The organism is Nocardia sp. NPDC003726, from assembly GCF_053586955.1.
This window is the reverse complement of sequence record NZ_JBSFNF010000009.1, coordinates 171,080-263,947: the sequence shown is the minus strand read 5'-3', so window position 1 is coordinate 263,947 and position 92,868 is coordinate 171,080. Positions and strand designations below refer to the sequence as shown.

Below are 92,868 nucleotides of genomic sequence, written 5' to 3'. Positions count from 1 at the left end.
CTCGCGTGTGCGCGACCGCCGCTTGCTCCTTCGTCGCGTACGCGGCGACCGCGCACACGCGAGCCGGGCCGCGAACGGAACAGGCTCGGTCTCGCTTCGCTCGAAAGGCGTAGTCGAGGTGCGTTGGGCACGCTGGAAGATGCATGTCCCGACTTCGGCGTTTGCCCCTCGGGCAATCGTTTCGGCTGGAATACGACTTCGCGGTGGCGGCCTTGGCCTTGGATTCGCGTCCGAGGAGCGGACCGGGCGCGGCAGCGACAAGGGTCGGTACCGCGCTGCGGAGGTGGACCATCGGCTCGGCTGGAACGCGCGGGTCCTCAGCCTTCGGCCAGGTAGCGCTCCACTTTCTCCACCTTGGCGGTCATCGCGTCCGTCACGCCGGGGCGGATGTCGGCCTTCAGCACCAGGCTGCAGCGCGGCGCGACGGCGAGGATGGCGTCGGTCGCCTGTTTCACCACGGCCATCACCTCGTCCCATTCGCCCTCGATGGTGGTGAACATGGCGTCGGTGCGATTGGGCAGTCCACTGGCACGCACCACGCGGACCGCCTCCGCGACGGCGCGCCCGACGTCGACGCCGGTCCCGAGCGGTGTGACGGAGAAGGCGATGATCATGTCTCGATCATGCACGCAGGCGCAACCTCAGGCACCGAAGCCCCAGCGCACCCCAACGACGACCTTCGAGCGAAGCGAGACCGAGCATCCGCCGTTCCCGGCCCGGCGCCGCGCACGCGAGCCACAAGAGGGCCGCGAACACCCAGCGCCGCAGGCGCTGGGGATTACATCGACGCGATCAGGCGATCGACGCGCTCGTCGACCGAGCGGAACGGATCCTTGCACAGCACGGTGCGCTGCGCCTGGTCGTTCAGCTTCAGGTGCACCCAGTCGACGGTGAAGTCGCGGCCGGCCTCCTGGGCGGCGGTGATGAAGTCACCGCGCAGCTTCGCCCTGGTGGTCTGCGGCGGGGTGTCGACGGCGGCGTCCACGGCCTCGTCCTCGGTGACGCGCTTGGCCAGGCCCTTGCGCTGCAGCAGGTCGAAGACGCCGCGTCCGCGCTTGATGTCGTGATAGGCCAGATCCAGCTGGGCGATCTTGGGATCGGACAGTTCCATGCCGTAGCGGTCCTGGTAGCGCTGGAACAGCTTGCGCTTGATCACCCAGTCGATCTCGGTGTCGACCTTCGCGAAGTCCTGCGCCTCGACCGCGTCCAAGGTGCGGCCCCACAGGTCCACCACCTGGTCGATCTGCGGATCGCGGTCCCGATTGCGCAGGTGCTCCACGGCGCGGGCGTAGTACTCGCGCTGGATGTCCAGGGCGCTGGCCTGCCGGCCGCCCGCCAGGCGCACCGGACGACGACCGGTCAGGTCGTGGCTGACCTCGCGGATCGCGCGGATCGGATTGTCCAGCGCGAAGTCGCGGAACGAGACGCCCGCCTCGATCATCTCCAGCACCAGGGCGGCCGTGCCGACCTTGAGCATGGTGGTGGTCTCGGACATGTTCGAGTCGCCGACGATCACGTGCAGGCGGCGGTACTTCTCCGCGTCGGCGTGTGGCTCGTCGCGGGTGTTGATGATCGGCCGCGAGCGCGTGGTCGCCGAGGAGACGCCCTCCCAGATGTGCTCGGCACGCTGCGACAGGCAGAAGGTGGCGGCCTTCGGGGTCTGCAGCACCTTGCCCGCGCCGCAGATCAGCTGGCGGGTGACCAGGAACGGCAGCAGCACGTCGGAGATCCGGGAGAACTCCCCCGCCCGCACCACCAGGAAGTTCTCGTGGCAGCCGTAGGAGTTGCCCGCGGAGTCGGTGTTGTTCTTGAACAGGTAGATGTCGCCGCCGATGCCTTCTTCGGCCAGACGCTGCTCGGCGTCGATCAGCAACTCTTCGAGGACCCGCTCGCCCGCACGGTCGTGGGTCACCAATTGCGCCAGGTTGTCGCATTCCGCGGTCGCGTACTCCGGATGCGACCCGACGTCGAGGTAGAGCCGGGCACCGTTGCGGAGGAACACGTTCGAGCTACGGCCCCAGGACACCACCCGGCGGAACAGATACCGGGCCACCTCGTCGGGGGACAGTCGACGGTGACCGTGGAAGGTGCATGTCACACCGAACTCGGTCTCGATCCCCATAATTCGTCGCTGCACACTATCGACATTACAGCCATGTCGGCGTGTTGCGTGGGGCACCGAACAACCCGGATGCATACGTCTTCACAACGATTTGGCCCGCTTTGTCGGAATTCGGCCGGGTGGAACGCCGGTTTCACCGGAGGATGCACGGTTCGGTCCGGCACCGGACATGTCGATACGGCCCGCGAACCTGCCGTGGTTCGCGGGCCGTCGAACTCGTCGCCGCTGGGATCACTCCCGCCGGATCACTCCGCTGACGGAGTCTCCTTCGCCGACGGCTTGTCCTGCTCCGACTCGGAGCCGGACTGGTCCGCAGCGGCCTGCTCGGCGGCTTCCGCCGGGTTCAGCAAACGCTCCAGCGCCGCGTTGGGCACCCGCCGGAACGCCCGGCGTGGACGCGCCTGCTCCAAGGTCGCGACCTCGAGCGAGCTCACACCCAGCACCCGCTTCTCCTTCTCCGCGCCTTCCGGGACGCCCGCTTGCAGCGCGCGCACCGCGACGCCGACCGCCGACGCCAGGTCGAGGCCCGGTTGGTAGGACGACTTCAACGCGGTGACGATCGGCTCGGTCGTGCCGCCCATCACCACGAACTCCCGCTCGTCCACGATCGACCCGTCGAAGGTGATCCGGTATAGCACCGATTGCGCGGCCTGTTCCGGATAACCGACCTCCGCCACACAGATCTCCACCTCGTAGGGCTTGAGCTGATCGGTGAAGATCGTGCCGAGAGTCTGCGCGTAGGCGTTGGCCAATGCGCGGCCGGTGACATCGCGGCGGTCGTACTGATACCCCCGGATGTCGGCCTGCAGGATGCCGCCCCTGCGCAGATTCTCGAACTCGTTGTACTTCCCGACCGCGGCGAACCCGATGCGGTCGTAGAGTTCACTCACCTTGTGCAGCGTCGCGGAGGGGTTCTCGGCGACGAACAGCACACCCTTGTCATACGTCAAGACCACGACGCTGCGCCCCCGAGCGATGCCCTTGCGCGCGAGCTCGGTCTTGTCGCGCATGATCTGCTCGGCCGACGCGTAGTACGGCAACGTCATGATCAGGCGCTCCCTTCCTCGGCGGCCTCGCGGTCGGCGACGATGCCGCGGGTGATCTCCGCCAGCCGCGACTCGGCCACCTCGACCGCACCCTCCTCGTCGATCACGATCGCCGTCGGGAAGATGCCGCGCACCAGATCCGGGCCACCCGTCGCGGTGTCGTCGTCGGCCGCGTCGAACAGCGACTCGACGGCGATGCGCAACGCGCGGTCCTGATCGAGTCCCTTGGCGTACAGCTTCTTCAGCGAAGACTTCGCGAACATCGAGCCGGAACCGACCGCGGCGTACCCGAAACGCTCCTCGCTGCGTCCACCCACCACATCGAACGAAACGATGCGGCCCGCCTTGTCCGGATCGGTGGCGTCCAGGTCGTAGCCGACCAGCATCGGCACCACCGCCAGACCCTGCAGGGCCGCGGGCAGATTCTCGCGCACCATCTTCGACAGCTTGTTGGCCTTGCCGTCGAAGGTCAGCGGCACGCCCTCCAACTTCTCGTAGTGCTCCAGCTCCACCGCGAAGATCCGCACCATCTCCACCGCCATACCCGCGGTGCCTGCGATGCCTGCCGCGGAATAGCTGTCGGTGATGTACACCTTCTCGATATCCCGGCTGGCCAGCAGGTTCCCCTGCGTGGCGCGCCGGTCGCCGGCGATCAGCACACCGCCGCGATAACTCACCGCGACGATGGTGGTGCCGTGCGGAGCGATCTCCTTCGCGGAAGTGCCGCCGGGGATTCCGGCGGCACCCTGGGCGAACCTGTTGCCTGGCAACAGATCCGGTGCATGCATACGGAGATAGTCGGAGAAGGAAGAAAGGGCGTACCCCAGGTGGAGACGCGAGGGGTCACCGACTGTCACTGGCCACCTTTCTGCACGTACGCGCGGACGAAGTCCTCGGCGTTCTCCTCGAGCACGTCATCGATCTCGTCGAGCAGGTCGTCGGTTTCCTCCGCCAGCTTCTCGCGGCGCTCCTGACCGGCGGCGTCTACACCGTCGGGGCCCTCGTCCTCGTCGCCACCCCCGGCGCGCTTGGTCTGCTCTTGTGCCATGGCAGCCGACCTCCTCTGTCCTCATCATGACCGGAACACATGGTGAGCACGATCCCGATCATGAGCATTGTCCGTGCTCGTCCCTCAACACTACCTACCAGCACCGACAGCGTGCCTATTTTGTGTGCGGTGTTGGTTCGGCAGCGCCTTCGGCGCTGTGTCGATTTTGCAGCGACTGCGGCGCCGAGTGTTCGCGGCCCCCTTGTGGCTCGAGCCGCGAACGGACAATGCCCGATCTCGCTTCGCTCGAAACCCGCGGTGGCGCCCGTGTGGTTTACGTCGTCAGCTGCTCCACCAAGTCGGCGGCGGTGGTCACCCCGTCGAGGAGTTTGCCGACGTGGGCCTTGGTGCCGCGGCGCGGTTCCAGGGTGGGGATGCGGACCAGGGAGTCGCCGCCCAGGTCGAAGATCACCGAGTCCCAGCTGGCCGCCGCGATGTCGGCGCCGAAGCGGCGCAGGCACTCGCCGCGGAAGTAGGCGCGGGTGTCGGTGGGCGGATTGGTCATGGCGTCGAGGACCTGCTGCTCGGTGATCAGCCGCTTCATCGAGCCGCGCGCGACCAGGCGGTTGTAGAGACCCTTGTCCAAGCGCACGTCGGAGTACTGCAGGTCCATCAGGTGCAGCTTGGGGGCCGCCCAGCCGAGGCCCTCGCGGCTGCGCATGCCCTCGAGCAGGCGCAGCTTGGCGGGCCAGTCGAGCAGGTTCGCGCACTCCATCGGGTCGCGTTCGAGCAGGTCGAGCACCATGGCCCAGTTCTCGATGATGTCCTGCACGCGCTTGTCGTCGTTGCCGGTGCGGTCGACGAACTTGATCACCCGGTCCAGGTACACACGCTGCAACGCGAGGCCGGTGAGTTCGCGGCCGTCGGCGAGCGCGACGGTCGCCCGCAGCGTGGGGTCGTGGCTGATCGTGTGCACCGCGGTGACCGGGCGCGCCAGCTGCAGATCCGACAGGTCCTCGCCCGCTTCGATCAGGTCGAGGACCAGGGCGGTGGTGCCGACCTTCAGGTAGGTCGACATCTCGGCCAGGTTGGCGTCGCCGATGATGACGTGCAGCCTGCGGTACTTGTCGGCGTCGGCGTGCGGCTCGTCGCGGGTGTTGATGATGCCCCGCTTGAGCGTGGTCTCCAGGCCGACCTCGACCTCGATGTAGTCCGAGCGCTGGGACAGCTGGAAGCCGGCGTGGTCGCCGGACTGGCCGATGCCGACCCGGCCGGACCCGCACACCACCTGGCGGGACACGAAGAACGGCGTGAGCCCGACGATGATCTGGTTGAACGGGGTGTCCCGGCTCATCAGATAGTTCTCGTGGGTGCCGTAGGAGGCGCCCTTGCCGTCCACGTTGTTCTTGTACAGCTGCAGCCGCGGGGCCCCCGGCACGCTGGAGGCGTGCCGCGCGGCGGCCTCCATCACCCGCTCGCCCGCCTTGTCCCAGATCACCGCGTCCAGCGGGTCGGTGACCTCGGGCGCGGAGTACTCCGGGTGGGCGTGGTCGACGTAGAGCCGGGCGCCGTTGGTGAGGATCATGTTCGCCGCGCCCACCTCGTCGGCGTCGATCACCGGCGCGGGCCCGTTCATCCGGCTCAGGTCGAATCCGCGCGCGTCGCGCAGCGGCGACTCCACCTCGTAGTCCCATCGGGTGCGCTTGGCGCGCGGCACGCCCTCGGCCGCGGCGTAGGCCAGGACCGCCTGGGTCGAGGTGAGGATCGGGTTGGCCGACGGCTCGGTCGGGGTCGAGATGCCGTATTCGACCTCTATTCCGATGATGCGCTGCATGGCATCGAGCCTAGGTCACGCACCCGGCCGGACCCGCCGCGACCGGCGGAGTCCAATGTCATACCGCAGGTGGTACTTCCGGAGGACTCGTCGCGGCGCAGGTCGGCGCGATAGTCGGGACATGTCCGAGTCGACCGCAGCCCGCCCCGTCGAGACCACCGAGCAGCGCCGTCCGGCGCTCGAGCCGCCGCAGGAACCCGCCCGGCTCGTCGCGTTGGACGTGCTGCGCGGGATCGCGATCCTCGGCACGCTCGCCACCAACATCTGGATCGTCACCAACCCGGAGGGGCTGATCGGCTATCTGCACGATCTGGGTGCGCCGGCCGGTGGATGGACCTGGACCGAGCGCGTGCTCCAGCAGGTGGCGCAGGGCAAGTTCCTCGGGCTGCTCACCATCATGTTCGGCATCGGCCTCGCCATCCAGCAACGCTCGGCCGGCAAGGCAGGGCGCCGCTGGCCGGGGAAGTATCCCTGGCGCGCGGGACTGCTGTTTCTGGACGGTCTGGTCAATTTCGTCTTCGTCGCCGAGTTCGACGTCCTGATGGGTTACGCGGTGACCGGGCTCGTGGTCGCGTTCGTGCTCGCCACCGGTGAGCGGGCGCGGCGGCGCTGGCTGGTCGGCGCGGCGGCCGTGCACGTGGCGCTGCTGACGCTGATCGCGCTCGCTCTGGCGTTCGCGCCGCGACAGGGTGCTGCGGCGCGTCGTGCGCTGGACCCGAATCCCTATGCCGACGGCTCGTTCTGGGAGCTGGCGCTGTTCCGCCTCGGCAACGCCGGGCTGTTCCGGGCGGAGACGATCTTCGTCTTCGCGATGTCGGTCGCGCTGTTCCTGACCGGCGCGCGGCTGTTCCGGGCGGGTGTGTTCGCCCCGGATGGCGCGCGGCTGCGCAAGCGGCTGATGGTCCTCGGCTTCGGGATAGCCGCGCCGATCGACCTCGGCGTCGGGATCCTGGGCGGTGGCGACCTCATCCTGTTCACCCGGTACGGCAGCGCCCCGTTCGTCGCGCTCGGCATTCTGGCCGCGGTCGCCGAGTGGTACCTGCGACGCCCCCGCCCCGGTTTCGCCGGGCGGCGTTTCGCCGAGATCGGCCGCACCGCGCTCAGCTGCTACATCCTGCAGAACCTGGTGGCATCGATGCTCTGCTACGGCTGGGGTTTCGGACTCGCCGCGCGCGTCTCGGCCGACGACCGCGTCCCGTTCACCATCGGTGTCTACGTGCTGGTGGCGCTGATCATCGCGTCCGGAGCGCACCTGTGGCTGCGACGCTTCGAGCGGGGACCGGTGGAGTGGTTCTGGAACGTGAGTTACCGGGCGCTGGCCAGGGAACGCTGAACACCGGGATGCGGACAGGCCGATTCCATTGCGGCCCTGCACTAGTCGCAGCCGCGGCGATCCGGCGGACACGTCGCTCGGCGACCGCTACCGTCGTGCTGTGACGCTCGCCGATCGCTACCCCTTGCTGCACACACCGGCCCACTGGGCGTGGGGCGACCTGGATGTGCGGTTCTCCACCACGCTCCCGTCCGACGGACTGGTCACCAATATCCACGTCGTCTGTTTCGTCGGCGACGAGATCGTGCTGTGCCGTGACGACCGCGATGTCTGGCTGATCCCTGGCGGCACCAGGGAACGCGGCGAGTCGATCGACGCGTGCGTGCGCCGCGAACTGCGGGAGGAGGCGGGAGCACGCCCGGTGGGGCCGATCCGATGGATCGGCGCGCATCACGCGACGAGCAACGGGTGCGCACCGCATCGCGAGTGGCAGCCGCATCCGCACAAGGCGTGGCTGTGGTGCACCGCGGATGTGGTGCTCGACTCCGACCCGACCAATCCGGACGACGCCGAGCAGATCCTCGAGGTGCGTACCTTCCCCTTGGCCGAAGCGACGCGGCGGGCCGGATCGGACGGCGCGTACCTGAGCGAACTCGTGGCATTGGCCGTCGAACTCCACCGGCCCGGCCATCGCGAATGATCTCGGCCTCCGGCCGCACCTGCTCGGCCACCGCCCACCGGTAGGACCGGGGCAGAATCGAAGTATGGCAACGGCAACTTGGCACGGCCGCGTCCTCGCGACCAGCAATGACACCATCATCGTCGAGGGCAATCACTACTTCCCGCCGGACTCGATCCGGCCCGAGTTCTTCCAGCCCTCCGACACGCACAGCTACTGCCCGTGGAAGGGCACCGCCAGCTACTACACCGTGGTGGTCGACGGAGACAGCAACCCCGACGCCGCCTGGTACTACCCGGAGCCGAAGACCAAGGCGGCACAGATCAAGGATTACGTCGCGTTCTGGCGCGGCGTCGAGGTCACCGAGAGCTGACCGGCGGTAATCGGAGGAATCGGGAATACCACCCGGCTGAAACCGATACGCTCATCCCAGGATTCAGCGCGAGTGTCTCAGCCGGGAGCATCCCATGATGAAGGCTCTGGTCACCAACGGCTTCTCGACGGCGCCGGGGAGCGCGGCGGACGAACCGGCGCGGGCGGGTCTCGCGCTGCTGCGGCCGGGGGTGCTGGCCTTCGCCGGATCGATCGGTCCCACGGAGTTGCACGCGCATCACGCGGTGCAGATCGTCGCCGCGAGCACGCCGATCGTGGTGGTGGACGGTAGCGGTGTCCGCAGGCAGGGCACCCACGTCATCGTGCCGACCGACGCGCCGCACCGGATCGACGTGGGCGCCGCGCACGGCACGGCCGTCTACCTCGACCCCGAGACGGCCGCGGGCGCGGCGGCCGATCGCAGGGCCCACCTCAACGGCTGGGTCGACGACGCCGACAACCTGGGCATCACCGCCGGTGGCGGGGATCTGACCGCGCAGGTCACCGCGGTCGTCGACGATCTGCTGCCCCAGGACGGCGCCGCGGGCCCGGGCGAGCGGCACGCGGTGATCACGGCGGCCCTGCAACTGCTGCCCGCTCTGGTGCGCACGGGGTCGGTGCGCGGCGCGGATGTCGCACGGCAGTTGGGCATTCCCGCGCCCCGGCTGTCCCACCTGTTCACCGAGCAGATGGGAATTCCGTTGCGTCGCTACATCCTGTGGCTGCGGCTGCACATCGCGCGCACCCGCGCGCTGGCCGGAGACGATCTCACGACGGCCGCGCACGCGGCGGGCTTCTCCGACGGCGCTGACCTCACCCGCACCTGCCGCCGGACGTTCGGGTTGTCTCCCGCGGCGCTGAGCCACACCGGCGAATAGACGCACCCGCGCGATGGGAGCGCGGTGCGGCGATGACGCTGTTGCCGGTGCACGGCGGACAAGCGGGGACGGGATCAGTCCGCCGGACGGGCCTCGACGTAGTAGTCCGCCGAGATCGTCTTCAGCACCTGGCGCACACCGAGCGGCGCCCACGCGGCGGACGGGTCATGCCGCACGACCGGGTCGGTCAGCTCGACGACATGGCCGCGGGTTTCCAGGGCGAAACCGCCCGCGGCGCGGATGTTCTTGACCCAGTCGACATCCCGGCCGTAGGTCAGCGCGATCCGGTAGGCGCCGTCCTGCTCGAAGACCATGACCGGGGTGCGGTAGGCCCGTCCCGACTTCCTGCCCTTGTGCAGCACGATGCCGAAGCCGGGCGCGCGTCCCGCGACCAGGCCCGCGGTGGGGTTGGTGACATGCCGGTTGAAATTCGCCAGTGCGTGCGGAAGCACCATGGGCGGCGATCCTCTCTCCCTGTGGCGTGCGGTGTTCACGTTACTCTCGACCCATGTCCGCTCCGCCGTGTCATCGCGAGCCGCCCCACGCCGGAGATCCGGGCGGCGAAACGATCGCGGTCTACGATGCGGCGGGCAACCCGGTGGGCGCCGCCGAGCGGTCAACGGTCTACCGCGACGGATTGTGGCACGCCAGCGCGGGCGTGCTCCTGCGGTCCGGTGACGGCGAGCGCGTCTACGTGCACCGCCGCACCGAGTCCAAGCTCGTTTTCGCGGGCATGCACGACTGCCTCGCCGGTGGTGTGGTCGCGCCGGGCGAAGCGCCACGCGGGACGGCCGTGCGCGAACTGGCCGAGGAACTGGGCGTCACGCCCGACCTCGCCGCCGTCTCCCCCCAACCGCTGGCGACGGTCTCCTGGGACGGTGAGTGGGCCGGGCGGCCGATGCGCTGTCACCTGTTCGCGTACGAGGCGCGCTACGACGGGCCGATCCGCCACCAACCCGACGAAATCGCCGCGGGATGGTGGTGGACCGACGCCGAGCTGCTGGCGCGTCTGGCCGATCCGGACTGGCCGTTCGTCCCGGACACTCGCCTGCTCATCACCGACCTGCTGAGCTGCGCCCGGCCACCGGAGGACGCCGGGACGCGACCCTGATCAGCTGGACGACGCGACGGACGCCGCCCAGGCGGCGAACGCACCGGGGTTGCGCGTCTGCAACAGCACCCGGCCGGGACCGGTGAAATCGAAGACGAAGCCCTCGCCGGATTTCAACGATTGGATCGATCGACCCGACACCGCTCGCCGGATGCTGAAATTCATCGCCAGGTCGTAGGCGACCACGTGCCCGGTGTCGATCGTGATCGGCTCGCCCGGTTGCAGATCGATCACGTCGATCGCGCCGAACACGCCGACCACGATCTCGCCCTCGCCGTGCGCGCGCAGACCGAACCCGCCCTCGCCGCCGAACAGATTGGCGAAACCGCCCCACTTGCTCTCCACCTGCACGCCGTGCGAGTTGGCGATCCAGCCCCCTCGGCTGATGAAGAACGGCCGGTCCGGCGTGATCTGCAAATTGAGCATGTCGCCGGGAAGCGCGGGCGCCACGTCGACCCATCCGCCCTGCGGCGGCGCGGTGAACGTCGAGACGAAGAACGATTCCCCCGCCAGCACCGACCGCTTGAGTCCGGCCAGGATGCCGCCCTCGGCCTTGGCCTGCAACGTGACTCCCGCCGAGTGCGCCACCATGGCGCCGCTCTCGACCCGCATCGGCTCGCCCCCGGCGAGGAAGCACCGCGCGACGGCGGCGGCGGGACTGTGGCGCAGTTGTACCTTCATGTCCGCCGACCCTACCGCCGGGTTCCGTACGGCGGGAACGCGACTCAGAGCAGATCGCGCAGTGCGGCGTCGTCGCGGGCCAGCACCGCGCCGCCGTCGGCGGTGAGCACGATCGGCCGTTGGATCAGCGCTGGATGTTCGACCAGCGCGTCGATCCAGCGGTCCCGGTCCGCGGCGGTCCGCGGCCAGCTCGCCATGCCGAGATCCTTGGCGACCTGCTCGCCGGTGCGGGTGATCTCCCACGGTTCGGCGTCCAGCCGGCGCAACACCTCACGCAGTTCGGCGGCCGTCGGCGGCTGGTCCAGATACTTGCGCACGGTGTAGTCGACACCGGCCTCGTTCAGGAACGCGGTGGCGTTGCGGCTCTTGCTGCACCGCGGGTTGTGCCAGATTTCGGTCTGCCCGGAAGTCATGCACGCAGGGTACCGAGGGCGCGCGTCCTCGTCCGCCGCGCGTCCACTGGCGGATCTCGGACTTCGTAGCGCCGAGCGCGGCGCGTGCTCCGATACTGGAAGCCATGACTGAGCACGCGTCGCCCGAAAACCCTTACGGCACACCGACCACCTCCGGTCCCGAACGCATTCCCGCCTATCAGGGCGTGATGAATCGGGTCGTGCGCACGCTGCTGCGCGTGCCCGGCCTGTCGGGCATCGTCGGCAAGCGGCTGATGATCCTGCACGTCGTCGGGCGCAAGTCGGGGAAGGTCTACGACGTGCCGGTGGCCTACACCCGGCACGGTGACAGTCTGCTGATCGGCACCGCCCTGCGTCCGTGGGTCAAGAACCTGAAGGCGGGCGATCCGGTGCGGGCCTCCTTCGGCGGCGAGCCGCGCACCTTCGACCCGGTGGTGCACACAGGCGAGGCAGAGGTGCTGCGGCTCTACGAGATCGTCGCGCGGGACAACAAGCAGAACGCCAAGTACAACGGCATCGGCTTCACCGCCGACGGTTCGCCCTCCAAGGCCGATATCTACCAGACCTGGCAGCAGGGCGGCGTGGTGGTGGAACTGACGCCGCACCGAGCGGCTCAGCTGCCGAGGTAGCCGTCGGCGACGTCGAGCACTTCGTCGACGATCTCCAGGCCGGTGCGCAGTTCGTCGGCCGTCGTGGTCAGCGGCGGCGCGATCTGGAAGCGGTTGCCCGCGTTGAACGGCCACAGCCCGCGCGCCTTCGCCGCCGCGGTGACCGCGGTCATCGGTTCGGCGTCCGCGCCCGTCGCCGCGTATGGGATCAGCGGCTGCCTGTCGCGCTGGTCCCGGACCAGTTCCAGCGCCCAGAAGAAGCCCAGCCCGCGCACCTCGCCGACGCTCGGATGACGACCGGCCAGTTCGCGCAGGCCTTTGCCGAGCACATCGGCGCCCACCGCCCGCACGTGATCGAGGATGCCCTCCCGCTCGAACACCGCGATCGAGGCGACGCCCGCCGCGCAGGCCAGCGGGTGACCCGCGTAGGTGAGTCCGCCCGGATACGCCACATGGTCGTAGCGCTGCGCGATCCGCTCGGCCATGAGCACGCCGCCGAGCGGGACGTAGCCGGAGTTCACCCCCTTGGCGAAGGTGATGATGTCCGGCTCGACGCCGAACGCCTGCACCGCGAACCATTCGCCGACCCGGCCGAACCCGACCATCACCTCGTCGGCGATGTAGACGATGCCGAACTCGTCGCACAGCGCCCGCACGCCGGCGAGGTAACCGGGCGGCGGGACGAGCACACCGTTGGTGCCGACCACCGTCTCCAGGATCAGTCCCGCGATGTGCTGCGGCCCCTCCAGTTCGATGACCTGCCGCAGGTGCCGCAGCGCGGCGGCCGTCTCCTCCTCGGGAGTCGCCGTGCCCCACGGTGACCGGTACGGGTAGGGCCCGAAGAACCGCACCACGTCGACATTGGTCGGTTCCGCGCCCCAGCGGCGCGGTTCCCCGGTCAGGCCGATCGCGACGCCCGTACCGCCGTGGTAGGAGCGGTAGGCGGCGAGCATCTTCGTTCGGCCGGTGTAGCTGCGCGCCAGACGCACCGCGTGCTCGACGGCCTCGGCGCCGCCGGTGGTGAACAAGATCCGGTTCAGGTCGCCGGGAGCCCGCTCGACGATCAGCCGGGCCAGTTCGCTGCGCACGTCGTTGCCGACCGTCGGCGAGATCGTCGCCAACCGCTGCGCCTGCGCGACGATCGCCGCGACGATGTCCGGATGCTGGTGGCCGATGTTCACATTGACCAGCTGGGAGGAGAAATCCAGGTAGCGCTTGCCGGTGTCGTCCCAGAAGTAGGAACCGAACGCCCCGGTGATCGGAGCCGGGTCCAACTCGGCCTGCGCGCTCCAGGGATAGAAGACGTGATCGGCCACGGCTAGTCGCTCCCTTCGTTCGATCGGGTCGCGGTGACAAGGGAGGCGAGACTTGGCAGCACCGATTCACCGTACGCCGCCAACGTCGCGTTCTTCGCGTCGTGCTGGAGATACACGGCGAATTGGTGCACGCCGAGCCCCTCCAGCTCGCGCAGCCGGGACAGGTGCTCGTCGGGTGTGCCCAGCAGGCAGAAGCGGTCCACGATGGCGTCGGGCACGAATTCGGCGTGCACATTGTCCGCGCGTCCGTGCAGGTTGTAGTCGTAGCCGCGCCTGCCTTCGACGTAGTCGGTGAGGGCGGCCGGGATCTCGCCAGCGGTACCGTATCTCGCCACCATCTCCGCCACGTGGTTGCCGACCATCCCGCCGAACCACCGGCATTGTTGCCGCGCGTGCGCCAGCGCCGCGTCCGTGCCGTCGGTGACGTACGCGGGTGCGGCGACGCAGATCCGGACCGTCGCCGGGTCCCGGCCCGCGCGCTCGGCCGCGGCGCGCACCCTGGCGATGGTCCATGCCGCGATGTCCGGGTCGGCCAGTTGCAGGATGAATCCGTCGGCGACGGCGCCGGTCAGCTCGAGCGCGCGCGGCCCGTAGCCCGCCGCCCACACCTCCAGCCGGGAGCCGGACGCCCACGGCAACCGCACGACGGTGTCGTCCACCCGCGCGCTGCGACCGTTGCCCAGCTCGCGGATCACCTCGATCGCTTGCCGCAGCGTCGCCAGCGTGGCGGGCTTGCCGCCCAGCGTGCGCACGGCCGAGTCGCCGCGGCCGATCCCGCAGACGGTGCGGTTGCCGAACATCTCGTTGAGCGTGGCGAAGGTCGACGCGGTCACCGTCCAATCCCTGGTGGCCGGGTTGGTCACCATCGGACCGACGACGACCTTGCGGGTGGCGGCCAAAATCTGGCTGTAGATGACGTAGGGCTCCTGCCAGAGCAGATGCGAGTCGAAGGTCCAGACGTGGGAGAACCCGTAGGTCTCCGCGAGCCTGGCCAGTTCGATCACGCGCGAGGCGGGGGGCGTGCATTGCAGCACCACACCGATGTCCATGCGGGCACTTCTCCGTTTCGAGGATCGAAGGTCAGATCAGGTTCTGCGCGAGTCCACGCGTGACGAAACGACCGTGCCCGGCGCGTCCGAGGTAGACGCCGTCGTCCACGATCACCCGGCCCCGCGACAGCACCGTGTCGACATGACCCTCGATCTCGAATCCCTCATAGGCCGAGTAGTCCATGTTCATGTGATGGGTCTTGCCGAGACCGATGCTGGTGTGGCCGTCCGGGTCGTAGATGACGATGTCGGCGTCCGCACCCGGGCTGATCACCCCTTTGCGCGGGTACATGCCGAACATCCGGGCCGGTGTGGTGCAGCAGACGTCGATCCAGCGTTCCAGCGGGATCCGGCCGGACCGGACGCCCTGGAACATCAGGTCCATCCGATGTTCGACGCCCCCGATGCCGTTGGGGATCTTGCTGAAGTCGCCGAGCCCCATCTCCTTCTGGTCCTTCAGGCAGAACGGGCAGTGATCGGTGCCCACCGCCGTGACGTCGCCGGTGCGCAGGTAGCGCCACAACTCGTCCTGATGCCCTTCGGCCTTCGACCGCAGCGGCGTGGAGCACACCCATTTGGCGCCTTCGAATCCCGGTGCGCCGAGTTGGTCTTCGAGCGACAGATACAAGTACTGGGGGCAGGTCTCGCCGAAGACGTTGCGCCCGGCGTCGCGGGCGGCGGCGATCCGGGCCAGCGCCTGCTTGGCCGACACGTGCACGACGTAGAGCGGCACGCCGGTCAGCTCCGCCAGCATGATCGCGCGGTGGGTGGCTTCCTCCTCGAGCTGCCACGGTCTGGTCGTGCCGTGGAAGTACGGCGCGGTGTCGCCTCGCGCGAGCGCCTGCTCGACCAGCACGTCGATGGCGATCCCGTTCTCCGCGTGCATCATCACCAGCGCGCCCAGCTCCGCCGCGGTCTGCATGGCGCGCAGGATCTGGCCGTCGGTGGAGTAGAAGACACCCGGGTAGGCCATGAAGAGTTTGAAGCTGGTGACGCCTTCGGCCATCAGTTCGCTCATGGCCTTCAGGGACTCGTCGTCGACGTCGCCGATGATCTGATGGAAGCCGTAGTCGATGGCGCACTGCCCGGCCGCCTTCTCGTGCCAGGCGGCAAGGGTGTCCTGGACCCGTTCGCCGTGCCGCTGGACGACGAAGTCGATGATGGTGGTGGTGCCGCCCCAGGCGGCCGCGCGGGTGCCGGTCTCGAAGGTGTCGGAGGCTTCCGTCCCGCCGAAGGGCATCTGCATGTGAGTGTGGCCGTCCACGCCGCCCGGGAGGACGTATCTGCCGGTCGCGTCGAGCACGTGATCGGCGGACGCGGCGAGGTCCGCGCCCAGCCCGACGGATCCCGGCCGCAGGACGGCGGCGATGGTCTCGCCGTCGACGAGCACGTCGAGCGGCTGCGCTCCGGTGGCGGAGACCACCGTGCCGCCGTGGATGAAAGTGCGCGCCATGTCGATCTTCCCGGTCTCAGGGGGCCACCAGCGGCCCGTAGGCGTCGGGGCGGCGGTCGCGGTAGAAGGCCCAGCGGTCGCGCACCACCTTGATCAGATCCATGTCCAGATCGCGGACGACCAGCTCCGGGTCGCTGTCGGAGGCGACATCGCCGACGAACTTGCCCTCTGGATCGACGAAATAGCTGGTGCCGTAGAAATCGTCGTCGCCGTACTCCTCGGCGCCCACCCGGTTGATGGCGCCGATGTAGTACTCGTTGGCCACCGCGGCCGCCGGTTGTTCCAGTCGCCAGAGGTAGCCGGACAGGCCCCGCGACGTGGCCGACGGATTGAACACGAGTTCCGCGCCGGCGAGGGCCAGCGCGCGCCACCCCTCCGGGAAGTGCCGGTCGTAGCAGATGTACACGCCGAGCTTGCCCACCGCGGTGTCGAACACCGGCCAGCCGAGATTGCCCGGCCGGAAATAGAACTTCTCCCAGAATCCGCGCACGTGCGGCAGGTGGTGTTTGCGGTACTTGCCGAGATAGCTGCCGTCGGCGTCGATCACCGCCGCGGTGTTGTACAGCAGACCCGGCTGTTCCTGCTCGTACACCGGCAGGATCATGACCAGGCCCAGTTCCCTCGCGAGTGCGGCGAACCGCTCGGTCGTGGGCCCCGGGACGGATTCGGCGTAGTCGTAGAACCGCGCGTCCTGGCGCTGGCAGAAATACGGCGCGTAGAACAGCTCTTGGAAGCAGATCACCGCGGCCCCGTGCGCGGCGGCGCGGCGCGCGTAGTCCTCGTGCGCCGCGAGCATCGACTCCTTGTCGCCGGTCCAGTTCGTCTGGACCAGCGCTGCTCGAACGATTCCCATGCCCCGTTATACGTCAACGGCAACCGGCTACGTGGCTCGAAAAGTGCCGATAAGTGTTTTGTAGCCAATCCGTGGCAACCGATACACCGACGTCCCAGGGGCCGTGCGCGCCCTGCCAATCGAGCGGTACTCCCCTGCGGAGCCGGGCGAGGTGGAATGATTCGCGCTGCATCGTCCGGTGCGCAACCCCGAGTGAAGGAGATTTCCAGCGGTGAGCAGCGAAGTGCAAGCGCGAGAACTCGTCGACGGCCGGCGGGCGGGGCGCCGGAGCCTACCGTGGCGATCGCTGCGGCTGCTCGGGGTCCTCGCCGTCAGCGTGGCGCTGGTGGCGTCCGCGACGGGTGTCGTCTCGGCGACTCCGTCACCGGCTCGGGAGCAGGGCCCGGCGGGCTGTGGCGTGCCTGCGGCGGGGCAGCCGAACGGCAAGCAGTGGCCCGCCGAACCGGGCATGACCATCGATCCCACCGCGCACTACACCGCGACGCTGATCACCACTTGCGGCACCGTGACCGTCGCCCTGGACGCCGCCCGCGCGCCGCGCACGGTCAACTCCTTCGCTTTCCTGGCCGGGGAACGGTATTTCGACCACACGAGGTGCCATCGGATCACCACCGACGGCATCTACGTCCTGCAATGCGGCGACCCCACCGCGACCGGCATGGGCGGGCCCGGCTACCAATTCCCGGACGAGAACCTGGCGGGCGCGACCTACCCGGCGGGCACGATCGCGATGGCCAACGCGGGCCCCGGCACCAACGGCAGCCAGTTCTTCCTGGTCTACCGGGACGCGCCGCTGCCGCCGAGCTACACCCCGTTCGGCCGGGTTACCGCGGGCATGGACGTGCTCGACGCCATCGCCGCCGCCGGGGTGAAGGACGGCTCGTCCGACGGCGAGCCGGCCGTCGACGTGGTGCTCGATTCCGTCGCCGTGCGCAACTGAATTCCGGGCGGCCCACGGTGGCGGCGACGATCGCGTGCCGCCACCGTGAGCGTCAGGACACCGCGGCGCGCCGCCGCAGCAGCAGCGCCATCGCCGGTTCGACGAACCGGCTCACGACCGGTCCGAGAACCGCCATCAGCAGCACGTACGTGGTCGCCAGCGCGGCGAATTCGGCGGGGACCGCGCCCGCGGCCACCGCGAGCCCCGCGATGACGATCGAGAACTCGCCGTGGGCGACCAAGGCGGTGCCCGCGCGCGCCCGGCCCAAGCGGCCGGCACCGGCCCGCTTGGCCGCCCACCATCCGGTGGCGATCTTGCTGGCCGTGGTGACCAGCGCCAGCAGGCACGCCCAGCCCAGCACCGGTGGGATGCTCGCCGGGTCGGTGCTCAGGCCGAACAGGACGAAGAACAGCGCGGCGAACAGATCGCGCAGCGGTTCCAGCAGCTTGGTCGCGTTGTGCGCGGTCGAGTCCGAGATCGCGATGCCGAGCAGGAACGCGCCGACCGCAGCGGACACCTGCACCGCCGAGGCCGCGCCCGCAACCAGCAACGCGGAGCCGAGCAGCTTCAACAGGAAGATCTCGCGGTCGGCGCTGTCGACGATCGCGGAGACGTAGCGGCCGTACCGCAGCGCGACGATCAGCACCACGGTGACCGCCGCCAAGGCGATGCCGAGCGTCTTCAGTCCGGCCAGGAAGCCCACGCCGGCCAGCACCGCGGTCAGCACCGGCAGGTATCCGGCCATCACCAGGTCTTCGAACACCAGGATGGACAGGATCACCGGCGTCTCCCGGTTACCCAGCCTGCCCAGATCGTTGAGCACCTTCGCGACGATGCCCGAGGACGAGATGTAGGTGACCCCGGCCATCGCGATGGCGCCGGTGAACCCCCAGCCGAGGACGAGCGCAACGAGGACACCCGGCGTCGCGTTGAGCACGATGTCCACCACGCCGGCGGCCCATGATCGGCGCATGCCGGTGACCAGCTCCGGCGCGCTGTATTCCAGGCCGAGCAGCAGCAACAGCAGGACGACGCCGATTTCGCTGGCGAGATGGATGAAATCGTCGACCTGCCGCAGCTCGACCAAGCCGCCGGTGCCGAACACCAGCCCGCCGATCAGATACAGCGGAATGGGCGACATGCCGATGCGCGCGGCGATCCGGCCGAGCAGGCCCAGGCCGAAGAACACCGCGCCCAGCTGGATCAGCGCGAGCGCGGTCTCGTGTGCCACCATGCGCTCAGCCGTCTAACAGGATCTTGGCGGCGGCCTCGAGGCCATCGACCGTGCCGACGACGACGAGCACGTCCCCGGCGGTGAAGGTGAAGTCCGGCCCCGGCGACGGGATCGGCTGCCCGCTGCGGACCACAGCGACGATGGACGCTTTCGTCCTGGTGCGCATCTGGGTCTCCCCCAGCCTGCGGCCGTCGAAACGGGAGCGGTCCGGGATGGACAGCTGCCGGGTGGTCAATCCGGTGAACGCGCGGTGCTCTTCGCGCAGTTGCTCGACCAGTTGCGGCGCGCCGAGCAGGCTGGCCAGCACGGCCGCCTCCTTGCCCGACAGCGGTACCTGTTCGGTCTCGTCGGGGTTGTCCGGCTTGCTCACGATGAGATCCATCGTGCCGTCGCGATGGTCGATCACCCCTATCCGGCGTCGTGTATTGGTCAGCGGGAAATCCTTGCGTACACCGATACCCGGCAGGGGTGTCACCTCGACATTCACGATCCCACCCTATCGACCGGCCCGCCGCGCATGACGGACAGGTGCCCGAATTGTCCGTATTATCCGCCGTTTCCGCACGCCACTCCGGCCCGGCGAGTTGGACCGCGGTTCACCGCCCGTGGTAAGAGAAATGACGTGTCCCGTACCCGCCTCCGTCGCCGAGCCGTCGCGTTCCGTCGCCGCGACGAACGCGCCGTGCGAGTCCGGTGACCGTCTCGCGAGCGGTGAACCGGTTGCTCCGGCCGGGCGCGGTCGCCACCGCGGCGGCGCCGCGGGCGGGGGCCGCCGAGTACCGGCACGATCTGGACGGGCTGCGCGGCGTGGCGATAGCGCTGGTCGTCGCGTTCCACATCTGGTTCGGCCGGGTGTCGGGCGGGGTGGACGTATTCCTGGTGCTGTCGGGGTACTTCTTCACGGGCTCGCTGCTGCGCGGCGTGGCGGCCACCGGCACGGTCCGCGTCGTGCGCACGGCGCGCAGGCTGGCACGAAGGTTGCTGCCCGCCCTGGTGACGCTGTTGGCGGCCGTGATCGTGGCGACCGTGCTGCTGCGCCCGTTCACCCAGTGGGGCGAGATGGCGGCGCAGACGCTGGCGTCGCTGCTGTACTACCAGAACTGGTATCTGGCGTTGTCCTGGTCGGACTACCTCGCCGCCGATCCGTCGGTGAGCCCGTTGCAGCACTTGTGGTCGATGGCGGTGCAGACGCAGTTCTACCTGCTCGCGCTCGTCGCCGTGGCGGCGGTCGCACGCCTGTGCCTGCGTTTCGCCCGTCCCGGCGCGGTGCCCCCGGTCCTGGCGATCCTGCTCGGCATCGGCGCGGTGGCCTCGTTCCTCTACGCCGCGCACGGCGCCGCGGCCCATCAGGGCTGGAACTACTACGACAGCTTCGCCCGCGCCTGGGAACTCTTCGCCGGGGCACTGCTGGCCATCGTCGCCCCCTTGCTGTCGCCGCCACGCTCGGCGCGGGTCGCGGCGGCGGTCCTCGGCGCGGTCGCGGTGCTCACCTGCGGTTGGCTGATCGACGGCGCCGATCGGTTCCCCGGTCCGGCCGCGCTGGTACCCGTCGGCGCCACGGTTGCGCTCATCGTCGCGGGCGGCGATCTCGCCGCCGCCCAGCAGCCGCTGCCCAACCGGCTGCTCGGCGCGCCCGCCATGGTGCGTCTCGGCGAGCTGTCCTACGCGCTGTATCTGTGGCATTGGCCGATCCTGATCTTCGTGCTGGCGCGCACCGGAGCCGCGACCGCGGGGCTGGGCGTCGGCCTGGGTGTCATCGGGGCGTCGCTGGTGCTCGCCTATCTGACGAACCGGTTCGTCGAGGAGCCGCTGCGGATGCGGTCGGGCCGTCCGGTCGCGCAGCCGCCCGCCCGCGCCGTCCGCACCGGCCGGTTGGTCGCGGCGCTCGGTGTCGCGGTGCTGGCGGTGGCGGTCGGCGAGCAGGTCGCGACAAGGGCGAATCCGCCGCGGGCGGTGGCCGTGCTCGATCCAGGGCACTATCCCGGCGCGGAAGCGCTGGTCAACGGCGCGAGTACGCCCGAGGCACCGATGCGGCCGAGCGTGTACGAAGCGCCCGCCGACGCCGCCTACCCCTCGCGCGACGGCTGCATCGCGGACTGGGACACCCGCGACGTCGTCACCTGCACCTATGGTGACGCGGACGCGCAGCGCACCATCGCGGTGGTGGGCAGCTCGCACGCCGAGCACTGGGTGCCCGCGCTCGATCTGCTCGCCCGTGAGCACGCCTTCCGGGTCGAGGTGTACCTGAAGATGGGCTGCCCGCTGACGGTGGCGGCGGAACCGATGTACAAGGGTGAGGCGAATCCGGACTGCCGCGACTGGTCCGTGGAGGTGATCGACCGCCTCGGCCTCCAACGCCCGGAGTGGGTCTTCACGACGGCGACCCGGCCTCGCGACGGCGCGGGCGACGAGACCCCGCCCGACTATCCAGAAGTCTGGACCCGGCTGGCCGATCGTGGACTCAATGTGCTCGCCATCCGCGATACGCCGTGGCTGCGCCGCGACGGCGTGCGGTATCGGGCCATCGATTGCCTGGCCCAGCACGGCGACCGGATCAGTTGCGGGATGCCACGCGCCGCCGCGCTGGACGAGGTGAACCCGGCGCTGGAGTTCGCCGCCTCGTTCCCCAACGTTTTTCCGCTGGATCTGTCCGACGCGCTGTGTGAACGCGACGTCTGCGCGGTCAGCGAGGGCAACGTCCTCATCTATCACGACGAGCACCACCTCACGGCCAGCTATTCGCGGTCGCTGGCGCCGGAACTGGGCAGGCACTTGTCGCCGATCCTCGGCTGGTGGTGAGAGCGCGAACGGATCAGTTCAGCCGCAACATGTCCGGCCAGGCGCGCGACCACGGCACGAGCGGTTGCGCGCAGCGCCAGACGGTGACGCCCCGGGTGACTCCCGGATATCCGAGCCGGGCGTCGACCTGCCCGGCCGCGCTCACCTGGGCGCAGTGCGCGCGCACGTCGGTCTCGGCGCCGCCTACCCACAGCACCGTCGTCGCCGTGTCCGGCGGGGTGCCGAAGTAGCCGAAACCGCGATTGGGGCTATAGCTGGCGGGCAGACCATAGGACGCGCGGGCGAGGTCCAAAGCGCTTGCCTGCCAATAGGAATCGGCGATCACCACGGCCGAGGCCCGCTCGTGCTCCGGCAGCGCCGCGTAGGCCGCCGCCGTCCCGGCCGCGAGTTCCGACCAGCCGAACCGCCCGTAGATCGCGATCTCGAATCCCGCCTGAGCCTGGGTGTCGACCGGCTCGATGTCGGACTCCGGACGCAAGGGCAGCGAGAAGACAACCGCGGCAACGGACAACGCGGCCACCGCAGCGGTGAGCAGCAGGCGCGAGCGCCGCCGGTTCTCCATCCACCGCACCGCACCGACCGCGATCAGCGCTCCGTAGCAGCCCGCCGCGTAATACGGCCGTCCGCCGGTCACGATGAAGATCACGGCCAGGACCACCGGCATCAGCCCGAGAAACCGGTAAGGCCGCAGACTTTCGGCGCGCAGCAGCGCCCACACTCCATACACCAGCAGCAGTCCGCCGATCACACCGGCGGAGGCGAGGGCCAGCGGCAGCCAGCTGTAGCGCCCGCCGATCGTGGCTTGTTCCGCGGCGACCACCCCACCCAGACGCAGCTGCGGCCAGTCACGTTCCGCCTGCCACACGAGGCTGGGCGCCGACGTGACGACGACGATCGCGCCGCCCCACCACAGGGCGGGGCGGCGCAGCAGCTCGCGGGGTCCGTAGATCGCCACCCCGATCGCGAGCGCGATCCAGAAGAATGGGATCAGCCACTTCACCTGCATGTCCACGGCGGTGACCAGCGCAGCGGCCAGCAGCAAGCCGTCGCGGCGGGTGCGCACCCAGCGAATCACCAGCCAGCTCACCACCACCCACAACGCCGTGTCGATCGTGTTCGTGGCCAGCAAAGTACCCTGCACCAGCAGGAACGGTGAGGTGGCGTAGGCTGCGGCGGCCAGCACCTGCGCCGGCCGGTCGCCCCCGAACTCCCTGGCGATCTGGGCGGTCAGCACCACCGCGGCCACCGTGACGAGCACGGCCGGAAGACGCAGCGCCACCAGCGAATCCGGGGCGAGCAGATCCATCGCCCGCGCGATCGCGGGCAGCAACGGTCCCTGATCGGCGTAACCGACCGTGAGCCTGCGGCCCGCCGCGACGAAATACAGTTCGTCGCCGAAGAATCCGTACCGCCCGATCGAGGCCAGCAGCGCCACGGCGGCCGATGCCGCCACCGCCGCGACCCCGCCGAAGGCGAACGGGGGCAACGGTTCGGCGTGATCATCCGGGCGCCGCCGGCCGCCCAGTACTTCAGTCATCCTTATCCCTTCCGGGTGGCCGCGTCGAACAGCCTGCACAGGTGCGACGCATACGCGTCCATCGCGAAATCCGGTTCCCGTACCGCCCGCCCGGCCGCGCCGTCGATGGCGTCACGAATGGACTTGGCCATCAACAGCGGGTCGAACTCGCCGAACTCGCCGCCGCGCTGCCCTTCGGCGAGGATGTCGGCCAGGGGCGCGATGATGTCGCGCTCGCCGTCGGCGGAGCTGAACTTGGGGTTGCCGTCCGCGTCCCGCAGATTGGTCACCACCTCGACCAGAGCCGCCACGTACGTGGTGTTGGCGTCGATGAAGCCGAGATTCGATTCGAGATAGGCCAGCAGGCCTGCGCGCGGTCCGGCCGCCGCGGCGACCCGCGGCGCGATGTACTCCGCGGCCGAGACGTACAGCTGCACCACCAACTGCGTCATCAGATCGTCTTTGCCCTCGAAGTGGTAGGAGATGACGCCTTTGGAGATGCCCGCGCGCTCGGCGATCCGCGCCAGTGAAGCATTCGCGTACCCGCCCTCGGAGATCACCTCGACGGCGGCGGCGATGATCTGCCGCCGCCGCGCCTCCTCGATGAACGACCTCCGCTGGCCGCCCGTGCTACTTTCTGGCCGCATGGTCAAAATTTAGCACGGACGGCCAGGCGCGGTACGTCAGCTGGCCGCGGCCCTGGCGGCGTCGAACGGCGCGCGGTCGCAGACGATCCGGATATAGGTGATGCGACCGTCGACCACCGTGTGCCACTCCGCACCCGGCGCGTGTGCGACCGGAACCGTCGTGGTGTCGTACATCAGCAGCGCGGTGCGGTCGTCACCGAACGACGCGAGCAACGTCGCGCCGGTCAGGATCCGGCTGAACGGTTCGAGGAATTCGCGGAAGGCCGCGGCTCCGACGATCCGCCCGGCGGGCGCGTCGCAGACGATCTCCTCGGCGACATAGGTCATCGCCGCGGCGAAGTCGTGCCCGGTCCAGGCGTGGTAGAACGCCAGCGAGGTCCCGAGGGCGGTTCGGTCCGACATGATGTCTCCTTCCAGTAGGCATCGGCGCGTCGCCGTGCTGTAGGTAGTGACACCGCGAACGGCCGCGAGGGAACGCGCCGTGTGGAAGAGCCCGCGAACTGGCAACATCGGCGGCGTGCGGCAGAGCATCCTGGAACGGGCGCGGGCGGGCGACGAGACGGCGTTTCGCGCCCTCACCGACCCGTACCGGCGCGAACTGGAGCTGCATTGCTACCGGCTGCTCGGCTCGCTGACCGACGCGGAGGACATGCTCCAGGAGACCTTGCTGGCGGCCTGGCGCGGCTTGCCCGGGTTCCAGCAGCGGTCCTCGCTACGCTCCTGGCTCTACCGCATCGCCACCAATCGCTGCCTCAACGCGTTGCGCGACGCCCGTCGCCGCCTCCCACCGGAGCCGGTGCCGCCGTTCGCGCCGCCCGAACCCACCCGCAGGGACGGAATCCGCTGGTTGCAGCCGTACCCGCTCGGCGAAGCCGAGCTCGCCGATACCGCGCCCGGCCCGGAAGCCCGCTACGCGGCCGCCGAAGCCGTCGAACTCGCCTTCGTCATGGGGTTGCAGCGGCTGCCGCCCCGGCAAGCCGCGTGCCTCGTGCTGCGCGACGTGCTCGGCTTCCCGGTCGCCGAAGTGGCCGAACTGCTCGGCGTCACGCCCGTCGCGGTCAAGGGGAACCTGCAACGCGCACGAGCATCGCTGGACCGCCATCGCGGGCACCGCGTCCCGCGGCAGGCCACACCCGACGAGCACGACCTCGCCCGCCGCTTCGCCGTGGCCTACCTCGCGGGCGACATCGACGGTGTCGTCGCACTGCTCACCGATGACGCCTGGCTGTCGATGCCCCCAGCGCCGCACGAGTACCAGGGCCGCGCCGCGATCGCGGCGTTCCTGTCGGCCTCCTTCGCCTACCGCGGCGCACGCCGCGCCCACCTGCTGCCGACGCACGCCAACGGGCTGCCCGCGTTCGGCACCTATCTCGACGACTCGTTCCGGCCGGTCGCCACCCCGGCCGGCCTGCTCGTGCTCGCCTCCGCCGGCGACCGCATCAGCGCAATCACCCGCTTCCATCTCGACGCCCTCTATCCCCGGTTCGGGCTTCCCCCGCAGCTGGCGACCGGCCCGTCACCGGCATGACCCGCACCCGGGCAGCGAAAGGGCCGCGCCTCCGGAGAGACGCGGCCCTTCGTGGCCGGCGCGACCTTACAGGTACTGGCCGGTGTTCGACTCGGTGTCGATGGCGCGGCTGGCGCTGGCGTTCTTGCCGGTGACCAGCGTGCGGATGTAGACGATCCGCTCGCCCTTCTTGCCGGAGATGCGTGCCCAGTCGTCCGGATTCGTCGTGTTGGGCAGATCCTCGTTCTCGGAGAACTCGTCCACGATCGAATCGTAGAGATGCTGGATGCGCAGACCGGGGCTGCCCGTGTCGAGCACCGACTTGATCGCGTACTTCTTGGAGCGGTCCACGATGTTCTGGATCATGGCGCCGGAGTTGAAGTCCTTGAAGTACAGGACCTCCTTGTCACCGTTGGCGTAGGTGACCTCCAGGAAGCGGTTGTCCTCGCTCTCGGCGTACATCCGGTCGACGACGCGTTCGATCATGGCGTTGATGCACAAGACCTTGTCGCCGCCGAACTCGGCCAGATCGTCGTCGTGCAGCGGCAGGTCCTCGGTGAGGTACTTCGAGAAGATGTCCTGCGCCGACTCCGCGTCCGGACGCTCGATCTTGATCTTCACATCCAGGCGGCCCGGCCGCAGGATCGCCGGATCGATCATGTCCTCACGGTTGGAGGCGCCGATCACGATGACGTTCTCCAAGCCCTCGACACCGTCGATCTCCGACAGCAGCTGCGGCACCACCGTGGTCTCGACGTCCGAGGAGACGCCGGAGCCGCGGGTGCGGAAGATCGAGTCCATCTCGTCGAAGAACACGATCACCGGCGTGCCCTCGGAGGCCTTCTCCCTGGCCCGCTGGAAGATGATCCTGATGTGGCGCTCGGTCTCGCCCACGAACTTGTTGAGCAGCTCGGGGCCCTTGATGTTCAGGAAGTACGACTTGGCTTCCTTGGCATCCTCACCGCGCGCCTCGGCGATCTTCTTGGCCAGCGAGTTGGCCACCGCCTTGGCGATGAGCGTCTTACCGCAGCCGGGCGGACCGTAGAGCAGCACGCCCTTCGGCGGACGCAGCGCGTACTCGCGGAACAGGTCCTTGTGCAGGAACGGCAGCTCCACCGCGTCGCGGATCTGCTCGATCTGCCTGCCGAGACCGCCGATGTCGCTGTAGTCGACGTCGGGCACCTCTTCCAGCACGAGATCCTCGACCTCGGCCTTGGGGATGCGCTCGAAGGCGAATCCGGCCTTCGTGTCCACCAGCAGCGAGTCGCCCGGCCGCAGCTTGCGGATGGGGGAATCGGGATCGTCCAGATCGTCCATCTCGGCGACCTTCGCCAGCGGGCCCGCCAGCCACACCACGCGCTCCTCGTCGGCATGGCCGACGACCAGGGCGCGACGCCCGTCGTCGAGGATCTCCCGGAGGGTGCCGATCTCGCCGACCGCGTCGTAGTGCCCGGCCTCGACGACCGTGAGCGCCTCGTTGAGGCGGACGGTCTGACCGTATTCGAGCGTCGAGGTCTCGATGTTCGGTGAACACGTCAACCGCATCTTGCGACCCGAAGTGAACACGTCGACCGTCTGATCGTCGTACACACCGATCAGAATGCCGTATCCGCTCGGCGGCTGACCCAGCCGATCGACCTCCTCGCGGAGCGCGACCAGTTGCTGGCGCGCTTCCTTGAGTGTGTCCATCAGCTTCGTGTTGCGAATGGTCAGCGAATCGATGCGGGCTTCCAATTCCCGTGTGCGATCCGGCGAGTCGGCGAGTTGCCTTCGGAGTGCAGCCGCCTCGGCGCGTACCGCCTCGAGCTCTCTCCAGGCCGCCGAATCCGAATTCTCGATGGGGCTCATGTGCTGCTCCTCCCAGTCCCGGTCTATCAACGCTACCGGGCGCGACCCGTTCTCGCTTTCCGACATGGTTTCGTGGTGATCACATCTGGGCCGCGATCGGCGGCCGGACCACCATGTTAGCCTGCCCTAACCCGACCATGGCGAGCGTGCTCGCCGCCGAGCCGAAAGGTTGCCGACCATGCTCCTTCCCGCGAGAACCTTGCGTCTTTCCCTTGTCACCGCCGCGGCGGCGGTGGCCATTTCCGGCGCGGTGGCGGCGTGCGGCTCCGACGACGACTCCACCGGCGCGGCGAGCTCGGCCACCACCAGCGCCGCCGCGTCGGGTACCCACGATCACTCCGCCCATGCGACCGGTGCGCCGACCGCCGAGACCCTGCAGGCCGTGCTGGTGAAGCTCGCCGATCCGACTGTACCCACCGCGGAGAAGACCGAGCTGATCGTCGACGGTGAGAAGCGCACGGCGAACATCGACCAGATGAACAAGGGCCTGCAGGGTTACGCGCTCACCTTCGCCGTCGCCGACATCACCACCCAGGGCAACACCGCGAACGCCCAGGTGACCATCACCTCCCCGCACGGCTCCGCGCCAGCCGTGCCGCTGAGCTGGGAGAACGTCGACGGCACCTGGAAGCTGTCGGACGCAAGCGGCTGTCTGCTGCTCGGCTTCGCGCAGGCGCCCTGCGTCCCGGCCTGAGTCGCGCCGAGCGGCCACGCCCTTTCGCCCGCCCGGCCGCGCTCAGCCCTTCGACGGCCTGCGCTGCGGCTTGGGCGTGACGGTGCCCTCGGCCAGCCTGCGGGCGCTGACCAGGAAGGCGGTGTGGCCCTGCATGCGATGTTCGGGCCGCACCGCGAGGCCGACCACGTGCCACGGCCGCACCAGCGACTCCCAGGAGCGCGGCTCGGTCCAGCACTCCTGCTCGCGCAGCGCTTCGACCACCTTCGACAGCTGGGTGACGGTGGCGACATAGACGATCAGCACGCCGCCCGGCACCAGCGCCTTGGACACCGCCGGTAGCGCGTCCCACGGCGCGAGCATGTCCAGCACGGCGCGATCGACCGGCTCCCCGGTGTAGCCGGCCACGTCGCCCACGGTCAGCGACCAGTTCGCCGGCCGCTCGCCGAAGAACGTCTCGACGTTGCGGATCGCGTGCTCGGCGTGATCGTCGCGGATCTCGTAGGACACCACCTGCCCCTGCGGACCCACTGCCCGCAGCAGCGAGCAGGTCAGCGCACCGGATCCGGCGCCGGCTTCCAGCACGCGCGCGCCGGGGAACATGTCGCCCTCGTGCACGATCTGCGCGGCGTCCTTCGGATAGATGACCGCGGCGCCGCGCGGCATGGACAGCACGTAGTCGATCAGCAGCGGACGCAGCGCGAGGTAGGGCGTGCCGTTGGTGGAATGCACCACGCTGCCCTCGTCGGCGCCGATCAGGCTGTCGTGCTTGATTCCGCCGCGATGGGTGTGGAATTCCTTGCCCGGCTCCAAGACCACCGTGTACAGGCGCCCTTTGGCATCGGTCAGCTGCACCCGGTCACCGATGGTGAATGGCCCGGTCCGTCTGGCCGTCATGAATCTCCGTCCCGCTCGTTGGGTTCCGTGCTGTCCGGCACCGGAGTGTCGGTGCCGCCGGATAGCCTGCCAGGTATGTGCTCGCCCGTGTCCACGCCCCCTGCCGACGACGCGCGGACCTCCCAGCCCGATGCGACGGCCCGCCGCGCCAGGCCCGCGCTGTCGCCCTCCCGGGCAATGGATTTCAAGCAGTGTCCGCTGAAATACCGGTTCCGCGCGATCGATCGGATACCGGAGCGGCCGTCGGTGCACGCGGTGCGCGGCACGGTGGTGCACGCGGTGCTGGAGGATCTCTACGGGCTGCCCGCCGCCGAGCGGGTGCCCGAGCGCGCCGAGGCCCTGGTGCCGTCGTCCTGGGCGCGGGTGCACGCGCAACAGCCGGAGGTGGCGGAACTGATCGCAGCCGGGCAACTCGAGGCGTTCCTCGACGAGGTGCGCGCACTGGTGCGGCGGTACTACCGGCTGGAGGATCCGACCCGGTTCGATCCGGAATCGCGGGAAGCGCGGGTCGAGGTGGAACTGGCCGACGGCGCGCCGCTGCGCGGATTCGTCGACCGGATCGACATCGCGCCGAACGGTGCCCTGCGCGTCGTGGACTACAAGACCGGCCGAGTACCCGGACCGACGCAAGAGACCAAGGCGCTGTTCCAGCTGAAGTTCTACGCGCTGGTGGTGCTGCGCACCCGCGGCCTCGTGCCCGCCCAGCTACGGCTGATCTACCTGGCCGACGAGCAGATCCTCACCTACGCCCCCGATGAGCAGGAGTTGCTGCGCTTCGAACGCACGCTTTCGGCGCTGTGGGCGGCCATCCTCGAGGCGGGGCGCACCGGGGACTTCCAGCCGAACACCGGCTGGTTGTGCTCCTACTGCGACTACAAGCCACTGTGCCCGGCGTTCGGCGGCACGCCACCGCCCTATCCCGGCTGGCCGCGCGAGGGCGTCACCGAATCCCCGGACGAGACCCTCGCCGAAGCCGTCTCGGACTGACGTTCTAGTGGCCCAGAGCGGTCACAGGAAGTCCGATGAGGTCCCGCGCTCGCCGAGCAGGAGAACCGCCACGATCAGGACCGCGACCAGAACCGCGTCACCCGCGACGATCAACAGATCGCGAATGCGCGTCTACGCCGCGCCGTTCCCGGAGGCACCGTCGTCCGCCGGGGCGCTCGCTCGCAGACCCGGCTCCGCCGCGGCCTTCTGGTCGTCGATCCTGTCCGGCACGACCGACAGCCTTCCCGGTGAGCCCGGTGGTTTCGAACCGACCCGCGAAACCGGCCGGTGAACGTTTCTCCAACGGCGGGCCGCCCGCTACCGGAGTCCAGGAGCGAGCGACACCGCGTGCCCAGGTTTCGGTTGCGTATCCACCGCAGCCGGCTTCAGGCGGTGAAATCGCGGAACAGCAGCACCGAGAGCCCGAGCCCCACCGCGAGATTCACGACCGCGGCCGATCCGAACACCACGACCGGCCGCCAGCCCGCTTCCCGCAGCCCGCGCAGCGAGAACTCCAGGCCGATGGAGACGAACGCGAAGATCAGGAACCAGGTGCGCAGATCGTTGACGATCGCGATGTGCGCCGCGCCGGACTTCTTGTCCACCGCCTGCAGGTACAGCGTGCCGATGATCGATGCGGCGACGAAGCCGAGCACGAACTTCGGGAACCGCTCCCAGAACTGGCGCGGCGACGGCCGCACCGCACCGGGCGTGCGCTCGACACGCAACGTGAAGTACGCGGTCAGCGCGATGGCGACCACGCCGATCAGCGCGTTCTGCGTGGTCTTGACGATCGTGGCGATCTGCAGCGCCTTCTCCCCCGCGATCGCGCCCGAGGCCGCGACCGCCGCCGTGGTGTCTATATTGCCGCCGATCCAGGCGCCCGCGACCTCGTCCGAGAGCCCGAGCACCTCCGCCAGCCAGGGCAGCAGGAAGATCGACGGCAGCGCGAAGACGATCACCAGCGAGGCCGCGTAGGCGATCTGCTCGCGCCGCGCCTGCACCGCGCCCGCCGCGGCGATGGCCGCGCTGACACCGCAGATCGACACCGCCGAGGACAGCAGCGCGCGCAGCTTGTCGTCCAGCCCGAGACGTCCGCCCAGCCACCAGGTGAAACCGAACACGGTGGTGATCAGCAGCAGCGCTTGCAGGATCGACGGGCCCGCCGCGGTGACCAGCACCTTCAGGTTGATCGATGCGCCGAGCAGCACCACGCCGGTCTTGATGAAGAACTCGGTGCGGAAGCCCGCCGAAAGCCGGTCCCGCAGTCCGAGTTTGCTCAGTACGAGATTGCCGAGCAGGCCGAGGGCGATGGCGTACACCGGGAATTCGATCGACTTGGCGACCCGCTGGAACGGGGTGTCCACCGACCACCGCGGGACGTGTGTCTCGAAGTAGCGGGTGAGAGCGCCCAGTACCAGCACGACCGCGACACCGGCGACGATGGCCGCGATGGTCGGCCGGGACGTCGCCTGCACCGCCTCGGTCTCCGACGAGGGCAGCCCGGACGGCGCGTCGGCCGCAGATCGGTTGTCGGCCAGCGTCTCCGGTTCCTTCGCCGCTCCGGCTCCGGTCTCGGCCATCACGGCACCAGCCAATCCGGAATCGCGCCGAGCAGGACCAGCGCGATCAAGACCAGCCCGGCGATCGCCGCCAGCCAGTCCTCGTTCCAGGTGAATGTGCTGCCCGACTGCTCCTCGGGTGGTGACTGTGACACGGGGGCTCCTTGCGTTTCCTCATCGAGAGGCCGCACGGTAGCAACCCCCGGTCACAGCGCACACCGATTGCGCTCAGCCTGAACGGATCAGGCGGATCGGGCGAATCCGGCGTTCAGAATGCCCGGCAGGAGCGGATGTCCGTGGCCAGGATGGCTTTCGCGCCCAGATCTGCCAGCTTGTCCATCAGCTCGTTGCTCTGCTTGCGCGGAACCATCGCGCGCACCGCCACCCATCCGGTGTCGGCCAGCGGCGCCACGGTCGGCGACTCCAGCCCGGGGGTGATCACGACCGCCTCGTCGAGCAGGTTCTTCGGGCAGTCGTAGTCGAGCATGACGTACTGCTGGGCGAACACCACGCCCTGGATCCTGGCGACGAGCTGATTGCGCGCCCGGTCGCCGCGATCGGCGTCCTCGCGCTCGACCAGCACGCCCTCGGAGTCGCACAGCGATTCACCGAACGCGACCAGGTTGTGCTGGCGCAGCGTGCGCCCCGAGCCGACCACGTCGGCGATGGCGTCGGCGACGCCGAGCTGGATGGAGATCTCCACCGCGCCGTCGAGGCGGATCACCTCGGCCTCGATGCCGCGGCGGCGCAGATCAGCGAGCACCAGGTTCGGGTAGGACGTCGCGATGCGCTTGTCACGCAGGTCGTCGACCTTCCATTCGCGTCCGGCCGGGGCCGCGTAGCGGAAGGTGGAGCGGCCGAAGCCGAGCGCGAGCCGTTCCTGCACCGGCGCGCCGGAGTCGAGGGCCAGATCACGTCCGGTGATGCCGAGATCCAGTTCGCCGGAACCGACGTAGATCGCGATGTCCTTGGGCCGCAGGAAGAAGAACTCGACCTGATTGGCCGGGTCCAGCACGGTGAGGTCGCGCGAATCGGTGCGCTTGCGGTATCCCGCCTCCGCGAGGATCGAGACGGCGGATTCGGAGAGGGCGCCTTTGTTGGGGACTGCGACGCGCAGCATGGAGGGAGTCCTTTCGGGAGGTGTAACGGGTGTCGGACGTGCCGTCACAGATGTCGGTACACGTCCTCGAGCTTCAGCCCGCGACCCACCATCAGCACCTGCACCCAATACAGCAGCTGGGAGATCTCCTCGGCGAGCGACTCGTCGCTCTCGTGTTCGGCGGCCAGCCACACCTCGCCGGCCTCTTCGAGCACCTTCTTACCCTGGGTATGCACGCCTGCGTCCAGCGCGGCAACGGTTCCGGACCCCTCGGGGCGGTTGACCGCACGATCCTGCAGCTCGGCGAACAGGGATTCGAAGTTCTTCACGATGAGCCATTGTTTCAGACCCGGATGCGGGCCTGTTGCTCCGGCCCACGAAGGCCGGTGAAGGCAACCGCCCGGTGCGCCCGCCCCTTGCCGTGGCGGGCGCACCGGGCGGAGAACGCTAGTTTCCGGCGAGCAGCGCCTGCAGATCGGCGACGGCCGTGCGGAGGTGGTCGGCGAAGGCGTACATCTGGTCGGCGACCGGTTTCGGGGTGGCGAGGTAGAGATTCCAGCGGTCCGGCAGCAGGACGTAGGCGATGCCGATGCAGCGGGAGCTGGTGGAGCCGAAGCCGAAGTAACGGATGTTGACCGACGGCGCCGAGCTGGTGCTCAGGTAGTCGTCCCGCATGATCGTCCAGCCGGGGCTGTCGTAGAGCGGGATCGGGTCGGTGACGCCCAGTTCCGCGCCGCGGCGCCGCTGGATCCACTGCAACTCCCACAGGTGCTGCTCGGGCGCGTCCCCGGCCTGGCACTGCTTGGCCCGCTCCACGTGCGCGGCCGCGGCGGTGCGCGCCGCGGCGAGCTTCGCCTCGGCGCTCGCGTCCTGGTCCTGCATCGCGTCCACGAAGGCGATCATCTCCGGGGTGATCACCCGCATGGCCTCGGTGCGGCCGTTGCGGTACTGCCTGGTGGCGATGGACTCGTAGGTCGCGCCGGTGAGCCCCTTGCTGCGCCGGTGGGCCAACTGGTAGCTCAGCTGCGCGAACGCGTCCGGCGAGATGCCCAGCTGCTTGGCCTTGGCGGTGCCGAAATCCGGGAACGACACCGTCTGGGTGGCGTTCGCCGCCGCGTACTGGGCGAAGGCCGCGCCCGCCGCGGCGATATCGCTGCGCTGTGCCTCGTCCAGCACGAACTCGACCGCCTCCACCGCGGGCAGCCCCTGCGCCTGCGCGCCGGAGTGGGCGGCGTGCTCCTGCACCGTGGTCTCCAGCAGGGTGTCCACGAACGACAGGATGGTGGTGCCGTCCAGCCCGCAGTGCTCGACGTTGATGCCGGCCTGTCCGTCGGCGAAGACGATGAAGGACACCGACTTGTCGAACCACCGGTTCGCGCTGTCGCCGTGCAGCAGCTCGTCGCAGGCGTGCAGCTCGTCGCGCGGAGCGAAGTCCTCCAGGCAGACGGCGAACAGTGCGGTCTCAATGGTGTCCAGCGCCGCCGCGTTCGCCGGCTCGGCCAGCAGCCGCTGCCTGCTCTGCGCCCATTCCGCGCGAGCCTTGGTGGTGAGGTGCCCCACGGCGGTGTCGGTGCGTGCCGGGCGCGCGCCCGCCTTCAGCACCGCGCGCAGCCCGTCGGCGAGATCCTCCGGCGAGTACGGCGCTCCGTCCGGACCGATCACGTCCATCCGGAACGTGCTGCCGTGGAAGAACACCACGATGTGCCGGGCCTGCGACGGGCCCGGCCATTCCGCGCTGTAGGGCACGCGCACCGTGTCCTGCTCCACGCCGGGGATCCTGGTCTCGGAGAACAGGTACTTGTTCTGCCACATGGACAGTTGCTGCCCGCGCTGGGTCACCGGCGGGATGGCCTCCCGGTCGAGCGCCAGCTTGTAGTCGACGGCGGCGGAGATGATGCCCGCCGCACGGTCCACCTGGGTCGCGGCGGTGGACGCGGCCAGTGGGGTGTCGTCCTGGAACAGGAAGAAGAAGTTCGCGTTCAGGGCGATCCGGTCGCGCCTGCCCAGATACCGCGACGGCCAGAACAGGTCGAGCCAGCTGCCGACGCCGGGCGTCGCGTCGTACTCCGCGAGCGCCGCGTGCAGCGTGCGCCCCGGCCCGTCGGGCCGCAGCAGGTCGTCGACCGCGGCCCGGGTGGCCGCGATCTCGTCGGCGGTCAGCAGCGGCTCGCACCACTGCAGGAACCGGCTACAGCTGTCCTCCAGCGTCGGCAGGGGCACCCGGGGTAGGTGGTCGTCGGCGGCGAAGGTGCGTTCGGTCAATGCGAGTCCTCGGTGTCGGCGTGATGTTTCGGCAGCGGCCTGGAGACATACAGGTTGGCATACAGCCAGCCCTGATCTTCCCGGCCGGTCGTGTCGATCCCGTTGGCGGACAGGGTGTTCAGCACCTGCGCCTGTTCGGCCGCGGAGGCGAACCGGCGTTGCTGGTACAACCCCGGCGCCTGCTCGGTCCGGTAGCCGAGCGCGGCGAGTTCCGCCTCGATCGGTGCGAAGTCGAACATGCGCAGTACGAAGTGTGCCATCCACGGCCGCCTGCGCGGGTGCGCGGTGGCCACTCGGGTCAAAGTCTTCTCGGTGATGTAGCCGACGCAGCCGGTGGAGACGACCACATCGGCGGTCGCCAGCAGGGCGCGCTGCTCGTCGGTCGGTTCGCCGGACTCCAGGTCGGCGTGTACCGCCTCGTGCAGGAGCCCGGCCTCGCGCGCGTACTCGAGGGCCGGGCGCGCGGCGTCCATCCCGATGAAGCGGACGTCCTCGGCCTCGGCCCGCGCCGCGACGCGGGCTCGATCGCGCCGGATCAGATCGGCGCGGTCGGCGTCCGCGGCGGCGTAGTGCTCGGCCAGCTCGCCGATGGTGGTGTCCAGACGCAGCAGCGCGGCGTTGACGCCGTAGGAGCACCCGAGATCGAGCACGGTCGGCACGCCGACCCGGGCGGAGGCGCGGAACTCCCGGATCTGCTGCTGGAAGAGCGGTTTCGCCAGTTCCGGAATGCGGTAGTCCAGTTCGGACATGCGCGCGTAGTAAGCGCGTGGATCCGGGCGGACGTAGATATCGTCGAAAGACGCTTTCCCGGTGGTGTCTAACGGCACTGGCACTGTCGGTCCTCTCGGGTCGAGCTCGGTCAGTCGAGCCGTTCGGCTCAGTCGAGCAGTCGATCGCCCCGGACGGCGTCGGCCGCGGCGGCTAGGTGGTCGGGTAGCACGCGGCCGAACAACTGCCGGGTGCGTTCCACCGTGCCGACCATCCCGGGACGATCGGTGTAGGCGAAAATGGCCGAATGGCGCTGGCGCGCACCGCCGACGGGTGAGACGCGGTGCAACGAGAAGCGACCCTGGAACAGCTGCAGGTCGCCCGGACGCAGTTCGAGCCGCTGGACGAATCGTTCGCCGGTGCCGGTGAGCACGGCGCGGACGTCGTCGAGATGTTCCGCCTCGGGTGTGCGGATATTGGGGCAGTACTCGAAGACGCCACCGTCCTCGGCGGGCTGGGTGAGCATCGAGACGGTGAATTCGTTGGTGTCGAAATGCCAGGGATGCGACATTCCCGGCGCGACGACGTTGAGGCACAGTCCCGCCAGGGGATCGGCGAACTCGTGCAGTTCGGACAGGCCGAAGCAGTCGGCGACGAAGCGCTGGAACAGTTCGTCGGTGTAGAGCCGGTGGATCAGCGCGTCGGCGGGAATGCGGTCACGGGGGACGAAGGCGTTGCCCCGTTCCAGCACGATCCGGCCGGGGTGGTCCTGCGGCAGGTCGGCGTCCAGGGGAATGTTGTAGGCGTTGACCCGCTCGACCTCGTAGTGCGCGTGCGGGGCCATCAGCTCGCCCTGCGCCCGCAGGGTTTCGGTCAGTTCGGGACGGATGAATCCACGTAGCACCGTGCAACCGGTCTCGGCCAGCTCGGCACGGGCGCGCCGGATCGCTTCCCGCAGCGCGGGTCCTTCCGGGTCCGCCAGGGGATATTGTGCGGTATCAACGATCTCGTCGAGGACGCCCAACGCTGCCATGGCGTCATTTTGGTGGAGCGCTCGCCGACACGCCCGGGATTCGGCGAGATTGCCGGTGATCACGGTCACACCTATCATCTGCGCGCACACCCGTTGCGGCACAGTAACTCTCGACGAACTCAGGGGGCGGCGCGATCACCCTGTCGACTCAACCCCGCACGCGCAGAGCGTGTTCGAGATCCGCGACGGTCAGTCCGATCAGCGAATCCCGGAACACCCGCCGCGGCGCGTCCGGCACGGGGATCTCGCACGGGACGACCAGCACGGCGCAACCCGCCGCCTGCGCCGCACGCGCACCGGTCGGCGAATCCTCCACTGCCACACACTGCCTCGGATCGAGCCCGAGCAGCCCGGCGGCGCGCAGGTAGACGTCCGGCTCCGGCTTGCCGTGCGCCACCTCGTCGCCGCAGACCGAGACGTCGAAGAAGTCACGCCCCAGCGTGTCCAGACCGAACTCCGTGAGCGACCGCTTGGTATTGGTGACGAGCGCGCTGGACAACCCCGCGGCACGCACCATGGCGAGCGCGTCTTTCGCACCCGGCCGCCACGGGATGGGGCCGGTCATCAATTCGGTCACCCGCCGCTCCAGGAACTTCCCCGCCGCACGCAGCGAATCGGGGGTCGGCTCGATGCCGAGACCGGTGAACATGATCCGCAGCGCGTTCGGGCCGGACGCCCCGATCAGCGCGTGCCGGATCGCGTCGGTCATCTCGTGGCCGTGCTCGCGCGCCAGCTCCCGCACCGCGACGTCCCAGAGCTTCTCCGAGTCGAGCAGCGTGCCGTCCATGTCCCAGAGCACTCCAGCCAGTCGCGCTGTCACGTTTCGGTCCTTCTCCTAGATCATGTCCACGGTTACGGGCACGGCTCGGCCCCGGCCGCCGAAGCGGCGGACGAACGTACCGAACCCGTGCCATCGAAGGTCTGCCACCGGGCACCCGGCCGACCTCTGGACTTCACCCCTAGGTGCCCGATGCGGCGATCTGCAGTTTGGCACTGTCGCCGACGACCTCGATCCAGCGGTTCTCGGAGGTCGTCGTGCCGTTCTTCAGGGTATAGGTCAGCGCGACCACCGCCCGGTTCGCACCGTTCTGCGTGACCGAGCCCACGCGCACCGACCGAATCGTGCCCCAGAAGTTCACGTAGGAGTCGTAACCGGTCTGCGCCTGGTATCCGGGTGCGAGCTGGGTCCACGCGCCGGACACGTTGGCGGGCAGCATGCCGTAGTAGCCCTGGATGAACGAGGCGATCCGGTCGGATGTCGGCGCGGACGGGGTGGTCGTCGCGGTGGCGGTCGGGCCGGTCGTGGTCGGGGCCGGGCTGGAGGTGGTGGGCTGCGGCGTGCTGCTGGGCGGCGGAGTGGTGGTGTTCGGGACAGGGTTCGTCGTCGGCGCCGGCGCGGTGGCTCCCGGGGCCGGCGGAGGCGGTGGGACGCCCACGGACGTGGCCGCGGGCCCCGGCACGGCCCCGGAGGTGGGCGCTGGGGAAGCCGAAGCCTGCGGCGGGGTTTGGGCGGGAGCTTGTGCCGGGGCCTGTCGTGGCTCCGGGCCGGCCGCGCCGGACGGTGCCACCGTGTTCTCGGGCGCCACGGCAGCCGGAGGCGCCACCGAGGACGTCGGCGCGGCGTCACCCTCGCCGTCCGCTCTGGTCAGCGTCGCGATGACGGCGACCAGGATCAGCACCGCGACCACCGCGGCGGCTTCCACGGCGATCAGCCGGCCGCGCTGCCGGACGCGCAGAACGCCCGGCAACGTCGCCACCAGCCCGGCCGCTCGCTTAGGCGCCGGCGGTGGCGTAACGGGTTGCGGCGCGGACCTACCCGGCACGATCGCGGTGACTCCGGTCTCGTCCTGCCGCTCCGGCGAAACCGTGGCGGCTCGGTTCGGCAGGACGGTCGTCGCGGCGGCAGCCGTTCCCGGCGCGGGGATCACCTTCGTCACCGGCGCGGGCACCTGGGGATCCCGTCCCGCCGCAACGGCTTCCAGGGCCTCTTTCGCCTCGCGCATGGTCGGACGGTCGGCGACGGACGGGGCGAGCAGGTACATCAGCACCGGCCCCAGCGCGCCCGCGCCCTCCGGCGCCGGGATCTCGGCCTGCGCGACCGCGTGCAGCAGGGCGAGCGGGTTGTCCCCCTCGCCGAAGGGCGGGGTGCCCTGCACCGCCGCGTACAGCGTGGAACCGAGCGCGAAGACGTCCGACGCCGGTTCCGGGTCCTCGCCGCGGGCGACCTCGGGTGAGAGATAGGCCGGTGTCCCGGCGAGGAAGCCGGTGGCCGTGACCGTCACGTCGCCGACCGCCCTGGAGATGCCGAAATCGGTGATCTTGACCGTGCCGTCGTCGGCGACCAGCAGGTTCGCCGGCTTCACGTCCCGGTGCATGATCCCCGCGTCGTGCGCGGCGGCCAAGGCGCTCGCCGCCTGCGCGCCGATCCGCGCGACCTCGAGCGGCGGCAGCGTGCGATCGCCCGACAGTTTGGTCGCCAGGCTCGGCGCGTCCATGTACTCCATGACCAGCCAGGGCTGGCCGTCGTCCTCGGCCACGTCGAACACGGTGATGGCGTTCGGGTGGTGCAGCCGCGCGGCGATCCGCCCTTCCCGCATCGCACGCCGTTTCGCCTCCAGCGCAGCCGATCCGGTGAGTCCTGGACCGAGCAGCACCTGTTTGACCGCGACGGTGCGCTGCAGCCGGACGTCGGTGGCCCGCCAGACCACACCCATGGCGCCGGTGCCGATCGGATCCGTGAGCCGATACCGTCCCGCGATCAGTCGATCCGCCGTCATGGTGGTGTGCCTCTCCTACTTGCGCGCCTAGCCGTTCCGCACTCCACGCGCAAGCCGGGAGGGACTCCGAAAGCGTACGCGCCGAGGTGCTTTGCACCACTGAGCAGTGACGCGAACGCATCCGCCGACTGCCCCGGATGCAGTTACAACGCCTTCGACAATGGCACATCCACCCGACAGACATCCACCTCCCCACGCCGGCACCGGTGATCTCGCAGGTCAGCAGCGCGCGCCCACCCACGATGACGCGCCGACGAGCGCGCCGGGCGGTGCGTGACGCAGCATCCGGCCAGGTAGCGAAGGCCCTTGACCCGAGAGCATTTCGCTATGACCGGCAGGCCAAGGCTTACGCGTTGAAGTACTTCGCCTCCGGATGCAGCAGGACGAAGGCGTCCGTGGACTGCTCCGGATGCAGCTGCAGCTCCTCGGAGAGTTCGACGCCGATGCGACCGGCCTCGAGCAGGTCGACCAGTTTGGCGCGGTCCTCCAACTCCGGGCAGGCGCCGTAGCCGAAGGAGTACCGCGCGCCGCGATAGCCGAGCTTGAAGTACTCCTGCACGTCCGCCGGGTCGGAGTCGGCGACCGCGTGGCCGTCGAGGACGAGTTCCTCACGGATGCGGCGGTGCCAGTACTCGGCGAGCGCCTCGGTGAGCTGGACGCCGATGCCGTGCACCTCGAGGTAGTCGCGGTAGCTGTCGCCCGCGAACAGCTCGTTGGCGAAGTCGGCGATCGGCTGACCCATCGTGACCAGCTGGAACGGCAGCACATCCACCTGGCCGGTCGTTCGGGCGTAGTCCCGCGAACGGATGAAGTCGGCGATGCACAGGAACCGGTCGCGCTGCTGACGCGGGAAGGTGAACCGGTGCCGTTCCGGCGCGTCGGGGTCCGGTTCGGTGAGCACGATGACGTCATCGCCTTCGGACACCGCGGGGAAGTAGCCGTACACCACCGCGGCATGCTGCAACACGCCCTCGGTGCTCAACCGGTCCAGCCAGGCGCGCAGCCGCGGCCTGCCCTCGGTCTCCACCAATTCCTCGTAGCCGGGTCCGTCGCCGCCGCGCTGCCCACGCAGGCCCCACTGCCCCAGGAACAGCGCCCGCTCGTCCAGCAGGCCCGAATACTCGTGCACCGCGAGGCCTTTCACCACGCGGGTGCCCCAGAACGGCGGTACCGGCACGGGCAGGTCGGCCGCGACGTCGGAGCGCTCCGGCACCACGACGGGCACCTCGGCCGCCCGGCGTTCCGCGGCGATCCGCTTGGAGCGCTCGTGGCGCGCTTTGCGCTCGGCCGCCTTCTCCCGCTCGGCGATGGCCTCGGGGCTGTCCGGGTCGAGGTCGCCGCCGCGCTTACGGGTCATGATGTCGTCCATCAGCCGCAGTCCCTCGAACGCGTCGCGCGCGTAGTGCACGTCGCCCTCGTAGACGTCGGCCAGGTCGTTCTCCACGTAGGAGCGGGTGAGCGCCGCACCGCCGAGCAGCACCGGGAACTGATCGGCCACGCCTTTGGCGTTGAGCTCCTCGAGGTTCTCCTTCATCACCACGGTCGACTTGACCAGCAGCCCGGACATGCCGATGACGTCGGCCTTCTTGTCCACCGCGGCGTCCAGGATGGTGCCGATCGGCTGTTTGATGCCGAGGTTGACCACTTCGTAGCCGTTGTTCGACAGGATGATGTCGACCAGGTTCTTGCCGATGTCGTGCACGTCGCCCTTCACCGTGGCCAGCACGATGCGGCCCTTGCCGCTGTCGTCGGTGGCCTCCATGTGCGGCTCGAGGTAGGCGACGGCGGCCTTCATCACCTCGGCGGACTGCAACACGAACGGCAGCTGCATCTGTCCTGACCCGAACAGCTCGCCGACCGTCTTCATCCCGGCGAGCAGGGTCTCGTTGATGATCTGCAGCGGCGGCACCTCGGTCATCGCCGCGTCCAGGTCGGCTTCCATCCCGGCGCGTTCACCGTCGACGATGCGCCGCTCCAGCCGCTCGAACAGCGGAAGCGCGGCCAGTTCCTCCGCACGCGAGGCCTTCGACGAGGAGGTGGACACGCCTTCGAACAGGGCCATCAGTTTCTGCAGCGGGTCGTAACCCTCCGCGCGGCGGTCGTACACCAGATCCAGCGCGACCTCCCGCTGTTCCTCCGGAATGCGGCTGATCGGCAGGATCTTGGAGGCGTGCACGATCGCGGAATCCAGACCGGCCTGGACGCATTCGTGCATGAAGACCGAATTGAGCACCTGCCGGGCGGCCGGATTGAGGCCGAAGGAGATATTGGACAGGCCCAAAGTGGTCTGCACCCGAGGATGGCGGCGCTTGAGCTCGCGGATGGCCTCGATGGTCTCCAGCCCGTCGCGGCGCGACTCCTCCTGGCCGGTGCCGAGGGTGAAGGTGAGCGTGTCGATGATGATGTCGCTCTCCGCCAGCCCCCAGTTGCCGGTGATGTCGGCGATCAGCCGTTCGGCGATCTCCACCTTCTTCGCCGCGGTGCGGGCCTGGCCCTCCTCATCGATGGTCAGCGCGACCACCGCCGCGCCGTGCTCGGCCACCAGGCGCATGGTCTGCTGGAAACGCGAATCGGGACCGGCGCCGTCCTCGTAGTTCACCGAGTTGACCGCGCACCGCCCGCCGAGGTGTTCCAGCCCGGCCCGCAGCACCGGGGTCTCGGTGGAGTCGAGCATGATCGGCAACGTCGAGGCGGTGGCCAGCCTGCTCGCCAGCTCCGCCATGTCGCGGGTGCCGTCGCGGCCGACGTAGTCGACGCACAGGTCGAGCATGTGCGCGCCGTCGCGGGTCTGGTCCTTGGCGATGTCCAGGCACTTCTGCCAGTCCCCGGCGAGCATGGCCTCGCGGAACGCTTTGGAACCGTTCGCGTTCGTCCGCTCGCCGATCATCAGCACCGAGGCGTCCTGCTCGAACGGCACCGCGGTGTACATGCTGGACACGCTCGGCTCGTGCACCGGCGCGCGCCGCTCGGCGATCGGCGGCAGGGTCGGCTCCACCTCGCGCACCGCGGCGGTGACCTGGCGGATGTGCTCGGGCGTGGTCCCGCAGCAGCCGCCGACCAGGGCGAGGCCGAACTCGGTGACGAACCCGCGCAGCGCCACGGCCAGTTCCTCGGGGGTGAGCGGGTAGACCGCCCCGTCGGCGCCGAGCACGGGCAGGCCGGCGTTCGGCATCACCGAGACCGGCACCTGCGCGTGCCGCGACAGGTGGCGCAGGTGCTCGCTCATCTCGTCCGGGCCGGTCGCGCAGTTCAGGCCGATCATGTCGATGCCGAGCGGTTCCAGCGCGGTCAGCGCCGCGCCGATCTCGCTGCCGACCAGCATGGTGCCGGTGGTCTCCACCGTGACGTGCGTGATGATCGGGATCCGGCGGCCCAGCTTCGCCATCGCGCGCTTGCTGCCGGTCACCGCCGCCTTGACCTGCAGCAGGTCCTGGCAGGTCTCGATGAGGATGGCGTCGGCGCCGCCGTCCAGCATGCCGAGGGCGGCCTCGGTGTAGGCGTCGCGCAGCGCGGCAAACGGGGCGTGACCGAGCGTGGGCAGCTTGGTGCCCGGCCCCATCGAGCCGAGCACATAGCGTGGCGTACCGTCGGAGGACGGCCCCATCTCGTCGGCGACCTCGCGGGCCAGCCTGGTGCCACGCTCGGAGAGGTCGCGGATCCGGTCGGCGATGTCGTAGTCGGCGAGGTTGGGCAGGTTGCAGCCGAAGGTGTTGGTCTCGACCGCGTCGGCGCCCGCTTCGAAGTAGGCGCGGTGGATACCGCGCAGCACGTCGGGGCGGGTGTCGTTGAGGATCTCGTTACAGCCCTCCAACCCGCGGAAATCGTCCAGGGTCAGATCGGCCGCTTGCAGCATGGTGCCCATCGCACCGTCGCCGATGACGACACGGCGGCGCAGCGTGTCGAGTAGCGTGGTGTCGAACTCGGCGGGGATGGACGCAGACATGCGCTCCAGCGTAGTGGGCGGGGCCGACGATCCAGGCCACGGCGTCGCGCCTCGGTGTCCTGGACCACACGCGCCGTGCGGCGCCGCCCTGTCCGCGCGCGGAAACACGCCACCCGGTCCGGCCGTCATACGACACGCCATTTCGCCGCACGCCGTAGGCTGACCGAGTGAACGCCAGTGAAACTCCCGATCCGGAACTGCCGACGTTGCGGGATCCGGTACTGGTCGCCGCCTTCGAGGGGTGGAACGACGCCGGTGACGCGGCCAGCGGCGCCGTCGAGCATCTGGAACTGATCTGGGACGCCGAGCCGTTGGCCGAGCTCGACTCCGAGGACTACTACGACTATCAGGTCAACCGGCCGACGGTGCGTCAGGTGGACGGTGTGACCAGGGAAATCCAGTGGCCGTCGACAATGCTGTCGGTCTGCTCGCCGCCCGGCAGCGACCGCGACGTGGTCCTGCTGCGCGGCATCGAACCGAATATGCGCTGGCGCAGCTTCTGCGGCGACCTGCTGGAGTTCATCGAACAGCTCGGGGTGCAGACCGTGGTCATTCTCGGCGCGCTGCTGGCGGACACTCCGCACACCCGCCCGGTGCCGGTGACGGGCTCGGCCTACAGCAAGGAGGCGGCCGAGCGGTTCAACCTGGAACAGACCAGGTACGAGGGTCCGACCGGGATCACCGGCGTGCTGCAGGACCAGTGCGTGAAGGCGGGGGTCCCCGCGGTGTCGTTCTGGGCCGCCGTCCCGCACTATGTCTCCCAGCCGCCCAATCCGAAGGCGACCATCGCGCTGCTGCACCGGGTGGAGGACGTGCTCGACATCGAGGTGCCGCTGGGTGAGCTGCCCAAGCAGGCCGAGGACTGGGAGACCGCGGTGAACGAGATGACCGTGGGCGACGAGGAGATCAGCGAGTACGTGCGCTCGCTGGAGGAGCGCGGCGACGCGGCGGTCGACGTGAACGAGGCGATGGCCAAGATCGACGGCGACGCCATCGCGGCGGAATTCGAGAAGTACCTGCGCAGACGGGGTCCGGGCAGCTTCGGTCTCTGATCGGTTGCGCGGCGGCGCGTTCGGCGCCGCCCGCCGGGTTCACCGGAAGTTCGCCGGGGGGCCACCTCCGGGTCGGAACGACCGCCTCCTACACTTTCGCCGGTGACCGCCCATCCGATCGTCGAGCGTCTGCGCACCTTCGACGAGCGGATCGCCGTCCGGTGCCCCGACCGCGCGGGCGCGAACGGCGGCGACCGGGCCTCGGTCCCCCGGCAGGTGACCTACGCTCGGCTTGCGTCGCTCGTCGAAGCCTTCGCCACCGAACTCGGCCCCGCCCGCCGCCTCGTCGCGCTCGCCGCGCGCAACGATCTCGCCTCGCTCGTCGCCTACCTCGCAGCGCTCGACGCCGGATGCGTCGTCTTGCTGACCGAGCGGATCACTGCGGAGTTGCGGGACGCCTACGACCCGGACGTGCTCATCGAGGACGGACGCACCCGAGTGGTCCGGCAGCACTCGGCGCATCGCCTGCATCCGGATCTCGCGCTGCTGCTGAGCACCTCGGGGTCCACCGGATCGCCCAAGCTGGTCCGGCTGTCGGCGACGAACCTGCGCTCGAACGCGGCGGCCATCGCCGAGTACCTGGCCATCGGACCGGACGACTGCGCGGCCACCACCTTGCCGATGTTCTACTGCTACGGACTGTCGGTGGTGCACAGCCACCTGTGGCGTGGGGCGAGCCTCATGCTCACCGACCAGTCGGTATTGGATACCCAGTTCTGGCACGCCTTCCGGGACTGTCGCGCAACGTCGTTCGCCGCTGTTCCTTACACCATCGATCTGCTCGACCGTATCGGTTTCGCCCGCATGGACCTGCCGCACCTGCGCTATGTCACCCAGGCCGGTGGGCGGCTCGCGCCCGAGCGGGTACGGGAATACGCCGCGCTCGGCCGGGAACGCGGCTGGGAGTTCGTCGTCATGTACGGCCAGACCGAGGCCACCGCCCGGATGGCCTATCTGCCCGCGCATCTGGCCGACGCGCACCCCGACTGCATCGGAATCCCGATCCCGGGCGGTGAATTCACCCTCGAGCCGGTCGAAGAAGCCGACGACGGGGACGAATCGCGCGAACTGGTCTATCGCGGGGCCAATGTGATGATGGGGTACGCGACGTCCGCCGCCGACCTCGCACTCGGCCGTACGGTCGATGCCCTGCGCACCGGCGACCTGGCCCGGCGCACACCCGAGGGCCTGTATCAGGTGGTCGGCAGGCGTAGCCGGTTCGCCAAGATCTTCGGACTGCGCATCGATCTGGAGCGTCTCGAATCCGGGCTCGCGGAGGCCGGTTGCACGGCGTGCTGCACCGACGACGACGCCCACCTCGTCGTCGCCGTGGAGGCCTCCCGGTCCGATCCCACCGAACTCGCCGCCCGGCTGTCCGGGCTGCCCGCAGCCGCCATCCGGGTCCACTCGGTCGGACGAATCCCTCGGCTACCGAACGGCAAACCCGACTACCCCGCTATCCGCCGCTTGGCCGAAGCCGCGCCGCAGGTGCGCGACATCCGCGCCGTCTACGCCACGACGCTCGGCATAGATCCCGCGCGGATCCACCCGGACAGCACGTTCGTCGACCTCGGCGGGAACTCGCTCACCTACGTGACCACCGCGGCACGCCTGGAGCGGGCGCTCGGCCGCCTGCCCACGGACTGGCCGAACACGTCCGTAGCGGAATTGGAACGGATACCGGCGGGGCGGAGGCGTTTCGGGCGCGCGCTCGACACCGGGACGCTGCTGCGCGCGATCGGCATCGCGCTCATCGTGAGCTCGCACGCCGGAGTGTTCGTGCTCTGGGGCGCGGCGCACGTGCTGCTCGGCGTGGCCGGCTTCAACTTCGCCCGGTTCGGCGTCACCGCCGCGCCGCCTGCCGAGCGATGGCGCCACACCATGCGCGCCGTGGGATACATCGCGGTGCCCACGGCGGTCTGGGTCGCGCTGACCCTGACCCGCACCGACTATTACGGCTGGCAGAATGTCCTGTTACTGAACAAGATCCTCGGCCCGCACGACAGCGCCACCGCCGGGCACCTGTGGTTTCTCGAGGTGCTGGTGTATTTCATGCTGGCGGCCGGGCTGCTCATCCGGATTCCCCTGGTGGACCGGTGGCAGCGGGCCGAGCCGTTCTGGTTCGCGATGGCGCTGGTCGCGCTGAGCCTCGTCTTTCGATACCAGGCGTTCGGTCTGTATTCGGCGAAGGATGTTCCGTTCTCTCCGCTGGCGGTGTGGCTGTTCGCGCTCGGCTGGGCGGCGGCGAAGGCGACGTCGATGTGGCAGCGGATGACGGTCAGCGCCGTCGTACTGATCACGGTGCCCGGCTATTTCGGTGTTCCCGAGCGGGAACGGTTGATCATGGCGGGTCTGCTCGCGCTGGTGTGGTTGTCCGCGGTCCGGGTCCCCGGCGTCGTCGCCGTCTGCGCGGCGGTGCTGGCCGACGGCTCGCTGTTCGTCTATCTGTTGCACTGGCAGGTATACCCGCTGTTCGAACAGCACCGGTTGGCGGGGCTGCTCGCTTCCCTGGCAGCGGGTGTACTCGTCACCGGCGCGGTGACCGGGCTGCGACGCTGGGGGTCGGTGCGGTATCGGGCGTTTCGGTCGCGACGGTCAGCTCTCCACGGTCCACACCCGCGCCGCCGCCTCCTGAGCCAGTTTGGCGATCAGGATGTCGCGCGGAATCGTCTGGCCGGCAAAGTGATCGAGTGAGGGAACCACGACATGGTGCGCGTCCGCGCGCTTGAGCTCCGCCGTGAGCTCGGCGAAAGCCGTCCCGTCACCGCCGGTCGATTCATGGAACGTTGCGGCGAAGCACAGCCCTTCCTCCCGGGCGAGGCTGCTCATCGCGGCCTCGAGCTCCTTGCTGTGGCCGTCGGCCAGATCGTCACGCAAGTATCCATAGATCAACGCTTCCACCCGAACCTCCGTTGGATTGGGATCGCTGTTCTCTTATGTGGATCCACCCGTTTTACGGGGTATTTGCGCTTCGTGCAAGAGCAGATGTACTTGCAACTGCTCTTACAGGAGGGGCTGGCAAACTTCTGGCGCCAGTTCAAGCATGCACAACGCGGGCCGGCGAAAGTAGCTGGCAACACACGGACATCTGCCTGCCCTCTTCGGGCCACCGAACGTTAACTGGTGCGATACTACAGACGTGGCCGCTACCGACGATCGACCCGTCTGGGCAGTCCGAATGCGTTCCGAGCGTGACGCGAGGGGGTGGTCGCAAGCCGACGCTGTTCGCGTGATGCGTGGAAAGTCTTCGCACAACCTGCCGACCGACAGTACTCTCCTACGCAACTGGCGCCGTTGGGAATCGGGCGAATCACGCCCCGACGACTTCTACGCGCCCATCATCGCCGCCACCTTCGACACGGTGACCGCGGCGTTCTTTCCCAAGGCCAGGCCGAACCGGGACGACGAATTGCTCTCGGCGACCGGCATGGACACCCTCGAGTTCATCGGACGCCTCCGTATGTCGGATGTGTCCTCGGTGACCCTGGAGGCCATCCGCATCACCGCCGAACGCCTGTGCTGCGAGTACTCCTACGCCGACCCGCACGACCTGCACACCGAGGGCACCGCCTGGCTGCGCAGGATCACCTCGTTGCTGGACGGTCGCCTGACCCTCGCGCAGCATCGCGAGATCCTCGTGCTCGCCGGATGGGTGGCGCTGCTGGTCGGCTGCGTCGACTACGACCTCGGCCGGCGCACCGCCGCGGAGGCGACCCGCCGCGCCGCCCAGTCACTGGCACAGGAGGCGGAGAACATCGAGATCGCCGCATGGGCAGCGGAAATGACCGCATGGTTCGCGCTGACCCAGGGCAACTACCGCGGCGTCATCGAGACCGTTCAGCCGACGCTGGAAGTAAGCCAGCATCTGCGCGTCGGTGTGCAGCTCGCCGCCCAGCGCGCCAAAGCGTGGGCGCGGCTGGGCAATCCGCGCGAGGTGGAAGCGGCGCTCGACGAGGGCCGAGCTATCTTGCAGCGACTCGATCATCCGGCGAATCTGGACAACCATTTCGTCATCGACGCGAACAAGTTCGACTTCTACGCGATGGACTGCTGCCGGGTCGCGGGCGAGGATCGGCTCGCCGAAACCTACGCGCGGGAAGTGATCCGCAACGCCACCCGCCCGGACGGCAGCGTGCGCAATCCGATGCGGGTCTCCGAAGCGCATCTGACCCTGGCCGTGGTCGCGGTGCGCGACCGTGACCTGGAACTAGCGGTGACCGAGGGCATGCGCGCGTTCGCGGGCAGCAGGCGGTCGGTGCCCTCGCTGATGTGGATCGCGGGGGAAGTCGCGCGCGAGATCATCGAGCGGTTCCCCGGTGACCCGCGCACCCGCGCGTACCTGGATCAGTTGCGTTCGTTGTCCGTCGAGTGAGCCGACCTGCGCCGCGGTCGCGGCGAACGGTGACGAACCGGACGCGGCCACGCCGGACTCCGGAACGTCGTGCGGGTGGCGATCGGCCCGCTACTACCCTGTTCCCGGTGACCGACTCCGATGACGGCTGGGCCGACGCCCACTGGGACGACCGGCTGCGGCTGTTCTCCTTCGCCACCGCCGAGCGCCGCGCCGATTACCTCCGGGTGCTGCGCGCGTTCGACGGCGCGCGGGCGGCCTACGTGGTGCTGTTGCACGCCGACGACGTCGCGGAGTGGATCGAGCGCATCGGGAACACGCCGCACCCGGCCGAGCCGGTCGGCACAAACCAACCGGTCGCGAATACCGGGGTGGATTCGGCGCAGGCGCGTACCCGTCCACCCGAGGGCGAGCCGGAAACCGCTGCGCCGGACCCGTCCCCGGCGGCTGTCGGCCGGACCGCGGCGCCGCTGACCGCCGCGGAGATCGGCCCGCTGCTCGACCAGCTGCACCAGTGGGGCGTGCTGGAGCGCAGTTACGACGGAACCCGCGCCGCGACGCTGGCCGAATACCGCAATCGGCACTACGTGTACCAGTTCTCCCAGGCCGGTTTCCAGGCCTACCAGGCAGTCGCCGGGGTGCTCAGCGCCCGTCTCGACGAAGCATCGCTGTCGCGCTTGGTGCTGCCGGAGCTGCTGGCCGATCTGCACACTTTGGCCGAGGTCAACCGGGCGGGCGACGCCGAGCGCGTCTACCGCACGCTGCGCCGTCTCGACACCGCGCTGTCGGACCTGGCCGCGCGCGCCGCGCACTTCTATCTGGGACTCGGCGACCTGGTCCGCACCACGGAGATCACGCCGGAATCGTTTCTCGCGCACAAGGACGCGCTGCTGGCGCACATGCGGGAATTCAGCCTCGACCTGGCCCGGTTCACCCCCCGGCTGGCCGCGGCGATCGCCGAGATCGAGGAGACCGGCGTCGAGGACCTGATCGTCCGCGCGGCGCGCTGCGACGAGCGGGTGCTGCTGAGCGTCGAGGAACGCCGGTCGGATTGGCAGGCCAGGTGGGACGGACTGCGGACCTGGTTCGTGGCCTCCGGCGGCGGTGACCAGGCGGGGGCGACGGAAGCCGAACGGCTGCGCGAGGCCACCATGAGCGCCATCGCCGCGGTGCTGTCGTTGCTGCGGCGGGTCACCGAGACGCGCCGCGGCGGGGTCAGCCGGGAGTCGGCGCTGCGGCATCTGGCCGGCTGGTTCACCGCGGCGCCCACCGTGGACAGCGCCCACGCGCTGTTCGACGCGGTGTTCGGGCTCGGCAAACCGCGGCACCTGGCGATGGAGCACCCGGACGCCGACGTGATCCCGGCGATTCGATCCTGGTGGGACGCACCGCCGTTGGAGATCTCGCGCACGCTCGCCGAGACCGGGCGCCCGCCCTCGGCCGGGGCGCCCGCCCGTATCCACCGCAACGACGCGGGCATCCGGCGTCTGCGCGAGGCGCAGTTGGACGCGCAGCGGGCCCGCGCCGAGGCCGCCAGGTCGCTGGCCTCCGGCGACGTGCACGAACGTGTGCTCGACGACCGGGAGACCGAAGTGCTGCTGCGGCTGCTGGACGCCGCCTCGACCGCGTGGGTTCCGGTGCGGGGCCGGGTGGCGGGCACCACCGGTTCCGACAGCGGCGTCACCCTGACGGTGTCCGAGCACGACGGTCCGACCGTCGTGCGCACCACCCGCGGGCTGCTGCGATTGAACAACCGCTCGCTGAAGATCGAGCAGACGACCGGGGCACGGTCACGCCCGCACGGGGAGCGGCCCTGATGCACGCACGCACCATCGATGCGCTCACGCTGGACAATTATCAACGCGCCGCCCGGGTGATCCTGGCCAATCACCTGGTGACCCGCACCTATCCGGACCGGATCGCACTGCCGCTGATCCGCCGCTGGGCCACCGAGTTGCGCGAGGACCTGGCCGAATTGTTCGGCTACCGACTGGAAGTCACCGAGACCACCGCGCGGGTCTTCCCGGTCATCGACCGCTTGGACGCGGGCAGGCCCGCACGCACACCTGCCGAGCGAGTCTTCGACCGCCGCCGCTACGCCTACCTCGCCCTCGCGCTCGCCGCGCTGGGGCGCGCCGGGGATCAGATCACGCTGTCGGAGCTGGCCGATCAGGTCGCCGCCTACGCCAACCGGGTGGATGGACTGGAACTGGCCACCGACCGGGCCGCCGACCGCGACGCGTTCGTCGACGCGGTGGGCTGGCTGACCGTCCGCGGCGCGCTCAGCCTGGCCGACGGCGACGCCGGCGGCTGGGCCAGCGATCCGGAGGCGGGCGAGGCGCTCTACGACATCGACCGGCCGGTGGTCTTCGCGCTGTTCCGGCCGCCCCGCGCGCTGCAACATCTGCACGGTGTGCGCGGGTTGCTCACCGAAGAGCCCATGGTCGCCGGAGCTTCCGCGCACGCGACGACCACCGCCGAGATCGCGCGGCGGGTGCGCAGGGCGCTGGTCGAGCAGCCGGTGGTGTACGCCGACGATCTCGCGCCCGAGGAGCGTCCGGTGCTCGCTCAGGAGCGGGTAGTCGCGGAAGTCGAGCTGTTCACCGGGCTGCGCGCCGAACGCCGCGCGGAGGGCGTGGCGCTGATCGACACCTCGGGACGGCTGTCGGACGTCCGCTTTCCGGGGACCGGGACGCTCGCGCAGGTCGCCTTGCTGCTGGCCGGCGAGATCGCCGACCGCGTGCTCGACATCGATCACCCGGTGCCGCGCCGCCGCGCCGTCCCGGAGACGGATGCCGCGCTCGCCGGCCAGCTCGACGAAGCCATCCCCGAATCCACGCTGTTCGCGCCGCTCGCCGAGCCGGATTCGACCCGCTCCGAACCCGACCCGGCGACCGACGCCCCGGAGCAGCCGGATCCGGCTGTCGCATCCGGCTATCCCCTGATCGATCAGGCATGGCTGGACGAGACGGTGCGGGCGCTGGCCGATCGCTACGGCACGACCTTCGCCGCGCAATGGCAGGCCGACGTTGCGCGTCTCACCACCGAGGTGGTGGCGCTGCTGCAACGGCTGCGGCTGGTCCGGGTGGTCGAGGACGGACTGCTCGTGCTGCCCGCACTGGCCCGCTACCGTGGCGCGGTCGTCACCGTCCGCACCAAGCGGGCCGCGGAACTGTTCGTCACCGCGGCCGACACCTACGGGCCCGGCGGCGCCGGGACGGAAGGGAACTGACGAATGTCGCTCATTCACGGCGGAGTGCGGTTCACCCCGACCCGCGCCGGGATCGTCAACCTGTGGGACTACCGCGACCAGGAGTTCTGTTTCGCGGACGGCAGATTGGTGCTGCGCGGGCCGAACGGATCGGGCAAGACCAAGGCTCTGGAGGTGCTGTTCCCGTTCGTCCTGGACGGACGGATCGAGCCGCGCAGGCTGAACCCGTTCGCCGGCGAGGAACGCACGATGAAGTCGAACCTGCTCTACCGCAAGCAGGACTCGGCCTACTCCTATGTCTGGATGGAGTTCGCGCGCGGTCGCTGGGAGGATCCCGAGGCGGTCACCGTCGGCATCGGCATGCGCGCCACCCGATCCTCGGACAAGGTGACCCGCTGGTATTTCGTCGCCGACGGCCGGGTGGGGATCGACTTCTCCCTGATCGGCCCGGACGATCGCCCGTTCACCCGCAAGCAGTTGGCCGAGCAGATCGGCTCCGACTCGATCGTCGACCGGCCGGTGGACTATCGCAACGCGATCGACGCGCGCATGTTCGGCCTCGGAGCGCAACGCTACGACCAGCTGATCAATCTGATCCTCACGCTGCGCCGCCCGCAGCTGGCCAAGAACCTGGACCCGCGCGGCCTGTCGCAGGCGCTCACCGACGGCCTGCGCCCGCTCGACGAGCAATTGATCCTCGACGCCGCCCGCTCGTTCAGCGATATGGAGGAGGTCGGCCGCACCCTGGAGGGTCTCGTGCACGCCGACACGGCGACCAGGGCGTTCGTCGAGGTGTATCGCAAATACCTTGCGGTGCAAGCCAAGACGGATGTCGACCAGGTGCGGGCGCGGCTCGACGCGGTGACCCACGCGAGCACCGCGCTGTTCGCCGCCACGGCGCTGCGCGAGCGCAGGGAGACCGAGCGCGCCGCGGCGGAGGCGAGAGCCGAGGACGCCGACCGAGCCTACGAGCAGGCCATCGCCGATCGGGAGAACCTCCAACGTTCCAGCGCCTACGAGGGCAAACAGCAGCTCGAGGATCTCGCCGACGCGGTGCGACGGCTGGAGACCTCGGCCGGTGTGCACGCCGACAAGGCGCTCAAGTCCCGCCAGACCCTCGACCAGCGGACCCAGGAGGCCGAGCGCGCGCGCACCGCGCTGCGCACCGCCGCCGCCGCGCTCGCCCGCGGCGAGGACGACCTGCGCGCCGCCGCCGAGGAAGCGGGGATCGCGTGGACGCCGCTGCCGGAGTCGGCGCGGGCCGAGCAGCTCACCGCGGCGGTGCGCGGGCACGCCGAGGAGCGCGACGCCGACGTGCGCGCCGTGCGCAAGGCGGTGGGCGCGGTGGACACGGCCGCCGCCGAACGCACCAGGGCCGAGCGGCTGGCCGAGCGCGCGCGGGAACTGCGGGACGCCGCCGCGGCGGAGGTCGCCCACGCCGAAGCGGCGGTCGGCTTGGCCCGCTCCGAGGCGGCGGCCGCGTTGCGGGCTTGGTGGGACGAGCACCGCGCGATCTACACCCCCGTACGCACCGGACTGTTGGAAGCGCTGAATTCGGCGCTGGCCGAGGCCGGTTCGGATGCCCCCACGGTGGCCGAGGTGCTGGCCGAACGCACCGAACCCCTGCTCGAGGAGATCCGCACCCGCCGCCGAGAGGCTCGCGCGGCGGTGGCCGCGGCCACCGCGCGCATCGAGGAACTGACCGCCGAACTCGAGCGAGTCGCGGCCCGGCGGGACGACGCGCCGCCGGCCTTCGCGGGCCGCTGCGGCCGGACCGGTGACCGGCCCGGCGCCGCGCTGTGGCGGCTGGTGCGCTTCGCCGAGGAGGTGCCACCCGAGACCGCGGCAGGCATCGAGGCCGCGTTGCAGGCCGCGAATCTGCTGGACGCCTGGGTCTGCCCGGAAGGCGAGCTGCCGCCGGACTACGAATCCGATCAGTTCCTGGTCCCGCTGCCCGAATCGGAACGCCCGACCGGTCGCACGCTCGCCGACGTACTGGTCGTGGAAGACGATTCGGACACGCTGGCGGTGCCACGGCAGGTGGTGGCCGGTGTGCTCGCTTCCATCGCTCTGCACGAGGGCGCGGGCGAGCCCAGCGGTGTGGTGGCGATCGGAGTGAACGGGGCGTTCCGGCAGGGCGTGCAGATCGGCCGCCACCGCAAGACCGACGCCGAGTTCATCGGCGCCACCGCGCGCGCCAGGCGCCGCGAGATCCGCTCGGCCGAGTTGACCGCGGCTGTGGCGGCCGCCGAGCAGGACCGCGCCGCCGCCGAACAGCAGGAGGCCGCCGCCGACGCCGAACTGGCCCGAATCTCCGCCGCCGCCAAGGCGCTCGCGCGCCCGACCGCGGTGACCGCCGCATTGCGCGCGGTGTCGGAGGCCGCGGGCGTGCTGCGATCGCGCGCGGAGGCCGCCACCCAGGCCGAGCGCGATCTCGACCAGGCGGTCGCGGAAGTGTCGGCCGCGGAGAAGAAACTGCGCGCGGCCGCCACCGCACACCGCACGCCGCGCACCGCCAGGGAGATCGACGCGCTGGCCGCGGCCATCCGGCATTTCGAGAACACGGGCACGGGATTGCTGCGGCTGCGCGGCGACCACGAACGCGAACGGGAGCGCGAACGCGAGGCCGACGACCGCTTGACCGAGGCCGCCGACCTGGCCGAGGCGTTCGCGGAGGAGGCCGAGGCCGCGCGCACCGGATACGAGGAGCAGCTGCGCAAGCTCGAGACCCTGCGCGAGGCGCTCGGCGCGGGCGCCGCCGACATCGACCGGGAGTTGGAGCAGGCCCGGCAGCGGATCGAGGCGACCAAGGCCGAGCAGAAGGCCGCGCGCAAGGCCGCCAACCAGGCCATCGAGGCGGTCGGCGACGCCGAGGCCGCCTACCGCACCGCGCACGAGTCGCTGGCCACCGCGCTCACCGAGGTGTTGGCCGAGGTGCGAGCCCTCGCGCCGTACGCCCAGCCGGATCTGCTGACGCTGCTCGGCGCCCCCGCCGACGGACGCTGGCCGAGCAGCGACGCCGCGTGGTCGACGCCCGAGCAACTGCTGTACCGGATCGCGACGGCAGGGCCGGAGGCGACACCGGTGGTGCTGCCCGACGAAGTCGCCGCGCTGTTCGGCAACCTCAGCGCGGCCACCGCAGCGGTGCGCGCGAGCGAGGCGACCCGCAAGTCCACGCGCACAGCGGTGACGGCGGCGTTGCAGGAGTTCGACGCGGCGTTGGCCGGGTCGGGCCGCGACTACCGGCTGCAGTGGGACGCCGCCGACGGCTTGACCGTCGTCCAGGTGCACGACGAGCACGGGGTCTCCGCACTGGCCGACTTCGCCGCGCGCATCGACGCCGCGCGCCGCGATCAGGAACTGCTGCTCACCGACGCCGAGCGGCGCATCCTCGAAGACGCCCTGCTCACCGGCCTGGCCCAGCAGATCCACGAACGCACCAGCGACGCACGCGATCTCATCGCCAGGATGGGCGCGGAGATGAAGCAGCGGCGGATGTCGTCGGGCAACACCATCGGCGTGCACTGGGTGCTCGCCGACAGCCTGTCCGACGCGGCGCGGGCGATGTGCAAGCTGCTCGACCGGGATGCCTCGGCGCTGACGGCGGAGGATCTGGCGGCGATCCGTGCGCATTTCGCCGCCGAGATCAGGGCGGCACGGGCCGCGCACCCGGAGCGCTCCTACCCCGAGATCCTTGCCACGACCCTGGACTACCGCACCTGGCGGGTGTTCTCGTTCACCTTGATCTCCGCCGACGGCAGCGAGGACAAGCTCACCGTGGCCAGGCACAGCGCGCTGTCCGGCGGTGAGCAGTCGGTGTCGCTGCACCTGCCGCTGTTCGCCGCGGCGCACGTCATGCTCGATTCGGCCGATCCGCAGGCCCCGCGCCTGCTGGCGCTGGACGAGGCGTTCGCCGGTGTCGACGACAACGGCCGCAGCGAATTGCTCGGCCTGAGCGTGCAATTCGACCTCGACCTGTTCATGACCGGCTACGACCTGTGGATCACCTACCCGCATGTCCCGGCCTGCGCACACTACGACCTGGCGCACTCCGCGGCGGAGAACACCGTCAGCGCGACCCTGCTGGTGTGGGACAGCGGCGACCTGCTCGCCGAACACGACGGCACCGATCTGACCACCGCGCTCGGCTCCCCCGATCGCCGCAGGCTGCCCACCACGATCGAAGGCGCGCTGGAACTCACACCGGTGACCTAGCAGTTGTCTGGGGCGGGTAGCTCACCGGCACACTCCGGCACGTCGCGCCGGGCCGGGCCGTCATGGCGGCCTCATCGCCCCCACGGCTGGCCCAGCGGGAGCAGCGATCGGCGCGCTCGCATCCGCACCGGGCTGCCGATTGCGTTCTTACCGAACCGGCCCGGTCACCGCACGCTGGCGTCGGGCAGCATGGGCGGGCACGCTGTGCCAGGCACGGTTTGCAGTTCGAAGTGCCACCATTCGTTCTCGAACGATCGGCACAGCCCCCAGCGGTAGCCGTTCGCCTCGAGCCAGTTCGCGCCCTGCTGTGGACCGACGTCGATGGCGTCGCCGGACACGTGCGTGGACTCCTCCGGCGGCAGCACCCAGCGACGCGCGTTGTCCGGCCCGTAGGTCGCCACACCGTCCTCCCACAGCGCCTGCTGCTCGGCGGGCGTCCGGTATCCGGACGTGATGGACAGCGGCACTCCCTGCGCGTGCGCCTCGCGTTCGGCCAAGGTGTACGCCAGCGCCAGCGCGGGATCGAGCCCCTCCGTCCCGGTCGCCGAGCCGACCGACTCGCGCCGCTCGATGACGGTCGTATCGGCCCGCGCCTCCCCCGCCGAGATACCAGCCGTGATCAGCGCAGGAAGCGCCGCTACCGATAGTCCCACCGCGATCCGGCTCCGCCCAGCATTCCCAAGCACCATGCGCCGATGCTATCGCCTGCGATCACGTATGCCGGGTATGCCCCGATCCCACATGGGCGGCGGAGGTGTTCCTACGGTGTCGACGCATGACTTCACCGGTGACTCACACTGGTCGCACAAGTCGTCGCCGCACGTGTGCCCGGCTCGGCAACACGGACGCGCGGGACTGTCGAGTGAATGCGGCGATCGTGTCCTTCACGAGTCCGCGGCAGTGCGCGCCGAGGCCCTTCGGTTCGCCTTTGCTCCGATCACTCCCCCGCGTCCGGTGTCGAACGTCACCCCGTTGTCCACGCCCGAATCGGCGAACACCGAGGGCAGCGACGACAACGGGCCATGGCTTGCAGCGGGCGCGACGTCCACACGACAGCCGCTGCACCGATCGGCGCCATGTGGACAACCGCGAGCGAATTCCACAGAAAACTCCACAACTTGGGATAATGCCAATCTGATATGTCCGTTATGCCCTCAATTGCCCTTGGGCAGCAAACATTTCGCTCTGCCTGGAACGAATGATGTCCACAATCTGTGCACGTGCTGTGGATCACAGCCACACACGGTCTGTCATCAATCCTGAATCAGCCGTCGATAAGCGGCTTTTGAGCGATTTGCGCCGGATCGAAGCTTGCCGACGCGATGAGATCGAATCGCCGCGAAGAGCTTTCGCGTAGCGATGCGTCCCTTTCGGTCTGTATGTCGCACCTTTCCGGGACTCGGCAAACGGACGCACTGCGCGAATCTCCCCCGCCCGCCGCACGGCGAACGATCCGAAGTCTCAGAACGCACTGCGGGCGGCCGGCGCTCGTGCCGCCAGCCGCCCGCAGGTGGGGTGGATCATCCACAGATGTCGGGAATTTCACATTCGCTCCCCAGTCATGTGAAGACCGGCCGCACCACACGGCACGGTCCTCCGATCACATCCCGGGCGGACCTCCCAGCGCGCTCGGACGCGGCCGAGGCGAGGTCATCGGTACGCCTGCTCGGCGAATCCACTCCGCCGCTTCCCTGTTCCGCGCGATTCGCTCCAGGATCTCCCCGTCGTGCGCCCGGGCGTACGCGAGCGCCACCCTGATCTTGCTCGCGTGCAGATCCGCCTTCGCGCTCAGCACGGCGATGCGGCGCTCCACCGGACCGTCCAACTCCCGCAGGCGCGCAACGACTTCCCAGACCTCGGGACCGGCCGTCAGCGCGGCCCGCCGGTCGTGCAGCGGACCGCGGAAGACGATTCCGGGGTGGTCGAGCTGGTCGACGCCTTCCTGGATCAGGCGATCGAGCAATGCGGTACAGCTGGTTCCCTCGCGGGCAGCGCGATCGGCCAACCGGGAGGCGGCCGACTCGGTGATACACAACGCCGTCGGTACTGGTCTGGACGTGCTCATAGCTCTCCTCGACCTGCATCGGTGCCGGATCAACGATGTTCTCCGCTAAGCGTGCCCGCTGCGACGGCGCCGCCGCCCCGGTGATCGGGGTGACATCGTCATGTCCTGGCCTGCCGAGGCAGGCCAGGAGGCCGGCTCAGACGCGCTCTTTGGAGCGGGTGCGCACGCGCAGCGCGATCGGCTTCTGCGTTTCGGCGAAGAAGTCGTTGCCCTTGTCGTCGACGACGATGAACGCGGGGAAGTCCTCGACCTCGATCTTCCAGACGGCTTCCATGCCCAGTTCGGGGTACTCGAGCACCTCGACCGACTTGATGCAGTCCAGGGCCAGCCGGGCGGCGGGCCCGCCGATGGAACCGAGGTAGAAGCCGCCGTGCTCCTTGCACGCCTTGGTGACCTGCGCGGAGCGGTTGCCCTTGGCGAGCATGACGAACGAACCGCCCGCCGCCTGGAACTGGTCGACGTAGGAGTCCATCCGGCCCGCGGTGGTCGGCCCGAAGGAACCGGACGCGTAACCCTCCGGCGTCTTGGCCGGGCCCGCGTAGTAGACGGCCATGTCGCGCAGATAGTCCGGCATCGGCTCGCCCGCGTCCAGCCGCTCCTTGATCTTGGCGTGCGCGATGTCACGGGCGACGACCAGCGGACCGGTCAGCGAAAGCCTGGTCTTCACCGGGTATTTGGACAATTCGGCACGGATCTCGTCCATCGGCCGGTTCAGGTCGATGCGCACCACGTCGCCGCCGAGGATGGCGTCGGTCTGCTCGGGCAGGTACTGCGCGGGCTCGCGCTCGAGCTGCTCGAGGAACACGCCTTCGGCGGTGATCTTGGCCAGCGCCTGCCGGTCCGCCGAGCAGGACACGGCGATGGCCACCGGGCAGCTGGCGCCGTGCCGGGGCAGGCGCACGACCCGCACGTCGTGGCAGAAGTACTTGCCGCCGAACTGCGCGCCGATGCCGAAGGACTGGGTCAGCTTGAAGACCTCCTCCTCCAGTTCCAGATCGCGGAAGGCGTGCGCCGACAACGAGCCCTCGGTGGGCAGATTGTCCAGGTAGTGCGCGGAAGCGTATTTCGCCGTCTTCAACGCGAACTCGGCGCTGGTGCCGCCGATGACGACCGCGAGGTGGTACGGTGGGCAGGCCGCGGTGCCGAGCGAGCGGATCTTCTCGTCCAAGAACTCCAGCATCCGCGTGGGATTCAGGATGGCCTTGGTCTCCTGGTACAGAAACGACTTGTTCGCCGACCCGCCGCCCTTGGCCATGAACAGGAACTTGTAGGCGGGGTTGGCCGGATCGCCCGCGGTGGAGTACAGCTCGACCTGCGCGGGGAGGTTGGAGCCGGTGTTCTTCTCCTCCCACATGGTGATCGGCGCGAGCTGCGAGTACCGCAGATTCAGCTTGGTGTAGGCGTCGAACACGCCCCTGCTGATCCATTCCGCGTCGTCGGCGCCGGTCAGCACGCCTTCGGACTTCTTGCCCATCACGATCGCGGTGCCGGTGTCCTGGCACATCGGCAGGATGCCGCCCGCGGAGATGTTGACGTTCTTGAGCAGGTCGAGCGCGACGAAGCGGTCGTTGCCGCTGGACTCGGGATCGTCGATGATCTTGCGCAACTGGCCGAGATGCGCAGGACGCAGGAAGTGACTGATGTCGTGCATCGCCGTTTCGGTGAGCAGCCGCAGCGCCTCCGGTTCGACCTGCAGGAAGGTGCGCCCGTTGTGCTCGAACGTGCTGACGCCCTCGGTCGTGAGCAAACGGTAGGGGGTGTCGTCCGCGCCGATGGGCAGCAGGTCTGAATAACGGAACTCCGGCGCGGTCACCAGTCGCACTCCTTCGAACGGGCCCGAACACCGCGAACGGCCGGGCTGGTCACGAGCACAGCGAGCCTAGCCACCGGCGCGAACGCCCTACTGGTTAGGCAACCCTATCTCGGACAGTTGGCCAGCAAAGGTTGCACGTTCAACCCCGGTGATGCTACCTCTCGTCTGGTGAGAAAGCGCCCGGACGTCCGAGTCCGGCCGCGCGCGGACCGTTCCCGCGCCGCACCTCGCGGCGCGTGACGTTCCGGTACAAGTCGGAGTTTGGAGCGCTGTCGTGACCGATCCCCATTGGCTCGACGACGTCGAGATGCGCGCCTGGCTGGGCTTCGTGCGCACCCGCGACCTCATCGCCGCGGCGGTCGGGCGGGATTCCACCAGGGAGTCCAACCTCACCTACGTCGAATACTCGGTGCTGGCCTATCTGGCCGAGTCGCCGGACCACCGGCTGACCTTCGCCGACCTCGCGGCGAAGCTCGAGTGGTCGCAGAGCAGGCTGTCGCACCAGATCACCCGGATGGAGAAACGCGAACTGGTCGTGCGCGAACCCATCCCCGACGACGCCCGCCGCACCGCCGCCAAACTCACCCCGCGCGGCGCCGACGTGCTCACCGACGCCGCGCCCGCGCACGTGCAGAGCGTGCGCAGGCACATGATCGACATCCTCGATCGCCAGCAGCTGGCCGCCTTGGCCGACATCTACGACACCTTGCTGGCGCACCACCGGCGCGCGGCGGCCGAGCACTGAACTCAGGCGTGCGTGGCCGTGTGATCGACGGGATCGCTTGCCGCGGCGGCGTTTTCGGGCAACCCGAGCGCTCGCTCGAAGCCCGGTGGCACCACCACGTCCGAACGGTCCAGGTCGGTGACGCGCGTCTTACGCAGGCCGAGCAGCGCAGAATCTATGCCGCCGCGCAGGATGTCGAGCACGTTCTCCACACCCGCCTGCCCGTTCGCGGCCAGGCCCCACAGATAGGCGCGCCCGATCAGCACCGCGCGCGCACCCAGTGCCACGGCTTTCACCACGTCGCTGCCGCGCCGGATGCCGCCGTCGAGCAACACCTCGACCTGCGAGCCCACCGCGTCCGCCAGCACCGGCAACGCCCGGATCGCGGCCGGCGTGCCGTCGAGATTGTTGCCGCCATGGTTGGACACCGAGATCGCCGCCACGCCCGCGTCCACCGCCCGCAGCGCGTCGTCGACCCGCATCACGCCCTTGAGCAACACCGGCCCTTCCCACTGCTCGCAGATCCAGCGCACGTCCGCCCAATCCGGCGCCGGCGTGCCCATCCATTCGCCGTAGGCGCCGAAGAAGCCGGGTGCGGGTGCGTCGCCGATGGCCATGTTGGGCGCGGTCAGATCCGGGATGCTGCCCGACCGCACATAGGTCGCCAGCCAGCGGGGACGCGCCAGGGTCTGCGGGGCGAACTTCAGCATCGTGCGCAGATCCAGCTTCTCCGGGATGACCGGGCTGCCCCAGTCCCGCCCGTGCGAGAAGGACCAGTCCAGCGTCAGGATCAGCCCGACCGCGCCCGCCCGCTTCGCCCGGTCCATTCGCCGCAGGATCTCGTCCTTGCCGCCGCACCAGTACAACTGGAAGAACGTCGCCGGGTTGGCCGCGATCACCTCTTCGATCGGCTTGCTGGCGAACGAGCTCAGGCCCATCGCGATGCCCCGCGCCGCGGCCGCGCGGGCGACGGCGACCTCGCCGTCGGGATGCACCGCCTGCACACCCGTCGGCGAGATCAGCACCGGCATCGAAAGCTGCTGTCCCAGTACCGTCGTGGACTGGTCGCGCTCTCCGATCGGACCCGCCACGTGCGGCGCGAAACCCAGTTCGGTGAAGGCCCGCTGATTGTCCTCGATGGTCTGGCCGCGCTCGGAGCCCGCGATCAGCGCGCCGTACACCGACTTCGGCAGGCGCTTCTTCGCCCGCCGCTGCGCTTCGGCGACGGTCTCGAACCACGGATTCATGTTCCGGTCCTTTCCGGGGAGTTCTCCGGCCACCACAGCCGGGTTCGGTCGAGCAGGTCGGCGCTCAGGTGATCGAGCAGGGCGGCGCCCTCGGCGGCGGTCGCGCCGGCCGGGTCGCCGAGCACGCCGTTGGCGCTGACCGCGCGCACCCCGCCGCTGCGCAACAGCGGCAGCAGTTCGGCCAGCGGACGGGTGTCCCCGGCCGCGGCGCGGTCACCGCGCACGCGCTCCGGCGCGAGGGCCAGTTGCAGCGCCGTCTCCGACCGGCCCGCGTGCGGGTCGCCGTCGAAGCGCGGCAGGTACAGGCGCACGTCGCGGGATTCGGCGCGCAGCAGATCCGTCGCCCGCCGCAGCGGTTCGATGTTGCCGCCGTGCCAGTTGACCAGCAGGATCCGTTCGAAGGTCTCGGTCGCCGAGCGGCACAGCTCGACCACCAGCAGTTCCAGCGCCGCCTGCCCGATCGACAGCGTGCCGGGAAAACCCGCGTGCTCGCCGCTGGCGCCGTACGGGATCGCCGGTGCGACGAGCACGTCCGCGCGCGCCGCGGCCAGCCGGGCGCACAACGCCGCGGCCACGTCGGTGTCGGTGGACAGCGGCAGATGCGGGCCGTGCTGCTCGGTCGCGCCGACCGCGACGGCCAGGATCGCACCCGCTTCGGCGCGCGCGCCCGCGTCGGGCCAGGTGAGATCCGTCAACATGCGGCGACATTATCGTCAGTCACTGACAAAATCAAGAGTCGCGGCGGCCGAGCACAATCGAACAATGCTGGAGAACCGGGCCACGCGCGGCCGCCCACGCGGCACGACCAAACGCGAACTCGAACTGATCGCCATGCGACTGTTCAGCGAGCAGGGCTTCGACGAGACCACCGTCGAGCAGATCGCCGCCGCGGCGGGCATCAGCGGACGCACCTTCTTCCGGTACTTCCCCACCAAGGCGGAGGTGCTGTGGGCGCAGTTCGACGACGAGGTCGCCGCGCTGCGCGCCGCGTTCGCGACCGTCCCCGACGACGTTCCGATGATGACCGCGGTGCGCCGAGTCGTGGTGGAGGCCAACAAGTATCGCGCCGAGGACGTGCCGGAATTGCGCACCCGCATGCAGCTGGTGGCGACCGTTCCCGCGCTGGCCGCCACCGCGGGCGCGCACTACGACGCCTGGGAGCGCGCCGTGAGCGCGTTCGCGGCGGGCCGGCTCGGCGAACCGGAGGACGGGCTCATCCCGCTCGCGGTCGGCCGGACCACGCTTGCGGCGGCGCGCGCCGCGTTCGACGCCTGGCTGGCCCGCGCGGACGCGGACCTCACGGTGTATTTGGAGGAGGCGCTCGCAGCGCTGGAACGCGGGTTCGCTACGGTGCCGTGAGGTATTCCCGCACTCGAACTTCAGGCGAACAACCGGCAGGTTTCGGCGGCGAGTCGGGTGGGGTATGACTAGGCTCGGAATCGGCACGCGCCGAACGCACAGATCCCGACTGAACCGTCGAAAGGGGCAGGAGTCCATGTCCGAGGTGTCCATGAGCCTTTCGGCGGATTCCCTGACCGCGGGACCGATCGACCAATTGCTTCCGCAACTCGTCGAGCATCTGCGCCAGAACCGCACCGCGCTGCGTGAGGAGTGGGCGCGCCGCATCGCCGACGCCCAGCTGCTCACCGCGATGACCCCGGAGGAGATCTTCTCCGAGGCCACCTCGATCTACGACGGCTACGTCGACGTGCTCGAGACCGGTAGCGTCGAAGCGCTGCAGGCCTACGCCCGCGACCTGTCCGAACGCATCATCCCGAGAGGCGTCGAGACCGACGAGGTCATCGGCATCGTGCTGTTGCTGCGCGACGTGCTCGCCCGCAGCCTCTTCGAGAAGTATCAGTCGGACTTCGAGCTGCTCAACAAGGTGCTCGACGCCTACGAACCGGCGGCCAACCGCATCGCCAACACCGTGACCGTGTCGTTCGTGCAGGAGCGCGAGCGCGTCATCCGCCAGCAGCAGGAAGCCATCCGCGAGCTGTCCACGCCGGTGCTGCAGGTGCGTGAGCAGCTGTTGATCCTGCCCATCATCGGCGTGCTCGACAGCCAGCGCGCCCGCCAGCTCACCGAGCAGCTGCTGCGCGCCATCCGGGCCAACCGCGCGAAGGTCGTCGTCATCGACATCACCGGTGTGCCGCAGATCGACTCCACCGTGGCCAACCACCTGGTGCAGACCGTCGACGCGTCGGGTCTGATGGGCGCGAACGTGATCATCACCGGTTTGTCCTCGGAGATCGCCCTCACCCTGGTCACCATCGGCTTGGATCTGTCGAAGATGAACGCGGTCGGCGACCTGCAGGGCGGTATCGAGGAAGCGGAACGACTGTTGGGCTACGAGGTTTCCCGCGTCACCGAACGGGTTACCGAACGCGACGGCCGCTGATCAGGCGCGCCCATGCCGGTTCCGATTCTCAAACAAGGGACGTATCTCATCGCGTCGGTGCAGTCCGCGCTGACCGATGCCGACACCGAGCGTCTGCAGGACGACCTGATGAAACAGGTCAGCAAATACCGGGCGCACGGCATCATCGTCGATGTCACCGCGATCGACGTGATGGATTCGTTCGCCGCGAGATCGTTGCGTACCATCGCGCACATGACGCAGCTGCGCGGCGCCGAAACGGTGATCGTCGGTCTGCAACCGGAAGTCGCGTTCGCCATGGTGCAGCTCGGTCTCACCTTCGAGGACATGCACACCGCCCTCGATCTGGAAGAGGGGCTCGCCTGGTTGGACCGCAAGATCCCAGCCCGTCGCCAGCGAGACGGTCGTGACAGTGGCCGCTGAGAACGTGGTGATCGCGGTCAGGGTGTCCGGGGACATCGTGACCGCACGTCAAGCCGGACGCGAACTGGCAGCGAAACTCGGATTCACCCTGACCGACCGCACGATGATCTCCACGGCGATCTCCGAGATCGCCCGCAACATCACCAGTTACGCGGGCAGCGGCGAGATCCGTCTGCTCGTCGACGACCGGGAGGGTCGTCAAGCCCTGGTGGTGCAGGCCGAGGATCAGGGGCCCGGCATCATCGATATCGCCAGGGCACTGGAGGACGGCTACTCCACCGGACGCGGGCTCGGGCTGGGTCTGCCCGGCGCCCGGCGGTTGATGGACCGGCTGACCGTGGATTCTGCGCCGGGTCGCGGCACGCTGGTGGAGATGTGGAAGTGGGTACCGAACGGTGCATGAGGACGGGTTCATCGGCCGGATCGAGTGGGCGGTGGCCGGACGCGCACTGCCCGGTCAACAGGTCTCCGGTGACCGCGGCGTCGTCCTCGACGCCGGTGGCGGCACCGTCCTGTTCGCGGTCCTCGACGGGCTCGGGCACGGCGCCGCCGCGGCGGACGCGGCCGATCGCGCCGCGCGGGTGCTGTCGGAGAACCGCGCCGAACCGCTGGACGTGCTGATGGTGCTGTGCCATCGGGCGATGGCCGACACCCGGGGGGCGGCGATCTCGCTGGCGCTGTTCGACGAAGGCGACACGGTGCGCTGGCTCGGCGTCGGCAATGTCGAATCCCAGGTGCTGACCGCGGGTCCGGCGGGCAGCCTGCGGGTGCACGCCACCGTCCTGCTGACCGCTGGCATCGTCGGTTACCGCCTTCCGGCCAACCTGCAGCCGCAGTCGGTCGCGGTCCGTCCCGGTGATCTGCTGCTGATGTCCACCGACGGCATCGTCACCGAATCGGCTTCCGCCATCGACCTTTCCAAGTCCACCGCCGACATCACCGCCGATATGCTGGCCCGGCACGCCAAGGACACCGACGACGCGCTCGTGCTCGCCGCGCGGCACCGTGGCGCGGGAGGGGCGGCCAGATGAGCGCCCTGCTGGCCGACTTCCTGGACGACTACGCCGATGCGCTACGGCGGCACATGGATTCGCCCACCCAGGCCGGTCTGGCCGAGGGATACGAGCTGGGCAGGCGCGCCCTGGTCGAAGGCATCAGCCTGCTCGACCTCACGGAGAACCACTTCCGCGTGGTCCAAGACGCGGAGGAACGGCAGCAGAAGGAGGCGGCAGCCGAGGGCGGCGAACCCGCGGCACGCCTGCCGGAGACGGCGCTGGAATTCCTGTTGCAGACGCTCGTCCCGCTGGACATCGCCACCCGAGGCTATCTCGACGGCACCCGCCGCTACGAGCAGCAGCGTTCCCGCGCCGACGATCTCGCCGGACGCGACGCGTTCCGCACCGCGCTGGTGGAGTCGCTGCAGGACGGCTTCTTCGTCGCCGACGCGCAGGGCACCATCATCGAGGTCAACACCGCTTTCGGCGCCTTGACCGGCTACGGAGCGGCGGGTGTCCCCTATCCGCTGCCGCATCCGTGGTCGAGTCCGGAGGGTCCGCGCTATCCCGATCTCGGTACCGAGGCACAGCGCTTCGTCATCCCGATCCGCCACCGCGACGGGCGCAACGTGTGGCTCGCCGTGAGCACCAGCGCCCTGATCAAGCCCGAGGGAAACGAGCGGATCTTCGTCGGAACCCTCCGCGACATCACCGCCGAACACGACGCGCAGGCGCGCGACCAGGCGGCCTCCCGGCTCGCCACCGCCGTCGGGGCGGCCACCAGCGTGGTCGAAGTGCTCGCCGTCGGTCTCGACGAGCTGCGCCGCACGGTGGGCGCGGAAACCGCGGTGGTTGCCGTGTGGCCCAGCCGCAACGCGGTGCCGGAGGTGTACGTCTCGGGCACCGGCGCCGACAGCACTTCGCACAACGGCGCCGCGTCGCTGGACGACGCCTCGCGCGCCCTGCTGGAGCGCGCCAGACGCAGGCCGCCGCGCAGCCTGCTGGCGCTTCCCGACGGAGCCGAGAGTTCCGAGGGCATCGTCGCTCCGCTCGGCGAGACCGGCGACGCGGCGGTGTGGTTGCGGTTCGCGGCGCCACGGGCGATCAGCGCCGCGGACTGGACGCTGTTCTCCTTGCTGATCGGTCACCTCAGCCTCGCCGTGCAACGGGCGCGCAACTTCGACCAGGCTCGCGCCACCTCGCTGACCCTGCAGCGCGCCATGCTCGGCCCGATCGATCTGCCGCCGCGTTTCTCGGTGCACTACGAGCCCGCGCTGCCGCCGCTGGAGATCGGCGGCGACTGGTACGACGTGGTGCCGCTGCGCGACGGCACCATCGGCGTGGTGGTCGGCGACTGCGTCGGCCGTGGGTTGTCGGCCGCGGTCGTGATGGGCCAGTTGCGGACCGCGGCCCGCGCGCTGCTGCTGCGCGGCGCGGGCCCGGCGCAGCTGCTCGCCGAACTCGACACCGTCGCCGCGCGCATCCCCGGCGCCATGTGCACCACCGTCTGCGCCGCCGTGCTCGACCCGGTGCGCGGTCTGGTGCGCTACAGCAGCGCCGGGCACATGCCGCCGATCCTGGCCGACGTCGCCAGGACCGGCCGGCTACTGGAAGGCGGGCGCTCGGTGCCGCTGGCGACCTTCGATACGCCGCGCCGACCGGAGGCCACCACGGCGCTGACACCGGGCTCGACCTTGGTGCTGTTCACCGACGGTCTGGTCGAGCAGCGCGGCGTCGACATCGACGACGGGTTCGCCAAGATCGCCGCGGTGCTCGCCGACACCTCGGGGCGGCTGCCGCGCGAAGTGGCCGACGCGGTGCTGTCGCGCCTGCGGCCGTCCGCCGGCTACGACGACGACGTCGCCATGGTGGTCTACCGCCAGCCGCCCGCGCCGCTGCGGCTGGACGTGCCCGCGCGCGCGGACGAACTCGCGGTGCTGCGCCGCACGCTCAAGGGCTGGCTGGCCGCCGCGGCGGTGCCGCACGACCTGGCCGCCGATCTGGTCGCCGCGGCCAACGAGGCGTGCAGCAACAGCATCGAGCACGCCTACCGCAACGACGACAACGGGCGGGTGCGGATGTCCGCCACCTGCGATATCGACACCGTCGTCATCGTGGTCACCGACACCGGCGACTGGAAGCCGCGGGCCTCCGATCCCGGGTATCGCGGCCGCGGTATCGACATGATGCGCGCGCTGACCGAGGAACTCGACATCGACCACTCGGAATCGGGCACGACCGTGCGGATGTCGGTGACCCTGCCCGCGATCACCTTCCCCGTCGCCAATCCGTTGCGCGGAACGAACCGCCGCGTCTGACCACTCGCCCTGCGGTGATCGCAGCGGCGGGCCGGACTCCGTAGATCCGGTACTGCATGCCCCGATAGGGATTCCCCGATTCCGCCCATTCGCTGACGATCATGCAGAACGCGCCGTCGAACCTGCTGTCGGGGTGGACATAACACCCGTACAGGCGCGGCACGATATCCGGACCACCCGGCGCCCAGAACGACCCTTTCACCGGCCGATAGGTCCAGGCTGTGCGCCAGTTGTCGGTGATTCTCGCGGCGACCTTGACGAAGGCTCCGTAGGCCCCGGCATCGAACCCCGACATCACCCAATTGCCCTGGATGCGGCGCAATCCGATCTCGCCGAGCTTCGTGCCGTCGGCCAGGATGCCGAAGCGCGGATCGCCGCCGGGATCGCGGCCCCAGCCCCAGTCCTGCCCGTTCCAGCCCCATCCTTGCCAGGCCGCCGGGTCGACGAGCGCGGCATGGCTCTCGCGTACCCGCCACAGCAGCATGTTCTTGTTCCTGGCCAGCCCGCCGGTGGAGATGACGTAGACGTAGCCGTCGCCACCGCGTTCCCAGGAGATCATCGTGCGTTTTCCGCCGTAGGCGCTGGTCGACCACCGGACGCCGGTGTCGGTCCAGCTGTCGCCGTTGTCGTCGGAATAGCGGATCTCGCACCATCGCTCGTTCGCCAAGCCTTGGGTGACCATCACCCACAGATAGATCCGGCCGCCGATCGTGAGGGCGTCGCAGGGCAGCACCGTGGAGTACTCCGGATTGTCGTGCACGTAGTCCCATAGTTGCCGGGCGTTCCGCGCCGCCGACCGGAATTCGATCGGTGCGGACATGTCGTGGGTGCCGCTGCGCAACAGCATCGGCGCACGCCAGTTGGGCCCGCCCACCGCGGGTTCGGTGCCGGAGAAGGTATCGCCGAGCAGGTATCCGATCTCACCGCTCGGCATGCGGAAGGGAATGAACAGATCCGAGCCGCCGATGTCGGCCATCGGAAGGGGGTTCAGGTTCTTGATCTTGGGCATCGCCGGATCCCGTCGATTCTGGAGCGTCGCTGATAGATCGGCTCGTGAGGATCACCGCGAGGTGTGCACGGGCTACTTCACCAGTATCGGCCGAAGATGGCTGCGACGTTGCTGAATCCGAAGGACGAGGAGATCCGAGAATGCGGAAACCGACTGCGCAGCTTGTGTTTCGGCAGCTCGATTCCGTCCCTGGCCGCAAGACACCGGCATCCGGCGCGGATTTCGCGGGTCGCTTCGGATGTGCAGGGTGTTCGCCGGTGTTGGGAACGCGTGGATCAGCCTTACCGATCGAGCGAGTCGATAGCACCGGGACGCGGCCTCCGACGACGTGCGCACGCACCGACGCCGCCGTCCGAGTCCGCGTCCGAAGCGGCATCTCGGCTCGGCGGCAGGGTAGCCCGCCCCTGGTCCGGGTTTGGGCGGCCGAGCAGCGGGTAAGCCGCGCACTGCCATACCGGACCAGCTCACCCACCGATCGGACCGAACGCATGTCCGAAAGAGACACCGCCGGCGCGCGACAGCCCGCCCGTGATGCCGCGGACGCCGGACACAACGGCGACATCGCCCAACCCCATGGCACCGACGAAGCCGGTCCGATCATCTCCGCCGAGGCCGAAGCCGCCCGTGCGCGCAGTGCGGAATTCCCCTTGGGCCGACCGGGACGCCCCTTCGATCGGCGCTCGCCGTTCATGGTCGGGATGACCGGAGCCGCCGGCGTCGCGGTGACCTACGCCGCCATTCGCACCGTGCTCGCCGCAGGCCAGACACTGATCCTGATCGTGGTGGCGTTGTTCCTGGCCATCGGCATGGAGCCGCTGGTGTCCCGGCTGGTGCGGCCCCGGTTCCCGCGCTGGGCCGCGGTGACGACCGTCTACCTGGTCGGGCTCGGCCTGTTCGCCGGATTCCTCGCCGCGGCGATACCACCGTTGCTCACGCAGGGTGAAGCGCTCGCGCACAACGCCCCCGACTACGTCACGCATCTCGCCGACCGCTATCCCTACATCGGCAGCCTCGACCAGCGCTTCCACCTGCAAGACCGGCTGCGGCACACGCTCGAATCGGATTCATCCGGGTTGACCACCGGGGTACTGGACGCCGGGCGCGCGGTGTTCTCCATCGTCAGCAGCACGGTCATCGTCGCGGTGCTGACCGCCTACTTCATGGCGAACTTCACCCGGGTGCGCGCTTCGGTCTACCGGCTCTTCCCCCGCTCCCGGCGCCCGCGCGCGATCCTGATCGGCGACGAGATCTTCGCCAAGGTCGGCGGCTACATTCTGGGCAACCTGGTCATCTCGCTGATCACCGCCGTGCTGACCGGCATCTGGCTGCTCTTCTTCGACGTGCCCTACCCGCTGCTGCTGGCCGTGCTGGTGGCCGTGCTCGACCTGATCCCGATCGTCGGTTCGACGCTGGCCGGGGTGATCGTCGCGCTGGTCGCGTTGACCGTCTCCCTGCCGGTCGCGATCGCGACCGTCGTGTTCTTCATCGCGTTGCGCTTGGTCGAGGACTACGTGCTGGTGCCGCGCATCATCGGCCGCGCGGTGCACGTGCCCGCGCTGGTGACCGTGGTGGCGGTGCTGCTCGGTGGCGCGCTGCTGGGAATCATCGGGGCTTTGCTGGCCATTCCCGTCGCCGCGGCCGTTCTGCTGATCCTGCGCGAGACCGTGCTGCCCTCGCTCGACGAGCGGTGATGAGGACCGGTTCGTGCCCCGACGCGCAGGTATCACCTTGTCCGGCGAAGCATGCGGATGACCGCGCTGTCGATAACCGCCCGCTCCGCGTCCGGGGATCCGGCCCGGCGCGCGCGGCGCAGCGCCGCGGCGACCGTCGTGCCGTTCTCGAAGGCGGTGACCACCCGCGGATCGACGTAGGACGCCTGGGCCACGGCAGGGGTGTTGCCGAGCGCGGCGGCGACCTCGTCCATGACCTCCCGCACCGCACGCCTGCGCGCCCGGTGGTTCGACGGCCGTTCGATCGCCGCGAACGTGGCCGCGGCGAGGACGGTCGCCTGCCAGGTACGCAGGTCTTTGACGCTGCACTCGCAGGCGGCCAACTCCTGGAAGCGGGCGTTGATGTCGTCGGCGCGCAGTTCGCCGTAGCGGTCGCCGTCCCGGTACACCAAGAGCCGGTCGGAGTCCGCCCTGCTGCGCAGCAGGGATCGAACGGCCTTGGCAAGCAGTGGGTCTCGCACGCTCACTCGTCGCCGGATGCCGCCCTTGGCGACGTAGTCGAAACGCATCTGCTCCCCTGACACCCGGACCTGCTCGCGCAGCAGCGTCGCGACTCCACGGGTGCCGTTCTCCTCCGCGTACTCCTCGCCCCCGACCCGGAACACCCCGCGATCCACCAGATCGATGGCCACCGCCTCCACTCGCCGCCGCGTCAGCCCGCGCAGGGTGAGGTCCTCCCCGACCTGCGCGCGGACCTGCGGCAGACGCGCGGCCAGCGCCAGGACCCGGTCGAACTTCTCCTCGTCGCGCTCCTTGCGCCACTGCTCGTGATAGAGGTACTGGCGCCGACCCGCGGCATCGATGCCGACGGCTTGGATGTGACCGTTCACGTGCGGGCAGATCCACACCTTCCGCCAAGCCGGCGGAATCGCCAACCCGCGAACGCGTTCCAGCGTCGCGTCGTCCACGGGTTCGCCGTCCACCGTGCGATACCCGAATCCGCGTCCGCGCCGGACGCGTTGCAGTCCGCCGTCGTACGGTCGGCTACGGCGCAATCGCATGCTCACATCAGATAGCTGCCCTGTCCTGGGCGGACGAAACAGTGCCAGGCGCCAGGTCCCGGCAGGACGACCTGGCGCGGCACGTGTCGGGTGCCGATCCGTCCGGCCGGAGGCTACGGGGCCGGCGGGACGAAAGGCTGATTGACCGTGGTGAAGTACTGCACCAGGGCGGCGACGGCGATCGGCGCGGTGACGAAGAGCTGACCGGCGAGTGTGCCCAGAGCGCCGACGGCCAGGATGCCGCCCAGACAGCCGACGGCGGCGGCCGGGATGAACGGGCCGAACATGCCGACGATCGTCGCGGCCGCGACGGTCGCGCCCGCGATGCCGCCGAGCACGCAGCCGACCAGGCCGCCGCCGAGACCACCCGCCACGGTGCCGATCGCGGCGCCCGTGGCGATGGTGTCCTTCAGCCGGGTGAACGCCGCGACCTCACGCTCGTACGGGGTCCGCCAGCGCGCCGAGTCCTCGAAGGGAAGGGCGACCGGGCGGTACTGCGCGTGCTCGACGTCGAACAACGGTGTCAGCGTGGCGGTCCGGTCGCCGATGTCGGCCGCGATCGGGAAAACGAAGTCGTCGACGCGGAATTCCAGCGGCGTGCCCGCGAGGACGGTGCCGTCGTCGGCCGCGACCGCGAACACCCCGTTCTCGGCCCGCAACGAGCCCGAGTCGATCCGGACGACCACGCTCTCGGCCGAGGTGGTGGCGGTGTAGTTGACCACCTGCCCACCGGCTTCCCCCGGTACGGCGACGGCGTTTCCGGCCGAGCCGCAGGCCAGGGCGACGGTGAGGGTGGATATCGTGGCGATCTTGCGCAGAACCATGTCCGTCAGTCCTGCTTCACCGTGCCCAGTACGGCCCCGCTGTTCGCGTCGACCGTCACCTCGTGCTCGATGCCGTCGGGCGTCCTGAGTTCGACCTCCCACACCGCCGTCGCCCCCTCCGCGTCGAGTTCCGCGGAGACCGCGGTGCCGCCGGGCAGGGCTTCGCGCGCCTTGTTCACGGCTTGCTCCCTGCTGATCGTGGGCGCCGCGGTGAGCGCCCACTCGTGGTCGGAGAGGTACGCGGCGACGGCGTGCCGGTCGGGCGAGTGCGAACCGGTGGCGGCGTACAGCGCCACGGGCCCGCCGACGAGCAGCCCGGCGACCACGGCCGCCGTGAGCAGCGCGCGCCGACCGCGGAATGCACGGCCAACAGTGGACTTCATGGTGAAACCTCCTGCCAGAGTGGTGATCTCGAAGACGAAGATCACCTTCGCAGGAGCCGGCTTAAGGCAGCCTGAAGTGACCTGAAAATCATTTCAGGAACGCGTTTCCCTGTCATCGCCGGGCCTGCGGCGTTAAGGTCGGTCACGGGTCGGGGTTTCCGGGGGTTTTCGCATTCGTCTCCGTCGGTGAGTCCCGACGCTGCCCGCGCCGGCTGTGCCCGCTGCTCAGCCGTCGCCGAGGCGCGAGGGTGGGTGCGCTCGATCCCCTCCGAAAGCACCCACCTTCCCGAACCGCCGCGCCGACCGGCCCGGTGCGCTCATTCGGCGACGAATTCCGCCTCGCGTTCCACCGCCTCGGCTCGGTATTGCGCGGTTTCTGCTGGGTGCCCGCGCCAATGCGGTGTCGAATCGGCCGTGGTGCGGCCGACCGAGCCGCCGAAGTCCTCGTAGCCGCGGGCATGGGGTGGAACAGGCATTGGTGCGGTCAAGGCGACGTCGCCCGGGTCACCATTCTTTCGCGCACCGTGCGCCCAACGGATGACCCGGCTCATCTGTTGTTGCTACCTTCGCTGTCGGCTCTGGGCCGCGCCGACCGGCGCACGCGCCTCGGCTGTGCTCCCATGCAACGCGGCGACCAAGTCGGCGACGTCCGCCGCATCCGGTGTGTACCCGGGGAAGTAACAGCACACCTCCTCGATTCCCGCGCCGAAGCGGGTCCGGATCTGCGCGGCGCATTCTTCCGGCGTGCCCGCCACCCCGATCGTGCGCACCATCTCGTCGGTGACCGATGCGCGCATCTCGCCGAAACCGCCGCTCTTGGACAGCGCGTTGAGCTTCGGGTGCAGCGCCGCCCATCCCTCGACTTCGAGGACGGGACGATACGCGGGCGTGGACCCGTAGAAGGCGATCAACGAGCCCACCCCGCCCATCGCGGCGGCCAGCCTTTGCTCGGTGCGCCCCATCGCGACCATGACCTGGGCGATCACCGGGAACTCCGCCGCGCTCCGCCCGGCCCGGCGCAGGCCCTCGGCGACGGCGGGCAGCGTGCGCTCGGTGAAGTGACGCTCGCTGTTGAACGGCATCACCAGCAGTCCGTCGGCGACCTGCGCGGCCTTGCGGGTCATCACCGGTCCGAGCGCGCCCATCAGCACCGGCGGCGGCCCGAACGGGTTCGGTCCCGGATCGAAGGTGGGCGGCATCAGGGTGTGCGTGTAGTACTTGCCGCGAAAGTTCAACGGCCCCTTACCCTCCCACGCGGCAAGGATCGCCTTCACCGCCGCCACGCTCTCCGCGGTGCGCTCCGCGGGCTCGCCCCAACTGCTGCCGTAGCGCTTCTCGATATGGGCGCGGATCTGCGAGCCCAGCCCGAGGCGGAAGCGCCCCTCGCTGTAGACCCGCAGATCGTAGGCCGCGTGCGCCAGATGCATCGGGCTGCGCGGCCCGGCGATCGCCACATTCGTCATCAGTTCCATGGACGTCGCACCGGCCGCGACGACGAGCGGGAAGAACACGTCGTGCGGCCCCTCGAAGGTGAACAGGCCGTCGGCCCCCGTCTCCGCCGACGCGCGCGCCTCGGCCGCGACCTGCCGTGGCGCTCCCGTGACCTGCAAATGGACCTTCACTTCGACCTCCGTCGGTCATCGGTGCGCCACGTCCTCCGCGACACGACGACCCCATGGTATGGACAGCGCTCCGTGCATGTGTCCAGTCCGCCGGAATCGCCCTCGGCAGCGATGCGCCGCAGGGTGATCGACGCCAGCACCGATGGGCGGCGGAGATCGTCACGGATGACGTCAGGCGCCCGAGCGGGATCTCTCACGCACAGTGACGACGACCACGAGGTCGCCATAGGGAGCCGCGCCCATGGCCAGCCGGTGGCTTAGGTGCGCCAAGCCGAGCCATCGTCCGTATTTGGTCAGCATGCCGGTTCGCACATGGTCCATCAGCGGCCCCGTGCGAACCAGCTCGGCCGTGCCCTGATGCTGCCGAGACCCCAGGGCCGGCTCCCCTCGCCAGTCTCCGGCCTGCACGATGACCCGGTGCTCGCGGGCCAAGTGCCGAGCCTCGCGCGAGTGCGACGAGATCCGAATGGCCAGACGCCCGCGGTCGAGCGGTAACACCAAGTGCGGGACGGTATTCCAGCGCCCCGTCGCCTCCGGCCGCGGGTAGGTCACCCGCACCGTTTTCGCATCCCACCACAGCATCCCCGGATGCCATTCGCTGGGCCGATCCGGCACGTCGAGGACGCGATGCGCCGCCTGGGGTCGGCTGTGCCGCCGCGGGGTGTAGCCGTGGAGTCTTCGACCGAGCGAGGAGCCGCCGTGCACGGGATATGCCATCGCGTGGAACCTCCGGGACAGGGGTGGACTGCGGGATGTCGATCCGATCTGGCGTACTGCGATCGGCGCCGGGACGCTGTCGCAGATTCCGTGTACCACCAGGCTCGACCCGGTGCAACGACATCGTCGTGTCGTCGCGCGATGGAAAGCGAATCGTCACGCGCCGCGCCGGGCCGCGAAGGCGCCGCGACCGGCGGCGGCGGACCGGCGGGCACGGATCGCGTTCACGACGGCGAACAGCACTCCGATGCCGACGAGGAGGCAACCCCGCAACCACACCTCCCCGTCGATCCGGGTGAACAGGAACAGGCAGGAAATCAGACCGAGCCACGGCACGACGAGCGGCACGCGAAAATGCTCGGCCCCGTCGGGATCGCGCCGCAGGAGCAACACCGAGATGTTGACCGCCGTGAAGACGACCAGCAGCAACAACACCAACGTCTCGGCGAGAGAGGCCACCTCCCCGGTCAGCGCGAGCGCCAGCGACGCCGCCGCTGTCACCGCGATCGCCACCCACGGCGTCCTGCGGCCCGGCAGGATCCGGCCCAGCGCCCGCGGCAGCAGCCCCTCACGCGCCATGCCGTAGGCCAGCCGCGAGGACATGATGCCGGTCAGCAGCGCCCCGTTCGCGACGGCCACCAGGGCGACCACGGCGAACAGCTCGTCCGGAACGCCACCGGCCACGCGCACCACCTCCAGCAGCGGACCGCTGGAATTCGCCAGCCGGTCGGTGGGGACCACCGCACCGGCCGCGAACCCGATCAGCAGGTACACGCCACCGGCGGTGAGCAGCGCCCCGAAGAGCGCACGCGGATAGGACCGGCGCGGGTCGGCGACCTCCTCCGCCAGATTCACCGAGGTCTCGAACCCGACGAAGGAGTAGAAGGCCAGCACCGCGCCCGCGAGGGTCGCGCCGACCACGCCGTGCTCCGCGGTCCCCACCTCGGCGAGCCGGGCCGGTTCGGCGTCGCCCCGGACGACCACCCACGCACCAAGCCCGATCACCAGGACCAGCCCGCCGAGTTCGACCAGGGTCGCGGCCACGTTGGCGCCGAGCGACTCCTTGATGCCGTACACGTTGAGCAACGCCAACGCGCCGAGGAACACCACCACGACCAGCGCGGTCGGCAGCGTCACCAGGGCGCGCAGGTAGTCCGCGGCGAACGCCCTGCTCAGCGCGGCCACCGACACGACGCCGGCCGCCAGCATGCAGAAGCCCACGAGCGATCCAGCGGCCGGCCCGAGCGCGCGGCCCGCGTAGTGCGCCGACCCGCCCGCTCTGGGGTACTTCGTCGCCAGCTCGGCGTAGGAGCCCGCGGTGAGGCAGGCCAGGGTCAGCGCCACCAGCAGCGGCAACCAGATCGCACCGCCGGATTCCCGCGCGATGTTCCCGACCAGCACGTAGACGCCCGCGCCCAGGATGTCACCGAGGATGAAGAAGTACAGCAGGGGCGTGCTGACCGCCCGTCGCAAAGTATCCGCCACAGGGCGGCGGATACCCGCGTCATCGAGGCTGAAGCCCGCGCCGGACACGACCGCGTCACACCCTTGCGAACTCGTCGCCGAGCGAGAGTTCCCGCGGCTGCGACCGCCTCCCTCGCGCGTCGCGCCAGTCTTCGTGAGGCGGTTCACGCCAGGTGGGGGCGCATACCGGCGACACGGCGGGGAATGCAGAACCGAGTGATAGACAACGCTCCATCCGGGGCCGCGCCCACGGTCCCGGTCTCCAAAAGAACGGGAAGTTTCCAGTTCTGGTTCGCCGATCAACGCTGGGAATGGTCGGACGAGGTCGCGGCTTTGCACGGGTACGCGCCGGGCGATGTGACGCCGACTACGGAATTGCTCCTGGCACACAAACATCCGGACGACCGGGCCGAGGTCGCCGACACCTTGGCGATGGCGGTGCGGACCGGCCTGCCGTTCAGCGGCCGCCACCGCATCGTCGATGCCGCGGGCGTCATGCACCATGTGCTGGTCGTCGGCGATCAGATGCGCGACGCCACCGGCGCGGTGGTCGGCACGACGGGGTACTACATCGACGTCACCGACACCGTCGACGAGCAGCGCCAGGAGATCATCGACGCCACGCTGCCGGAAATGGTCGCCGCCCGCGAAGTGATCGAGCAGGCGAAGGGCGCCTTGATGCTGGTGTACGGGATTTCGGCCGATCAGGCGTTCCGAGTGCTCATCTGGCGGTCGCAGGAGACGAACCGGAAACTGCGCGTGCTGGCCGAGGAGCTGGTGGCCGCGCTGCTCGATTTCGGCGGTGCGGATGTGCAGACCCGCACCCGCTTCGACCACTTGCTGCTCACCGCGCACGAGCGCCCCGCCTCGGGCCCCCGATGACCCGAACGCGTCCGATCCGGACGGCTCGGCCGGATCTCGCCGGAAACGAGGCGGCGTATATCGACTGGTTCCTCACCGCGGGAACCTCGAGGCGCGGTGCGCCGGGTGCGGGCACATCGTCCCACTGGACGCGCCGAAAGAACCGGTGTCGTTGCTCGGCGACTTTCTCGCCGACGACCGCACGGCCGCGTTCCAGCCGGAGTGACGGAAATGGGCACACGAACCAACCGAGCCCCGGACCGGTCTGCATCGGTTCGGGGCTCGCTCGGGGGTATTCGCGCCTATTCACCGATCGCTCGGTAGTTTGACCAGACAAATGTACCGGCTCACCCGCGGTATCACCAAACCCGGGTTCTCATATGAGGTTCTTCTGCTTGCGGATTCGCCGGCGCAGATCGGACATCAGCGCATGCGACCCGCCGTGCCGGACGAAGCGCGGAATGAACCGGTTGACGAAGGAAACGAAAACGAACAGGTTCTCGAAACGCCGCTGGTCGGCGGCGGTCCACTCCACCCGGAGCTGTTCTCGGAAAATCGGCGCCAAGAATCCGATGGTGAGGAATCGCAGCAGGTTCCGGAAAGGCAGCCGCAGATACCAGTGGATCATCCGCAGATTCAGCAGGCTCTCGAGGTAACCGCGGACGTAGTCGTCCAGCACGACCTGCTCGCACGCGGTGTTCCAATACTCGTCGAATTCCGCGCGGGTGGCGGGCCACATATCCTCGGTGACCTGCAAGGTGGTGCCGAGGGTCGAGGACGAGGCGTAGAAGGCTTCGGCCTGCTCGTCGTTCATTCTCCCGTGCAGCAGCTGGTAGGTGTCCTCGAAGCCGATGTAAAGGCAAGCGGCGACCCACAGTTGGAGGTTGCGGTCGAAGGCGTTGTACTTCACGGCGGCTCCTGGCGCCGAATGCACCTGCCGATGGGCCACATTCACCGCTTCGCGATATGCCGCGCGCTCTTCGTCGGTGCCGAGGATGGCGACCGCGAGATATTGCGTCGTCGTGCGCGCCCGTTTCCACGGGTGCTTCATCAGCGATCCGGATTCCACCTTGCTTTCGGCCACGCCGTAGCCGACGCCGGGCCGGGCCATCTGCATGACGACGTTCGCCGCGGCGCCGGCGAAGGACCAGAAATCCAGCGCGTCGGTGAGTTTGATCGGCCGCTTGGTGTACGGCCGATGCGTGACGCTGATACCGATGCGGGTGCGATCCTTCGTCAGCGGCCCACTGTGATCGCGCTCGGAGTGAGGAGCGACTGCGGTCATCGGGATGTCCTTCCATCTGCGTTCACACGTCGCGTGACCAGGCGAGACGGCCGCGCCGACGTCGACACGACGCCGCCGGACACCAGCCAGGCTCGGCGCGTTCCCCTGTCGGCCGTTGCTCCGCGAGAACATCGGCGCGCATCGGACTCTCCGTGTCCGATGCCCTGGAGCGGCCGATTTCCAGTATGTTACTGATCATTCTAGACTCAAATCTAGGAGCGACGCAATGTAAAAGGACTTGACGTGTATATTTACCGTCTTATGCACTGATATGTGTCTCCCGATTCCTTACGGAACGTCGATCATCGTGCCGGAGCGTTATTTCCGCACACCGGGTGGCTGTATCGCCGTATCGAACAGGGTGACCTGCATCAGTCGCGCCACGGCGTCCTCCGGACAGCCGCGGCTGCCGTCCCCCAGCGCCCTGCCGAGGTCGACGACCAGACCGAAGGCGGCGTGCACGAGAATGCGCGCTTGCGCTTCGGACAGCTCGGGACGGACGGCGACCAGCAATCTGCCCCATTCCGCCACCGACAGACGCTGGATGTTGCGCAACACGACCCGGTCCTCGGCCGGGACATGCGAGAACTCCGTGTAGTAGACGAACGTCAGCTCCCGCTCGGCGAAGGAGCCCGCGACGTAGAGCGTGATCAATTCGGTCAGCGCCTCGAAGGGAGTGGCCGAGGACGCGATGGCTGGGCCGATGGCGTCGGCCACCCGGTCGGCGGCGCGCCGGAAAGCGGCGGTCAACAGGTCGCTCTTGCTGCGGTAGTAGCGGTAGACCGCGGACGCGGCGGTCAGGTCCGCCGCGGCGGCGATGTCCTCGACGCTGACGTTCGGATATCCGCGCTCATGGAACAGTTGCACGGCTTTCACCAGCAACAATTGATGCTTGAAAGGCGTCGGCGGGTCCGTCGGCCGCGGCTCGGTGGAGACCTCGGCGAAGGCGGGCAGCGCGGCATGCACTGCCGTCCAGCAAGCGGAGGCCAGCAGGGCCGAGAGGGATTTCGTGGGAAGGGCGGCGTGGTGATCACCGATGCTGCTGACGATGCTGAGTATCGCCACCGCGCGGACGAATTCGTCACGCTTGCTCAGCCCCGGGCGCACCGCACCGATCAGCCGGCGCAGCGCGGCGATCGAGGTCGCGAACTGATCGGTGAGGGTCTTGCCGTCCTCGTCGTCCAGATAGCGGCCTTCCCAGCGCGCCAGGGTCACCGTGGGACGATTGGTGACGGCCTGGGCGATCAGGGCATCGATGACGTATCGCAATCGAGCCTCGGCACTCCAGCTCTCGGCCTGCGCGGGAAGTATCACCGCGTCCACGGTCACCTGGCCCAAGCGCAACAGCTCCGCGCGGAACAGCGAATACTTGCTGGGATAGTGGCGATACAGCGCCGCGGAGCTGATCCCGACCTTCGCCGCGATCTCCTCCATGCTCACGCCGTGATAGCCGAGGGCGCCGAACGCGGCCGCGGACGTGGCCGCGATCTGCGCCCGCCGGTTGCGCGGGCGCCGGCGCACCACCCGTTCCGGACCGGGCTCGGCCGATCCGGATCTGGCGCTCTTCACGACACCCGCGTCAGGGTTGGGTGGGTAACGCCAACGGCGAGTTGACCTTGTTCACCAGCCACCGGTCCCCCACCTTCTCCAAGCGCATCACCATCGACAACTGACCCGGCGCAGGCTTGCCCTTGGTGCCCAGACTGGTGATGGTCTGGCCGATGACCACGATCGCTTCGGCGGAGTGCTCGTCACCGGCGCGAATCGCGCACTGCACATCGCGGGTGGCCGAGGTGACCTGGCCTTCGCCGAGTACCGTACGCAGTTCCGTGCTGGTGGATTCGAACTGCTTCTTCCAGTCACCGGTGGCGCCGTCGCTGACCGCGGCGAAGTAGGGGTCGAGATTCTTCGAGTCGTAGTTGGCCAGGATGGGCGCGTAGCGGCAGGCCGCTGCGCGGGCGTCCTCCTGCGCGGCCAGCAGATTCTCGCTGTTGCGGCTCTGGACGTACCAGTAACCGGCCGAGGCCACCGACACACCCACGAGGACGGCCGCCGCCGAGCGCACCACGATCGGACCGGGACGCCGGATGGGCAGACGGCGCAGCCTGCGCCACCGGCCACCGGAGTCCGCCGCGCCCCGCTCGGCGGGATCCGCGCCGCCGTCCGCGGCCTGCGTCGTGGCACCGACGCCGGCTTTTTCCGGCGCGACGACCTTCTCGTCCAGTTGCGCTGCGGGCGACTCGGTTTCGGCGACGTGGTCGACGTCTTCACTCTTCATCGGAATCTCCTAGTTGCCGGGCACCGGGCGGGACAGTTCGTCGCCACGGACGCCCGGGGGCATGGTGGCCCCGTTGTCCGGAACGGCGGGTCGTGGCGCGTTCGCCGAACCACGCACCTGCAAGGCCGAATCGTTGGTGACGCAGTAGTTGTAGAGCCGGACCCTGGTGTCGGTCATCTTGTCGGTGGGCACCACGGGGATGGTGTCGTATTCGCAGGTGGGGCGCGGCCAGATGTCGACAAGGGTGTAGAAGGCGTTGTCGTGGGCGGGTATGCCCAGCGCCTCCGAACCGACCCGCAACGCGGGGAACAGCGCCGCGATCGCCGGAGCGCGCAGCTTGGCCGCCTTGGTGATCGCGACGAAGTTCGTCACCAGATTCGTGATGGGGTCCTGGGTGCGCGACACGAAGCCGCCGAGGGTGCCGAGCTGGGCGGGCCCCTCGTCCAAGAGGTGGCGCACTTCCAGGTCCGCCGCGGTCAGCTGCTCGAACAGCACGCCGCCCGTGCGCGTGAGTGTCGCGAGGTCCGGCTGCGCATGCGAGGTGGTCTCGGCGATCACCTCGAGGTTCTCGATCAGCTGCCGGGTCTGCGGCAGCAGATCCGACAGCCCCGCCATCGCGCGGCTGATGCCGGACACCATGTTGCGCAACTGGTCGGGGCCACCGGCCAGCGCCTTGTCGAGTTCGTCGATGATGACGTTCAACCGGTCCGGGTTGAGCCCGCCGATGAAACCGCTGAGATTGGTCAGCACCGACTGCACGGTCACCGGGACCGTCGTCTGGGAACGTTCCACCAGCGCCCCGTCGGTGAGGTACGGGCCGGTGTCGGAATCCGGGCGGAAGTCCAGGTACTGCTCGCCCGCCGCCGACAGCCGGCCGACGGCGACAGTGCCGCCCACCGGAATCTTCGCCGCTGCGTCGATCTCGGCCACGGCCGCGACGCCGCTGCCCGCCACCTTCACCTCGCGGACCTTGCCGACCCTGGTGCCGCGAAAGGTGACGTCGTTGCCCGCCGCCAAGCCGCCGGACGACTGCAACTCCACGGTCACCGTGTAGTCGTCGCGCAGCGGATCCAACCGCAGGACTTCGGCGCCGAGATAGGCCGCGCCGAGAACGAGCACCACGATCAATCCGAAGTTCGCGACCGCGACGCGACGGCGCACCAGCCATCGCCACAAGGGGGGATTCATCGCTCTCCTCCCTGCTGCTGAGGTTGCTGCGGCGGACTGGTGACCCGGCCGATCACCTTCTCGATCACCTGCGCCAAGCTGCCGATGAACGCGGGCACGTCGCCGATCTCGGGCAGCCTGCTGCCGCTGGGATCGGTCAGGGCGCCGACGCTGAGGTAGGACACCGTCGCCGCGACGGCGAGAGCTGGTCCGTCCAGGCTGGCCATCAGCGAGGGATAGATGGTGTGCAGCCCGTCCAGCGTTCCGCCCAGGTCGTCGCCCATCTGGGTGAACCCGGCCATCAACCGCTGGATGCTGTCGAACAGGCTCACCGCCTGCGGACCGGTCGTCTCGGTGAAATCGCCGAGCGCGGTCATCGTGGTCGAGACCTTGTCCAGCAGGTCGACGATGGACTGGTTGTTCTCGGCGAGCATTGCCAGCAGCCCGGGGAAGGTGTCCGCGGCGTCGCCCAACTCGGCCTTGCGCCTGGCCAATTCACCGGTGAGCACGTTGAGCCCGGTCAGGACGCTGTCGATGTCGCCGGTGCGCTGGTTCAGCGCGGCGATGACATTGGTCAGTTCGCTGAGCAGGTGCGCCAGCTGCGGTGCGCGGCCTGCGAACATCGAGTCCATCTCGGAGGTGATCTTGGCGGCCTGGTTGATGCCGCCGCCGTTGATGAGCATCGAGACCGACATCATCAGCTGCTCGACGGACGCGGCGGCCGACGTGTGATCGGTGCCGATGACGTCGCCTGCGCGCAGGTTCTCGCCGCCGGAGGTGGTCGCGGGCAAGGTCATCGCCACGAAGATGTCGCCGAGCGGGGTCGCCTGGCGCAGCTCCGCGGTGGTGCCCCTCGGCAACTGGATGTCCTCCCTGATCAGCATTTCCACCTCCGCGATGAAGTTGGTCGTGCTGATCGCGGTGACGACGCCGATATCGGTTCCGCCGATCTTCACGTGCGCGTGATCGGGCAGATTGAGCGCGTCGCGGAAGGCCGCGCGAATGGTGTATCCGGGGGCGCCGATGCCGGGTTTGGGCATCGGCAGGTTCGCCACCGTCACGCCGCAGCCGGTGGCGGTGGCCATCGCCGCGACCAGCGCGGCCGCCACCGCGGTGCGTCGAAGCGGGTTCGTTCCGATCATTTCGAAATCCCCAGTAGTGCCGCGGTGAGGCCGAAGTCGGGTCCGAAGTCCTGGACCTTCCCGGTGCGGCAGCCATCGAGACGCATTTGGATGCGCTCACAGAACTGCGACACCACCTCGTTGTCGAGCAGGACCTTGTCGGTCAGCGCGTGCAGGCGCAGCGCTTGGTGTTCCCGGCTGACCGCGTTGGACAGGTTCTCGAACAGCAACGGCCCGACGTCGACGATCTCGGTGAGGCCGCGGGCGTTGGCCCGCATCTGTTCGGTGATGGTCGTGAACCGCTCCAGCGCACCCGCGAGCTGATCGGAGTTCTCACCCACCAGCGTGGAGGTGTTGGTGACGAACTGGTCCAGTTGCCGCAGCACCGCCTGCAGGCCGGGCGCCTGGTCACCCATCAGCTGCACCAGTTCGGTGAGGCGGCCGCTGAAATCACGCACGGTCTGGTCGTTCTGGGCGATGATCTGCGTGATCTCGTTGAGTTTGATGATCGTGTTCGAGATCTGGTCCTTGTTGGCGAAGGTGACCTCGAACGCCGAGGACAGCGCGTCCAAGGTCGCGCGCAGTCTGTCGCCGTTGCCGTCCAGGAGCGGGAACAGGACGCGGCTTGCCATCGGCCCGTCGCGGTCGTCGCCTTTGAGCGCGGCTCCGAGCTGGTCGAAGTTCTGCAGGATGCGGTCGAGTTCGACCGGTGTCCGCGTCCTGGCCAGCGGGATGTGCGTCCCGTCGGTGAGCAGCGGCCCGCCTCCGCTGTAGGCGGGCGCGAGTTCGACGTGGCGGTTGGTGATCAGCTGCGGCGACACCAGGGCGGCGATGGCATCGGCCGGAACCTCGGTGCCCTTCTCCAAGCTCATGGTGACCTGGACGTAGCTGCCCTTGGCCGTCACGGTGTCGACCCGGCCGACCGGCACGCCCAGCACCGCGACCTCGTTGCCCGCGTACAGTCCGGCGACGTTCTCGAAATCGGCGCTGATGCGGATGCGCTCGCCGAGATACTCCCTCGGCAGCGAGGTCAGGCTGTCCGGTACGAGCCCGCAGCTCGCGGTCAGCAGCGCGGCCACGATCAGCACGCCGAGCTGTGCGAATCGTCGTGTTCTCATCAATTGCACCCCTGTACGGCTCGAGCGAAGCACAGCCAGTTGTCCGGGAAGAACCACGGCGCCCAGACGTCGCCGTAGGGTCCGTTGCCGACGGCGTTGTTGAACTGCCGCAAGGCGATCGGCATGTTCTCGTAGAGCCGGTCCAGATTCTCGCGGTTCTTGACCAATCCCTCCGACATGGTGTTCAGGTCGTGGATCAGCGGCGCGAGCTGACCGTTGTTCTCCAGACCCATTTCCTGCAGCAACCGCGACAGAGCCGCGACGTTGTCGAGCAACTGTTTCAGCAACTGCTGGCGTTTCTGGACGGCGTTGCCGATCGCCTCGCCGCGGGTCAGCAACAACAGCACGCTGTTCTGGTTGTCGGAGACGAGCTGGGACACCTGATCCATGCTCTTGAGCAGCGCGTCCACTTCGTCGCGGCGGTCGGTGACGACCTTGGCGAGCGCGCCGATGCTGTCGAGCGCCTGCACCGCCAGCTGCGGGGAATCCCCCATCTGCTGATCGACCAGGTCCAGCGCCTGACGGAGTTTCTGCGGATCGAGACGTTCGATGCGTTCGAAGGAGTTCTTGTACTTCGGGTCCTGGATGACCTTGCTCAGGTTGTACGGCACCGACGTGTTCTCGATGCGGATGCGGTTGCCCGGCAGGCCCTTTCCGTCTCCGGGCACCAGATCCACGTGCAGTCGGCCGAGGATCGTCGACATCTTGATGGCCGCACGCGCGTCGGGGCCCAGACGCAGATCGCGGCGCACCTTCAGATCCACCACGACCTTCGCGCCTTCGAGCCGCACCGCGCGCACCGCGCCCACTTCGATGCCGGACACGTCCACTGTCGCGCCGGGACGCAAACCCGCGGCTTGGGCGAATTCGGCGTGGATCGTCTTGTCGCCCAGCCGGGCCTGGGTCAGGACACTCGATCCGATCAGCAGAGCGGCCACCGTCGCGGCGGCGATGAGGCCGAGCCGCAGATACCTGTTGCGCAGGAAGCCCGGCCACGGAACGCGCTTGATCATCGGCACACCTCCGAATGCGAGTTGCCGCCCACCTGCGAGAACAGGCCCGGCGGCAACACCACGCCCCACAGGGACACGTCGAGGCCGCACAGGTAGGCGTTTCCGTAGGCGCCGTTGCTGGTGAAGCGCGCGACGCCGTTGAGCACGGCGGGCAGTTCGACTGCCGCCCGGTCCAGGGACGCGCCGTTGAGCAGCAGCAACGCGACACCGGTGGTGGCGTCGTTCTGCGCCTTCGCCAAGCCCGGCTTGACCTGCATGATGAGCTGGGTCAGCGAGTCGGTCGTGTGCGCGACGGTGTCCACCGAATGCTTGAGGCTCTCGCCTTGGGAGTAGAGCGCCTCGACCAGAGCCCTCGCCTGGGTGAGCAGGGTCTCCAGTTCGCCGCTGCGATTGGCCAGGCCGCTGATCACCGAGCTGAGATTGGTCAGGACCTCCCCGAGGATCTTGTCCCGCTGCCCGAAAGTGCCGGCCAGATCGGCCGCCTGGGTGATGAGGCTGCTGAGCGACACCTGATTGCCCTGCAGGGCCTGGATCAACGTCTCGGACAGGGAATTGACCTGATCGGGTTGCAGCACGCTGAACAGCGGCTCGAACCCGGACAACAGCGCGGACACGTCGAACGACGGCTCGGTGCGCTCCAGCGGGATCCGCGCGCCCGCCGCGACGACGGCGCCCGCTTCCTTGCCCGGCGCCAGGGCGATATACCGCTGTCCGATGAGGTTCTGGTACCGCACCAGCGCCTTCGTCGTGGTGGTGAGATGCTGGCGCGCATCGATGCGGAATTCGACCTCGGCGCGGTAGCCGTCGGTGAAATCGATCTTGTCCACGCGGCCGACCCGCACGCCCGCCATGCGCACGTCGTCGCCGACGCGCAGACCGAGCACATCGGAGAAGACCGCCGAATAGCGCTCGGTGTCCCCCGAGACCGACCGCTGCAACGTGGACCAGATGGTCACGGTGAGCGCGATCGCCACCACCGCGAACAGGCTGAATCCCGCCAGCGCCTTGCCTGACCTCATCAGCGGGGCCCTCCTCGGCCTGCCTCGTGCACGGTGATCGATCCGCCCGCGAGCACCGGGCTCAGCAGCAGATACTGCGCCACGGTCGGGCGCGCTCCGACGATCGCCGCGACGGCGTCGGGTCCGCGCAACGCGATCGGCTGCGCCGTGGCGCCCGGACTCTCGGGTGCCGGCTCGGCGGGCGCCGCGGGGGCGGGCGCCGGCGAAAGACCCGGGATGGACGGCAGACCGGGGATGAACGGGAGACCCGGTATCGCCGGGAGGCCCGGCAGCACCAGCCCCATGGCGCCCAGCGGCGCGGGCGCGACCGGCACGGGTGCGGGTCCCGCGGCGTCGAGCCACTTCGGCATCAGCTGCGGCGGGTAGTTCTGCTCCGGCGCCACCTCCGGCACCGTGGCCCCGCCGCAGCGGGGGCCGTACTGGTCGCCGTAGTGCGGGCAGTCCTTCGCGGTGTACTGCTGGAACGGCGTGAACGAGACATCCATCTTCCACACCATCTGTTTGGAAGGGCCGAAGTGGAACGTGGTCGCCAGCCGTTGCAGCGCCACGTTGAGGTTCGCGGCGGTGTACGGAATGGCCTCTGGATCCTTGGCCAAGCCGCCGAACAGATCGTCCAGGCCGGAGACCAGGAACTTGCCCGCGTCGGGGTTGCGGGCGAACAGCGCGTTGACCGAGTCGACCGTCGCGTTGCCGGTGGCCAGCAGGTCGATGAGCTTCGACCGTCGTTCGGCCAGCGTTCGCGCGGTGGTCACCGACTCCGAGAGCACCCCGACCAGCTCGGGAGCCGACTGGCTCAACGCGATGGATGCCCGTCCGAGATCGCCGAGCAGCGCGTCGATGCCCGGCGTCGCCCGTATCTCGGTCAACCAGTTGTCCAGGCGCTCCACCGTCGAGCCGGGCACGCGCGCCGAGGGATCCAGCGCCGCCGCGAGCGTGGCCAGCACCCGGCCCAGTTTCTCGGGCTGGATCTTCTCGAGCACGTTGCGCAGCACGTTCAACGTCGTCTGCAACGCCACCGTCTCGCTGCTGGTGTCCTCCTGGATGGTGGCACCGGCGCGCAACGTCCTCGTTTCCGGGCCGTTGTCGACGAATTCGATCGCCGTGACGCCGAACAGGTTGTTCGGGATGACCCGGGCGGTCACGTTCACCGGGATCGTCTCGGCGACACCGGGTTTGAGATCCACCCGCGCCTGCTGGCTGGCGCCTCTCGCCACCACGTCCACCGCGGCGACCCGGCCGACGACCATGCCGCGGAATTTGACGTCGGCCCGGCCGGGCAAGCCGTCGCCGGTGCTGGTGAGCACCACGGTCACCGGGACTTTGTCCTCGAAGTAGCCGGTGTAGCGCAGCGCGAGCAGATACAGCAGGACCGCGACCGTCGTCAGCACCGCCAACCCGGCGAGGGTCAACTGCTTCGCGGTCGGTCCGCGACCACTGGGGTCGAGAATCATCGTCGGCCTTACCCCGAGATCCGGAATCCGGGATCGATGCCCCAGATCGTCAACGTGAGAAAGAGATTGGCGAACACCATCACGACGATCACCATCTTGATGGCGCGCCCGGCCGCCACCCCGACGCCTTCCGGGCCACCGGTGGCGACGTAGCCGTAGTAGCACTGGATGAACGTCGACAGCAGCACGAACACCACTACCTTGAGCAGTGAGAAGAAGACGTCCGGGCCGATCAGGAACTGGAAGAAGTAGTGATCGTAGGTGCCTGCCGCCGTGCCGCCCAGGAAGAGCACCGTGATCTTGGTGGCCAGGTACGCGGTGGCCAGACCGATGCTGTAGAGCGGGATGATGGTCAGGGTCGAGGCGATCATGCGGGTGCTGATCAGATACGGCAGCGGGCGGATGGCGATGGATTCCAGCGCGTCGATCTCCTCGGAGATCCGCATGGAGCCCAGCTGCGCGGTGAATCGGCAGCCCGCCTGGATGGCGAACGCCAAGGTCGCCAGGATCGGCGCGAGTTCGCGGGTGGTGGCGAAGCCGGAGATCGCTCCGGTGAGCGGGGACATCGTCAGCAGATTCAGAGCCGTGAACGACTCCATGCCGACGATGATGCCGCCGAACGCGCACAGGATGACGACCACGCCGATCGTGCCGCCGCCCACGATGAGCGAGCCGTTGCCCCAGCCGATGTCGGCCGTCAGCCGCGCGACCTCACGGCGATAGTGCTTCAGCACGAACGGGATGGCGATGAGCGCTTGGAAGAACGTGATGGCCTGGTGGCCCACCCGCTGATTGGCGTGCACGGGCGCCAGCGCGGCTTTCCCGACGGTGTGCAGCGGCCGCAGCGCCGGAGGTGTGTAACTGCTCGCCATGCTCACACCACTTTCGCCGGGAACAGCGTGTTGTACAGCTGAGTGAGGATGATGTTGGTGGCGAACAACATCAGCGCCGAGCTGACCACGGCCGAGTTCACCGCGTTCGCGACGCCGCCCGGGCCGCCGTGCGCGTGCAGGCCGATGTCGCAGGCGATGACCGCGGTGAGCACCCCGAAGATCGCGGCCTTGACCAGGGCGATGATCAGATCGTCGGCCACCGCGAAGGACGCGAACGAGCTGATGAACGAGCCCGGCGTCCCGGATTGGGCGTACACGTTGAACATGTAGGCGGTCGCGAATCCGACGAACACCACGAATCCGCACAGCAGGACGCTCACCAGCACTGCGGCCGCGAGCCGTGGCGCGACCAGGCGGCGCACCGGGTCGACGCCCATCACCATCATCGCGTCGATCTCCTCGCGGATGGTTCGCGAGCCCAGATCGGCACAGATCGCCGAACCCACCGCACCGGCGACCATCAAGGCCGACACCAGCGGCGCGCCCTGGCGGATGATGCCCAATCCCGCGACCGCGCCGATGAACGTCGTGGCGCCGACTTGATTCACGAGCGCGCCGACCTGGATGGAGACCACGACGGCGATCGGGATGGCGACGAACACGGTCGGCGCCGCCGACACGTTGGCCATGAAGGCGCACTGTTTGATGAATTCCCGGTACGGGAACCGCCCCCGCACCAGCGAAACGAACAGCTGGACAACGGCTTCCCTGCCCAGAGTGACCTGCCTGCCCAGGGTCTCCAGCGACCGCTGGGGGTGGCGCCGCCACAAGCCCGAGGCGCTGTCGATCATCTTCCCGAGCTCGCCCGGAGGTCGCTTGTCGGCTGGCGTTCGCAGCGAGGCAGTCACCGGTCGCCGTTCCTTTCCGATTTCTCGTCCACCGCGCCCGGCGGCCGCCCCTTCGATGGCGCGGAGCGTGTGAAGTGTTGCACACCTCACAGCGGGCAGACAAGTTACAAGTGATTGACTATTCCACCGAAATCGGTATCCCGAATCAGTGCGCGCAGACGGCGACACAGCCTGGGATACCGCTTTGAACTGCACAGATATGGCACACAAGCACGCATATCATTCCACCGAACGTCGCACCCCGGTGGTAAGTAATCAGCTATTCTTCGCCCCCGTCGAGCGGCGACCCGCAGGCGGGGCCGCTAGGAGAGGGCTTCCAGCCAACGCTGCAACAACACCGCGAGCGCGACGAGCGCCGCGCACCCGGCCAGGAAGGAACTGAGCACGGCCACCCACAGCCCGAAGCGGAGCACGGGATTGACCTTCATCCGCCCACCGAGGATCTTGACCACGATCACGAGAACGTCGATGAGCCACACCAAAGCCATCATCAGGTCATACACACATTCGAGAAGGTCAGCACGGGCCAGCACACGATCGATCCCAGAAACGACATCAGCAGATCGATGCCGTGCATATCGCGCAGATGACCGGTGTGCGTGAGCGTCCAGATCACCCCGGCCAGACCATAGGGAACGCCGATGATGATGAGAGTGCCGAGGAACTCCGAGACCTTCATCTCGTAGCCGAGTATTCGGTCCAGCTTCTTGAGCATGCGTCGATGCATCCTTTCGCTTCGATCCACGTCGCCGCGTGCGAACCGGGACACCACTGGAGGGGAGGTGTCCGACCGCACGGACCTGCGCGACAGGACCCGCGCCGTATGTTAGTCGATATTCTCGCGCATACGGAAGGGTTACCGAGAGATTCGAACAGAATTTTCCCGAATGAGCAGGTTATTGGTCTGTTCGATCGCAGATCAGCACCCATCATGTTGATGCAAATTCTCGATTGTTCGGGAGTAGTGAGTCGCGATGCCATGCTCGACGACAGGTGTCGCGGCGCTGGGTTCGTCCCGCACCGCGAACCCTCCCTCCCACCCCCGCGAGCCGAACCGAGGGCAGGACTCCGCCTGCCGGGCTTGACCTTTCCCCAGGGGCAAGGTTGGACGGTGATCGCATGAACGACAACGCACTGCACATCGTCGAAGCCGCGATCCGCGAGCAGGCCGCCGCCTACTGCGCGTCCAACGGGGTGCCCGGACTCGTCGCCGGCGTCCACCACGCCGGCGCTCAGATCATCGTCGCCCACGGCGTCGCGAACACCGCCACGGGCGCGCCGATGCGTGCGGACACCGGGTTCCTTTTCGGCTCGGTGACGAAGGTGCTGACCACCATGCTGGTCCTCCAGCAGGTCGAGCGGGAACTGCTTGATCTCGACGCTCCGGTGACGCGGTACCTGCCGCGGTTCGCCTTGGCCGCGCCGGGTGCGGCGGACAAGATCCTGGTCCGCACGGCCCCTCCGCAGCGCTGTGTGCCGATCCGGCCGGGCCTTTTCGCGCCCGCCGGATACCCGCTCGAGACGTTCGACGGATACCTGCGGCTGCTGCTGGTCTCCTACCACGACATCCGGGACGGCCGAGCGCGTTTCCGCAACGCGGGTGGCCGCCTGTCCCTGCGGAACTGAACCGTCCGCAGAGCCGTCCGCAGTAGGCTGACGCCGTCGAAGCGCCCGAACGGACTCGGTGCGGCGAGGTCTGCCGCAGCAGTCGGGCGCGGAAGAGCGAGGTGGACAGGATGCGGGTCGGTCGGTGGCGGCGGGTGGTCGCGTCCGTCGTGTGCGGAGTCGGGTTGCTGGCGGGATCGTCGGCCGGCGCAGCGGCGGACCCAGCCGGTGACACCGGTGTCGTGTGGCTGTGCAGGCCGGATCGAGCGGACGATCCGTGCCGGGGCGACGCGGCGACCACGGTGCGGCAGGCGGGGCAACCCGACGCGCGCGATGACCCGGCGCCTTCGGTGGACTCCGGGGTGGACTGCTTCTACGTGTACCCGACCGTGTCCGCGGAGCCGACACCCAACTCCGACACCGCGGTGACCCCGGAGGTACGGGCGGTCGCCGAGCAGCAGGCGGCCCGGTTCTCCCAGGTCTGTCAGGTTTTCGCGCCGGTGTACCGGCAGCGCACCCTCGCCGCGCTGGCGCGGGAGCGGTCCTACTCCCCCGACGAGCGCGCCGCGATGGCGCGCATCGCGTACGAGGATGTTCTGCGGGCGTGGCGGCAGTTCCTCGCGGAGCGCGAAAAGACCAGGCCCATCGTGCTTCTCGGGCATTCGCAGGGGGCGCGCATGCTGCGCCAGTTGCTCCGGGATGAGATCGAACCCCAGCAGGCGGTGCGCGACCGGATCCTGTCGGCGATCCTGCTGGGCGGCAATGTGGTGGTACCGAAGAACGGTGACGTCGGCGGCGACTTCCGGTACCTGCCGCTGTGCCGCGGCGAGCAGCAGACCCGGTGCGTCCTGGCCTGGCAGACCTTCGGCGCGACGCCGCCCCCGGACAGCCGATTCGGCCGCAACCCCACGACGCCGGAGCCGCTGCCGCGTCCGTACGGCCCGGACTACGAGATCGCCTGCACCAACCCGGCATCGTTGCGCGACAACGATGCCCGCATCGCGTCCACCGTGCTCAGAACCAGCCCCGTACCCAGCCCACTCGGCGCCGAACTCGCGCTTCGCCACGGACCGTCCGCCGTCGCCGCGCCGACGCCGTGGCTGGTCCCCGCCGAGCGGTACCGGCTCCAGTGCGTGCGCGACGGCGAAGCGACAGCGTTGCTGGCGACACCGGAGCCGAGCAGCCCCGAGCTGTACGCCGTCCCGGACGCGACCTGGGGCCTGCATCTCACCGACGTGGAGATCGCACTCGGCGATCTGGTCCGCATCGTCGCGGCCCAGATCAGCGCGGCGCACCGCTGACCGCCGGAGTCGGCGAAGCCGCCGGTCAGGGCTTCCCGCGCGCGGGTGTCTGCCCGGCGACGCCGTGGCGCAGCGGAGTGTTGTCCTCAGGGGACCGGGCGGGGTCTGCCGACGAGCCGCCCTTCTCGCCGGTGACCGGTGGCGCGTTGCTCGGATCACCGCCCGACGGCTGCGCACCCGCCTCGAGTTGGGCGATGCGCGCCGAGAGGATCTCGACGACCCGGGGCCGATGCGCGGTGGCACGCTCGTGTTCGAG

Annotated in this window: 87 protein-coding genes (1 of these 87 running past the window's edge); 29 read left to right on the top strand and 58 right to left on the bottom strand. The window is 69.3% G+C overall.

The window, feature by feature from the left end; genetic code table 11:
- Window positions 1-317: 317 nt before the first annotated feature.
- The 6 genes from ACWDMM_RS15340 to dop all read right to left on the bottom strand — a co-directional run bounded on the left by ACWDMM_RS15340 (window position 318) and on the right by dop (window position 5,990).
- Entirely contained in the window at window positions 318-614 is a 297-nt protein-coding gene (locus tag ACWDMM_RS15340) for an MTH1187 family thiamine-binding protein (RefSeq protein WP_195080298.1), read from the bottom strand.
- A 164-nt stretch (window positions 615-778) separates the two neighbouring features.
- The gene (gene pafA, locus ACWDMM_RS15335) at window positions 779-2,137 is read right to left on the bottom strand and encodes a Pup--protein ligase (RefSeq protein WP_174186519.1); all 1,359 of its coding nucleotides are present in this window, start codon (window positions 2,135-2,137) and stop codon (window positions 779-781) included.
- A gap of 230 nt (window positions 2,138-2,367) precedes the next feature.
- Window positions 2,368-3,168: a proteasome subunit alpha gene (gene prcA / locus ACWDMM_RS15330; RefSeq protein ID WP_449937891.1), complete on the bottom strand. Its 801-nt coding sequence runs from the start codon at window positions 3,166-3,168 to the stop codon at window positions 2,368-2,370.
- A gap of 2 nt (window positions 3,169-3,170) precedes the next feature.
- On the bottom strand, window positions 3,171-4,025 hold the full coding sequence (prcB, locus tag ACWDMM_RS15325) for a proteasome subunit beta (RefSeq protein ID WP_195080037.1): 855 nt from the start codon (window positions 4,023-4,025) through the stop codon (window positions 3,171-3,173).
- A complete protein-coding gene (locus ACWDMM_RS15320; protein ID WP_014986166.1) occupies window positions 4,022-4,216 on the bottom strand; it encodes a ubiquitin-like protein Pup in 195 nt (64 codons plus the stop codon). Before ACWDMM_RS15320 ends, prcB begins: the two co-directional genes overlap by 4 nt.
- 274 nt (window positions 4,217-4,490) lie before the next feature.
- Entirely contained in the window at window positions 4,491-5,990 is a 1,500-nt protein-coding gene (gene dop / locus ACWDMM_RS15315) for a depupylase/deamidase Dop (RefSeq protein WP_195080038.1), read from the bottom strand.
- Window positions 5,991-6,111: 121 nt separating this feature from the next.
- Here dop and ACWDMM_RS15310 point away from each other — a divergent pair, with 121 nt between their 5' ends.
- The 4 genes from ACWDMM_RS15310 (at window position 6,112) to ACWDMM_RS15295 (ending at window position 9,192) form a co-directional block, all read left to right on the top strand.
- Window positions 6,112-7,323, top strand: coding sequence for a DUF418 domain-containing protein (locus ACWDMM_RS15310; RefSeq protein WP_357105801.1), 1,212 nt, complete (start codon window positions 6,112-6,114; stop codon window positions 7,321-7,323).
- Window positions 7,324-7,423: 100 nt separating this feature from the next.
- The gene (locus tag ACWDMM_RS15305) at window positions 7,424-7,963 is read left to right on the top strand and encodes an NUDIX hydrolase (RefSeq protein ID WP_357105798.1); all 540 of its coding nucleotides are present in this window, start codon (window positions 7,424-7,426) and stop codon (window positions 7,961-7,963) included.
- 64 nt (window positions 7,964-8,027) lie between these two features.
- Window positions 8,028-8,315, top strand: coding sequence for a DUF427 domain-containing protein (locus tag ACWDMM_RS15300; protein WP_195080040.1), 288 nt, complete (start codon window positions 8,028-8,030; stop codon window positions 8,313-8,315).
- Window positions 8,316-8,412: 97 nt separating this feature from the next.
- Window positions 8,413-9,192: an AraC family transcriptional regulator gene (locus ACWDMM_RS15295; protein ID WP_357105795.1), complete on the top strand. Its 780-nt coding sequence runs from the start codon at window positions 8,413-8,415 to the stop codon at window positions 9,190-9,192.
- Between the two features lie 74 nt (window positions 9,193-9,266).
- On the opposite strand, the gene ACWDMM_RS15290 is transcribed toward ACWDMM_RS15295, so the two are convergent.
- Window positions 9,267-9,647 carry a nitroreductase family deazaflavin-dependent oxidoreductase gene (locus ACWDMM_RS15290; protein ID WP_195080042.1) on the bottom strand — a complete coding sequence of 127 codons (381 nt, stop codon included), beginning with the start codon at window positions 9,645-9,647 and terminating at the stop codon, window positions 9,267-9,269.
- Between the two features lie 53 nt (window positions 9,648-9,700).
- Here ACWDMM_RS15290 and ACWDMM_RS15285 point away from each other — a divergent pair, with 53 nt between their 5' ends.
- Window positions 9,701-10,303 (top strand): NUDIX hydrolase, encoded by a 603-nt coding sequence (locus ACWDMM_RS15285; protein ID WP_195080043.1) that lies wholly within the window; start codon window positions 9,701-9,703, stop codon window positions 10,301-10,303.
- Here ACWDMM_RS15285 and ACWDMM_RS15280 read toward each other — a convergent pair whose 3' ends face one another.
- Both ACWDMM_RS15280 and ACWDMM_RS15275 read right to left on the bottom strand, forming a co-directional pair.
- On the bottom strand, window positions 10,304-10,984 hold the full coding sequence (locus ACWDMM_RS15280; protein WP_195080044.1) for a TIGR00266 family protein: 681 nt from the start codon (window positions 10,982-10,984) through the stop codon (window positions 10,304-10,306).
- Window positions 10,985-11,028: 44 nt separating this feature from the next.
- A complete protein-coding gene (locus tag ACWDMM_RS15275; protein WP_195080045.1) occupies window positions 11,029-11,397 on the bottom strand; it encodes an arsenate reductase family protein in 369 nt (122 codons plus the stop codon).
- Between the two features lie 104 nt (window positions 11,398-11,501).
- On the opposite strand from ACWDMM_RS15275, the gene ACWDMM_RS15270 reads away from it, so the two are divergent.
- Window positions 11,502-12,026: a nitroreductase/quinone reductase family protein gene (locus ACWDMM_RS15270; protein ID WP_357207249.1), complete on the top strand. Its 525-nt coding sequence runs from the start codon at window positions 11,502-11,504 to the stop codon at window positions 12,024-12,026.
- On the opposite strand, the gene ACWDMM_RS15265 is transcribed toward ACWDMM_RS15270, so the two are convergent.
- Genes ACWDMM_RS15265 through ACWDMM_RS15250 form a run of 4 tightly spaced genes read right to left on the bottom strand, consistent with a single transcriptional unit; the run spans window position 12,011 to window position 16,676 of the window.
- Window positions 12,011-13,345 (bottom strand): aminotransferase class III-fold pyridoxal phosphate-dependent enzyme, encoded by a 1,335-nt coding sequence (locus tag ACWDMM_RS15265; protein WP_449937902.1) that lies wholly within the window; start codon window positions 13,343-13,345, stop codon window positions 12,011-12,013. The genes ACWDMM_RS15270 and ACWDMM_RS15265 overlap by 16 nt on opposite strands.
- A complete protein-coding gene (locus ACWDMM_RS15260) occupies window positions 13,324-14,370 on the bottom strand; it encodes a TIGR03842 family LLM class F420-dependent oxidoreductase (RefSeq protein ID WP_195080048.1) in 1,047 nt (348 codons plus the stop codon). The genes ACWDMM_RS15265 and ACWDMM_RS15260 overlap by 22 nt, the downstream gene beginning before the upstream one ends.
- 31 nt (window positions 14,371-14,401) lie before the next feature.
- A complete protein-coding gene (gene hydA, locus ACWDMM_RS15255) occupies window positions 14,402-15,823 on the bottom strand; it encodes a dihydropyrimidinase (protein WP_195080049.1) in 1,422 nt (473 codons plus the stop codon).
- Window positions 15,824-15,839: 16 nt separating this feature from the next.
- Window positions 15,840-16,676, bottom strand: a complete 837-nt coding sequence (locus ACWDMM_RS15250) for a nitrilase-related carbon-nitrogen hydrolase (RefSeq protein ID WP_357105785.1) — start codon at window positions 16,674-16,676, stop codon at window positions 15,840-15,842.
- 211 nt (window positions 16,677-16,887) lie between these two features.
- Between ACWDMM_RS15250 and ACWDMM_RS15245 the strand changes: the two genes are divergently transcribed.
- Window positions 16,888-17,616, top strand: a complete 729-nt coding sequence (locus ACWDMM_RS15245) for a peptidylprolyl isomerase (protein ID WP_357207245.1) — start codon at window positions 16,888-16,890, stop codon at window positions 17,614-17,616.
- A gap of 52 nt (window positions 17,617-17,668) precedes the next feature.
- Here the strand turns inward: ACWDMM_RS15245 and ACWDMM_RS15240 are convergent, their stop codons facing one another.
- Entirely contained in the window at window positions 17,669-18,850 is a 1,182-nt protein-coding gene (locus tag ACWDMM_RS15240) for a cation:proton antiporter (RefSeq protein ID WP_195080051.1), read from the bottom strand.
- A 4-nt stretch (window positions 18,851-18,854) separates the two neighbouring features.
- Window positions 18,855-19,337, bottom strand: coding sequence for a cation:proton antiporter regulatory subunit (locus tag ACWDMM_RS15235; RefSeq protein WP_195080052.1), 483 nt, complete (start codon window positions 19,335-19,337; stop codon window positions 18,855-18,857).
- A 206-nt stretch (window positions 19,338-19,543) separates the two neighbouring features.
- Between ACWDMM_RS15235 and ACWDMM_RS15230 the strand changes: the two genes are divergently transcribed.
- A complete protein-coding gene (locus ACWDMM_RS15230) occupies window positions 19,544-21,649 on the top strand; it encodes an acyltransferase family protein (RefSeq protein ID WP_449937881.1) in 2,106 nt (701 codons plus the stop codon).
- A 13-nt stretch (window positions 21,650-21,662) separates the two neighbouring features.
- On the opposite strand, the gene ACWDMM_RS15225 is transcribed toward ACWDMM_RS15230, so the two are convergent.
- The 3 genes from ACWDMM_RS15225 to ACWDMM_RS15215 are packed head-to-tail and all read right to left on the bottom strand — an operon-like array spanning window position 21,663 to window position 24,214.
- On the bottom strand, window positions 21,663-23,186 hold the full coding sequence (locus tag ACWDMM_RS15225) for a glycosyltransferase family 39 protein (protein ID WP_195080053.1): 1,524 nt from the start codon (window positions 23,184-23,186) through the stop codon (window positions 21,663-21,665).
- Window positions 23,187-23,188: 2 nt separating this feature from the next.
- On the bottom strand, window positions 23,189-23,812 hold the full coding sequence (locus ACWDMM_RS15220; protein WP_195080054.1) for a TetR/AcrR family transcriptional regulator: 624 nt from the start codon (window positions 23,810-23,812) through the stop codon (window positions 23,189-23,191).
- Between the two features lie 36 nt (window positions 23,813-23,848).
- Window positions 23,849-24,214 carry a nuclear transport factor 2 family protein gene (locus ACWDMM_RS15215; protein WP_449937877.1) on the bottom strand — a complete coding sequence of 122 codons (366 nt, stop codon included), beginning with the start codon at window positions 24,212-24,214 and terminating at the stop codon, window positions 23,849-23,851.
- 115 nt (window positions 24,215-24,329) lie between these two features.
- Here ACWDMM_RS15215 and ACWDMM_RS15210 point away from each other — a divergent pair, with 115 nt between their 5' ends.
- Window positions 24,330-25,340: an RNA polymerase subunit sigma-70 gene (locus ACWDMM_RS15210; RefSeq protein ID WP_195080056.1), complete on the top strand. Its 1,011-nt coding sequence runs from the start codon at window positions 24,330-24,332 to the stop codon at window positions 25,338-25,340.
- A gap of 66 nt (window positions 25,341-25,406) precedes the next feature.
- On the opposite strand, the gene arc is transcribed toward ACWDMM_RS15210, so the two are convergent.
- Window positions 25,407-27,167, bottom strand: coding sequence for a proteasome ATPase (gene arc / locus ACWDMM_RS15205; RefSeq protein WP_195080057.1), 1,761 nt, complete (start codon window positions 27,165-27,167; stop codon window positions 25,407-25,409).
- Window positions 27,168-27,345: 178 nt separating this feature from the next.
- Here arc and ACWDMM_RS15200 point away from each other — a divergent pair, with 178 nt between their 5' ends.
- On the top strand, window positions 27,346-27,861 hold the full coding sequence (locus tag ACWDMM_RS15200; RefSeq protein ID WP_195080058.1) for a hypothetical protein: 516 nt from the start codon (window positions 27,346-27,348) through the stop codon (window positions 27,859-27,861).
- A 42-nt stretch (window positions 27,862-27,903) separates the two neighbouring features.
- Here ACWDMM_RS15200 and ACWDMM_RS15195 read toward each other — a convergent pair whose 3' ends face one another.
- Window positions 27,904-28,737 carry a tRNA (adenine-N1)-methyltransferase gene (locus tag ACWDMM_RS15195; protein ID WP_195080059.1) on the bottom strand — a complete coding sequence of 278 codons (834 nt, stop codon included), beginning with the start codon at window positions 28,735-28,737 and terminating at the stop codon, window positions 27,904-27,906.
- A gap of 75 nt (window positions 28,738-28,812) precedes the next feature.
- Here ACWDMM_RS15195 and ACWDMM_RS15190 point away from each other — a divergent pair, with 75 nt between their 5' ends.
- Window positions 28,813-29,724 (top strand): RecB family exonuclease, encoded by a 912-nt coding sequence (locus ACWDMM_RS15190; protein WP_195080060.1) that lies wholly within the window; start codon window positions 28,813-28,815, stop codon window positions 29,722-29,724.
- Between the two features lie 124 nt (window positions 29,725-29,848).
- Entirely contained in the window at window positions 29,849-30,016 is a 168-nt protein-coding gene (locus tag ACWDMM_RS15185) for a hypothetical protein (RefSeq protein ID WP_195080061.1), read from the top strand.
- Between the two features lie 94 nt (window positions 30,017-30,110).
- Here ACWDMM_RS15185 and ACWDMM_RS15180 read toward each other — a convergent pair whose 3' ends face one another.
- From ACWDMM_RS15180 to metH, 10 genes are all read right to left on the bottom strand, one after another.
- Complete coding sequence (locus ACWDMM_RS15180; protein ID WP_449937874.1) at window positions 30,111-31,307, bottom strand: YeiH family protein; 1,197 nt, start codon at window positions 31,305-31,307, stop codon at window positions 30,111-30,113.
- Entirely contained in the window at window positions 31,307-31,441 is a 135-nt protein-coding gene (locus ACWDMM_RS15175; protein ID WP_267468030.1) for a hypothetical protein, read from the bottom strand. Before ACWDMM_RS15175 ends, ACWDMM_RS15180 begins: the two co-directional genes overlap by 1 nt.
- Window positions 31,442-31,554: 113 nt before the next feature.
- Window positions 31,555-32,406 carry an ATP phosphoribosyltransferase gene (gene hisG, locus ACWDMM_RS15170; protein WP_195080063.1) on the bottom strand — a complete coding sequence of 284 codons (852 nt, stop codon included), beginning with the start codon at window positions 32,404-32,406 and terminating at the stop codon, window positions 31,555-31,557.
- 44 nt (window positions 32,407-32,450) lie between these two features.
- On the bottom strand, window positions 32,451-32,732 hold the full coding sequence (locus ACWDMM_RS15165; protein ID WP_174315390.1) for a phosphoribosyl-ATP diphosphatase: 282 nt from the start codon (window positions 32,730-32,732) through the stop codon (window positions 32,451-32,453).
- Window positions 32,733-32,832: 100 nt separating this feature from the next.
- Window positions 32,833-34,647 (bottom strand): choline/carnitine O-acyltransferase, encoded by a 1,815-nt coding sequence (locus ACWDMM_RS15160; RefSeq protein ID WP_195080064.1) that lies wholly within the window; start codon window positions 34,645-34,647, stop codon window positions 32,833-32,835.
- On the bottom strand, window positions 34,644-35,396 hold the full coding sequence (locus ACWDMM_RS15155; RefSeq protein WP_449937870.1) for a class I SAM-dependent methyltransferase: 753 nt from the start codon (window positions 35,394-35,396) through the stop codon (window positions 34,644-34,646). The genes ACWDMM_RS15160 and ACWDMM_RS15155 overlap by 4 nt, the downstream gene beginning before the upstream one ends.
- A gap of 128 nt (window positions 35,397-35,524) precedes the next feature.
- The gene (locus ACWDMM_RS15150) at window positions 35,525-36,388 is read right to left on the bottom strand and encodes a HalD/BesD family halogenase (protein ID WP_195080066.1); all 864 of its coding nucleotides are present in this window, start codon (window positions 36,386-36,388) and stop codon (window positions 35,525-35,527) included.
- A 148-nt stretch (window positions 36,389-36,536) separates the two neighbouring features.
- A complete protein-coding gene (locus ACWDMM_RS15145) occupies window positions 36,537-37,208 on the bottom strand; it encodes an HAD family hydrolase (RefSeq protein WP_323123997.1) in 672 nt (223 codons plus the stop codon).
- Between the two features lie 139 nt (window positions 37,209-37,347).
- Entirely contained in the window at window positions 37,348-39,165 is a 1,818-nt protein-coding gene (locus tag ACWDMM_RS15140; RefSeq protein ID WP_449937868.1) for a protein kinase domain-containing protein, read from the bottom strand.
- A 346-nt stretch (window positions 39,166-39,511) separates the two neighbouring features.
- Window positions 39,512-43,108, bottom strand: coding sequence for a methionine synthase (gene metH / locus ACWDMM_RS15135; RefSeq protein ID WP_195080068.1), 3,597 nt, complete (start codon window positions 43,106-43,108; stop codon window positions 39,512-39,514).
- Between the two features lie 167 nt (window positions 43,109-43,275).
- On the opposite strand from metH, the gene ACWDMM_RS15130 reads away from it, so the two are divergent.
- Together ACWDMM_RS15130 and ACWDMM_RS15125 are read left to right on the top strand one after the other, a co-directional pair.
- The gene (locus tag ACWDMM_RS15130; protein ID WP_039798445.1) at window positions 43,276-44,160 is read left to right on the top strand and encodes a PAC2 family protein; all 885 of its coding nucleotides are present in this window, start codon (window positions 43,276-43,278) and stop codon (window positions 44,158-44,160) included.
- A 102-nt stretch (window positions 44,161-44,262) separates the two neighbouring features.
- Window positions 44,263-46,854 (top strand): AMP-binding protein, encoded by a 2,592-nt coding sequence (locus ACWDMM_RS15125; RefSeq protein ID WP_449937865.1) that lies wholly within the window; start codon window positions 44,263-44,265, stop codon window positions 46,852-46,854.
- Here ACWDMM_RS15125 and ACWDMM_RS15120 read toward each other — a convergent pair.
- Window positions 46,756-47,061 carry a hypothetical protein gene (locus ACWDMM_RS15120; RefSeq protein WP_083887588.1) on the bottom strand — a complete coding sequence of 102 codons (306 nt, stop codon included), beginning with the start codon at window positions 47,059-47,061 and terminating at the stop codon, window positions 46,756-46,758. The two genes, ACWDMM_RS15125 and ACWDMM_RS15120, sit on opposite strands and share 99 nt — an antisense overlap.
- A 331-nt stretch (window positions 47,062-47,392) precedes the next feature.
- Here ACWDMM_RS15120 and ACWDMM_RS15115 point away from each other — a divergent pair, with 331 nt between their 5' ends.
- The 4 genes from ACWDMM_RS15115 (at window position 47,393) to ACWDMM_RS15100 (ending at window position 55,937) form a co-directional block, all read left to right on the top strand.
- Window positions 47,393-48,532, top strand: coding sequence for an XRE family transcriptional regulator (locus ACWDMM_RS15115; protein WP_195080070.1), 1,140 nt, complete (start codon window positions 47,393-47,395; stop codon window positions 48,530-48,532).
- Between the two features lie 155 nt (window positions 48,533-48,687).
- Window positions 48,688-50,328: a TIGR02677 family protein gene (locus ACWDMM_RS15110; protein WP_449937900.1), complete on the top strand. Its 1,641-nt coding sequence runs from the start codon at window positions 48,688-48,690 to the stop codon at window positions 50,326-50,328.
- Window positions 50,328-51,743, top strand: a complete 1,416-nt coding sequence (locus ACWDMM_RS15105; protein ID WP_357105740.1) for a TIGR02678 family protein — start codon at window positions 50,328-50,330, stop codon at window positions 51,741-51,743. Before ACWDMM_RS15110 ends, ACWDMM_RS15105 begins: the two co-directional genes overlap by 1 nt.
- 3 nt (window positions 51,744-51,746) lie before the next feature.
- Window positions 51,747-55,937 carry a TIGR02680 family protein gene (locus tag ACWDMM_RS15100; protein WP_449937862.1) on the top strand — a complete coding sequence of 1,397 codons (4,191 nt, stop codon included), beginning with the start codon at window positions 51,747-51,749 and terminating at the stop codon, window positions 55,935-55,937.
- A gap of 164 nt (window positions 55,938-56,101) precedes the next feature.
- Here ACWDMM_RS15100 and ACWDMM_RS15095 read toward each other — a convergent pair whose 3' ends face one another.
- The 3 genes from ACWDMM_RS15095 to ACWDMM_RS15085 all read right to left on the bottom strand — a co-directional run bounded on the left by ACWDMM_RS15095 (window position 56,102) and on the right by ACWDMM_RS15085 (window position 59,815).
- Window positions 56,102-56,626, bottom strand: a complete 525-nt coding sequence (locus tag ACWDMM_RS15095) for a M15 family metallopeptidase (protein ID WP_195080073.1) — start codon at window positions 56,624-56,626, stop codon at window positions 56,102-56,104.
- 911 nt (window positions 56,627-57,537) lie between these two features.
- Window positions 57,538-58,002 carry a hypothetical protein gene (locus ACWDMM_RS15090; RefSeq protein WP_323123995.1) on the bottom strand — a complete coding sequence of 155 codons (465 nt, stop codon included), beginning with the start codon at window positions 58,000-58,002 and terminating at the stop codon, window positions 57,538-57,540.
- A 136-nt stretch (window positions 58,003-58,138) separates the two neighbouring features.
- On the bottom strand, window positions 58,139-59,815 hold the full coding sequence (locus tag ACWDMM_RS15085; RefSeq protein ID WP_449937859.1) for a fumarate hydratase: 1,677 nt from the start codon (window positions 59,813-59,815) through the stop codon (window positions 58,139-58,141).
- Window positions 59,816-60,089: 274 nt separating this feature from the next.
- Between ACWDMM_RS15085 and ACWDMM_RS15080 the strand changes: the two genes are divergently transcribed.
- Window positions 60,090-60,560, top strand: a complete 471-nt coding sequence (locus ACWDMM_RS15080) for a MarR family winged helix-turn-helix transcriptional regulator (RefSeq protein ID WP_195080075.1) — start codon at window positions 60,090-60,092, stop codon at window positions 60,558-60,560.
- A 2-nt stretch (window positions 60,561-60,562) separates the two neighbouring features.
- On the opposite strand, the gene mftD is transcribed toward ACWDMM_RS15080, so the two are convergent.
- Both mftD and mftE read right to left on the bottom strand, forming a co-directional pair.
- Window positions 60,563-61,786, bottom strand: coding sequence for a pre-mycofactocin synthase MftD (gene mftD, locus ACWDMM_RS15075; RefSeq protein WP_195080076.1), 1,224 nt, complete (start codon window positions 61,784-61,786; stop codon window positions 60,563-60,565).
- Window positions 61,783-62,484: a mycofactocin biosynthesis peptidyl-dipeptidase MftE gene (gene mftE, locus ACWDMM_RS15070; RefSeq protein ID WP_195080077.1), complete on the bottom strand. Its 702-nt coding sequence runs from the start codon at window positions 62,482-62,484 to the stop codon at window positions 61,783-61,785. The genes mftD and mftE overlap by 4 nt, the downstream gene beginning before the upstream one ends.
- 64 nt (window positions 62,485-62,548) lie before the next feature.
- On the opposite strand from mftE, the gene mftR reads away from it, so the two are divergent.
- The 6 genes from mftR to ACWDMM_RS15040 all read left to right on the top strand — a co-directional run bounded on the left by mftR (window position 62,549) and on the right by ACWDMM_RS15040 (window position 67,902).
- Window positions 62,549-63,145, top strand: coding sequence for a mycofactocin system transcriptional regulator (mftR, locus tag ACWDMM_RS15065; RefSeq protein WP_195080078.1), 597 nt, complete (start codon window positions 62,549-62,551; stop codon window positions 63,143-63,145).
- 136 nt (window positions 63,146-63,281) lie between these two features.
- Entirely contained in the window at window positions 63,282-64,187 is a 906-nt protein-coding gene (locus tag ACWDMM_RS15060; protein WP_039798458.1) for an STAS domain-containing protein, read from the top strand.
- A 12-nt stretch (window positions 64,188-64,199) separates the two neighbouring features.
- A complete protein-coding gene (locus ACWDMM_RS15055) occupies window positions 64,200-64,589 on the top strand; it encodes an STAS domain-containing protein (protein WP_039798459.1) in 390 nt (129 codons plus the stop codon).
- Complete coding sequence (locus tag ACWDMM_RS15050) at window positions 64,579-64,992, top strand: ATP-binding protein (protein WP_051020806.1); 414 nt, start codon at window positions 64,579-64,581, stop codon at window positions 64,990-64,992. The genes ACWDMM_RS15055 and ACWDMM_RS15050 overlap by 11 nt, the downstream gene beginning before the upstream one ends.
- Window positions 64,985-65,620 (top strand): SpoIIE family protein phosphatase, encoded by a 636-nt coding sequence (locus ACWDMM_RS15045; protein ID WP_195080079.1) that lies wholly within the window; start codon window positions 64,985-64,987, stop codon window positions 65,618-65,620. Before ACWDMM_RS15050 ends, ACWDMM_RS15045 begins: the two co-directional genes overlap by 8 nt.
- Window positions 65,617-67,902, top strand: a complete 2,286-nt coding sequence (locus tag ACWDMM_RS15040; RefSeq protein ID WP_195080080.1) for a SpoIIE family protein phosphatase — start codon at window positions 65,617-65,619, stop codon at window positions 67,900-67,902. Before ACWDMM_RS15045 ends, ACWDMM_RS15040 begins: the two co-directional genes overlap by 4 nt.
- Here the strand turns inward: ACWDMM_RS15040 and ACWDMM_RS15035 are convergent.
- Complete coding sequence (locus tag ACWDMM_RS15035) at window positions 67,853-68,911, bottom strand: DUF4185 domain-containing protein (RefSeq protein WP_195080081.1); 1,059 nt, start codon at window positions 68,909-68,911, stop codon at window positions 67,853-67,855. The two genes, ACWDMM_RS15040 and ACWDMM_RS15035, sit on opposite strands and share 50 nt — an antisense overlap.
- Window positions 68,912-69,399: 488 nt before the next feature.
- Between ACWDMM_RS15035 and ACWDMM_RS15030 the strand changes: the two genes are divergently transcribed.
- On the top strand, window positions 69,400-70,602 hold the full coding sequence (locus tag ACWDMM_RS15030) for an AI-2E family transporter (protein WP_449937851.1): 1,203 nt from the start codon (window positions 69,400-69,402) through the stop codon (window positions 70,600-70,602).
- 32 nt (window positions 70,603-70,634) lie between these two features.
- On the opposite strand, the gene ACWDMM_RS15025 is transcribed toward ACWDMM_RS15030, so the two are convergent.
- From ACWDMM_RS15025 to ACWDMM_RS14995, 7 genes are all read right to left on the bottom strand, one after another.
- Window positions 70,635-71,642, bottom strand: coding sequence for a DNA topoisomerase IB (locus tag ACWDMM_RS15025; RefSeq protein ID WP_357207228.1), 1,008 nt, complete (start codon window positions 71,640-71,642; stop codon window positions 70,635-70,637).
- A gap of 113 nt (window positions 71,643-71,755) precedes the next feature.
- Window positions 71,756-72,466: a hypothetical protein gene (locus tag ACWDMM_RS15020; protein ID WP_195080084.1), complete on the bottom strand. Its 711-nt coding sequence runs from the start codon at window positions 72,464-72,466 to the stop codon at window positions 71,756-71,758.
- A 5-nt stretch (window positions 72,467-72,471) separates the two neighbouring features.
- Complete coding sequence (locus ACWDMM_RS15015) at window positions 72,472-72,849, bottom strand: PepSY domain-containing protein (RefSeq protein WP_449937849.1); 378 nt, start codon at window positions 72,847-72,849, stop codon at window positions 72,472-72,474.
- A 317-nt stretch (window positions 72,850-73,166) separates the two neighbouring features.
- Window positions 73,167-73,325, bottom strand: coding sequence for a hypothetical protein (locus ACWDMM_RS15010; RefSeq protein ID WP_195080086.1), 159 nt, complete (start codon window positions 73,323-73,325; stop codon window positions 73,167-73,169).
- 84 nt (window positions 73,326-73,409) lie between these two features.
- On the bottom strand, window positions 73,410-74,471 hold the full coding sequence (locus tag ACWDMM_RS15005; RefSeq protein ID WP_449937847.1) for a TIGR03617 family F420-dependent LLM class oxidoreductase: 1,062 nt from the start codon (window positions 74,469-74,471) through the stop codon (window positions 73,410-73,412).
- 171 nt (window positions 74,472-74,642) lie between these two features.
- Window positions 74,643-75,188, bottom strand: coding sequence for a hypothetical protein (locus ACWDMM_RS15000; RefSeq protein WP_195080088.1), 546 nt, complete (start codon window positions 75,186-75,188; stop codon window positions 74,643-74,645).
- 156 nt (window positions 75,189-75,344) lie between these two features.
- Entirely contained in the window at window positions 75,345-76,673 is a 1,329-nt protein-coding gene (locus tag ACWDMM_RS14995; protein WP_357105718.1) for an APC family permease, read from the bottom strand.
- A 195-nt stretch (window positions 76,674-76,868) separates the two neighbouring features.
- On the opposite strand from ACWDMM_RS14995, the gene ACWDMM_RS14990 reads away from it, so the two are divergent.
- The gene (locus ACWDMM_RS14990) at window positions 76,869-77,534 is read left to right on the top strand and encodes a PAS and ANTAR domain-containing protein (protein WP_323123994.1); all 666 of its coding nucleotides are present in this window, start codon (window positions 76,869-76,871) and stop codon (window positions 77,532-77,534) included.
- 355 nt (window positions 77,535-77,889) lie between these two features.
- Here ACWDMM_RS14990 and ACWDMM_RS14985 read toward each other — a convergent pair whose 3' ends face one another.
- The 13 genes from ACWDMM_RS14985 to ACWDMM_RS14925 all read right to left on the bottom strand — a co-directional run bounded on the left by ACWDMM_RS14985 (window position 77,890) and on the right by ACWDMM_RS14925 (window position 90,421).
- On the bottom strand, window positions 77,890-78,798 hold the full coding sequence (locus tag ACWDMM_RS14985; RefSeq protein WP_195080091.1) for an oxygenase MpaB family protein: 909 nt from the start codon (window positions 78,796-78,798) through the stop codon (window positions 77,890-77,892).
- Between the two features lie 318 nt (window positions 78,799-79,116).
- Window positions 79,117-80,367, bottom strand: a complete 1,251-nt coding sequence (locus ACWDMM_RS14980) for a TetR/AcrR family transcriptional regulator (protein WP_195080092.1) — start codon at window positions 80,365-80,367, stop codon at window positions 79,117-79,119.
- A 10-nt stretch (window positions 80,368-80,377) separates the two neighbouring features.
- The gene (locus ACWDMM_RS14975; protein ID WP_357105713.1) at window positions 80,378-81,076 is read right to left on the bottom strand and encodes a hypothetical protein; all 699 of its coding nucleotides are present in this window, start codon (window positions 81,074-81,076) and stop codon (window positions 80,378-80,380) included.
- Window positions 81,077-81,085: 9 nt separating this feature from the next.
- Window positions 81,086-82,264 (bottom strand): MCE family protein, encoded by a 1,179-nt coding sequence (locus tag ACWDMM_RS14970; RefSeq protein WP_449937841.1) that lies wholly within the window; start codon window positions 82,262-82,264, stop codon window positions 81,086-81,088.
- Window positions 82,261-83,385 carry an MCE family protein gene (locus tag ACWDMM_RS14965; RefSeq protein ID WP_195080095.1) on the bottom strand — a complete coding sequence of 375 codons (1,125 nt, stop codon included), beginning with the start codon at window positions 83,383-83,385 and terminating at the stop codon, window positions 82,261-82,263. The genes ACWDMM_RS14970 and ACWDMM_RS14965 overlap by 4 nt, the downstream gene beginning before the upstream one ends.
- Window positions 83,382-84,482, bottom strand: coding sequence for an MCE family protein (locus ACWDMM_RS14960; RefSeq protein WP_449937839.1), 1,101 nt, complete (start codon window positions 84,480-84,482; stop codon window positions 83,382-83,384). The genes ACWDMM_RS14965 and ACWDMM_RS14960 overlap by 4 nt, the downstream gene beginning before the upstream one ends.
- Window positions 84,482-85,495, bottom strand: a complete 1,014-nt coding sequence (locus ACWDMM_RS14955; RefSeq protein WP_195080097.1) for an MlaD family protein — start codon at window positions 85,493-85,495, stop codon at window positions 84,482-84,484. The genes ACWDMM_RS14960 and ACWDMM_RS14955 overlap by 1 nt, the downstream gene beginning before the upstream one ends.
- Window positions 85,492-86,514 (bottom strand): MlaD family protein, encoded by a 1,023-nt coding sequence (locus tag ACWDMM_RS14950; protein ID WP_195080098.1) that lies wholly within the window; start codon window positions 86,512-86,514, stop codon window positions 85,492-85,494. Before ACWDMM_RS14950 ends, ACWDMM_RS14955 begins: the two co-directional genes overlap by 4 nt.
- On the bottom strand, window positions 86,514-87,965 hold the full coding sequence (locus ACWDMM_RS14945; protein WP_195080099.1) for an MlaD family protein: 1,452 nt from the start codon (window positions 87,963-87,965) through the stop codon (window positions 86,514-86,516). The genes ACWDMM_RS14950 and ACWDMM_RS14945 overlap by 1 nt, the downstream gene beginning before the upstream one ends.
- Window positions 87,966-87,973: 8 nt before the next feature.
- Window positions 87,974-88,837: an ABC transporter permease gene (locus tag ACWDMM_RS14940; RefSeq protein ID WP_449937835.1), complete on the bottom strand. Its 864-nt coding sequence runs from the start codon at window positions 88,835-88,837 to the stop codon at window positions 87,974-87,976.
- A gap of 2 nt (window positions 88,838-88,839) precedes the next feature.
- A complete protein-coding gene (locus ACWDMM_RS14935; RefSeq protein ID WP_195080304.1) occupies window positions 88,840-89,649 on the bottom strand; it encodes an MlaE family ABC transporter permease in 810 nt (269 codons plus the stop codon).
- Between the two features lie 359 nt (window positions 89,650-90,008).
- Entirely contained in the window at window positions 90,009-90,194 is a 186-nt protein-coding gene (locus ACWDMM_RS14930; RefSeq protein WP_397068577.1) for a hypothetical protein, read from the bottom strand.
- A gap of 2 nt (window positions 90,195-90,196) precedes the next feature.
- Window positions 90,197-90,421: a hypothetical protein gene (locus ACWDMM_RS14925; protein ID WP_195080102.1), complete on the bottom strand. Its 225-nt coding sequence runs from the start codon at window positions 90,419-90,421 to the stop codon at window positions 90,197-90,199.
- Window positions 90,422-90,825: 404 nt separating this feature from the next.
- On the opposite strand from ACWDMM_RS14925, the gene ACWDMM_RS14920 reads away from it, so the two are divergent.
- The gene (locus tag ACWDMM_RS14920; protein WP_195080103.1) at window positions 90,826-91,332 is read left to right on the top strand and encodes a serine hydrolase domain-containing protein; all 507 of its coding nucleotides are present in this window, start codon (window positions 90,826-90,828) and stop codon (window positions 91,330-91,332) included.
- Window positions 91,333-91,442: 110 nt separating this feature from the next.
- Complete coding sequence (locus ACWDMM_RS14915) at window positions 91,443-92,612, top strand: DUF3089 domain-containing protein (protein ID WP_449937832.1); 1,170 nt, start codon at window positions 91,443-91,445, stop codon at window positions 92,610-92,612.
- Window positions 92,613-92,637: 25 nt separating this feature from the next.
- On the opposite strand, the gene ACWDMM_RS14910 is transcribed toward ACWDMM_RS14915, so the two are convergent.
- Window positions 92,638-92,868: the 3' portion of a hypothetical protein gene (locus tag ACWDMM_RS14910; protein WP_195080105.1), read on the bottom strand. 105 nt of this gene lie beyond the right edge of the window; the window shows 231 of its 336 coding nt (coding positions 106-336); its start codon lies beyond the right edge, outside the window — the gene reads right to left on this strand; its stop codon occupies window positions 92,638-92,640.

What these genes read in the sequence shown, in the direction of transcription:
- ACWDMM_RS15015 (WP_449937849.1), bottom strand. Translation starts at nt 72,849, where the DNA reads ATGAAGTCCACTGTTGGCCGTGCATTCCGCGGTCGGCGCGCGCTGCTC.
- hydA (WP_195080049.1), bottom strand. Translation starts at nt 15,823, where the DNA reads ATGGCGCGCACTTTCATCCACGGCGGCACGGTGGTCTCCGCCACCGGA.
- mftE (WP_195080077.1), bottom strand. Translation starts at nt 62,484, where the DNA reads ATGTTGACGGATCTCACCTGGCCCGACGCGGGCGCGCGCGCCGAAGCG.
- ACWDMM_RS14950 (WP_195080098.1), bottom strand. Translation starts at nt 86,514, where the DNA reads ATGAGGTCAGGCAAGGCGCTGGCGGGATTCAGCCTGTTCGCGGTGGTG.
- ACWDMM_RS15260 (WP_195080048.1), bottom strand. Translation starts at nt 14,370, where the DNA reads ATGGACATCGGTGTGGTGCTGCAATGCACGCCCCCCGCCTCGCGCGTG.
- ACWDMM_RS15290 (WP_195080042.1), bottom strand. Translation starts at nt 9,647, where the DNA reads ATGGTGCTTCCGCACGCACTGGCGAATTTCAACCGGCATGTCACCAAC.
- metH (WP_195080068.1), bottom strand. Translation starts at nt 43,108, where the DNA reads ATGTCTGCGTCCATCCCCGCCGAGTTCGACACCACGCTACTCGACACG.
- ACWDMM_RS15090 (WP_323123995.1), bottom strand. Translation starts at nt 58,002, where the DNA reads ATGAGCACGTCCAGACCAGTACCGACGGCGTTGTGTATCACCGAGTCG.
- ACWDMM_RS14960 (WP_449937839.1), bottom strand. Translation starts at nt 84,482, where the DNA reads ATGAGAACACGACGATTCGCACAGCTCGGCGTGCTGATCGTGGCCGCG.
- ACWDMM_RS15040 (WP_195080080.1), top strand. Translation starts at nt 65,617, where the DNA reads ATGAGCGCCCTGCTGGCCGACTTCCTGGACGACTACGCCGATGCGCTA.
- ACWDMM_RS15225 (WP_195080053.1), bottom strand. Translation starts at nt 23,186, where the DNA reads ATGACTGAAGTACTGGGCGGCCGGCGGCGCCCGGATGATCACGCCGAA.
- ACWDMM_RS15275 (WP_195080045.1), bottom strand. Translation starts at nt 11,397, where the DNA reads ATGACTTCCGGGCAGACCGAAATCTGGCACAACCCGCGGTGCAGCAAG.
- ACWDMM_RS15200 (WP_195080058.1), top strand. Translation starts at nt 27,346, where the DNA reads ATGCTCCTTCCCGCGAGAACCTTGCGTCTTTCCCTTGTCACCGCCGCG.
- ACWDMM_RS15180 (WP_449937874.1), bottom strand. Translation starts at nt 31,307, where the DNA reads ATGGCCGAGACCGGAGCCGGAGCGGCGAAGGAACCGGAGACGCTGGCC.
- ACWDMM_RS15105 (WP_357105740.1), top strand. Translation starts at nt 50,328, where the DNA reads ATGCACGCACGCACCATCGATGCGCTCACGCTGGACAATTATCAACGC.
- ACWDMM_RS15060 (WP_039798458.1), top strand. Translation starts at nt 63,282, where the DNA reads ATGTCCGAGGTGTCCATGAGCCTTTCGGCGGATTCCCTGACCGCGGGA.
- mftR (WP_195080078.1), top strand. Translation starts at nt 62,549, where the DNA reads ATGCTGGAGAACCGGGCCACGCGCGGCCGCCCACGCGGCACGACCAAA.
- ACWDMM_RS15280 (WP_195080044.1), bottom strand. Translation starts at nt 10,984, where the DNA reads ATGAAGGTACAACTGCGCCACAGTCCCGCCGCCGCCGTCGCGCGGTGC.
- ACWDMM_RS15340 (WP_195080298.1), bottom strand. Translation starts at nt 614, where the DNA reads ATGATCATCGCCTTCTCCGTCACACCGCTCGGGACCGGCGTCGACGTC.
- mftD (WP_195080076.1), bottom strand. Translation starts at nt 61,786, where the DNA reads ATGAATCCGTGGTTCGAGACCGTCGCCGAAGCGCAGCGGCGGGCGAAG.
- ACWDMM_RS15025 (WP_357207228.1), bottom strand. Translation starts at nt 71,642, where the DNA reads ATGCGATTGCGCCGTAGCCGACCGTACGACGGCGGACTGCAACGCGTC.
- ACWDMM_RS15035 (WP_195080081.1), bottom strand. Translation starts at nt 68,911, where the DNA reads ATGCCCAAGATCAAGAACCTGAACCCCCTTCCGATGGCCGACATCGGC.
- ACWDMM_RS14970 (WP_449937841.1), bottom strand. Translation starts at nt 82,264, where the DNA reads ATGAATCCCCCCTTGTGGCGATGGCTGGTGCGCCGTCGCGTCGCGGTC.
- ACWDMM_RS15195 (WP_195080059.1), bottom strand. Translation starts at nt 28,737, where the DNA reads ATGACGGCCAGACGGACCGGGCCATTCACCATCGGTGACCGGGTGCAG.
- ACWDMM_RS15115 (WP_195080070.1), top strand. Translation starts at nt 47,393, where the DNA reads ATGCGTGGAAAGTCTTCGCACAACCTGCCGACCGACAGTACTCTCCTA.
- ACWDMM_RS15000 (WP_195080088.1), bottom strand. Translation starts at nt 75,188, where the DNA reads ATGGCATATCCCGTGCACGGCGGCTCCTCGCTCGGTCGAAGACTCCAC.
- ACWDMM_RS14915 (WP_449937832.1), top strand. Translation starts at nt 91,443, where the DNA reads ATGCGGGTCGGTCGGTGGCGGCGGGTGGTCGCGTCCGTCGTGTGCGGA.
- ACWDMM_RS15215 (WP_449937877.1), bottom strand. Translation starts at nt 24,214, where the DNA reads ATGTCGGACCGAACCGCCCTCGGGACCTCGCTGGCGTTCTACCACGCC.
- ACWDMM_RS15155 (WP_449937870.1), bottom strand. Translation starts at nt 35,396, where the DNA reads ATGTCCGAACTGGACTACCGCATTCCGGAACTGGCGAAACCGCTCTTC.
- ACWDMM_RS15300 (WP_195080040.1), top strand. Translation starts at nt 8,028, where the DNA reads ATGGCAACGGCAACTTGGCACGGCCGCGTCCTCGCGACCAGCAATGAC.
- ACWDMM_RS15030 (WP_449937851.1), top strand. Translation starts at nt 69,400, where the DNA reads ATGTCCGAAAGAGACACCGCCGGCGCGCGACAGCCCGCCCGTGATGCC.
- ACWDMM_RS15020 (WP_195080084.1), bottom strand. Translation starts at nt 72,466, where the DNA reads ATGGTTCTGCGCAAGATCGCCACGATATCCACCCTCACCGTCGCCCTG.
- ACWDMM_RS15055 (WP_039798459.1), top strand. Translation starts at nt 64,200, where the DNA reads ATGCCGGTTCCGATTCTCAAACAAGGGACGTATCTCATCGCGTCGGTG.
- ACWDMM_RS14945 (WP_195080099.1), bottom strand. Translation starts at nt 87,965, where the DNA reads ATGATTCTCGACCCCAGTGGTCGCGGACCGACCGCGAAGCAGTTGACC.
- ACWDMM_RS14965 (WP_195080095.1), bottom strand. Translation starts at nt 83,385, where the DNA reads ATGATCGGAACGAACCCGCTTCGACGCACCGCGGTGGCGGCCGCGCTG.
- ACWDMM_RS14935 (WP_195080304.1), bottom strand. Translation starts at nt 89,649, where the DNA reads ATGATCGACAGCGCCTCGGGCTTGTGGCGGCGCCACCCCCAGCGGTCG.
- ACWDMM_RS15240 (WP_195080051.1), bottom strand. Translation starts at nt 18,850, where the DNA reads ATGGTGGCACACGAGACCGCGCTCGCGCTGATCCAGCTGGGCGCGGTG.
- ACWDMM_RS15250 (WP_357105785.1), bottom strand. Translation starts at nt 16,676, where the DNA reads ATGGGAATCGTTCGAGCAGCGCTGGTCCAGACGAACTGGACCGGCGAC.
- ACWDMM_RS15310 (WP_357105801.1), top strand. Translation starts at nt 6,112, where the DNA reads ATGTCCGAGTCGACCGCAGCCCGCCCCGTCGAGACCACCGAGCAGCGC.
- ACWDMM_RS15295 (WP_357105795.1), top strand. Translation starts at nt 8,413, where the DNA reads ATGAAGGCTCTGGTCACCAACGGCTTCTCGACGGCGCCGGGGAGCGCG.
- ACWDMM_RS15010 (WP_195080086.1), bottom strand. Translation starts at nt 73,325, where the DNA reads ATGCCTGTTCCACCCCATGCCCGCGGCTACGAGGACTTCGGCGGCTCG.
- ACWDMM_RS14955 (WP_195080097.1), bottom strand. Translation starts at nt 85,495, where the DNA reads ATGATCAAGCGCGTTCCGTGGCCGGGCTTCCTGCGCAACAGGTATCTG.
- ACWDMM_RS15320 (WP_014986166.1), bottom strand. Translation starts at nt 4,216, where the DNA reads ATGGCACAAGAGCAGACCAAGCGCGCCGGGGGTGGCGACGAGGACGAG.
- ACWDMM_RS14975 (WP_357105713.1), bottom strand. Translation starts at nt 81,076, where the DNA reads ATGAAGAGTGAAGACGTCGACCACGTCGCCGAAACCGAGTCGCCCGCA.
- ACWDMM_RS14940 (WP_449937835.1), bottom strand. Translation starts at nt 88,837, where the DNA reads ATGGCGAGCAGTTACACACCTCCGGCGCTGCGGCCGCTGCACACCGTC.
- hisG (WP_195080063.1), bottom strand. Translation starts at nt 32,406, where the DNA reads ATGCTGCGCGTCGCAGTCCCCAACAAAGGCGCCCTCTCCGAATCCGCC.
- ACWDMM_RS15100 (WP_449937862.1), top strand. Translation starts at nt 51,747, where the DNA reads ATGTCGCTCATTCACGGCGGAGTGCGGTTCACCCCGACCCGCGCCGGG.
- ACWDMM_RS15140 (WP_449937868.1), bottom strand. Translation starts at nt 39,165, where the DNA reads ATGACGGCGGATCGACTGATCGCGGGACGGTATCGGCTCACGGATCCG.
- ACWDMM_RS15185 (WP_195080061.1), top strand. Translation starts at nt 29,849, where the DNA reads ATGCGCGTCTACGCCGCGCCGTTCCCGGAGGCACCGTCGTCCGCCGGG.
- ACWDMM_RS15150 (WP_195080066.1), bottom strand. Translation starts at nt 36,388, where the DNA reads ATGGCAGCGTTGGGCGTCCTCGACGAGATCGTTGATACCGCACAATAT.
- ACWDMM_RS14985 (WP_195080091.1), bottom strand. Translation starts at nt 78,798, where the DNA reads ATGACCGCAGTCGCTCCTCACTCCGAGCGCGATCACAGTGGGCCGCTG.
- ACWDMM_RS14925 (WP_195080102.1), bottom strand. Translation starts at nt 90,421, where the DNA reads ATGCTCAAGAAGCTGGACCGAATACTCGGCTACGAGATGAAGGTCTCG.
- ACWDMM_RS15095 (WP_195080073.1), bottom strand. Translation starts at nt 56,626, where the DNA reads ATGGTGCTTGGGAATGCTGGGCGGAGCCGGATCGCGGTGGGACTATCG.
- dop (WP_195080038.1), bottom strand. Translation starts at nt 5,990, where the DNA reads ATGCAGCGCATCATCGGAATAGAGGTCGAATACGGCATCTCGACCCCG.
- prcA (WP_449937891.1), bottom strand. Translation starts at nt 3,168, where the DNA reads ATGACGTTGCCGTACTACGCGTCGGCCGAGCAGATCATGCGCGACAAG.
- ACWDMM_RS14930 (WP_397068577.1), bottom strand. Translation starts at nt 90,194, where the DNA reads ATGGCTTTGGTGTGGCTCATCGACGTTCTCGTGATCGTGGTCAAGATC.
- ACWDMM_RS15285 (WP_195080043.1), top strand. Translation starts at nt 9,701, where the DNA reads ATGTCCGCTCCGCCGTGTCATCGCGAGCCGCCCCACGCCGGAGATCCG.
- arc (WP_195080057.1), bottom strand. Translation starts at nt 27,167, where the DNA reads ATGAGCCCCATCGAGAATTCGGATTCGGCGGCCTGGAGAGAGCTCGAG.
- ACWDMM_RS14920 (WP_195080103.1), top strand. Translation starts at nt 90,826, where the DNA reads ATGAACGACAACGCACTGCACATCGTCGAAGCCGCGATCCGCGAGCAG.
- ACWDMM_RS15190 (WP_195080060.1), top strand. Translation starts at nt 28,813, where the DNA reads ATGTGCTCGCCCGTGTCCACGCCCCCTGCCGACGACGCGCGGACCTCC.
- ACWDMM_RS15270 (WP_357207249.1), top strand. Translation starts at nt 11,502, where the DNA reads ATGACTGAGCACGCGTCGCCCGAAAACCCTTACGGCACACCGACCACC.
- ACWDMM_RS15220 (WP_195080054.1), bottom strand. Translation starts at nt 23,812, where the DNA reads ATGCGGCCAGAAAGTAGCACGGGCGGCCAGCGGAGGTCGTTCATCGAG.